The following is a 115,343-nucleotide window of genomic DNA, read 5'->3' as shown; positions in this document are numbered from 1 at the left end:
GGGCGGTGACGATCGCCGCCGAGGCGCTGGCCGACTACGGCTACCCCGACCGGCCGCTGAACCTCGAGAACACCGGGGTGATCCTCGGCACGGCGATGGGCGGCGAGCTGCACTACCAGACGAACCTGCGGATCTCGTTCCCCGAGTATGCCCGCGCGCTCGAGGCCGTGCCCGAGTTTCAGCACCTGCCGGCCGAGGCCCGCACCGCGATGCTGGCGCGCTGGCACGAGCAGATCGAGCGGCGCTTCCCGCCGATCACCGAAGACTCGATGCCCGGCGAGCTGCCGAATATCGTGGCCGGGCGCGTGGCGAATGTGCTGAACCTGCGCGGCCCTAGCTTCATCACCGACGCGGCCTGCGCCTCGACGTTCGCGGCCTTCGACGCGGCCGTCGAGCTGCTGCTGCAGAACCAGTGCGACGCGGTGCTCACCGGCGGCGTCGACCGCAACATGGGCGTCTCGACGTTCGTGAAGTTCTGCAAGATCGGCGCGCTCAGCGCCACCGGCACGCGCCCGTTTGGCGATGGCGCCGATGGCTTTGTGATGGGCGAGGGCGCGGCGATGTTCTTGCTCAAGCGCCTGGCCGACGCCGAGCGCGACGGCGATAAGATCTACGCGGTGCTGCGCGGCATCGGCGGCTCGAGCGACGGCAAGGGCAAGGGCATCACCGCGCCAAACCCGGTCGGGCAGGTGCTGGCGATCCAGCGCGCCTGGCACGACGCCGGGCTGGACCCGGCCACCGCCACGCTGGTGGAGGCCCACGGCACCAGCACCAAGGTCGGCGACGTGGTCGAGGTCGAAAGCCTCACCAAGGTGTTCGGCGGCGCCGAGCGCGGCCGGATCGCGCTTGGCTCGGCCAAGAGCAATGTCGGCCACCTGAAGGCCGGCGCCGGCGCGGCCGGCCTGCTGAAGACGGTGATGGCGCTGCACGACAAGGTGCTGCCGCCGACGCTGAATTCCGAGAAGCCCAACCCGAATATCAACTTCGGCGCCACGCCGTTCTACCTGAACCACGAGCCGCGCGAGTGGCCGCAGCCGGCGGGCTACCCGCGCCGCGCCGCAGTCAGCGCCTATGGCTTCGGCGGCACCAACTTCCACCTGGTGGTCGAGGAGTATGTGCCGGGCATGTTGAAGACGAGCGACCGCACCCAATTTACAGGCGCGGGTGCTGACCAGCGGCCAACGGCCAACGGCCAACGCGCGGCGTCAGATGATAGCTCGCGTTCGTCGTTTGGTGGCCCCTCGCCGGCCCCGAAGCCCATCCGCGGCATCCTCGCGCTGGGCGCCGACACGCCGGTGGCGCTGAAGGACGCGCTCGACGAGGCGTTTCGCAAGGTCGAGGCCGGCTGGACGCCGCCGATCGCCACGCCAGCGCCCGAGGTGCTGAGCGCCAGCGAGCGCCTGGTGATCGACTTTGGCTCGCACGACGAGCTGCTCGACAAGATCGTGAAGGCGCGCAAGGCCGCCGGCTTCGATAACCCGGCCGCGTGGAAGGCGCTGCAGGCTCAGGGCGTGTTCCGTGGCAGCGGCGCCGCAGCCGGCAAGGTGGCATTTCTGTTCCCCGGCCAGGGCAGCCAGTATGTCAACATGGGCCGCGAGCTGGCGAGTGTCTCGCCGGCCGTGAAGGCGGTGTTCGACGAGGCCGACCAGGTGATGACGCCGATCCTCGGCAAGCCGCTCACCAGCTATATCTTTGTGGATGGCGACGACCCGGCGGCGGTGAAGAAGGCCGAAAAAGACCTGATGCAGACGGCGATCACCCAGCCGGCCATGCTCACGCTCGATGCGGCGATCCACCGGCTGCTGGCCGAGTATGGCTTCGCGCCCGACATGGTGATGGGCCACTCGCTTGGCGAGTACGCCGCGCTCACCGCCGCCCAGATCATGCCGCTGGCCGATGCGCTCGAGGCCGCCGCCGCGCGCGGCGCCGAGATGACCAAGGTGAGCATGGGCGACAACGGCTGGATGGCCGCGGTGATGGCCCCGCTCGACGTGGTGCAGCAGACGCTGCAATCGATCGACGGCTACGTGGTGGCCGCGAACATCAACAGCTACGGCCAGGCCGTGATCGGCGGCGCGAGCAAGGCCGTCGAGCAGGCGATCGAGCTATTCACGCAGAAGGGCTTCCAGGCCCAGCGCATCCCAGTGAGCCATGCCTTCCATACCAAGATCGTCGCCCCGGCCTCGAAGCCGCTGCGCCAAGTGCTCAACCGGCTGCGGATCGCGCCGCCGAAGCTGGCGCTGGTAGCGAACGTGACCGGCGAGCTGTACCCCACCGATGTCGAGGGCATCAAAGACATCCTGGAGCTCCAGATCGCCTCGCCGGTACAGTGGGTCAAGGGCCTCGAGACGCTCTATGCCAATGGCGCGCGCACGTTCGTGGAGGTTGGCCCGAAGAAGGCGCTCAAGGGCTTTGTCGACGACGTGCTCGGCAGCAAGCCGGGCGTGGTCTCGCTATTCAGCAACCACCCCAAGACGGGCGAGCTGGCGAGCTTCAACCAGGTGCTGTGCGGGCTGTACGCGGCAGGGTACGGCGTACGTGAGAACCAAGAACCAAGAACCGAGAATCCGGGGCCGGCGCAAGACCAAGGACGAAAGATGAAAGAAGCCCTGCCGGCCGTGAATGCCGCGGCGGTGGCCGCTGTCGCGGTGCCGGTTCCGCAGGCTGCTCCTACCCGGCGAGCAGAGGAAACGACCATGGCATATGGAAATGGGCAGCCGGCCCTACAATCGGTTGAGGCGCTCGGCCAGCTGCTGGCCCAGGCGCTGCAGGGGCTCAGCGCAGCCCCTAGCCCGCAGCCCGCAGCCGCGAGCACCTACGACCGCAACGCGGTTCCGCTCGGGTCGGTGGTGATCAGCGGCACCGGCCTGGGTCTGCCCGGCGCCGAGAAGCCGGTGATGGATCCCGACAACGCCCTGCGCATCCTGCGCGGCGAGCAGTTCATCGACCTGATCCCCGAGCGCTTCCGCAAGCGCATGCTCGCCAAGCGCGTGACGCGGCTGGTGAAGGGCGCCGACGGTGGCGGCGAGTTCGAGACGCTCACCGACAGCGACGAGATGATCAAGCTGGCGGCGCGCCCCGGCGCGTTCGACCTGGCCGACGAGTATGGCGTGCCGGCGAAGCTGCTCGAGGCGCTCGATATTACCACCCAGCTGGCCATCGCCGCTGGCCTCGACGCGCTGCGCGAGGCCGGCATCCCGCTGGTGCAGACGTATCGCAAGACCAGCAAGGGCACGTTCCTGCCCGAGCGCTGGCTGCTGCCCGAGCCGCTGCGCGACGAGACGGGCGTGATCTTCGCGAGCGCGTTTCCCGGCGTCGACCGGATGGCCGACGAGTTTGCGCGCTTCTACGCCTGGGAAAATCGCCGCGCCCAGCTGGCCGAGCTGGAAGACCTGCGGCGCTATACCAACGACCCGGCCACGGCGCAGGAGATCGGCCGGCGCATTGGCGCGCTGCGCGCCGAGATCGAGCGCGAGCCATACCAGTTCGACCGGCGCTTCCTGTTCCGCATCCTGGCGATGGGCCACAGCCAGTTCGCCGAGTATATCGGCGCGCGCGGCCCGAATACGCACGTCAATGCCGCCTGCGCCAGCACCACCCAGGGCGTGGCCCTGGCCGAGGACTGGATCCGCTCGGGGCGCTGCCGCCGCGTTCTGGTGGTGGCCGCCGACGACGTGACCGGCGAGAACCTGATGGAGTGGATCGGCGCGGGCTTCCTGGCGACCGGCGCCGCCGCCACCGACGACCGGGTTGAGCAGGCCGCGCTGCCGTTCGACCGCCGCCGCCATGGCACGATCCTCGGCATGGGCGCCTGCGCCCTGCTGGTCGAGAGCGAAGACGCCGTGCGCGAGCGCGGCATGCGCGGCGTGGTCGAGCTGCTCAGCAGCGAAACCGCCAACAGCGCATTCCACGGCACGCGCCTCGACGTCGCGCATATCTCGCAGGTGATGGACCGGCTGGTGACCGCCGCCGAGCGCCGCTTCGGCCTCGACCGGCGCGCGTTCGCCGCGCAGACGGTGTTCGTATCGCACGAGACATACACTCCCGCGCGCGGCGGCAGCGCCGCCGCCGAGGTCACGGCGCTGCGCCAGACGTTTGGGCCGGCCGCCGGCGAGATCGTGATGGCCAATACCAAGGGCTTCACCGGCCACCCGATGGGCGTGGGCATCGAGGACGTGATCGCGCTCAAGATCCTCGAGCACGGGATCGTGCCGCCGGTGCCGAACCTGAAGGAGATCGACCCCGATCTCGGCGAGCTGACCCTGAGCCGTGGCGGGCGCTACCCGGTGCAGTACGCCATTCACCTGGCGGCCGGCTTCGGCTCGCAGATCGCGATGACGCTGACCCGCCGCATCCCCGGCTCGCTCGACCGCGTCGACAGCCGCGCGCGCTATACGCGCTGGCTGGCCGATGTGAGCGGCTACGACCGCGCCGAGACCGAGGTGGCGAAGCGGGTGCTGCGAGTGGTGGCGCAGGGCGCGCCCAGCCGCTCGCCTGTGCCAAGCGTTTGGCAGTATGGCACCGGCCCGGCGCTGCGTACGCTTGTGGCCGCCGATGGCGCCGGCAACGGCTACCACCCGGCGCCGCTGAGCCTGGAGCCGGCCGCGCCAAGCCGCGCGCCCGAGATTGCGCGCGAGCCAGCCGCCGCGCCGGCACTTGCGGCCAAGCCGCTGCCGCCGCCAGCGCAGCCCGCTACCAACGGGCACGCGGCGGCCAACGGCCACCAGCCGGCCGCCCCGAGCCAGGAGCCTGCCGCTAAAGCACAAGAGCCTTTGCCGGTTGTCGAGGCGGCTGTCGCGCCAGTGCAGCTGGCCCCCAGCGCGCCAGATCTTGGCGCCGCCACAGCAACACTCGCCGCCGATGGCCGCCAGCCGCAGGCTGCCGCCGACCCGGTGGCGGAGCAGGTGCTGTCGATCGTGGCGGAGAAGACCGGCTACCCGCGCGACATGCTCGACTTCGACCTCGACCTGGAGGCCGACCTGGGCATCGACACGGTGAAGCAGGCCGAAACGTTCGCGGCGGTGCGCACGGCGTTCAATATCGAGCGGATCGAGAATCTGAAGCTGCGCGACTACCCGACGCTCGGCAGCGTGATCGGCTTTGTGCGCGAGCACCGGCCGGATCTGGCGGTGGCGGCTAAGGTCGAAGCGCCCAAGCCGAGCGATGCTGGCGTCGCCCCAGTGCCGGCTGCTGCGCCTGCCCCGGCGCCGGCCGCTCGCCCAGCGGGCGACCCGGTGGCCGAGCAGGTGCTGGCGATCGTTGCGGAGAAGACCGGCTACCCGTCGGAGATGCTTGAGCTGGACCTCGACCTGGAGGCCGACCTGGGCGTCGACACGGTGAAGCAGGCCGAAACGTTCGCGGCGGTGCGCACGGCGTTCAATATCGAGCGGATCGAGAACCTGAAGCTGCGCGACTACCCGACGCTCGGCAGCGTGATCGGCTTTGTGCGCGAGCACCGGCCGGATCTGGCGGTGGCGGCTAAGGTCGAAGCGCCGGAGCCGAGCGACGCTGGCGTTGCCCCAGTGCCGGCCGTTGTGCCCGCCCCGGCGCCGGCCGCTCGCCCAGCGGGCGACCCGGTGGCGGAGCAGGTGCTGTCGATCGTGGCGGAGAAGACCGGCTACCCGCCGGAGATGCTTGAGCTCGACCTCGACCTGGAGGCCGACCTGGGTGTCGACACGGTGAAGCAGGCCGAAACATTCGCGGCGGTGCGCACGGCGTTCAATATCGAGCGGATCGAGAACCTGAAGCTGCGCGACTACCCGACGCTGGCCAAGGTGATCCAGTTCGTCTACGACCAGCGCCCCGACCTGGCGGCGCCTACGGCCCCGGCTGCCGCGCCGGTAGCTGCCGAGCCTGCGGCCGAGCCAGCGGCTGTAGCGACGGCGGCGCCGGTTCCGGCAGCGAGCCCGGCCACCACATACTCGCTTGAAGAGGCGAACAAAGCGCCGCGGCGCGTGGCGGTTCCGGCGCTGCGGCCGCCGCTCGACCTGTGTAAGCCCACCGGCGTGCAGATCGACGGTGGCAGCCGGATCGTTGTTGTGATGGATCGCGGCGGCGTCGGCAAGGCGCTGGCGAGCCGGCTCGAGCGGCGTGGCGCCACGATCTTCGAGATCGACCCGCAGCAAGATGCCGAGGTGCTCGAAGCGCAGCTGCACGCCAGCACTGCCCACGGCAGCATCCAGGGCGTGTACTGGCTGCCGGCGCTCGACGCCGAGCCGGCGATCGAGGACCTGACGCTGAAGGCCTGGCGCGAGCTGACCCGCCAGCGCGTCAAGAACCTGCACCTGGTTATGCGCATGCTGTGCGGCCAGGTGACCGGCCCGAACACCTTCCTGGTTTCGGCGACGCGCCTGGGTGGCCTGCACGGCTATGGCCCGGCCGGCGCGCTGGCCCCGCTAGGCGGCGCGGTCACCGGCTTCACCAAAGCCTACAAGCGCGAGCAGCCCGAGGTGCTGGTGAAAGCGGTAGACTTCGAGGCCAGCCGCAAGACCGCCGAGCCGGCCGACCTGCTGATCGCCGAGACGCTCGGCGACCCCGGCGCGGTTGAGATCGGCTACCGCGAGGGCCTGCGCTACACCGTCACCCTGGACGAGCAGCCGCTCGACCTGGGCGCGGCCAGCGGCGGCCTGGCGCTCGGCCACGACAGCGTGTTCGTGGTTACAGGCGCGGCCGGCGGCATCACCAGCGCGATCGTGGGCGACCTGGCGCAGGCCAGCGGCGGCATATTCTACCTGCTCGACCTGACGCCCGCGCCCGCCGCCGACGACGCGAACATCGCGCTGTTCCGCAGCGATAAAGAGGCGCTCAAGCGCAAGCTGATCGACGAGTTCAAGGCCGCCGGCGAGCGCCCGACGCCGGTGATGGTCGACAAGAAGATCATGGGGATCGAGCGATCCGAGGCGGCGCTGCGCGCGATCGAGACGGTTCAGGCGGCCGGCGGCACCGCACACTACCACAGCGTCAACCTGCTCGACGAGGCGGCCGTAGCCACGGCGATCGACGACGTGCGCTCGCGCTATGGCAAGATCGACGTGCTGCTGCACGCCGGCGGTATCGAGATCAGCCGCGGCCTGGCCGACAAGGCGCCCGAGGAGTTCGCGCTGGTGTTCGATATCAAGGCCGACGGCTTCTTCAGCCTGCTGAAGGCCGCCAAGGGCATGCCGATCGGCGCCACCGTGGCGTTCAGCTCGGTGGCGGGGCGCTTTGGCAACAGCGGCCAGACCGACTACAGCGCGGCGAACGACCTGCTGTGCAAGATCAGCAGCAGCATGCGCGGCTGGCGGCCCGACACCCGCGCGATCGTGATCGACTGGACCGCCTGGGGCGGCATCGGTATGGCCACGCGCGGCTCGATCCCCAAGATCATGGAGATGGCCGGGATCGATATGCTGCCGCCTGAGATTGGCATCCCGACCATCCGGCGCGAGCTGGTGGGCAGCGGCTTCCGCGGCGAAATTGTCGTCGGCCAGCGGCTCGGCATTCTCACCGCCGAGTTCGACCCCACCGGCGGCCTGGACACCGAGAAGCTCGCGGCCGAGCTGGCCCGGCGCGACCCGCCGCTGCTCATGCTTGGCCAGGTTGTGGCCGCCAAGCTGTATGGCGGGCTGGAAGTGGCGACCACGCTCGATCCGCAGCAGCAGCCGTTTCTGTTCGATCATCAGATCGATGGCGTGCCGGTGCTGCCGGGCGTGATGGGCACCGAGGCGTTCGCCGAGCTTGCCAGCTTGCTGGCGCCGGGCTACCGCGTCGCGGCGCTCACCGAGCAGTTCCACAGCCCGTTCAAGTTCTACCGCCACCAGCCGCGCACGCTGCGCCTGAGCGCCAGCCTGCGCCCGGCCGGAGATGGCCAGCTGGTGGCCTACACCGCGCTGCGCTCGGTGACCGAGCCGGCCCGGCCGGGCCTGCCCGAGCGCGTGGACCTGCACTTCACCGCCACGGTGCTGCTGGCCCACGCCCTGCCCGAGACGCTGACCGAGCCGCTCTGGCAGCTCGGCAGCCCGCGCGAAATCGGGCGCGACGCGATCTACCGGATCTACTTCCACGGCCCGGCCTACCAGGTGCTCGAGCGCGCGCTGATCGAGGGCGACCGCGCGGTGGGCTTGATGGCGCACGATCTGCCGCCCAACAGCGCGCCGGCCGAGGCCGAATCGCTGATGGCGCCGCGGCTGATCGAGCTGTGCTTCCAGACCGCCGGAGTGTGGGAGATCGCCAACAAAGGCGTGATGGCGCTGCCGCTGGCGGTCGGGTCGGTGACAACCTACCGGCAGCCGGCTCAGGCGAACGGCGCGCGGCTGTTCGCGCTGGTCGAGGCGCTGGCCGGCGGCGCGGCCTTCAACGCCCGCGTCGTCGACGAAAGCGGCAACCTGTATATCGAGCTCAAGGCCTACCGCACCGTGCAGCTGCCGGGCCAGGTGAGCCTGTAGAACCTTGGCAGCCCGCACAGCGTAAGTCCGAAGCATCCGCCTGGCATCACGCAATTGCGCGCGAGCAGTGTGGGGCGGGTGCTTCGGCCTTCTACCGAGATCGTATGATGATCGACTGGTTAGTACAATCGAGCATTGCCCACCCCGATCTGCGGCGCGGCCTCGCGCCAACCGGGCTGCTGAGCCCAAGCGAGCAGCGCCGGCTCGCGGCTATGCCGATCGAGAAGCGCCGGCACGACTGGCTGCTCGGCCGCTGGACGGCCAAACGGCTGGTGCAGGCGTATATCGCGCAGCATAGCGGCGTGCAGATCCCACTCGAACAGATTGTGGTGACCAGCGCCCCCGACGGCGCGCCGCAGCTGCTCGCCGACGACTCGCACCGGCTCTCGGCGCTCTACAACCTGCAGGCGCTCTCGCTGTCGATCAGCCACTGCAACGGCCACGCTTTCTGCGCCCTGAGCGACGGCGGCCGTTTTCACGTCGGCGCCGACATCGAGCGGATCGAGCCGCGCGCCCCGGTGTTCGCCGAAGATTACTTCACCGCGCACGAGCTGGCGCAGCTGCACGCTGCCCCGCCCGCCACCCGCGACATCCTTGTGACGCTGATCTGGAGCGCGAAAGAAGCCGTGCTCAAGGCGCTGCGGCTGGGCCTCACCGTCGATACGCGCAGCGTGTCGATCACGCTTGGCCCGGCGCCAAGCGGCCGGCTGGCGTGGGCGCCGCTGACCGTGCAGGCTGCGCCGGCCGCCGGCCCGCTCGAGGGGTGGTGGCAGGTGGTAGGCGACTACGTGCTGACGCTGGCGCAGACGCGCGCGCCCTGACAAAATCAAACAAGCATCGCCATACCGAGGCACAGCGCGCGGCATGGCGGCGACGGAGCTACAGCCCTATGGAAATGGAAGATTATGTGCGCAAGCTGCGCGATCGGAAGGCGATTGCGGCCGGTTCGGAGAAAGACCGCGACTCGCAGCATAAGAAAGGGCGCCTGACCGCCCGCGAGCGGATCGACACCTTGTTCGACCCCGGCACCTTCACCGAGATCGACACGCTGGTGACGCCGCGCTACGACAGCTACATGGGCGGCAAGCAATCGCGCTATGGCGATGGCGTTGTTACCGGCTTCGGCCTGGTGAACGGCCGCCGTGTCTTTGCCGCCGCCCAGGACGCCGCGGTGATGGGCGGCTCGCTCGGCGAGATGCACGCCAACAAGATCGTCAAGGCCATGCGCATGGCCCTGCAGTACGGCTGCCCGTTCATCGCCATGAACGACAGCGGCGGCGCGCGCATCCAGGAGGGCGTCGATAGCCTGGGCGGCTACGCCCGGATTTTCGACGCCAACTGCGAGGCATCGGGCGTCATCCCGCAGATCTCGGTGATCCTCGGCCCATGCGCCGGCGGCGCGGTATACTCGCCCGCGCTCACCGACTTTGTGTTCATGACCGAGAACAGCTATATGTTCATCACCGGGCCGAATGTGGTCAAGGCCGTGATGCAGGAGGACGTGAGCCAGGAAGAGCTTGGCGGCGGCCTGGTGCACAGCAAAGAGAGCGGCGTGAGCCACTTCCTGGCCAAAGACGACCACCAGTGCCTCGCGAGCGTGCGCGACCTGCTGAGCTACCTGCCATCGAACAACCAGGACGACCCGCCCTACGTCCCGCCTACCGACGACCCCGATCGGCGCTGCCCCGAGCTTGAAGAGCTGGTGCCGACCGACTCGCACAAGCCCTACGACGTGCGCCAGGTGATCGCCAGCGTCGTCGACGACGGGCGCTTCCTCGAGGTGCACGCGCTGTGGGCCGAGAACATGGTCGTGGGCTTCGCGCGCCTGAACGGCTGGGTGGTCGGCATTGTCGCTAACCAGCCCATGGTGCTGGCCGGCACTGTCGATATCAAGGCCTCGATCAAGGCCACCCACTTCATCCGCATCTGCGATGCCTATAACATCCCGATCATCACGCTGCAAGACGTTCCTGGCTTCCTGCCCGGCACCAACCAGGAGTACGGCGGCATCATTCGCAACGGCGCGCGCATGATCTACGCCTACAGCGAGGCCACCGTGCCCAAGCTGATGCTGATCCTGCGCAAGAGCTACGGCGGCGCCTACTGCGTGATGAGCAGCAAGGGCCTGCGCGGCGACCTGCTCTACGCCTGGCCGAATGCCGAGATCGCCGTGATGGGCGCCGAGGGCGCGGTGAACATCCTGTTCCAGGGCGAAGTGAAGGCCGCCCCGAACCCGACCGCGCGGCGCAAGGAGCTGGTGGCCGACTACGAAGAGCGCTTCAATAACCCGTACGTGGCCGCCGCGCGCGGCCTGATCGACGACGTGATCGAGCCGCGCGACAGCCGGCGCATCCTGATCCGCGCGCTCGAGCTGACGCTCTCGAAGCGCGAGCGGCACGTTCCCAAGAAGCACGGGATTTCGCCCATGTAGAGCCAGGAGCCAAGAGCTAAGAGCCAAGCGCCGCCTGGGCGGCCGGCTCTTAGCTCTAGCGGAGAAGATGATGTTCAAAAAGATCTTAATCGCAAACCGTGGCGAGATCGCTGTGCGGATCATCCGTACCTGCCGCGACCTGGGGATTGCGTCGGTGGCGCTCTACGACGAGACCGACGCCGGCTCGCTGCACGTGCGCCTGGCCGACGAGTGCGTGCCGCTGACCTCGAGCCTGGGGTATGTCGACCAGGACGAGGTGATCGCGATCGCGCGCAAGACCGGCGCCGAGGCGATCCACCCCGGCTACGGCTTTTTGTCGGAGCAGCCGGCGTTTATGCGCGCCTGCGAGGCTGCCGGCCTGGTGTTCGTCGGCCCGCCGGTTGAGCTTGTCGAGCTGGTGAAGAACAAGATCGCTATGCTCGACCGGGTGGCCGAGGCCGGGTTCGCCACGCCGCCGCACTCGTCGGTGGCCTTCGACGCTACCGATCTGGACGCGATCAGCGCCGAGGCCGCGCGGCTTGGCTACCCGGTGATCATCAAATCGTGCAGCGGCGGGCGCGGCCATGGCACACGCGTGGTGCGCGCGCCCGAGCTGCTCGCCGAGGCGCTGCGCCAGGCCGGCGCCGGCAGCAAGGCCGTATTTCGCGATCAGCGCGTGTACCTCGAGGCCGCCATCCTGCCGTCGCACTATGTCGAGGTGCAGGTGCTGGGCGACCGCCAGGGCCACCTGATCCACCTCGGCGAGCGCGATAGCTCGATCCAGCGCAACAACCAGAAGATCATCACCGAGTCGCCCGCGCCATACCTGACACCCGCGCAGCGCGAGGGCATCTGGGGCCAGGCGCTGCAGATCGCGCGGCTGTTCGGCTGCTACAGCGCCTGCTCGGTTGAGTTCGTGCTCGATCGCGATGGCCGGACCTACTTCACCGAGATCAAGCCGCGCATCCAGGTCGAGCACTCGGTCACCGAGATGGTCGCGTCGGTCGATATTGTGCGGGCGCAGCTGCGCACCGCCTGGGGCGACCCGCTGACGATCGGCCAGGGCGACGTGCTGCTGCGCGGCTCGGCGATGCAGTGCCGCATCCGCGCCGAAGACCCGCTCAACAACTTCTTGCCCAGCCCCGGCACGATCGGGCTGCTGCGCCAGCCAGGCGGGCCGAATGTGCGCGTCGATACCTACGCCTACAGCGGCTGCGATATCCCGCTGCGCTACGAGCCCATGTTCGCCAAGCTGATCGTGTGGGGCCGCGACCGCGCCGATTGCCTCAACCGCATGCGCCGCGCGATCGAGGAAACATTTATCACCGGTATTCAGACCAACCTGCCGCTGGTGCAGAGCATCTTCAACGACCCGCACTTCGAGCAGGGGACGTATACCACCGAGTTCCGGCGCTCGCTGCCGGGCGCTTCGACCGACCCCGCCGAGCTGCGCGACCTGGCGGTGATCGCGGCGGTAACGCAGGCGCTGCGCGCCGGCGCGGCTCAGCCGACCATGCCGGTGCGGCTTGGCTCGGGCTGGCACCGCTCGAGCCGCCGCCTGCCAAGCTGATGGCACAAGAAAGAACAGACCAATGAGCAGAATACAGGTAACGATCGACGATGCTACTTTTGAGGTGGACGTGCAGCTTGGCGGGCCGGGCCAGGCGACCGTGATCGTCGATGGCCAGGCACTCGATGTGGCGTTTACGCGCCCCCAGAACGACGAGCCAGTCGAGTGGATGCGCGTCGATGGGCGCTCGTACGAGATCGTGCTCGATCGGCAGATGCACTGGGTGCGCTCGGCGCGCCGCCTGCACCGGCTGGCTGTGCACGACGCCGAGGTGCAGGCGGCGCGCCCGGCCGGCGGCGATGGGCGTGTCAAGGCTCCGATCCCCGGCTCCATCGCGCGCGTGCTGGTCGAGCCAGGCGCCCAGGTGCAGGCCGGCCAGCCGCTGCTGGTGCTCGAGGCCATGAAGATGGAAAACCAGATCAACGCGCCGCGCGCCGGCACGGTCGAGCGCGTGAATGTCGTGGTTGGCCAGAGCGTGGCGCTGGGCGTCGTGCTGCTCGAGATCGCCTGAGCGCCGGCTGGCTCGGGCGGGCGCGCGGGGCGGGCATTTTGCCCGCCCCGCGCTATTCCGGCGGCGTGCGTAGGCACTTGGTTAGCCCGGCGTCACGGATTGGATCACCCTCGAACAGCTCCTTTCATTCAGTTACGGGCCTGCGTCGCCTATGCTAGGCCCACGGCATGAAAGGAGACTCAAATGGCCGGCACTATCTTGAAATGGCTGAAATGGTCGATCGCGCTGCTGCGCCACGTCGCCGAAATGCACCCTGGTACGATCACCTTTGGTGTGAGCGCGCCACCCGCTGAGCTGCCCCGGCATCCCGCTCGCGCGCCGGAACCAGGCCCCGCGCCGCGTGGCGCCACGCCGCCGCAGGCCAGCATGGCGCCGCCCGCGCGCCGCCGCTCGTCGAGCGCTAATACCACAACCGGCTGATCACTGGCTGTATATGGGGGTTCGGGGGCGGCGAAGCTGCCCGCGAAATTTCTTTTGCGATGCCCTGCCCGGCGCAGCCGAGCAGGGCATCGCAATTTGTGTGCTACGGCGTACGCGGCGCTGCCGCAGGCAGCCTCCAGCCGCGACGCGGGCGCTACAGATAGTGCAGCTGCTTGGCGCTGGCCATCAGCTGCTCGCGGAAATCGGGGTGCGCGATGTCGATCAGCGCGCGCGTGCGCCGCGCCAGCGTGCAGCCATGCAGCTGGGCCACGCCGTACTCGGTGATCACATAATGCACGTCGTAGCGGCTGGTCACAACCCCGGCGCCCTGGTCGAGGGTCGGCACGATCCGCGAGAGCTTCCCGCCCATGGCGGTAGACGGCAGCGCCACAATCGGCACGCCCGCCTCCGAGCGCGCCGCGCCGCGCATGAAATCGACCTGCCCGCCCGCGCCGCTGTAGAACTGCGAGCCGATGCTGTCGGCGCATACCTGGCCGGTCAGGTCGATCTGCAGCGCCGAGTTGATCGCGACCATGCGCTTGTGCTGCGCGATCACAAATGGGTCGTTGATGTAGTCGGTCGGGTGCAGCTCGACCATCGCGTTGTTGTGCACCCAGTCGAACAGGTGGCGGGTGCCGAGCAGAAAGCCGGCGACTAATTTGCCGCGGTGCAGCGTCTTGGCCTCGCCGTCGATCACCCCGGCCTCGACCAAGTCGACGATCCCGTCGGAGAATAGCTCGGAGTGGATGCCCAGGTGGCGCTTGTGCGAGAGGTAGCGCAGCACCGCGTCGGGGATAGCGCCGATGCCCAGCTGCAGCGTGGCGCCGTCGGGGATCAAGTCGGCGATGTGCTGGCCGATGCGCTCGGCGATCGGGTTGCTTTCGCCCTGCGGCAGCTCGGGCAGCGGCCGGTCGGTCTCGACGCAGGCGCTGATGCGCGAGATATGGATGAAGCTATCGCCGAGCGTGCGCGGCATCTGCGCGTTCACCTCGGCGATCACCGTGCGGGCGAGCTGGGCCGCCGGCAGGGTGCAGCCCACCTCGACGCCGAACGAGCAGAAGCCGTGCTGGTCGGGCGGCGACACCTGGATCAGCGCTACGTCGATCGGCAGCATGCCCGATCGAAAGAGCCCTGGGATATCGGAAAGAAAGATCGGCGTGAAGTCGGCGCGGTTTTCGTGCACCGCGCGGCGCACATTCGGGCCAATGAACAGGGCATTGTGCCGAAACGCGCCAGCGAACTCCGGCGAGGCGGTCGGGTCGTCGCCGGCGGTAAGGATATGCAGGATCTCGACATCGCGCAGCGCGGGCGCGCGCTCGACCAGGGCATGCAGCAGCGTGCTGGGCACGCCGCAGCCGCCGCCAATATAGACGCGCTGGCCCGAGTGAACCAGGCTCAGCGCTTCGGCGGGTGACATCATGCGGGGAAGCATACCGGAAACGTGGCTCATAGCAGCTCTCGTTGTGTCGCAGAACCGGATGCCGGCTCGAGCGCTGCCGCCACATGCGGCGACGCGGCCTCGCCGTGCAGCAGGCCCACGCCCTGTGCCAGGGAGGGCGACGCGATCATGGCGCGCTCGATCCCGGCGTTTGCAATCTGAAGAATAAATGGCAGAAGTGCGTTGTTCAGCGCGTGCGCAGCAGTGCGCGCCACCGCGCTCGGAATATTCGGCACGGCGTAGTGCAGCACGCCCTCGGCGAGGAACGTCGGGTCGCGGTGCGTGGTGGGCCGGCTGGTTGCTACGCAGCCGCCCTGGGTGATCGCTACGTCGATGATCACGCTGCGCGGCTTCATGAGCTTCACCTGCTCTTGGCGCACCAGCACCGGCGATCGCGTTCCCGGCACGTGTACCGCGCCGATGAGCACATCGGCGAATGGCAGCACGTGCTCGATCGCGCTCTCGGTGCAAAGCCGGGTGGTTACGTGGCCCCGGCAGATCCGCTCGCAGTTGCGCAGCCGCTCGATGTCGCGGTCGAGCACGGTGGTGTGCACGCCCCAGGCGCTCAGGCCATAGGCCGCGTTCACGCCCACGGTGCCCGCGCCGATAATCGCTACCTCGGCCGAGGGCACGCCGGGCGTTGGCGCCAGCAGCGTGCCGCGCCCGCCGCCGGGCGTTTCAAGCAGCCGCCCGGCCAGCTGCGGCAGCAGCCGCCCGGCGATCTCGCTCATGGGCATGAGCACAGGCAGCACGCCATCCTCGCGGATGAGCTCGTAGCTGAGCGTGGTGACTCTCGCGGCTGCCAGCGAGGCGAGCGTGCGGCGCCGCATCACCGAAAGGCCCAGAAAGCCACACAGGAGCTGGCCTGGCCGCAGCCAGCCGATCGATGCCTCGGAGATGCCGTCGACCGTCACCAGTAGGTCGCCACGGGCAATCGCTTCGTTCGCGCCGTACACCAGCTGCGCGCCAACCGCGCTGTAGGCTGAGTCGGCAAAACCTGCGCCCTCGCCCGCTCCACTGGCGACATACACCATGTGGCCGGCGCGAATGAGCACCTGCACGCCAGCCGGCGTCAGGGCCACGCGCAGCTCGTCGTTGAGGCATGCTCGTGGGATCGCGATATGCATACGGCCGCTCCCTGTGCTTGCAACACGGATGATCGCCTCATCCGTTGGCAGCATAGCACGGCCGCCGCGCCGCGCGGGGGAATGAGTCGTTACACCAGGTTGCTATTTCAGCACGAACGCGGCGCCGCAGGGCCGCCGATCGCCGTTTTTGCGCGTCTCGGCAACGATTTCGCGGGCGTATTCGTCTGGAATGGTTGTGAAAGGCCGCGGGCGCGCCGCCCGTATGCCATCAAGCAAACTGGGTAGAAGCGAGGAACATCACATGCGCAACTACGTGTTTTCAACCATGCTGCTCGCCTGCGCGCTGATGCTCGGGTTTGCCGGGAGCGCCCACGCTGCCGGCCAGGGCGGCTTCGGCGTGTTCGTGCCGGTCGCCATCAAGGCCCCCGGCCAGGCGCCGCCGCCCGCCGCCAGCGGCGCCACCTGGCTGCCCTACTGGGCGCAGGACGGCGGGCTGCTCTCGACCTACGGCGCCAGCGCGGCCGTCGACAGCCTTGGCGGCGTTCATATGGTCTATGGCGTGCTGAGCGACCTGCAGCGCGCCGATGGGCTGGCGGTGTATGCGTACTGCCCGGCCAGCTGCGCCAGCAAGGCCGCGTGGTCGTTTCTGCACTTTGGCGCGGCCAGCGAGGTGCGGCTGCAGCTCGACCCGGCGGGCCGGACGCGCGTGCTCATGCTGGTGGCCGGCCCGACGGTGGGGATGGGCCAGCGCGTGCGCTACCAGTACGCCAGCTGCGACGCCGGCTGCACCAGCCCGGCCGGCTGGCAGGTGAGCGACCTGATCGCGCCGATCGAGAGCATCGCCGGCTTTGGCGCGCGCCAGCACAACAACAACCGCTTTTTCGCGCTCGACGCGCAGGGCCGCCCGGCGCTGGTGTACCAGGACTTCACGAGCGGCCACGTCGGCACCTACTACCTGGCCTGCACCGCCGCCGACCCGGCCGCCTGCCACGATACGGCTAGCTGGGGCGAGGCGCTGGTGGCCGACACCATGGCGAACATCCCGTCGCTGGCGTTTGACGCCGCGGGCCGGCCGCGCATCGCGCTGCAGGAGACCAACGGCAGCGCCAGCACGCTCTGGTTCGAGCAGTGCGACCAGAGCTGCACCAGCGATGGCGGCTGGTCGGCCGTGCAGATCGCCGACACCAGCGCTCACGCGAATTTCCGCATCAGCATGCGCGTCGGGCCGCAGGGCCGCGCGCAGATCGCGCTGTACTCGGGTTTCTACAACCCCGCGAGCAGCCCATTCGCCGACGGCCGGCTGTACTACCTGTGGTGCGACAGCGCCTGCGCCGACCAGGCGCAGAGCTGGAGTGGCATCGACCTGGGGCTGCCCGACATGGCCGGCGAGGACGTAGACATGGCGCTCGACGGGCAGGGCCGGCCGCGCATGGCCTTCACCAGCCACGATCAGGGGCTGGGGCTGGCCTGGTGCGACGGCGGCTGCGAGAGCGGCGCGGCCTGGCAGAGCCGGCTGGCGGACCCCAGCGGGGCGCTCGCCGACGACTTCGACGTGCTGCCGGCGCGGCGCTGTACCGTCTCGACGTGGTTCACCGGCGTGCGGCCGAGCCTGGCGCTTGACGCGCAGGGCCACCCGCGCATCGGCTACGATGCCCAGCACTACTGGTACGGCAGCGAGATCGACGGCCAGCACCGCCCATGCAACATCAAGGATGTGAACGTCACGCGGGTGGCGCTGGTGAGCCAGCCGTAGCGTGGCCAGGGCCACCCTGCCGTGGGCTGCCCAGCAGGCTAATAGCTAGAAGCTGACCCTGCGGGGTGAGCGTGGAGCGCACTCTGCGCTCCACGCTCAATCTTTATAGGGGTCGACCACGTCGGCGCCGGCCATGCACACAATCAGTGGCGTCAGCACGGTTTCGACGGCGATTGTGCCGGCGTGGGCCGCCAGGACATCGGGCAGGCGCCGGTACACGTGCGGCGACTCGTCGAGCCCGCCGCCGCGCAAGATCACGCCTTCGCGATCCAGCCACGCCTGCATCATCTCGGGCGATACCGCGCCCGCCGCGACGCGCACCGGCCGCTTTTTCCCGCTGGCCGGGTCGCGCTCCCAGCGCACCTTGCCGGCGGCCTGGGTGCGGCTCATCACCCGGCCGGCGCCGTGCACGGTGCTGTACAGCGCCGCTCGCGCCTCGGGCGTATCCTCGCCGTGCAGGATCACCGACACGTCGCCCATCGAGCCGCCGACCGCCCCGCGCTGGCCGGGAAAGGCCGGCGTCGCGCCCTTGCGCACCACGATCAGCTCCTGGCCGCCGTGCTGCTCGCGCCAGGCGAAGTTGTGGTGGTTGTGCACGGTGTCGAGCGCCCGCGCCCCCAGCAGGCCGAGCACCTGGCCGACAACCAGCTCGCGCCCGGCGTAGGCGTAGCGCCCGGCCAGGTTCATGGCCTCCCAGTAGAACTGGCCGAGGTCGTCGCGCAGCGAGATCACGGTCGGCGCCTGGTCCATCGACTCGCTGGGCGCCTTGGCGTCGAATGCGCGCCCGGCCGCGAGGTTGAGAAAGCCCGACGCAGTGCGGTGGCCGAAGCCGCGCGAGCCGAAGTGCGCCATTACCCAGACGTGGCCGTCCGCGTCGGCCAGCAGGTCGACAAAATGATTGCCCGAGCCGATCGTGCCGAGCTGCGCGCGCGCCAGGCTCTGCAGGGCGCTCAGCTCGGGCTCGCGCCAGAGCGGGTCGTCGAACAGCGGATGATCGACGTTCGCGCCCGATACCCGGCCGACGCCAAAGGCGAGCGTTTGGGCCAGCGTGTCGGCGAGCACGCCCAGCGACGGGGCCAGATCCGCGCGCTGCAAATCCGTCTTGACGGCCATGATGCCGCAGGAGATATCGTAGCCCACGCCCGAGGGCGAGACGGCCTCGCGATACGCGACCACGCCGCCGATCGGCTGCGAGTAGCCTTTATGGTTGTCGGCCATCAGCGCCGTAGCCGCGACCGGGCCGGTGGCGCGCACGCGCTGCATCTGCACGAGCGTTGGCGCGTCGGCCGCGCCGAACACCGGGATGCCGTTCACCAATTCCATGCGCGATTCTTTCTGCGGCGGGCGAGCCGGCGAGCGTGCGCCACGCCTGGCGGCAGGCCCAGCTCGGCGTGGGAATAGGGAGGCCGGGGCATCGCCCAGAAACACAAAATCCCACGTTCGCAGGCAGGTACGCCAGGGAACGTGGGATCTTGCTCACGTGGTGGGCGATACTGGGCTCGAACCAGTGACCTCAGCGATGTCAACGCTGCGCTCTAGCCAACTGAGCTAATCGCCCGCGCCGGTAATAGTAGCATTCAGGCTATTTCCTGTCAAGCTTGGAATACCACGCGAGCGTACAACCTATGCTATAATCTAGCCCACGCAACTCGTACAAACGTACGGCAGCATACCACTCGGCGCCCGGCCAGCGGCGCATGCCAGATGCACATAAGGAGTCCGACTCGCATGAAACTATCGTGCCTGCAAGAGAACCTCAAGCGCGGCCTGGCGATCGTCGGCCATGCCGTGGCGGGGAAGAGCACGCTGCCGGTGCTGTCGAATATTCTGCTGGCCAGCGACGACGGCCGGCTGAAGCTGGCCGCTACAAACCTCGAGATCGGCATCACCTGCTGGATCGGCGCGAAGATCGAAGACGAGGGCGCGGTGACTGTGCCGGCCAAGCTGCTCTCGGATGTAGTCAGCGGCCTGCCGAACGACAAGATCTCGCTGGTGCTCGACCAGCGCACCCAGACGGTCGGGCTCAAGTGCGCGCGCTACGAGGCCAGCATCAAGGGCATCGAGGCCGACGAGTTCCCGGTGATCCCGACGATCTCCGACGCCGAGCCGACGGCGTCGTTCCCGCCGGCGCTGCTGCGCGAGGCGATCGACCAGGTGGCCTTCGCCGCCGCCAGCGACGACACCCGCCCGGTGCTGGCGGGCGTGCTGATGCGCCTGCGTGGCAAGGCGGCCACCTTCGCCGCCGCCGACGGTTTTCGCCTGGCGCTGCGCACGATCGAGCTGCCCGAGCCAGTGGCCGACCCGATCGAGGTGATCATCCCGGCGCGCGCGCTGCTCGAGCTGAGCCGGATCATCGGCGACGCCGAGAGCAATGTCGAGGTGACGATTACTCCGAGCGGCGGGCAGGTGCTGTTCCACACCGAGAGCACCGACCTGGTATCGCGGCTGATCGAGGGGCGCTACCCCGATATCGAGCGGATCATCCCCAGCAGCCACGCCACGCGTACGGTGCTCGAGACGCAAGAGCTGGCCAAGGCGGTGAAGCTGGCCTCGTTCTTCGCAACCGCATCCTCGAATATCGTCCGCCTCACGTTTGAGTCGGGCGGCGAGCTGAGCCCCGGCAAGCTGGTCATCAGCGCCAACGCCGCCGAGGTGGGCGACAACAAGGGCGAGCTCGACGGTATGGTGCACGGCAGCGGCGGCCAGATCGCGCTGAACGTGCGCTTCCTCAGCGAGGCGCTGGCGGCGATCAAGACGCCGCAGATCGCGATCGAGACGCAGACGGCCCAGAATCCCGGCGTGTTCAAGCCGGTGGGCGCCGACGGCTACCTGCATATCGTGATGCCCATGACGGTGCGCTAGCACCCAGCCTGTCCGCTCACCCTGCTCGGCGGCGCGCATGCACGAGCCGGCGGCCTGCGGCGGCGAGAGACATGGGCTGGTAGCAATCCCCGCCTGTGAACGCGCTGGCGAATGGGTTGCTCGGGTCGAGCAGCCACAGGTAGGTTGTCAGCGCGTGCTCGCACGGCCAGCTCGCGCGCACCTCGGGCAGCGGGCTGATCGGGCTACCGTCCTGATCGACCTGGGTATAGAGCCAGTTTAGCGCCTTTGGCACGATGTCGGCGGTATTCCACACGCGCTGGCTCAGCGGCACCATGGTGTTGAAATAGCTGGCGAACTGCTCGTCGCCCAGCGCGGGCGAGGCCAGCGTGTACAGGCTGGTCAGCGGCGTCAGGTCGGGGTTCTCGTCGAGCGCCAGCAGCGCGTACATGGTCGCGAGCGCGCCGCCGAGGCTGTGGCCCACGATCGTCACCACCGGCAGCTCCACGCCGGCGAGCGCCGGCAGGCCGAGCAGGTCGAGCGGCCGGCCAGTGGCATCAAGCGCCTCCATGCTCGCGAACAGCTCGTAGAAGCCGTACTCGACCATACCGGCGGCGGGGATGGGCGCAAACTCAACTGGCCACAGCTCAAAGTCGTCGAACCACTCGGTGAAATCGGCAGTGCCGCGTATCGCCACGACGATCTGGTTCGGCGAGCTGATGCCGCGCGCGACAAAGCCGTAAAAGCGCCGCTCGCCGCTGACAAATGTGTCGAGCGCCGACAGGTACGCCACGATCGTTGTATCGGTGGTGGCCTCAAAACCGTCGGGCGCGGGCGGCGTGAGGTTGCCGGGGTCGCCCGAATGCTCGAGCGCTTCGAACATCAGGTAGGCATACTCGACAAACACGCCATAGCGCGCCGCCGCAGCCGGATCGAAATCGGTCATGAGCTGCTCCTTTCGGGTAGTATGGAACACACAACATCAACCGCCACAGCTGAATACGCCGCGCAGATCGAGCGCTGGCGCCGCCAGATGGACGAAAAGCTGCGCGCGCCCGACGGCTGGCTCACGCTGATCGGGCTGTTTTGGCTGGCGCCAGGCCCCAATGCGATCGGCGCCGACCCGGCGAGCGCGATTGTGCTGCCGGCGGGCAAGGCGCCCGAGCGCGCCGGCCAGATCGATTTTGACGGCCTGGTGGCGACGCTGCGGCCGCTGCCGGGCGTGCCGTTCACCGTCAACGGCCAGCCTGCGGCCGAGGGGCCGCTGCGCTCCGACGCCGACGCGCCGCCCGACGTGGTGGGGCTGGGCGACATAGCGCTGCACGTGATCAAGCGCGGCGAGCGCTATGGCGTGCGTGTGCGCGACGGCGAGCACCCGGCGCGCCGGCTGTTCGGCGGTCGCCAGTGGTTCGCCATCCAGCCCGAGTACTGCGTGCCTGCCACGTTTGTGGCCTACGACCCGCCGCGCCCCCGGCCGATCACCAACATCCTCGGCGACACGAACGACGAGCTGTGCCCCGGCTATGTGCGCTTCGAGCTAGGCGGGCAGCAGCTCGAGCTCGAGGCCTCGGCGCTGCCCGGCGGCGAGCTTGAGTTTGTGTTTCGCGACGGCACCAGCGGCAAGACAACCTACCCCGCAAGCCGGTTCCTGGTGGCGCCGCAGCCGCGCGACGGCCAGACGGTGCTCGACTTCAACAAAGCCTACAGCCCGCCGTGCGCGTTTACCGATTTCGCCACCTGCCCGCTGCCGCGGCCGCAAAACCGCCTCGCGCTGGCCATCGCGGCCGGCGAGCGCTACGCCCCCGCCGAGGAGCACCTGTAAGAGCCCGCCAGAAAAAGTGGAAACTTGGAGGGACGAAATCCCTCCAAACCACCCTTTTCAAACAGCTTCTAAGGGACGCTACACCAGGAAGCGCGACGCCAGCAGCGCCAGGTGCTTGGCCGGGCCGCTGCGCACCGTAGTGTGCGGCAGCGAGTCGAGGAACACCTGGCCGTACTTCTTGGTAAGCAGGCGCTTGTCGAGCACCGCGACAATGCCGCGATCCTCGCGCGAGCGGATGAGCCGGCCAAAGCCCTGCTTGAAGCGCAGGATCGCCTGCGGCACCGCGTACTCGTTGAACGCATCGGCGAAGCCCTCGGAGCGCGCGGTATAGATCGGGTCGTTCGGCACGCTGAACGGCAGCTTGGCGATCACCAGCACGCTCAGCGCGTCGCCCACCACGTCGACACCCTCCCAGAAGCTCGTGGTGCCGAGCAGCACCGTGCGCGGGAACTCCTTGAAGCGCTCGAGCAAATTGCGGCGCGAGCCGTCGATGCCCTGGCCCAGCACGGCGATGCCCTGCTCTTCCAGCGGCTCCTGGATGGCCTTGTACGTCTGCCGCAGCGCGCTGTTGGCGGTAAACAGCACCAGCGCGCGCCCGCCGGTGGCGGTGCACAGGTCGATCAGCGCCTGCTCGAGCGCCTGCTGGTAGCCGCGCTGGTTTGGCTCGGGGATGTCGTTGGGGATGTACACCAGCGCCTGCTTCTGGTAGTCGAACGGCGAGTCGAGCTGCAGCTCTTCGGGCGCCGTGAGGCCGATGCGCTCTTTCACATAGCCGAAGTCGCCATTCACCGCCATGGTGGCCGAGGCCAGCGCCACGGTGGCCTTCTGCGAGAACAGATTGGCCTCGAGCAGCTCGGCCACCGACAGCGGCGCGGCGTGCAGCGCCAGGGTGTCGCGGGTGCGGTCGTAGGTGATCCAGGTGATCTTCTGCTCGTCGCCACCATTGATGATGGAGCCGATATTCACGCGCACATCGCTGGCGTAGCGCCGCTGCGACTGCACGCGCAGCAGCAGCAGGTCGTACTCGAGCATCTCGGCGTTCTCGAGCTCGCCCAGCAGCGCGTCGAGCTTGCCCAGCGCGTCGCCGATCGCGTTGAGCTGCAGCGCCAGGTTCTCCCACGCGCGCTCGACGGCCTCCCACTGCCCGCCCTTGCGCACGCCATCGGTCACGCGCAGCCGCGCGTCGTAGGCCGAGGCTTCGGCGGCCTCGGCCATGAACGCGGTGAGCAGGTTGAAGCAGTCGTAGACGCTCTGGCGCGCGCGCGTCACCGCCGGGCCGGCGGCCTGGGCGATCGCGCTGGCCTTGTCCATGTCGGCCTGGCCGGCGGCGCTGTTCTGGAAGTAGCGCGGCAGCTCGGCGAACAGCCCGGCGCTGGTGCTGGCCCCGCCGGTCTCGAACAGGTTGTCGAGGAACTCAAGCAGCCGCGCCTGGTCTACCGAGAAGCCGAACTGGTCGGTGGCGACCTCCTCGAGGTTGTGGGCTTCGTCGATAATGATATGGTCGTAGGCCGGCAGCACCTGGGCCTCGGTGGCCAGGTCGGCGAGCATGAGCGCGTGGTTCACCACCACCAGGTGCGCGGCCTCGGCCTGGCGGCGCGCCTTGAAGAAGAAGCACTCGCGGAAATCGGGGCAGCGCGCGCCGGTGCACGTCTCGGGCGTGGCGTTGATCCGGCCCCAGGCGGCGCTCTCTTTGTCCATCAGCAGCAGCTCGGCCTTGTCGCCGCTGGTGGTGGTGGGCAGCCACAGCTGCACCTTCAGCAGCGTCTTGATCTCCTCGGCCACAAGCCTGCCGTCGCGGCGCAGGTCTTTGTAGCGGCGCAGGCACAGGTAGTTGCCACGGCCCTTGAGCAGCGCGGCCGTAAACGGGAGATTGTTGGATGAAGGATCAAGGACGGAGGAGGAATTATTCGCCGAAGCACCATTTGTCTTTCGTCCTTCGTCTTTGGTCATTATGCGCTGCAGCGCCGGGATATCTTTGAAGAACAGCTGGTCTTGCAGGTTGATCGTATTGGTCGAGATCACCACGCGCTCGCCGCGTCGGGCTGCGAACATGGCCGCGGGCACGAGGTAGGCCATGCCTTTGCCGGTGCCGGTGCCGGCCTCGACCATCAGCGCCTCGCCCTGGTTAAACGCCTGCGCCACCGCCTCGGCCATGGTCACCTGCTGGCCGCGCTGCTCGTAGCCGTCGAAGGCCTGGCCGAGCGCGCCGTCGGGGGCGAAGAACCGCCGCACCGCGCCAACGTCGAGCGGGTGGGTATTGCCGGTGGGCTTGAGCGGGGTGGGCTCGCCCGACGAGGGGCGAAGAGCCGAGGAAGAGCCTTGCGCAATCGCGTCGCCTTCGTCTTTTGGCCTTCGCCCCTCGTCGAGGAACACGTTCTTGGCCTTGGTGCGCTCGATCTCGCCGAACAGGTCGCGCAGCGGCCACTCGAGCTTGGCGGTGAGGCGGCTGATCTCGGCCAGGCTGGCGAGGTCGAGCGCCTCGATGCGCGCGAGCAGGTGCAGAAACACCTGGCGCGTCACGTCGGCGTCGCTGAGCGCGCGGTGGGCCTCGTCGTGGGCGATGCCGAGCGCGGCGGCGAGCGCGCCCAGGCGGTAGGCCGGGGCGTGGGGCATCAGCAGCGTGGCCATGTCGAAGGTGTCGTAGGCCGTCTGCGGGAAGCGCATGCCCTGGGCCTGGAGCATCTTCAGGTCGAAGCCGACCGAGTGGCCGATCAGCGGGTAGGTTTTGACGAAGCGCACCAGATCGGGCGCGACCTCGGGGAAGCGCGGCGCGTCGGCGAGCATGGCGTCGGAGATGCCGGTGAGGCGGGTGATCTTGAGCGGCAGCGAGTGGCGCGGCTTCACCAGGCGCTGGAATGTCTCGAGCACCTGGCTGCCGTTGAACTTCACGGCGGCGATCTCGATGATCTCGTCGGTGCCGGCCTCGAGCCCGGTGGTTTCGACGTCGATTGCGATGAAGGTTCGATCCATGGCGCGCCTCGCTCATGTGTTCAGTATCAGCGTGCTATTATACCCGATCTGCTGCTGAGCAACCAGCGCCGGCGAGGGTATGCCAGCAGGTGCCGCCGCGCCCTGAGGCATGCGCGCCGGGCGCTGCTCTGGTACCGGCGCGGCTTTAACAAGCTTAATCTTTGACACTGCCGATCGGCTATGCTACACTGCCGCCGCACCAGCAAGGGATCGAATAGCCATCCACGAGCCGCCGGCGCCGCGGTGGGCGCGAAGGAGCCGCCAGTGACTGTACCTGCTACTGCCTCGGCAGTTCGCGCCATGGCCGATCGCGTACGCGCCAATATCGCGCGCGCGATCGTCGGCAAGCCCGCGGTGGTCGAGCTGCTGCTGGCCGCGCTGCTGTGCGAGGGCCACGTGCTGCTCGAAGACGTGCCCGGCACCGGCAAGACCACGCTGGCGCGCGCGCTGGCGCGCTCGATCGACTGCGATTTCCGGCGCATCCAGTTCACGCCCGACCTGCTGCCAACCGACGTGACCGGGCTATCGTACTTCAACCAGAAGCTTGGCGAATTTCAGTTCCGGCCCGGCGCGATCTTCACCAGCGTGCTGCTGGCCGACGAGATCAACCGCGCCACGCCGCGCACCCAGAGCGCGCTGCTCGAGGCGATGCAGGAGCGCCAGGTGACGATCGACGGCGCGACGCGCCCGCTGCCGCGGCCGTTTGTCGTGCTCGCGACCCAGAACCCCGTCGAGCTCGAGGGCACCTTTCCGCTGCCCGAGGCCCAGCTCGACCGGTTTATGCTGCGGCTCGAGGTGGGCTACCCGGTGGCCGACGAGGAAGTCGAGATACTGGCGCGCTACGAGCAGAGCGACCCGCTGGACGGCCTGGCGCCGGTGACCGACGCGGCCGAGGTGCTGGAGCACCAGCGCGCGATCCGGGCGGTGCAGGTGGCCGATGTCGTGCGGCGCTACACCGTCGATCTGGTGCGCGCCACGCGCATCAGCGACGACGTGCAGCTTGGCGCGTCGCCGCGAGCCTCGCTGGCGCTGCACCGCGGGGCGCAGGCGCTCGCCGCGCTGCGCGGCCGCAGCTACGTCACGCCCGACGACATCAAGGAGCTGGCCGTGCCGGTGCTGGCGCACCGCCTGATCCTGGCGCCCGAGGCGCGCCTGCGCGGCCGCTCGCCGGCCGAGGTGGTGCGCAACGCCGTGGCGCGGGTGCCGGCGCCGGTGGAGTGAGCGGGCGCAGCGAAGCCAGCACTCAAACCAAGGAAGCGCATGTTTCGCCGCCAGACAATCCAGGGCCTGATTGTGCTCGCCGCGCTGGCGCTGGTCACCGGCCAGGGGCTGCTGGCGCTGATCTGCATCCTGCTGCTGACGACCGCCTGGATCTCGCGGCAGTGGGATCGCTGGTCGCTGCTGCGCCTGACGTACCAGCGCGAGCTGAGCCAGCCGCGCGCCTTCCCCGACGACGAGGTCGAGCTGGTGATCCGCATCTCGAACCGCAAGCCGCTGCCGCTGGTGGCGCTGGTGGTGCGCGACATCGTGCCGGCGAACCTGGTGATCGCCGGCCACGACAGGCGGCTCGACACCGAGGGCCGCCAGGTGATCAACCGCATCACCAGCCTGCGCTGGTACGAGAGCGTGGTGTGGCGCTACCGGCTGCGCTGCACCGCGCGCGGCGCCTACCGGCTGGGGCCGGTGCAGCTCGAGGGCGGCGACCCGTTTGGCTTCTACCGCAGCGCGATCGACCTGCCGGCGCGCACCAGCCTGGTGGTGTACCCGCGCCTGCTGCCGCTCGAGTCGTTGGGCCTGCCGCCGCGCAACCCGCTCGGCGAGCTGCGCGCGCGCCAGCTCATCCGCGACCCGCTGCGCACCGTCGGCGTGCGCGACTACCACCCCGAAGACCCGCTGAAGGATGTGCACTGGAGCGCGACCGCGCGCACCGGCACGCTGCAGACGCGGATCTACGAGCCTAGCACCTCGCGCGAGCTGGCGATCTTTCTCGACCTCGACTCGTTTGAGTTCTACTGGCAGGGCATCGACGAGGAGCAGATCGAGCGGCTGATCAGCGCGGCGGCCACGCTGGCGAAAGCCGGGCTGGAGGACGGCTACGCGGTCGGGCTGTATGTGAACGGCGCGCCGGCCGAGTTCGAGCGCTTCGTGCGGCTGCCGCCCGGCCGCAGCCCGGCGCAGCTTGAGCGGATCATGGAGACGCTGGCGCGGCTGACGCCCTACTCGGTGACGCCCATGGCCCGGCTGCTGCGCACCACCACCGGCGACCTGCCGTGGGGCGCGGCGCTGCTGCTGCTGAGCGCGATCGCGCCCGAGGGCACGCGCGCCGCGCTGCTGCGCCAGCGCGAGAGCGGCCGCTCGGTGGCCTGGCTGTACCTGGGCGACGACGCGCCGCCGGTGGTGCCGGGAGTGCTGGTGAAGCACGCGCCGCTGAGGGCAGAGCGGAGAGCAAGTGAGCGTAGAGCGGAGAGCAAGTGAGCGTAGAGCGGAGACGTTGCCCTGCGCGCATGCCCAAGGGCCAACCATCGCCTGTACCCGCGCCACGAGGCATACGCCACAGGCCTAATGATAGAGACAGCATTCTTTTACGGGGTCTGGGGTGGTAACCCCAGCGCGGGAGCGCAGAGGGCCGGCGGGAGCCTCCTGCCTCGGGGCACGGGGGCGCGTAGCCCCGAAAGCACTCAGGCGCAGGGCGAGAGAGCGGGGGCCGCGCAGGCGCGGAGAGGGAGAAGGCGCGCACGATGCGCGCCCTACGGGAAAGGCCGTGCCAGCATCAATGCCATACGCTCATGCCTTGCGGCGCACAATACCGTGTCGGTTTGCCACGAGGCATGTGCCACAAGCCTAATGACAGAGACAGCATTCTTTTACGGGGTCTGGGGCGAAGCCTCAGCGCGGGAGCGCAGAGGGCGGGCGGCCGCCCTCTGCCGCGGGGCACGGGGGCGCGTAGCCCCCGAAAGCCCTCGCAGGGCGACGGGGGCCGCGCAGGCGCGGAGAGGGAGAAGGCACGCACGATGCGCGCCCTACGGGAAAGGCCGTGCCAGCATCAACGCCGTACGCGCATGCCTTGCGGCGCACAATACAGTGTCGGTTTGCCACGAGGCATACGCCACAGGCGTAATGACAGAGACAGCATTCTTTTACGGGGTCTGGGGCGAAGCCTCAGCGCGGGGAGTGCAGAGGGCGGGCGGCCGCCCTCTGCCGCGGGGCACGGGGCGCGTAGCCCCCGAAAGCACTCAGGCGCAGAGCGAGAGAGCGGGGGAGCGAGAGCGCGGAGAGCAGAGCGAGAATCCCAGCACAGAAGATCGCAAACACCACAGGAACACGCACCATGCTGATCTCATGGCAGCGGCTGATCTACTTCCTAAGCCTTGCGGCGGCCGAGGCCACGCCGGCGGCGCTGCTGCTGACGCTGGCCGAGCGCGACGCCTGGGGCGCGCTGATCGTCGTGGCGCTGGCCGGCGCGCTGGCCGACTGGCTGGTGCTGCGGCGGGTGCGGCCGGCGCGCCAGGGCCTGGCAATGGTGGGCCTGGGGCTGGCGGCGGCGCTGTGGCTGGTGAAGGCGCTGGTGCTGGGCAGCGCCGGGCCGCTGGCGGGCTGGGGCGCGGCGCTGGGGCTGCTGCTGGCGCCTGGCGGCGCCGGCGCCGGGGTGGCCTACCTGAGCCTGCTGGTTGGGCTGTACTGCTTCTGGCGCGGCACGCGCCTGGCGCTGCACGACAGCGTCAGCCTGCACCGGCTGTTCCGCACTGCCACGATCGTGCTGATGCTGATCGTGCTGGGCGGCTTCTTCGCCAGCGGCGGCCACCTGGCGCTGGCCGAGCTGGCCTCGACCGAGGTGCTGGGCTTTTTCGCGGTCGGGCTGCTGGCGATCGCGCTGGCCAGCGCCTCGGAGGAGCGCGAGTCCGAGCTGCAGCGCATGGGCTGGCGCGGGCTGCTGACGCTGGCAGGCGCGATCGTGCTGGTGATCGTGGCCGGCGTGGCGGTCGGCGCGCTGTTTGGCCGCGAGGCGGCGCTGATGCTCCAGCTGCTCTGGCAGGGGCTGGTGCTTCTGCTGGCGCTGCTGCTGGCGCCGCTGCTGTACCTGCTGGCCGGGCTGTTCGAGTGGCTGTTCCGGCTGCTGCACCTCGAGCGGATCTTCGACGTGCTTCCGCCCCAGGTCAACCTGCCGGCCGACCAGGTGGTGCCTGCGGCCGGCGGGCTGCTGGCGATCTTCCCGCCGTGGGTACAGGTGCTGATCCGCGCGTTCTTCGCCGTGCTGCCGATCGCGATCATTCTGGCGCTGCTGTACTTCGTGCGGCGGCGGCGGCGGCGCGCCGGCGCACCCGACGAAGAGCGCGAGTCGCTGTGGAGCTGGGGCGGCCTGGCCAACGACCTGCGCGGGCTGCTGGGGCGCATGCGGCCAGCGCCGCCGCCGGGCGGGCTGCGCGAGGCGCTGGCGCGGCTGCGCGGCGCCGACCCGGCCAGCCGCGTCAGGCGCAGCTACATCCGGCTGCTGCTGGTGGGCGAGGCGCGCGGCCAGCCGCGCCCTTCGCCGCACACCGCGCGCGAGTATTCGCCTGCGGCCCAGGCCATGCTCCCGCCGGCCGCGCAGCCGGTCGCGCGGCTCAGCGAGGCCTACGAGCGCGCGCGCTACGACCCCGCCGGCGTTTCTGCGGCCGAGGCCGATGCCGCCGAGCAGGCCTGGGGCGCGATCGAGCGCGCCGACCGGCAGCAGCCGCGCGCGAAGCAGTAGGATGGCGGAAGCAGGGAGCGAGCAGGCAGCCGCCTACAGGCCGGCGCTGGTCAGCTCTTCTTGCAGCGCGCGCAGGCGCTTGTTCTGCTCGCGCGTGGCCGCGATCAGCGCTCGCCAGGGCTCCGGCTGGCCGAGGCGCTGGTAGATATCGCGCATGCGGGCGAGGTAGCGCGCGGCCGTGGCGTAGTTGGCGCGGCCCTGCTGCCTGATCAGCTGTGCGGCGGCCTCGGCGTACAGCGGGATGGCCTCAAACGGGTGGCTTTCCTCGGCGGCCTGCGCCACGCGGATGCTCAGCGGCACCTCGCTATATACGCCCCAGCCCACCACCATCGGCAGCGTCTCGAGCGCCTGCTCGATCTCGTTGGCCTGCAGGTGCAGCTCGGTCAGCAGCGTGTACTTGCCTTCGTCGGCCAGGCGCGCCAGCAGCTGAGGGCGCAGCTCGGCCCAGCTGTGGTGCTGCTGCGCCAGCCGCATCAGCTCGTCGTAGCGCGCCAGCGTTGGGTTCTCCCAGAACAGCGCCTCGCACAGCGCGAGCGCCTCGGCCAGGTCGCCGCGCTCGCGCGCCACGTTTTTCAGCCACTCGGTCAGCGGGGTGGCGCGCTCGGCGCTCGGCAGCCGCTCGCGCACCAGCTGCTCGGCCGCGTCGGCATAGCCCGCCTCGCGCACAAGCGTGGCCATGTCGAGCAGCTGGCTGTCGTTGAGGGCGCGGATCTCGGCCAGCGCCTCGCCGAGCCGGCCGAGGCTAAGCAGCCGCGCCACCAGCTCGTCTGTGCGGCCGGTCTCGCGGCAGATCCGCATGAACATCTCGTCGTCCATGCTCTCGCGCTGGAGCTTCAGCAGCAGGCCGCCTAGCGTCTGGCGCCGCCAGTTGCTGCTCCAGTTGCTGCCGGATGGCAGTGCATCGCGCACCCAATCGGCGGCGAGCGCCCGCTCGGCCGGCGTGGTCTGCGCGGTCAAGATCGCCGGCGCTTCCTCGCCAATGCCGATGCCGCCATACTCGACATCCCACAGGTAGATCTCGAAAATGCCGCGCAGCAGGCGTTCGCGCTCGCGCGCGCCGGCGATCTGGCCGAGGCAGCTGGCCATGCCGCGCACGCACTCGTTCACCTGCTCGCCGATCTCGCCCTCTTCGTCGTCGAACTCTTCGTAGTGCTCGAGCATCTCGCGGGCGGTGGCCTCGTAGGCCGCAGCGGCGCTGATCGGGTCGCCGCGCCGCAGGTAGCCCGCGCCAACCTCCACCACGCTTTCGAGCTGGCTGGCCGCGTCGTAGGAGCCGTCCCAGCGGTCGCCGGCGCTGTCGATCGCCGCGCGCACCTGGCGGCGCAGCACGTCGGTGTCGAGCGGCCGGGTGTCGCTGGCGGCCGGCAGCTCGAGCAGCAGCTCGAGGTCGGGGTAGCGCGCGATCATCTGGCGGATCAGCGCGACCAGCTCGGCCTGGCTGCGGCGTGCCAGCGCTGCGTCAAGCGTCTCGGTCTCGGCGAACGCGGCGGGCTGCTTGACCCAGCGCATCAGCAGCGCGCCGACGTGCTTGCAGAGGCCGCCATCGCCTACCGGGCAGCTGCAATCGGCCGCCTCGATGCCGCCCGCGCCGAGCGTCGCCTCCACGCTGTAGGGCCGCGGCAGGCTGCCCTGGCACTGTGCTTTGAGCGTGTCGCCCTGGCGGCGCAAGTTGAACAGCGAGCCGTCGCTGGCGTAGGCGCGGGCGCGCTCAAACGAGCGCTGCCCGACCCAGGCGCGGATATCGGCTTCGGCGAGCTTTGGCAGCGTGCTCATGGCTGGCGGCCCCTTTCTTTCCCGATCGCCTTAGCGCCGCTCGAGCACCGCCAGCGCCTCGAGGTGCGGCGTCTGCGGGAACATGTCGTAGCCGCGCAGCTCGGCCACGCGGTAGCCCGCCGACAGCGCGCGCGTGTCTTCCAGCTGCGTCAGCGCGTTGCACGACACATACACGATCCGCCGCGGGCGCAGCCGCAGCAGCTCGCGGCACGCCTCTGGCCCCATGCCGGCGCGCGGCGGGTCGGCCACCACCACGTCGAACGCGCCGGCCGGCTGCTCGCGCAGGAACGCCGGCACATCCTGGCAGAGCATGCGCACATTCTGCGCCCCGCTGGCTGCGATGTTGCGCTCGCCCAGCGCCGCGCTCTCGCCAAACGACTCGACGCACGTCACGTGGCCCACGCCGCCGGCCAGGTGCAGCGCGATCGTGCCCACGCCGCCGTACAGGTCGGCGACGGCCTCGGGGCGCGCGTGGCCGGCCGCCGCCGACGCGGCCACATCGTCGAGCAGCGGCAGCAGCAGGTGCACATTGTTCTGGAAGAACGTGTTAGGCCCGATCGCCAGGTGGTGCGCGCCCACGCGCATCTCGAGCAGCTCGGCGCCCCAGTGGCGCAGCGGCGCGCCAAACGAGATGTCGGTGAGCGTGTCGTTCACCAGCCAGTGGAAGCCGGCCACGCCCGGCAGGGCCAGCGCGTGCTCGGCCACCCGCCCGACGCTCGCGGCGTAGTGGCCCTCGGCGTCGGGCGCGGCGGTCACAAACGCCAGCAGCAGCGCGTCGTCGGGGCTGCGGCGCACCACCACGTAGCGCAGAAAGCCCTCGTGCGAGCGCAGGTTGTAGTCGGGCAGGCCCAGCTCGGTGGCCAGCGCGTAGGCCGCGCGCGCGGTCGCGAACGCGGCGGGCGGGATCAGGTGGCACTCGTGCAGGTCGACGATATAGTTGAACTTGCCGCCGCGCCGCAGCCCAAAGCGATCCTTGCTCGCCACGTAGTCCATGCGCGTGCGGTAGGCCCACGGGCTCGGCGAGCCGACCATCCCGACGCGCGCGATGGCATCGGCCGGCAGGTCGGCCTGCCACAGCGCGCGCAGCGCGGCGTGTTTGGCGTTCAGCTGCGCGGCGTAGCTGCGATCCTGGAATGTGCAGCCGCCGCACAGCCCCAGCGGCGGCGCGTGCTGGCAGATCGGCGTGGCCGGCTCGCCGGCGCGCGCCGCGTCGACAACCTGGCGGCGAAACAGCTTGGGCGTGAGCGTCATCCGTCGAACCCTTCTTCATCGGCAACCCGGCGCATGCGCGCCAGCAGCTGCGCCCGCCGCGCGGCCGCCACCAGCTCGGGTGGGCAGGGCGTCGTGTGAAAAACCGCGCCGGTGGCGCGATCGGCGATCGTGCCCGCCAGCAGATCCAGCCGCACAACCCGCCCCGCCGCGATGCTCAGGGCCGCTGGGCATTCCAATACGGGCAGGCCGTAGCTCGCCGCGGCAGCCGCAAAGCCGGCGTCGGCGCCTGCGCACACGATCGCCGCGAAGCCGGCGGCCTGCAGGGCCAGCACGGCGGGCTCGGGGTCGTCGCCGGCCCCGAAGCCCGCGCCTGCCAGCAGCACATCGCCCTCGCGCGCGGCCTCGGCAATGCCAGGGTCGGCGCTGGCCAGGCAGTACGCCGCCAGCACCGCAGGGTCGCCCGCGCCGCGCAGCTCGGGCGCGATGATCGCGTCGGCGCCGACGCCGTCGCCAACGCGGTGCGTTGTTCCGTAGAGCACCATAGGCGTAAGTATAGCATCTCCGAGCAGGGCTTACGCGGTGTCACTCGGCCGGGGGCGGGCGCAGCGCGGCGCGCAGGCGCTCGGCCAGCTCGTCGAGCGGGCGCAGCGCCACCAGCAGCTGCGCCAGCTGCTCGGGCGGCATGTCGGCCAGCAGCTCGTCGGGCAGCGCCGCCAGCAGCTCGGCCACGCGCTCGCGCAGCGTGCCGGCCAGCGTCTTCGCCGGGCGGGCCAGGCTGGCCGGCGCGTCGGCCATGCGCGCCAGGAACACGCGCCGCGCCGCGCCGTCGCCGGGGAACGGCAGCGCCGGCCAGCGCTCGGGCTCGGCCCAGCCGGGCAGGCTGCGGCCTACCAGCGCCAGGCGGATGTCGCGGCGGGCCTGGGCCACCGTCAGCACATCCAGCACGCGGTCGGCCTCGTCGCCAGTCAGCCACTGGCTCTCGGCGACGATCACCGTCCAGCGGCGGCCGGCCAGACCCTCGGCCAGCAGGTCGAGCCGGCGCGCCAGCGAGGCTGCCTCGCCGGTGCCAAAGGCCTGCCACAGATCGCGCCGGCCCTCGAGCGCCAGGCCGGCCGCCAGCGCCAGCAGCAGGCGCAGGCCGGCGTTGGTTTCGGCCTCGGGCGGCCGGCAGGTGTGCCAGATCACCTTCTGGCCGCGCGCCTGCAGCCGGGCGGCCAGCGTGGCCGCCAGCGCGAGCTTGCCCACGCCGGCCGGCCCCCAGATCAGCGCCAGGCCGCCGTGGCGCAGGCGCGCCATGTACTGGTCCAGCTCGGCCTCGTGGCTGAAGTCGTCGGCGGGTGGCGGCGGCGCGATCAGCGCCTCCGGCGGCTCGGCCGAGGGCAGATCACCGAGCGCGGCAGGCAGCAGCGCCACCAGGCGCTCGATCGCCTCGCGCTTGGCGCGGCTGTAGGTGCTGGTGCTGAGCGCCAGCGCCTCCTGCAGCGTCGCGCGGTCTTCGCCGGTCTCGTACTCGCCGGCGATGATCAGGTAGTGGCGCCAGCGCGGGTCGTCGAGCACAGGGCCGGCCTCGGCCGGGCGCAGCCGGTTGATCGCGGCGCGCAGCGCGTCGCGCAGGCGCCGGCCGCGGCCAAGCGGGTCGCGCTCGTCGGGCAAGAGCAGCAGCGCTAGCTCGCCGCGCCCCAGCGCCACCGGCGGGTCTTCGAGCAGGTCGGCCAGGGCATCGCGCAGCAGCCGCACCGGCTCGCGCGCTGCGTCGGCGTCGGCGTCGCGCAGCTGCGCCAGCAGGCGGTAGAAGGTCGAGCGCGGCGCGGCGTGCCCGGCTGCGCGCAGGCGCGCCTGCACGCGCTTCCACAGCAGCGGCGCGGCCATGCCCGGCTCGACGCTCAGCTCCTGGCGGATGGCGAGGATCAGCGGGCTTTCGCGCGCGAGGTGGCCGCCGCCGCGCTTGCGGCTCTGCAGGCCAGCCAGCCCCTCGCGCTCAAAGGCCTGGCGCATGCGCCGGATGCTCTCGCGGCTGATGCCGAAGGTGCGCGCGACCTCGCCCACCGGCCGGCCCTCGCGCAGCAGCGCTGCCAGAATGCGGTAGCGCCGCAGCGCCGCCTGGTCGTTGCCGAAGCTCGACACGAGCTCGGCGCTGTTGAGGCGCGGAAGCTCCATATGCGTTTAAAACGCCGGGTTGCGCCGCCGGAAGATCGTGTCGATCGACACGCCGCTGTGGATGCGCTGGATCACCTCGGCCAGCAGCGGCGCCACCGACAGCACGCGCAGAAATGGCGACTCGCGGGCGGCTGGCTGCGCCAGGCTGTCGGTGGTCACCAGCTCGCGGATGGCGCTGCTGGCCATGCGCTCGAGCGCGTTGCCGGCCAGCACCGCGTGCACCGCCGCAGCGTAGACCTCGCGCGCGCCGTGGGCCATCAGCAGATCGGCGGCCTCGATCATCGAGCCGCCGGTCAGGATCTCGTCGTCCACCAGGATGCAGCGCTTGCCGGTCACGTCGCCGATCAGCGTACGGGCCTGCACCCGCGAGAGCGGCTCGTCGATATTGTCGAGCTGCTGGATGCGGCGCTTCTCGACGATCGCCAGCGGCACGCCCAGCTGCTCGGCGAAGTTGCGCGCGCGCTTGGCGAAGCCCAGGTCGGGCGATACCACCACGCTATCGTGCCAGTTGCGCTCGGCGAAGTGGCGCACCAGCAGGTGTACCGCGCTCAGCTCGTCGACGGGCACGTTGAAGAAGCCCTGGATCTGGCCGGCATGCAGGTCGAGCGTGATCACCTGCTGCGCCCCGGCCACCTGGATCATATCGGCGAGCAGGCGCGCGGTGATCGGCACGCGCGGCTGGTCGCGCTTGTCGGTGCGGCCGTAGGCGTAGTACGGTATTACCGCCGTCACGCGGCCGGCGGCGGCGCGCTTGCAGGCATCCAGCATGATCAGCAGCTCCATGATCCGGTCGCTGAGCGGTAGGCCCAGCGACTGCACCACGAAGACGTCTTTCTCGCGAATGCTCTCGTTGATTTTGACAAAGATATTTTCGTTCGAGAACGAGGTGACGGTCATGTCGCCCACGGGGATGCTCAGGCGCTGGCAGATCGAGCGTGCGAGCGCGGGGTTGGCGTTGCCTGTGAAGATGCGAAGTTCGTCGAAGCGGCTGCTCATTGTTTCTCCGAGATGCAGGGGCGCCCGGTAGGTGCCTGCTATCGCGCATTCTGCTGCGGCGCCGCGCTGCCGCCAGCCGAGCCGGGGGGCGGCGTGCGGGCCAGCGGGGCGCGGGCCAAGGCTTGTGTCATCGCCGAACTCCGCTTGATTACGTACACGTTGGTGGGGGTTTGGGGCGGCTTCGCCGCTCCCCTGCTTTTTTGTTGCACTACGTGGCAAAGCCACGTAGTGCAACACACTCTATACGTGATCAAGCGAACAGCGTATCCACAACCTCCCCAGCGGGCCGGGCCCGATGGCGGCAGCCCTTTGGGGGCACCATGGAAACACACAACCAGGGCGTTGTCAAATAGCCAGCAGCCGCAGCAGCTCGGCGCGCTCGAAGCGCGCGCCGCCGGGCAGCTGCCCCGCGGGTGCGGGCTCGGCGTCGTCGGCCAGCAGCAGCGCGCCGATCGCCGGCTCGCGCAGCACGGCCTGTGCCAGCTGAATCAGGCTAAGCCGGCGCAGCCGCGGCGCGGGCAGCCGGTTACGCTGGGCGAACGCCAGCGCGGTGTCGGGCGAGGGGAATGCCAGCAGGGTGCGGGTGCGGCGCTGGCCGGCCGGGTTGGCGGCGCTGCCGCGCGCGTTCCAGAAGACGTACAGCGCGTCGGTGCCGGCGGCGGCGTGCAGTGCCTCGATCAGCCGTCGCGCGGCGGCGAGGCTGGCCGCGTGGGATGCGGCGAACTCGGCCAGCGCGGCGTCGTCGATCATGGCTACTGCTGCATTGGCACGGTGGTGGGCTGCGGCGGCGGGATGATATTCGGCGTGCTTTCTTTCAGAAACAGCGCGCGCCCGAGCAGCCCCAGCTGCATCTCGTAGGGCGTGCCGGCCTGCTGCGGGTGGTGCTCGATCCGGCCGCGCTCGAAGTACTGCACGGTGTACACCTGCTTGTCGGGCAGCATCTCTTGCACCTGGTCGCTGATCGGGTAGCCGAGCACGCGCATGCCGTCGACCTCGTTCCAGAACTGCAGAAAGCGGCCGCTGACGCCGTGGCCGGTTTCGGGGAAGAAGCGCACGTCGGGCGTGCTGACGAAGAATTGCTGCTCGGGGAAGCTCAGGCCCTTGGTGAACTCGTAGCCCAGCAGCCCGCCCTGCACGGCGTAAGGCGTATTGGCGTACTCGGGCCAATCTTCCAGGCGCGCGCGCTCAAACCACTGAAAGCGCCGGCCGTTGGCCGTCAGCTCGTTGCTGATCGGCCGGCCGAACACGCGCTCGCCGCCGTACTGGTCGTAGAACGACTGGAACGCCGGGCTGATCGCGGCGTTCGGCTGGGCCAGGCTGCCCACGCCAGGCATGTTCGCGCTCGAGCTGTTGTTGGCCGCGCTTGCGACCGAAGCGCCGGCGCCGTCGCCCAGGCGCGGCTGCAGCGTCGGCTGGGCCGGCGGCGCGCTGTTGAAGCGCAGGATGTCGGTGCGGCCGGTGGCGGCGGCGATCAGCCACAGGATCAGCAGCAGCATCACCAGCAGCAGCGCGGCCGATTTCGCCTGCTCGCGCGCGGCCACCGCCTCTTTGGCCGGGTCGCGCGCGATCTCCTCGCCCACAATCTCGGCCACGCGCTCGCTCTCGATGCGCTTCTCGGCCAGCTCCTCGTTCATGGCCTGGTCGACGGCCTGCTGGATCAGCGTGCGGCGCTCGGCCTCGGATTTTTGCTCGAGGCGCCGGGTGGCCTGGCGGATGGCTTTGCGTAGCTCGGCGTCGTTGATGGAGTCGTCGCTCATGGGGCCTCCACTGGTATGTCCGGCGAATGCAATTCCCTAGCGGGCGAGCGCCTGGCCCAGCTGCTCGGCCAGCGTGCGCAGGTCGGCCTGGTCGGCCGCCTGGGGCTTCCACAGCCGCAGCGCGTTATCGCCCTCCCAGCGCGGGATGATGTGTACGTGGTAGTGAAACACGGTTTGCCCGGCGGCGGCGCCGTTGTTCTGAATGATGTTGACGCCGTCGGGCCGCAGCACCTCGCGCATAGCCAGCGCCACGCGCTGCACCGTGCGCGCCACCGCCGCCAGCGTCTCGGGCGGGATGCTGAACAGGTCGGCGTGCTCGTCTTTTGGGATCACCAGCGCGTGCCCGCGCGCGGCCGGGTTGATGTCCATAAACGCCAGCGTCGCGTGGTCCTCGTACACGCGAATGGCCGGGATGTCGCCGCTGACGATCCGCGAGAAGATCGATGGCATATGGCTCCTCGCTCGTTATACTAGGCAGTAAACAGTAACAGGATTTACGCGGTCGCCTGCGATATCGGCTCCTTCTGCCTGCGGCAGCATGGTGCTTCGCTTTCTTTTGTGCTGGATTTTGGCGCTTTGCGCCAAAATCCAGCACCATCCATGCAAAAGTACCGCTCTGCCGAAGGCAAAAACGCGCACCGCGTCAGTCCTGTAAACAGTAAGCAGCCCCGGCGATCCTATCGGCTGCGGCCGGCAGCCAGTTGTACGCGAGCTGTGCTAGCGTGCTCGCGCGAGCCAGCGCTGCAGCTCGGCCAGGCTCCAGGTGTTCGCCACATCCTCGGCGCGCGCCCAGCCGCGCCGCGCCGTCAGCACGCCCAGCCGCAGCCAGGGCAGGTTGTCGGGGTGGTGCGCGTCGCTGTCGATCGTGATCTTCGCGCCGAGCTCGAGCGCGCGCCGCACGCTTGGCGCGTCGAGGTCGAGCCGCTCCGGGCCGGCGTTCACCTCGAGCAGCGTGCCGGTGTCGGCGGCGGCGCGCGCCACCGCGTCGATATCGATCTCGGCGCCGGGGCGGCTGTCGATCAGCCGGCCCGTAGGATGACCGATGATGTCGACGTGCGGGTTACGAATGGCGCGCAGCAGGCGCTCGGTGGCCTGCTCGGGCGGCTGGCTCAGCTTCACGTGCGGCGATGCCACCACCACGTCCAGCTCGGCCAGCACGTCGTCGGGCAGCGCCAGCCCGCCGTCGGCGGTTATATCAACTTCAATGCCACGCAAGATCCGGAAGTTCACCCCGGCGGCGGCGTACTCGGCGTTGAGCGCGGCCACCTCGCCGGCCTGGCTGCGCAGCCGCTCGGCGTCGAGGCCGTTGGTGATGCCGAGGAAGGCGCTGTGGTCGGTGAGCGCGACGTGGCTGTAGCCGCGCGCGATCGCCGCCTCGGCCATGGCGCGTATGCTGGCCTTGCCGTCGCTCCAGTCGCTGTGCATGTGCAGGTCGGCGCGGATGTCGCCCAGCTCGACCAGGCGCGGCACCCGGCCGGCGGCGGCAGCCTCGAACTCGCCCGCGTTCTCGCGGATCTCGGGCGGGATCCACGGCAGCCCCACCGCCGCGTACACTTGCTCTTCGGTGGCGCACAGCAGCAGCGAGCCGTCGGCGCGCTTGAAGCCGTGCTCGCTGAAGCTCAGGCCCTGGGCCAGCGCGATCTCGCGGAAGCGGATGTTGTGGGCTTTGCCGCCGGTGAAGTGCTGCAGCGCCGAGCCCCACATCGCCGGGTCGAGCGCCAGCAGGTCGGCCTGCAGGCCGTTGTGCAGAAACACGGTGGCTTTCTCGGCGCCCGACGACTCGACGCGCGCCACCAGCGGCAGGCTGGTAAAGGCCTGCACCGTGGCGGCCGGGTCGCTGGTGGCGGCCAGCAGGTCGATGTCGCCGATCGTCTCGCGGCCGCGGCGCAGGCTGCCGGTGTAGGCTGCCTCGCCCACCGCAGGGCTGGCGGCGCGCAGCGCGCCAAGCAGGCTTTCGGCGGCGCGCAGCGCCTCGCTCAGCAGCGTGCGGCGGTCGCGCGTGGCGGCCGCGTCGATGTCGCGCAGCAGCGCGGCCACCGTCTTCGGCCCGAAGCCCTTCACGCCGTTGAGCTTGCCGCCCTCAGCGGCGGCCTTCAGGTCGGCGATGCTGGCGATGCCCAGCTCGGCGTACAGCCGCCCGGCGGTGCGCGGGCCGACATTCGGCACTCGCAGCAGCTCGAGCACGCCGGCCGGCACCTTGGCGCGCAGCTTCTCGTAGAACTCGAGCCGGCCGGTGTCGAGCAGCTCGCCGATCTTGTCGGCGATCGCCTTGCCAATGCCGGGGATGCCGGTCAGGTCGCCGCGCTCGCGCAGCAGCGCCAGCGGCGCGGCCAGGTCGAGGATCGCGTCGCCGGCGCGGCGGTAGGCGCGGGTGCGAAACACATCCTCGCCCAGCACTTCCATTGTGTCGGCGATGGCGTAGAAGACGTCGGCGATCTCGCGGTTCGTGAGCGTCGCTGTCATGGTTCCCGGCCCGTGTTCGCGCTTCATTCCGCCGTATTATAGCACGGCGATCAAGATGCACACGCCCCGCCGAGCGGCTTACATGAACAGGTGGCCGTCGGCGTGGGCCATGAGCGGCTCGGCAACCGGGCGCTGCACCAGCGCGGGCAGGCGCACCGTGAAGACCGAGCCGCTGCCTTCCTGGCTGGTGACATTGATGGTGCCGCCCATGAGCCGGCAGAAGCGACCGCTGAGCGCCAGGCCCAGCCCGGTGCCGCCATACTTGCGCGATGTCGAGGGGTCGGCCTGGATGAAGTCCTTGAATAGGTTCTGAAGCTGCTCCGGCGTCATGCCGATGCCGGTGTCGGCCACCTCGAACACCAGCCACTCGTGCCCAAGCTCGCCGACGCGCTGGGCTGTCAGCGTGATCCGGCCGTGGTCGGTGAACTTGGCGGCGTTGCTGAGCAGGTTGAACAGGATCTGCTGCATGCGCGTCACGTCGGCGTGCATGGCGCCGATGTCGGCCGGGCAGCACACCGCGAGCGTATTGGCGTTGCGCTCGATCAGCGGCTGCACCGTATTCGACACCCGCTCGATCAGGTTGGTGATCTCGAAGGTTTCGAGGTACAGGTCGAGCCGGCCGGCCTCGATCTTCGAGAGATCGAGAATATCGCTGATCAGCGCCAGCAGGTGCGTGCCGGCGGCCTGGATGCGCGCGATGTCGGCGCCCATGTCGCCGCCGGTGTTCTGGTACTGCATCTGCAGCAGCTCGCTGTAGCCCAGAATAGCCGTGAGCGGCGTGCGCAGCTCGTGGCTCATGTTCGCCAGGAACGTGCTCTTGGCCCGGCTGGCGGCCTCGGCGCTCTCTTTGGCCTGGTAAAGCTCCTGCTCGAGCCGCTTGTAGGCTGTGACATCGCGCAGCACTACCAGCCGGCCGAGCAGGCTGTGCTGGCGGCCATACACCGGCGAGACGCTCAGGTCGTAGTAGCGCCGCTGCGGGCCGTCGATCACCATCTGCGCGGCGCTGGCCTGCTCGGGGTTGGCGCTGAGCGCCGGCCAGTCGGGCAGCACGTCGGATGCGGTGCTGCCGATCAGCTCGGCGGCGGGGCGGTTGATCAGCTGCCGGGCGGCCGGGTTGAGGTCGACGATCCGGCTATTCGCGTCGAGCACGATCACCACGTCGGTCATGCTCTCGATCACCGTGTCGCGCGCTACCGGCACAATGTCGAGCAGCCGCAGCCGGAACATGCCCCAGGCCCACAGCACGCCGGCCAGCGTAAACGCGAACGGCGTGAGGTCGAGCTGGGGGAATGGCAGCACGCGCGCGAGGTACAGCGCATTGCCGATCAATGGCAGCGCGCAGCCGAGCACCAGCACGGCGGCCTGGCCGCGGTACGGCCGTTTCGCCCGCAGAAATGCCTGGAACAGCAGCCCGATCCCGGTCATCAGCATACAGTACGAGTACAGCGCGTGAACCAGAAACCAATCGCCGTACTGAATATCGATCATGGTCAGCGAGCCGTGGAACGCCAGGCTGGTGCGGCGCCAGATCAGCCCGTGCAGCTCGTTCGTCCATACCAGCGCCAGGGTTGTGGCCGGGATGGCCGCCAGCAGCAGCAGGCGGCGGCGCGCCAGCCAGCGCGTGTGGCCGGTGTGCACCAGCGCCAGCAGCAGCGCGCTGAGAGGCCCGACGACGATGCCGATATATTCGATCTTGGCCCACAGCAGTATCAGCGCCAGCCGGGTGCTGCTAAGCTCGAGCGCGTAGCCCAGCGACCACGTCGCCACCGCGACCATCATGGCCATGAAGAACAGCGCGCCCGGCGCGCCGCGGCGGCGCCAGGCAAACCAGGCCAGCACCAGCGAGATCGCTGTGGCGACAAGCAGTGGAATTGCGTAGGCAGTATATTGCCAGGGCATCAATAAAAACTCCAGGGCGGGCGAGCGGCACGGGATCGCGACTGGCAGCCATGGCTCTGCGCTGGATGAGCGTCGTTACTGTTACTATCGCCCGAGCACCGCAGTTGGATACGCTGCTATTGCATCATACCAAAGATCGCCCGATTCGGCGATACCCGCGCACAACGCGGCCGGTAAAAAATGCTATACTGCCAGCGATGGTATTGCCATATTGCCCGCGCAGAGGCGTATGTCGCAGACTGCTCTAACGACGCTGTTTCCGGCGCTGCCCGCATTTCTCATGGCTGTGCTGGCCTGCTGGCTCGGCCTGAGCTTGCTGGTGCGCGCGCCGCGCGACCGGCCGGCCCAGGCGTTTGCCTGGCTGTGCCTGCACCTGACGCTGTATGGCCTGGCGGTGTTCCTGCCGGCGCTGAGCCGCTCGCCGCTCGCGCGCCAGGCCTTTGAGCTGGCGCAGGTGATCGAGACGGTGCTGCTGCCGCCGGTGTTCTTCCACTTCATCCTGGTGCTGGTGGCCGATGGCCCGCCGCCGCGGTGGCAGAAGCTGCTGCTGGCGCTGTTCTACGCGGTTGGCCTGGCCATGGCCGCCTACGCGCTGGCCGGCCCTATGCGCACGGCGCCCAATGGCGGCCTGCGCTTCCCGAGCGGCTGGGTGGTGCCGTGGACGGCGCAGCGCGCGCTGCCGATGCTGGCCGCGCTGGCGCTGATGTGGCTGAGCTATCGCCGCGCCGTCGACGACGACCTCGAGCGCCGTCGCCGCGCGCTGTTCGCGCTATCGGCGGTGGTGGGCGTTGTGGGCGCGCTGTGGGCTACCGTCGCGCGCAACCTCGGCTTTGCCCCCTCGTTTGGCCACCTGCTGATGGACGCGGCGCTGGCGCTGCTGGCCTACGCGGTGCTGGCCTACCGCTCGCTGCTGCCGGCCCGCGTGGTGCAGCGCACCTTCTATCGCTCGCTGCTCGGCGGCCTGCTGACGGCGCTGTACGTCGCTCTGCTGCTGCTGGCCGAGCCGTTCGCCAGCCAGGTGATCCAGCCGCGCCTGCAGATCCCGCTGGTGACGATCTTTACGCTGATCGGCCTGATCGCGGTGTTCGGGCCGCTGCGCGACTGGGCCGGCGCGCTGATCGACCGGCGCTTTTTCCACCGCGAGTTCGACTACGCGCGCCTGCTGCGCGAGCTGAGCGACGACTGGAACCAGCGCGGCGACCTGGCGGGCCAGCTCCAGGCCGCGCTTACGGCGATCTGCCGCACGCTTGGGCTGCGCCACGGCGCGGTGGCGGTGCAGGAGGGCACGGGCCTGCGGCTGCTGGCGGCCTACGGCGACCCGCCCGACGCGGCTGCGCTGCGCGAGGTGCGCGTGCCCGATGCGCCGCAGACGCACTACGGCGATTGGGCGGCCTGGCCGGCGGCGCGGCTGCTGCTGCCGCTGGCGCGCGCCGGCAACACCTACGGGCTGCTGCTGCTGGGCGCCAAGCGCTCGGGCGAGCCATTCCGCGAGGCCGAGCGCGCGCTGCTGCGTCTGCTCGGCGACTACCTGGCGCGCACGATCAAGCTCATCCGCGCCCAGCAGGAAGAAGAGGTGACGCTGGCGGCCCTGGCCGAGCAGAGCCGCCAGCTTCTGGCCGAGCAGGAGCTGCTCGAAGCCCAGGCGCTCGAGGCGCTGCGCCTGGCCGCCCAGCCCGCGCCAGTGCCGCAGGACGGCGCCGGCGGGCTGCGCGTGTTCGCGCTTGGGCCGCTGCGCGTCGAGCGCGACGGCCGGCCGATCGAGCGCTGGGGTGGCGATAAGGCCGGCACCTACCAGGCCGAGGCGCTCTTCGCGTTTCTGTTCGATCGGCGCGGGCGCGGCCTGACCAAAGACGAGGCCGAGGAGGTGATCTGGCCCGACCTCGATCTTGACAAGGCCGACACGGCGTTTCACCGTACCGTCGCGGGCCTGCGCCGCACGCTCGAGCCTGGCCTGCGCCGCGGCAACGAGAGCAAGCTGATCGCCTACCATCACGAGCGCTACTGGTTCGACCCGGCCGCAGTGGCCTGGTGCGACGCCGACGCGTTTGCGGTGGCTGCCGAGCGCGGCCATACGCAGCTGCGCCAGGGCAACCTCGAGGGCGCGCGCGCCGCGCTGGCCGAGGCGGCCGAGCTGTACCGCGGCGACTATATGGACGACTGCCCGTTCTTCGGCGACTCGACCTATGTCGAGGCGCGCCGCGCCGAGCTGCGCGACCAGTATGTCGACGCGCTGCTGGCGCTCGGCGCGTGCTACGAGCGGCTGGCGCAGCCCGGCGAGGCAGCCACATGCTACCGCCGCGCGCTCGCAGCCGCCGCCGGCGATTGCCCGCGCGCCGAGGAGGCGCTCGAGCGCTTGCAGGGCGCCGCGTAGCTTATAGAGCTAGGACACACGCAGTTGGCGTGCTCAGCCTTCGGCAGAGCGGCGGTTGTATAGCTCGATCTGCCAGCGCCACTCGCTGTGATCCTCGGCGTGCCACCACTGCGTGAGGATGCCGATCTCGCCGCCCGGCAGCAGCACCGGCAGCCCGATCTCGGCCTGGCCGGGCCAGATATCGCTGCGCTCCAGGCTGCCGCCGCGGCGCATCAGCCGGGCGATCGGCGTATCGGCGGTCTGCGCCAGGTCGGTGCCGGTGGCCAGCGCGCGGCCGTCGGCGGCCCGCACCACGGCCGTGAGCACTGCGGGCGCGGCGTGCACCAGCAGTGCCGCGAAGCCGGCGTCGGCCCGGCCGCGCGCGAACAGTAGCCCCGTGGCGGCGGCCTGCGGGTACCATAGCTCCCAGTCTTCGGTGTGCTGCTCGGGCATTGTTGCCTCCTCCTCGTGCCTGCTTGCCACGCGCGCCGCCGCGCGCTGGGCGCGTACGGCGGCGCACGCGCAGCTACACAGCAATGGGCGTGCCCGGCGCCGTGGTATCATGGCGCGGGCAGCAGAGAAAGGGGCGAAGCGATGCTTGAGTGGCACACTGGCGAGCTGGCGATCAATGGCGTGCGGCTGCACTACCGCCGCACCTTCGGCGGCGGGCCGCCGCTGGTGCTGGTGCACGGCCTCACCGACAGCGCGCTGTACTGGGCGCCGGTGCTCGAGCGCCTGGGGCAGGGCTACGATCTGGTAATCTACGACGCGCGCGGCCACGGCCGCTCGGAGAAGCCCGCCGCCGGCTATACCTACGACCAGCTGGCCGACGACCTGGCCGCGCTGATCGGCGCGCTGGGACTCGATCGCCCGGTGGTGATCGGCCACTCGATGGGCGCAGCCACCACCGCGCTGGCAGCCGCGCGCTACCCGGCGCTCATGCGCGCGATTGTGCTCGAGGATCCGCCGGCCGGCGCGGACGTGAGCCCGGCGCTGCTGCGCGCGGTGTACGCCGACTGGCTGGCCGATCTGCAGGCCAAGCAGGCGCTTACGCGCGCCGAGCGCGTCGCGCGGGTGCGCGCCGAGCAGCCGCAGTGGTCGGCCGCCGACTACGAGCTGTGGGCCGACGACAAGGCGCTGGTGTCGCCCGACGCGCTCGAGATCATCCATACCCCCGGCACGCTCTGGTTCGATCTGATCGAACAGGTCGCGTGCCCCATCCTGCTGATCACCGGCGACCCTGTGCTAGGCGCGCTTTTGACGCCCGAGTTCGCGGCTGGCCTGGCGGCGCGCTGGCGCAATGGGAGCGTGGCGCATATTGGCGGCGTCGGCCACGCCATTCGCCGCAGCAGCCCCGAGGCCTACATCGCCGCCGTGCGCGAGTTCCTTGCGCGGGTGTGAAAGCTCCCCGTATGCACCTGCTCTCGGGCGCGGCTCATACCAATTCCGGCTGATCGCTTGGATTATGGTGAGGGTTCGGGGGCGGCTTTGCCGCCCCCATACGCATTAAGCGTAGTAGACAAGGACAGCTCTTGTGGTATGGTTGTTGTCGCCAAACCACAACCAAACACCGACAGGAGCCGCCCTGATGACGACTATACCACAGCTGGCCGCCACGCTTGCGGCGGTGTTGACCGAGGAAGCCGACCGTGCCGGCCGCCAGACCGGCTTTGTTCAGCGCTCGGACGCCAAACTGACCGGCAGTGTGTTCGTGCAAACGCTCGTGTTTGGCCTCGGTGCCGACCCGCAGGCGAGCTTGAGCGCCCTGACGCAGACGAGTGCCGCCTTGGGCGTAACCATCTCGCCCGAAGCCTTGCATCAGCGGTTTGACCGAACCGCCGCCACCTGTCTGGAACACGTGCTCGGGGCTGCGATTGGCGAGGTGCTGTGTGCTGACCCACTCAGCTTGCCCATCCTCGACCGCTTCGCCGAGGTGGTGGTGCAAGATAGTACCACGATCGCCTTGCCCGAGGCGCTCGCTGCGGTCTGGACCGGCTGCGGTAATGGCACGCCCGACGCCGGCAACGCGGCGCTTAAGCTCCAGGTCGCCCTCGACCTGCGCACGGGGCGCTTGCGCGGCCCGACCCTGCACGATGGCCGCGAGTCGGATGCTCACGCCACCCTGCATCACGATCTGCCGCAGGGCGCGGTCCGGCTGGTGGATTTGGGCTATTTTGACCTCGCCCTGCTGGCGGAGTTGGACGCGCGGGGCGTGTCCTGGTTCTCGCGCATGCAGGCACTGACCAGCCTGCAAACGGACGATGGACGCTGGTGGCGCCTGCACGACCTGCTGGCCGCCATGCCCGAGGCAACGCTCGATCTGCCGGTGCGGCTGGGGCGGGAGGCGCAGGTGCGGGCGCGCTTGCTGGCAGTGCGGGCACCGCAGGAGGTGGTCGACCAGCGCCGCCGCCGCTTGCGGGAGGAAGCCAAAGCGCAGGGCCAGATGGTCAGCGCGCTGCGCTTGGCCTTGGCGGCGTGGAGCGTGTTTGTGACCACCATCCCGCCGGACGGACTGACCGTGACGGAGGCGCTGGTGCTGGCGCGGGCGCGCTGGCAGATCGAACTGCTGTTTAAGCTGTGGAAAAGCCACGGGCAGATTGATCTGGTACGGGACGTGCAGCCGTGGCGGGTGCTGTGTGAATTGTATGGACGCTTGCTCAATCAAATTGTGCAGCATTGGCTGCTGCTCGTGAGCGGGTGGGATGCGCCCGCACGGAGTTGGGGCAAAGCGGCACAGACAATTCGTACGCATTGGATCGCGCTGGCAACGGCGATGGGGCAGCCCGCACGGCTGCGGGACGCGCTGACGACGCTGGCACGCTGTATTCAAGCAGGCTGCCGCAAGAACCGACGCAGGAAACATCCGTGTACCTTCCAGCGGTTTTTGATGAGTACCGATAGCTGTGTGGCGTAAGCTTAATGCGCATGGGGGCGGCTTCGCCGCCCCCGAAATTTCCTTTTCTTGTGCGGCGCCCAGCAAAGCCGGGCGCCGCACAAGAAAACACAAGTAATCAAACGGAGTTGGTATCAGCCCTCGAGCTCGGCGGCCGCGCCTGGCGCTCCATCCGGCACATAGTGCGTCAGCTGGTCGACCGCCGCGACCAGGCTGTGCATCAGCGTGTCGCCAAGCAGCGCCTGGTATTCGCGCTCGATCTCGGCGCGCGCCGCGCAGGCTTCCTCCAGGAACTTCCAGCCACGCTCCGTGCCGCGCACGCGCATGGCCCGCCGATCGGATCGGTCGGGCGCGGTTTCGACCATGCCGCGCGCCGCAAGCTCCTGCACCAGCCGGCCGGCGAACTGCTTGGTGGTGCCCATGCGCGTGGCGAGATCGACGATCCGCGTGCCGCCGTCGTCGATATTGGCGATCAGAAAGGTGTGCGCCATGCTTAGCCCCTGGTAGCCGCGCGCCGCGTATTTCGCCGCCGCCAACGCCTGGTAGTTGCGGTACAGCGTCAGCAGCTTGCGCGAGAGCGACTGCTGGCCTTCGGCGCGCAACGAGTCGCGATCGACCATAGATAGCCCCTTGACTATTTAGACAACAAGGTTTATTATATTAGACAACCGGGTTTACAGTATACCTGGGTTACTGTTATCATACCATACAGCGAGGCGTGCATGCACATCCACATTCTCCAGACTGGTTCGATCCGGGTCAAGCGCTCGTTTCTGGCCGGCAGCCTGGCTGCCGGCGGCCTGCCGCAGTTTTTGTGGGCCATGCGCGCCGACCGCGCGTGGGCCGATCCGCTGCCGATCTACGCCTGGCTGATCGAGCACCCCGAAGGCCTGATCCTTGTCGACAGCGGCGAAACCCGGCTTGCGCCAGCTTCGCCGCTGGTGCCGGGCCAGCTGCTGCTCGAGCCATCCGACGAGCTGCCCGAGCGGCTGCGCCAGCTTGGCGTGCGCCCAGGCGATATTCGCACTGTGGTGCTGACGCACCTGCACGGCGACCATGTGAACGGCCTGGCCGGGCTGCCGCAGCTGCCGTTGCTGGCCAGCGCCGCCGAGCTGCGGGCGATGCGCTCGCCCGGCGGGCGCCTGCTCTCGCGGCTGACGATCCACCCGCCGGCGTGGTTTGCGCCCGCGCCGATCGAGTTTCGGCCCGAGCCGATCGGCGGCTTCAGCCACAGCTACCCGCTGACGCGCGCCGGCGATGTGCGCGCCGTGCCGACGCCAGGCCACACCCGCGGCCACCTTTCGGTTATCGTGCGCGAGGGCGAGCTCGACGTGATGCTGGCCGGCGATGTGACGTATAGCGAAAGCGCGCTGCTGGCCGGGCAGCAGCAGGGGCCTTGCGCCGACGTGGCCGGCCACCGCGATACCCTGGCGCGCGTGCTGCGCCACGCTGCCGAGCGCCCGACGGTCTACCTGCCATCGCACGACATCGACGCGCCGCGGCGGCTGGCCGAGCGCGCTGCTATCGCAGCTGCCGTGGCGTAGCGGCTGGCCGCCACGGCCGATCCGCCCGTGCCCGGCGCGCGTAGAAGAAGTGGGCACGCACGGCAATGAGGACCAAGGCATGTTTGGCAGTATGACCTATCTGATCTGGCTTGCGCTGTTCGTGGGCCTGCCGCTGCTGGCGCTGGCGCTGGCGGCGCGGCGCCGGCTGTGGCCGCGCCGCCGCGCGCTAGCCTGGACGCTGCTCGGCGCGCTGGCAGGCGGCTGGGCCTGGGACGCCGGGATCGTCAAGCTCGGCACATGGGATTACATTCCCGAGCATATCGCCGGGGTGTGGATCGGCGGCCTGCCGCTTGAAGAGTGGCTGTGGATCGTCGGCGTCACACTGATGTTTGCGATGCTCACAATTTTGATCGAAGAGCGGCGTTAGGGACTCGGAAAGTCCACATCATCCCGCTTGGTGGGGGCGCGGGGGCGGCAAAGCCGCCGCTCTGCCACAGCGCGAAAAACGAATACCTTTGGAGGGTCGCAGACCCTCCAAACCTCCCATGGATGATGACCAATTTCTAAGTCCCTTAGCCGCTTAGCAAGGTGTGCAGGTTAGAAATGGAACGCTTCATACCAACGCTGATTCTGATCGGCACGGCGCTGGTGTTTCACGGCATCCTGTGGGCGCGCAACGCCGCGTTTCTGTGGTCGCGCCGGCGCACCATCCTGGCGGTGGTGCTGCTCGCCGAGCTGTGGCAGCTCGTCACCGACCCGATCGGCGCGATCTGGGGCGCCTGGCGCATCAACCAGGCTCAGGTGCTCGGCATCTGGCTGTATGGCGTTGGCATCACGCCTATCGATAATCTGCTGGGGATCGCGCTGGTGAGCAGCGCCGCCGCGTGCGCCGTGCTGGTGTTCGGCTATGGCCCGCGCCGCTGGATCTGGTAGGCCGCGCCCGCCGCACCTATGCTATAATGCCCACAGTTCGCACACAGGTGCTACAGCGCGAGGCGGCATGAGCGACGACCGAATTCTCGACCCTAACTCCGGCGAAGACGACCAGCAGGTCGAGAAGAGCCTGCGCCCGAAGAAGCTGGCCGAGTTCATCGGCCAGGAAAAGATCGTCGAGCAGCTCAAGATCGCGATCGCCGCCGCCAAGGGCCGCAAAGAGCCGCTCGACCACACGCTGTTCTACGGGCCGCCCGGCCTGGGCAAAACCAGCCTGGCCGGCGTGCTGGCCAACGAGATGGGCGTGAACATCAAGCTCACCTCCGGCCCGGCGATCGAGCGCGCCGGCGACCTCGCCGCCATCCTCACGAATGTCCAGAAGGACGACGTGCTGTTCATCGACGAGATCCACCGCCTCAACCGCGCCGTCGAAGAGGTGCTCTACCCCGCGATGGAAGACTTCGCGCTCGACATCATGGTCGGCAAGGGCCCGAGCGCGCGCAACCTGCGCCTGAACCTGGCCAAGTTCACCGTGGTGGGCGCCACCACGCGCGTGGCGCTGCTCACCTCGCCGCTGCGCGACCGCTTCGGCTCGGTGCATCGCATGGAGTTCTATTCGGCCGAGGCGCTGTTCGATATCGTCATGCGCTCGGCGCGTATCCTCGGCGTTGTGTCCACGCCCGAGGGCGCGCACGAGATCGCCCGGCGCGCGCGCGGCACGCCGCGCATCGTCAACCGGCTGCTGCGCCGCGTGCGCGATTACGCCCAGGTGGTCGGTGGCGGCGTGATTACGCTCGAGGTCGCCCGCGTGGCCCTGGCGCAGCTGGAGGTCGACGAGCTTGGGCTCGACGAGAACGACCGCCGGCTGCTGCGCGCGATCATCGAGCTGTTCAACGGCGGGCCGGTGGGCCTCTCGACGCTGGCCGCCGCGCTGGCCGAAGAGGTCGACGCGATCGAAGATGTGTACGAGCCGTTTCTGCTCCAGCTTGGCTTTCTGCAGCGCACGCCACGCGGCCGCATCGCCACCCGCCGCGCCTACGATCACCTTGGCATCACCTACATCGAGAAGCTGCCGCCCGACACCGGCCCCGAGCAGGCGCGCCTCTGGTAGGCCGCTGCGCGGAATTTCAGCCGGTGCCAGCCGCAATGCCGCGCGCGTATGCCTCAGGCTAGCGCGGCACCAGCCTCCGCGCCCTGAGGCATCCGCCACCAGCCTGGCACGCGCTGCCGCGCTCTGTTCCTGCCGGCTGATACGCTGTTCGCTTGATCACGTAGAGATTGTGTTGCACGACGTGGCGAAGCCACGTCGTGCAACACAATACGAAATTTGCGGGCGGCGAAGCGGCGCAGGGGTGCGGCCGCCGCGAAACGATGGTATAATTCCATCCCGCACGCATGTTTGGAGACGATTCCGCGTACGCCTATGTCGAATGTCCCACAGCGAATCGGCAACTACCAGCTCGAGCGCCAGCTCGGCAAAGGCGGCATCGGCGAAGTGTGGCTCGGCCGCCACCGCAGCCTCGAGAACCGCCTGAGCGCGGTGAAGCTGCTGATGTCGCAGGACCCCGAGTGGGTCGACCGCTTCGGCCGCGAGGCCAGCATCACCAGCCGCCTGCGCCACGAGCATATTATTCAGATCTTCGATCACGGCTACCAGCAGCCGTTCTACTATACCGTCATGGAGTACGTGGCCGGCGGGGCGCTGCGCAGCTTGCTGAAGCCCGGCCAGCCGCTGGCGCTCGACCTGGCGCTGCGGATCTTTCGCGACGCCGGCGCCGCGCTCGATTACGCCCACGCCCACGGCGTGATCCACCGCGATGTCTCGCCCGGCAATATCCTCGTCGAGCAGGAGACCGGGCGCGTGCTGCTCACCGACTTCGGCATCGCCCGCGAGTCTGGCCGCACCGGCATGACCACGATCAGCAAGGTGATGGGCACGCCCGGCTACCTCTCGCCCGAGCACGCATCGTCGGCCACGGCCGTCACGCATCTATCCGATATTTACAGCCTGGGCGTAGTGCTCTACGAGATGCTCAGCGGCAACCTGCCGTGGGATCACGTGCCCGGCATGCCCGACAGCACCGGCGGGGCGTTTGCGCCGCCGCCGCCGCTGCGCGAGCGCGGCGTGCAGGGCCTGCCGCCGGATGTCGACCGCGTGCTGCTGACCATGCTGGCGCTCGACCCGGCCAAGCGCTACCCCAGCCTCCGCGCGGCGATCGACGAGCTCGACCAGGTGCTGGCGCGCCATACCGGCCCGACGCAGGTGCTCGGCGCGCCCGAGAAAGAGCGCCCGCTGCTGGTGCCCGGCTTCGACCCATCTGCCGGCGCCGCGCCGCTCATCCCGGCCAAGCCGGTCGAGCCCCACCCGGTTGAAAAGATCCTCGGCGCCGACCTGATCAAAGGCCCCATGCAGAAGGCCCGCGAGCGCGCCGAGGCGCTGGCGCGCCGCGCCGAGCTCGAGGCGCTGCTGAACGCCTGGAGCAAGGCTGGCCCGTTTCGGCGCAAGCTGCTGGGCCGCCAGGCGCTGTTTCACCGCTCGACCAGCACCAACGTGTATTTCTACACGCTGAACGTGCTCTACGAGACGCGCGAGCCGATCAAAACCGTCGAGGAGCCCGATGTCCAGGCCCAGCCGATCGGCCGCGAGCGCGAGCAGGATCGCTGGGGCCTGGCCCTGCCGGCGCCCAAGGGCTTTCAGGCCGACGCCGGCGGCACGGTGACGCTGCCCGGCTCGACGCGCGTGCTCACCTGCGACGACTGCGAGGGCCACGGGCGCACCACCTGCCCGCGCTGCAAGGGCGCCGCGCGCGTGCTGGTGCGCCGCGATTCGGCGAAGCCCGGCCAGGCCGCCAGCCAGCCGGCCGCGGGGCAGGCCACCGCCACCGCCGCCCCGCCCCAGCCGGCGCAGGTGCTGGTGCCCTGCCCCGACTGCTCGGGCAGCGGCAGCCTCAAGTGCGACCGCTGCGATGGCCTTGGCCGGCTGGTGCAGCGCAAGACAACTACGTGGCGGCGGCGCGCCGAGCTGCTGCGCAGCAACGACGACCTGCCGCTGCTCGACGAGAACTGGCTGCAGCGCGAGTGCAAGCTCACCGAGGTGTATCGCGAGCAGCAGGCCGGCGATGTGCGCGCCGAGTGGAAGCTGGTGCCCGGGCTGGCCGAGCTGCTGGCGAAGGCGCAGACCGGCGCCGGCCCCGATACGCGCATCGCGCTGAGCGAGGTGGCGATCGCCTTCATCCCGATCACCGAGATCATCTTCGACCTCGGCGAGCTGCCGGCCGCGCCGGCCGCGCCAGCCGCGCCCGCCAAGAACGGCAAGGCCGCCAAGCAAAAGCGCTCGGCCGAGAGCGGCCTGTACAGCTGGCATATCTATGGCTTCGAGCGCAGGCTGCCGCGCGACTGGCGCTTTCTCAACTGGGACGCGGTGCTGATGTATGTTTTCGGCGGGCTGCTGGCGCTGCTGCTCGTCGCGATCCTCGTGATCTCGCTCCTTGGCCGCTGATCGCCGCGCGCTGCAACAATGCCGCGCCGGCCGGCGTATCATCGGCATAAGCGAAAGCACTGGCCGCAGGCCATAGACACAAGGAGCGACATCATGTACAACCCCAGCCAGCGGCTCATGCGCAGCCGCACCGACAAAGTCATCGCCGGCGTGGCCGGCGGCATTGGCCAATATCTCGCGATCGACCCGGTGATCGTGCGGCTCGCGCTCGTGGCGCTGGTGTTCACCGGCGTGGGCGTGCTGCTCTACCCGGTGCTGTGGCTGATCATGCCGGTCGAGGGCGGCCAGCGCCCCGCGCCCGACCAGGTGTTCGACGAGATGCGCCAGCAAGCCCAGCGCGTGGGGGACGAGGTGCGCGAGGTGTTTGTGTCGTCGCGCCGCGTGCGCTTCGACCCGATGACTGGCCAGCCGGCCGACCCTGAGGCCGAGATCCCGATCAACAATGTCGGCGGTGGGGCCGCGCCATCTACCCCCGAAGAGCGCCGCAACCGCGTGCTCGGCGTGGTGCTGCTGGGCGTCGGCGCGATCATCCTGCTGAGCATGATCCCCGGCTTCGGCAAGCTGCTGCTGCCGGTGGTGCTGATCGCCGCTGGCGTGATGGTGCTGCGCCGCCGCTAATGCCAGCGCGGCACTCGGCTAGTATATGTATAGGTTCGGGGGTGGCGAAGCCGCCCCCGAACTTTCTGTTTGCGATGCCCTTGCTGTATGTGGTTCGGGGCGGCGAAGCCGCCCCGAATATTGTGCGATGCGCTGCCCGGCGAAGACGGGCAGCGCATCGCATACAGAAAGTGATCACGAGATAGGATGAATAAAAATTTGAAATTGGCGTAATCCGCGCGTAATCCGCCGATCTTCTCAGCCGGAGCGCGCCAGGCTATGCTAGTATTCGAACCGAAGAGGGGCAGCGTCGCAAATCGCTCCACAACGCACCACGCATCCAAGCTCCAAGCACTTCACTTCACAGCGTGCCCTGGGCCACATGCAATCCAGCCAGCCAGGGCGCTCCTCTTCCTCCGCCCGCACCAGGACGATCTGCTCCGCGACGAACGAACCGCGCCGGCCTGCCACGGAAGTGGCGGCCGGCGCGGTTCGTTCGTCGCGTGCGTATGCGGCCAGATGCCGAGCTGGTACTATACGCTGTTCGCTTGATCACGTATAGATTGTAGGAGTTACGCACTTGTTCTGTTCGGCTTGCTCAAGCGACGAGATTGAGCCTGCGGCAGCATGGTACCTCTCCATCTTCTGTATGCGGTTTTTCCGCGCGGAGCGCGGAAAAACCGCATACGATTTGTAGATACAGTACCGCCGAATTTGGTATTACTTCCCCTTCCCCAGCTCGGCCGAGCGCCGGTAGGCCGCCCAGATCGCGTCGGTGAGCACCGTGCGCAGGCCGCCGCGCTCAAGCTCGTACAGCGCCGCAGCTGTGGTGCCGGCCGGCGATGTCACGCCGTTCTTCAGCTCGGCCAGGTGCTTGCCGCTCTGCATGGCGTACAGCACCGAGCCGTGCATGGTTTCGAGCACCAGCTGCTGGGCCATGTAGCGCGGGAACCCGAGGTGCACGCCGGCGTCGACCATGGCCTCCATCAGCAGGAAGAAGTAGGCCGGCCCGGTGCCCGAGAGCGCCGTGGCCATATCCAGGTAGTTCTCGTCGTCGACATACTGCTCGTGGCCGAACGAGCCGAGGATGGTGCGCGCCCAGCCGCGCTGCTGCTCGGTCACGGCCGGCGCGGCCGTCCACACGGTCATGCCGTGGCCGATCTGCGCGGGCGTGTTCGGCATCGAGCGCACCACCTGCGGGTGGCCCAGCAGGTCGGCGAAGTGCCGCAGTGGCGCGCCGGCCACAATCGAGATCACCAGCTCGCCGTCGCCGAGCGTGCCGCGCAGCTCGGGCAGCAGCCGCGGCAGTGTCTGCGGCTTCACCGCGAACACCGCCACCTGCGCCCAGTGCACCGCCGCGACGTTGTCGTCGGTCACCTGCACGCCGTAGCGCCCGGCGATCTCGTCGCGCCGCTCGGCGCGCAGCTCGGTGGCCATGATCTGCCCCGGCTCAACCAGCTCTTGCTGCAGCATGCCGCTGATCATCGCCTCGCCCATGATTCCCGCGCCGATCACCGCTATTCGTAAGTCGCGTATCATTACAATCTGGCCTTTCCGCCACAGTCAAGGTGGCAAGATGGCAAGGTGGCAAGATGACAGAGCTGCCCCGCTGAGCTTGTCATCGTGTCGCCCGGTCATCTTGTCAGCGCTGCTCGTACCCCTCGGTGCCCGGCACGCCGAAGCCCGCGCACAGCGCTACCACTTCTTCGCGCACCCGCCCGATCACCGCCTCGTCGCCGATATGCGTCACTACTTCGTCGATCAGCCTGGCCACGCTGTCCATCTCGGCCACGCCCATGCCGCGCGTGGTGATCGCCGGCGTGCCGATGCGGATGCCGCTCGTCACGAGCGGCGACTTATCGTCGAACGGCACCGAGTTTTTATTCAGGGTGATATGCGCGCGGTCGAGCGCCTCCTGGGCGGCCTTGCCGGTCACGCCCTTGTTGCGCAAATCGACCAGCATGAGGTGGTTGTCGGTGCCGCCCGAGATGATATGGTAGCCGCGGCCGATCAGCGCGCCGGCCAGCGCCTGGGCGTTGCGGATGATCTGGGCGGCGTAGTCGGCAAACTCGGGCTGCAGGTTCTCGCGGAAGCCGACGGCCTTGGCGGCCACCACGTGCATGAGCGGGCCGCCCTGCGCGCCGGGGATCACATTCTTGTCGAGCAGCTCCGACATCATCAGCGTGCGCCCGCTCTTGGCGGCCGTCTGGCCGAATGGGTTCTCGAAATCCTGGCCCATCAGGATCAGGCCGCCGCGCGGGCCGCGCAGCGTTTTGTGGGTGGTAGAGGTGACGACATGCGCGTGCGGCACCGGGCTGGGCAGCAGGCCTTTGGCGATCAGCCCGGCCGGGTGGGCGATGTCGGCGAACAGAAACGCGCCCACCGCGTCGGCGATCTGGCGGAAGCGCGCGAAGTCGATCGCCCGCGAGTAGGCGCTCGCGCCCACGGTGATCATCTTCGGCTTCTCGCGCCGCGCCACCGCCTCGACCTGGTCGTAGTCCAGCAGCTCGCTGTGCGGGTCCACGCCGTAGGCTACGAAGCGGTATAGCTGGCCCGAAAAATTCACCGGCGAGCCGTGGGTCAGGTGGCCGCCGTGCGACAGGTCCATGCCCAGCACGGTGTCGCCGGGCTTGAGGAAGGTGAAGTACACCGCCATATTCGCCTGGGTGCCCGAGTGCGGCTGCACATTGGCGTAGGCCGCGCCGAACAGCTCGCGCGCGCGCGCCCGCGCCAGGTTCTCGGCCTGATCGACATATTCGCAGCCGCCGTAGTAGCGGTTGCCGGGGTAGCCCTCGGCGTACTTATTGGTGAGGATCGAGCCCTGCGCTTCGAGCACGGCGCGGCTGGTGTAGTTTTCGCTGGCGATCAGCTCGAGCCCATCGCGCTGGCGCCGGGCCTCGCTGGCCAGAATGTGGGCGACGTCGGGGTCGTTCTGCCAGAGCGTGGCGAGTGCTGACATGCTGGTGCTTCCTTTCAGATTCGTTGGTTGGCGGGCGGCGCTGCCCTGCCGCTGGGGCGCTATTATACCAAATCCGCCCGCGCCCTTTTGCTCTGCGCGCGGGCATACGAAAATCCCCCTTTCTCGCCGAGAAAGGAGGATGGTGCGGGCGCCAGGCTGCGGCGAGCCGGGCCTAGTTCAAGCTGTAGTGTGCGCTGGCGGGAGGCTGCGGCTCGGAAGTGCTGCCGGCGGCAACGTCGAGCGCGTACGAGAGCTGCGAGATGAACTCGTGCAGGTCGAAGGGTTTCGGCAGCGTGGCGCAGCGCATCTGGGCCGTCGGCCAGCTGATCTCGTTCAGCAGGCGGCTGTCGGTCGAGCTGAGCAGCACGCCAACATTGCGCAGCGCGGGGCTCTGGCGTAGCTGCTGGAGCAGCTGCATGCAGGTGTCGGCATCGCCAGGGCCGATATCGACGATCACGCCGTCGGGCTGGGCGCGCTCGATCTCGCAGATAGTTGGCGGCAGGCTGGCGCAGCGCCGCATGGTATAGCCTTCGCCGAGCAAAATTTCTTCGATCAGCGCGGAGATGCTGCGATCGTGTTCGGCAACAAGAATGGTACGGCCTTTGGTCATTTCTCTGTCCTTCCGCTGGCGATACAGTGCGTGCCAGGCACGCTACCATACCGCTGCGGCTGCTTCTGCCGCAGGTACGGCTGCGGCGTAAGGTCACCGGCATATTGAACTATGCGTAATGCGAGATGCAAGCGCGCATTTCGAGGTTGGCTTTGTCTCACCGGCCGCGCGGCGCCTGTGCTTGCGCCTGCCCCAGGGCCTGGTGGCGAGCAGTGTGGGGATGAGAGAGGGCCGGCTATGCCTCGAATGGGTGCGCAAGGTGTGCGGGGCCAGTGCGGCCCCGCGTTCGCCGAGTAATACTGAGCATGGTGCCATCGGCATGGAACTCGAATGCCTACACGTCCTGCTCCGCCCCTCGTCCAGCATGCGTTATTACCGGCGTGAATGTAGTCTAGCAGCTTTGCGGCTACTCCGGTGTGGGGGAAATTGCCGAGCGCGTGTCGGGTAAATACCCTACAGCTTCTTGCAGGCGGCTAGCTCTCGTCGAACCAGCCGCGCTGCATGGCGTAGCGCACCAGCGCCGCGCGGCTGTGCAGCCCGAGCTTCTCCATCGCGCGGTTTTTGTAGGTGTCGACGGTCTTCACGCTGATGCCCAGCCGCGTCGCGATTTCTTTGTTGCTGTAGCCGAATGCGGTGAGCCGCACGACATCGGCCTCGCGCGCGCTTAGGTCGGCCTCGGCGCTTTCGTTGGCGGCCTGGGTGCGCACGAAGCTCTGCACCACCCGCCCGGCGATGGCTGTGTCGAGGTGGGTGCGGCCCTCGGCGACCGCGCGGATTGCGCTCAGCAGCTCGGCGGCGGAGGTTTGCTTCAGCATATAGCCGCGCGCGCCGGCCTGGAGCATCTGGCGCACATAGCCCGGCTCGCTGTGGCGCGTCAGCGCGACGACCTGGATCTCGGGGCAGGTTTCGAGCAGCTGCGCGGTGAGCTGCGCGCCGCTCAGGCCCGGCATCGACACGTCGATGACCGCGACATCGGGCCGGCAGTCGCGGATCTGATCGATCGCGATGCGGCCATCGCTCGCCTGACCGATCACTTCCATGTCCATCTGCTCGCCGATCAGCGCCGCCAGGCCTTCGCGCAGCACGGCGTGGTCGTCGGCGAGAAATATGCGCAGCTTATGAAGTCGCATCAGCGCCTCCGCGCGGCCCTAGCGGAATACGTATAAACAACGTCGTGCCGCTTCGCCGGGCCGACTCAATCGTGACAGTGCCGTTCACCAGCGCGACGCGCTCGTGGATGCCCAGCAGGCCGAGTCGCCGCTCGCCGGCCTGGCCCGTGCTGGCGACGTCGGTGTCGAAACCGATCCCGTCGTCTTCGACGATCAGGCTGAGCTGGTTATCGTGCTGCTCGAGTATCACGCTCACGTGGTGTGCCTCGGCGTGCTTGAGCACATTGGTGAGCGCTTCTTGCACTACCCGGTACACCACGATCTCGATCTCGCCCGCCAGCCGTGCGCTCGTGTCGGGCATCGCCTGGAACTCGGCGGCGATGCCGTGGCGCTCGGCCCATTCCTCGACGTGCTGCTGCAGCGCCGCGCGCAGGCCCAGGTCGTCGAGCAGGCTGGGGCGCAGCTCGAACGCCAGCTGGTCGACATCGCGGTCGAGCCGGTGGGCGATCTGCTGGAGCCGCGCAAGCTGCTTGGCGCGCGCGGGGCTGAGGCGCGGCGCGGCGAGCTGGTCGAGCCCGATGCGCAGCGCGCTGAGCTGTTGCCCGAGCTGGTCGTGCAGCTCGCGCGCGATACGCCGGCGCTCTTCCTCTTGGGCGGTGACGAGCTGGCGCAGCACCTGGCTGCGCGCCAGCTCGGCGCGCTGGCGATCGGCCACTTCGGATTGCAGCTGCTGGTTGGCAATTGCGAGCGCGCTGGTGCGTTCTGTTACGCGCTGCTCGAGCAGCGCCTGCCCCTGCTGCAAGATATCGTCGGCCTGCTTTTGGCGGGTCAGGTCGCGCATGACTTTCACGAAGCCCTGCACCGTGCCGTGCGCGTCGTGGATCTGCGACATAAGGCTACTGGCGTAAAAACGCGCCCCATCTTTGCGCACCTGCCAGCGCTCATCTTCCGATCGGCCCCTCTGGAGCGTCTGTTGCAATTCCTGTTCCGGTGCTCCTTGGGTGCGATCTTCCGGCGTAAACAGCAGCGCGCCGGGTTGGCCCAGCACCTCGGCCTCGCTATAGCCCAGCAGTCGCTCGGCGGCCGGGCTCCAGCTATCGATCCGCCCGCCCAAATCCTGCGTAAAGATCGCGAAATCCTGCACGCTTTCGAACAGCAGGCGCAGCCGAATTTCATTGGCCTGTAGCGCCTCTTCGGCACGCTTGCGCTCGGTGATGTCGATGAATGTCAGGATCACGCCGTCGATCTTGTCTTCGACGGTGCGGTAGGGCAGCAGCCGGGCCAGGTACCAGTGCGCGTCCTGGCTGGCCACCTCGCGCTCGACTTTGGCGAGGGTTTCGAGCACGCCCATCGCGTCGGCGGCCAGCTGCGTGTAGCTGAGCTTGTGGGTGATGTGGGTCAGTGGCCGATTGATATCGGATGGGATGAGGTTGAAGATCACCTGGGCGCTGGGCGTGTAGCGCTTGATCCGCATCTCGCGATCGACAAAAATCGTGCCGATCTCGGTCGAGGCCATGAGGTTGAGTAGGTCGTTGTTCGACTGGCTGACCTCGTCGACTTTATGCTTTAGCTCCTGGTTGACTGTGGTCAGCTCTTCGTTCACCGACTGCAGCTCTTCTTTGCTGGTTTCAAGCTCTTCGGTGGCGGCGCGCAGCTCTTCGTTGATCGCCTGCAGCTCTTCATTGGCGGCCTTGTACTCTTCCACCGCCGTTTCGTACTGCTCGATCGTGGTGCGCAGCTGGTCTTTGGTGCGCTGGAGCTCGTCTTCGAGCTGGCGCACCACCGGCTCGGCATCGTTAGGCGCTAACTGCTCGAACGTGCTGGCGTCGGCCAAGTCGCGAAACACCACCAGCACATAGCCGCGGGCCCAATCGGGCGCCTGCAACGGCCGGACGATCAGGTCGACGAGGCGCGCACCGCCAGCGGTGGCGATACGCACGCGCCGGATCTCGATGTCGCTGATCTTCTGCATGGCCGCGAATAACGCCGTGCGCAGTTCGAGCCGCAGGTCGGGGTGCACCACCTTGAGTAGGTTGTGCGACGGCTCGCCCTCGATGAACTGCAAAAAGGCGCCAATACCGCGCGACAGGTGCACGATGTCGTAGTCCTCGTTGACGATCACGCTAGGCGGGATGTAGTTGGCCAGCAGCTGGCTGTGCAGCTCGCCGAACGAGTGCAGGCCGGCGTCGCTCGGGCCGCGCTTGGCGGCCTGCGGCCGGTGCGGCGGCCCCACCAGCGGCAGGCCAGGGACAGTACTCGGCGCAGCGTTGGGAGCGAGCCGGCGCTGGAACAGGCGCTGGCTTTTGTCGATCGGCACGAACAGCCCCGGCACGCCGTCGGTCGACTCCGAGGCGCCCAGCAGCATCACGCCCTCGGGCCGCAGCACGAAGTGAAACAGCTGCAGCACCTGCTCTTGCACGTCGCGGTTGAGGTAGATCAGCAGGTTCCGGCAGGTGATCAGGTCGAGCTTCGAGAACGGCGGGTCGCGCAGCAGGTTGTGCGGCGCGAACAGCACCAGGTCGCGGATCTCTTTCTTGATGCGGTAGCGGCCCTGCTCGGCCTGAAAAAAGCGCTGGAGCCGCTCGGGCGCGACATCGGCGGCGATCGTGTCGGGGTACACGCCCTGGCGGGCGATGCCGATCGCGTCTTCGTCGATGTCGGTGGCGAAGACCTGGATGGTCGGCGGCAGGTCGAGCAGCAGGGCGCACTCGTAGAGCAAGATTGCCACCGAGTAGGCTTCCTCGCCTGTGGCGCAGCCCGCCACCCAGGCGCGGATCTGCTCGCCCGGCTCTTTGCCGGCAAAGATCGCCGGGAGCACCGTGGTGAGCGCGTGCCAGGCGGCGGTGTCGCGGAAGAAGTTCGTCACGCTGATCAGCAGGTCGCGCAGCAGCGCCTGCACCTCGTCGGGCCGCGAGCGCAGCACGGCCAGGTACGCCGCCAGATCGACCATGCCGGTGACCTGCATGCGCCGGCCGATGCGGCGCAGCAGCGTTGGGCGCTTGTACTGGCTGAAATCGTGGCCGGTGCGCGCGCGTAGCAGCGCGAAGATCTCGCGCAGCGTGTCGGCTTCGATCTCGGGCCGCACCGCCTCGGTGGGCAGGTGCATAGTCGCGGCGGTGCGCCAGTAGGCGATCAGCTGGCCGGGCATATCGGCCACTGCGAGAATGAAATCGACCAGGCTGGTGGCGATCACATTGCGCGGCATCGCATCGAACTCGGCCTCGGCCGGATCCTGCACCAGCACCACCCCGCCGCGCTCTTTGATGCGCTGCACGCCGATCGTGCCGTCGGCGCCGCTGCCGCTGAGCACGATCGCGGCGGCGCGCTGCGCGTGCGTCTCGGCCAGGGTGCGAAAGAACAGGTCGATCGGCGCGCGCCGGCCGCGCGGGCCTTCGGGCTCGGTGAGCTGCACGCTGCCGTCGGCCATCGAAAGGTGCTTGGTGGGCGGGATGACATACACATGGTTGGCAAGCACCTGCGTCGGCTCCAGTACCTGCGTCACGGGCATGCTGGTGACCTGCTGCAGCACGCTGGCGAGGTTGCTCTCGAATTCAGGCGGCAGGTGCAGAATCACCACAAAGGCCATGCCGCTGTCGGGGGGCATATGGCTGAACAGCGAGCGCAGCGCCGCAACCCCGCCCGACGACGCGCCAATGCCGACGATCGGAAAGGTTTCGTCGCTCTCGGCTGGCTCCTGGGCTGGTTTGGCCCGCGATTTGCGGCGCGGCGAGTTGGCCTTCATACTGCCTCCAGCTAGCGCTTCGGAGTGCGCAGGTGCTGCCGCCGGGCGGCACCTGCGCAAAAGTATTAGAAGCTGCCCGACAAGGGTGGTTTGGAGCGACGAAGTCCCTCGCACTTGCCCTTTTCAGACATGCTGTACGTGTCGATCTTCTGCACCTTTGGTATGCATTAGACTGTATTGGAAATACGGGATAGGACGTACGCAGTTGCGCTGTTCGGCTTCCCGAAGCCGCGCACATCTTGCCTGCGGCAGCAAGGTACTTTTTGATCATTGTGTGCGGTTTTCTGCGCTCCGCGCGGAAAAACCGCACACCTCTACGGCATAAGGTACCGCTCTGCCGAAGGCTGAGCTCGCCAACTGCGTAAGTCATAAGGGGAGCCGGAGGGGCAAAGCCCCTCCGAACCTCGCTGGTGGGGCATATATGCTAGCAAAGCTAGCATATATGCCCCACCAACAGAAGATTTTGGGGCCGCAGGCCCCCAAACCCCCACCATTATTATTTCCAATAAAGTCTATTATACGACGGGTTCGCGAACCGGGCGAAGCCGCTGCGGCGGCATATTTCATGCTGCGCTGCCAGGATAGCAATACTCGCGCCGTAGCGGAAAGGGAACCGTATGCCGGGCCACGATATCATCGTGATTGGCGCTTCGGCCGGTGGGGTCGAGGCGCTGATTACGCTTGCGCGTGGGCTGCCCGCCGAGCTGCCAGCGGCGGTGTTCATGGTGCAGCACCTGCCGGCCAGCGGCCCCACACTGCTGCCCGAGCTGCTCGGCAGCGCCGGCCCGCTGCCCGCGAGCATCCCGCGCGACGGCGCGCCGATCGCCCAGGGCCAGATCTACCTGGCGCCGCCCGACCGGCACATGCTGATCGAGCCCGGCCATATCCATATTGTGCCAGGCCCAAAGGAGAACGGCTTTCGCCCGGCGATCGACGCGACCTTTCGCACTGCGGCGCGCGCCTATGGCCCGCGCGTGGTTGGCGTGATCCTGACAGGCATGCTCGACGACGGCACCGCCGGGCTGCTGGCGATCAAGCGCCGTAGCGGCGTGGCGCTGGCGCAGGCCCCTGCCGAAGCGCCGTTCCCCAGCATGCCGGTCAATGCCATCCGGTATGTCGACGTCGACGCGGTGCTGTCGCTGGCCGAGATCGCGCCCATGCTGGCGCACCTGGCCGGCGAGCCGGCCGCCGAAAGGAGCGATCTGCCCATGGACGACGATACCGATCACGCCGCCGACATCCTTGAGATGCGCCCCGCCGCGCTCGAGAGCGCCGCCGACCAGGGCGTAGCTGTGCCGTTCTCGTGCCCCGACTGCGGCGGCGTGCTGGCCGAATTCTACGACGGCGACCTGTTGCGCTTCCGCTGCCAGGTGGGCCACAGCTACTCGCGCGAAAGCCTGCTGGCAAGCCAGACCGAGCAGCTTAGCTACCAGCTGTGGGCGGCCTACCGCGCGCTCAACGAGCGCGCCACCCTGGCGCGGCGGCTCGCGCGCGACGCGCACCGCCTGAACGATCAGTTTGGCGAGCACCGCTTCTCGCAGCTGATCGCGCAGGCCGAGCAGCAGAAAGAGCGCGTTCGCGCCGCGCTGATCAAAGACGACCCCGACGGCGACACGGGCGAGTAGGCCGGCAGCGCCGCGCATATGCAGCATCTGTGCTATACTCCTCGCAATTCGATCCGCAAACGCGAACGCACAGAGGGGTTTGCGCTATGTCGCTGCTACCAAGCGCCACCGTCGCCGAGATCGCCCGCTACGACGGCCAGACCGTCACGCTGGCCGGCTGGGTGGCCAATAAAACCGAGAAGGGCAAGCTGATCTTTCTTCGCCTGCGCGATGGCAGCGGGGCGATCCAGTGCGTGGTATTCAAGAAGAACGTGCCCGAAGCGACCTTCGCCGCCGCCCAGCAGCTCACGCTCGAAAGCTCGTGCCGCGTCAGCGGGGCGGTGCGCGCCGACGCGCGCGCCCCCGGCGGCTACGAGCTCGACGTCAGCGCGCTCGAGGTGGTGCAGGTGCCGGCCCAGGAGTACCCCATCCAGCCCAAAGAGCACGGCACCGAGTTTCTCATGGAGCACCGCCACCTGTGGGTGCGCTCGGCCAAGCAGCACGCGCTGCTGCGCATCCGCGCCGAGGTGATCGCCGCCGCCCAGGAGTGGCTCAACAGCCAGGGCTTCGTGCGCTACGATACGCCGATCCTCACGCCGGTGGCCGCCGAGGGCACCACCAACCTGTTCGCTACCGAGTACTTCGACCTCGGGCCGGCCTACCTGGCGCAGACTGGCCAGCTCTATGTCGAGAGCGGCATGATGAGCTTTGGCAAGGTCTACTGCTTTGGCCCGACGTTTCGCGCCGAGAAGAGCAAGACCCGCCGGCACCTCACCGAGTTCTGGATGATCGAGCCCGAGGTGGCGTTCGCGACGCACGAAGACAACCTGGTGCTGCAGGAAAACTTCGTCAGCGCGATCGTGCAGCGCTGCCTCGAGCGCCGCGCCGAGGATCTGAAGGTGCTCGAGCGCGACACCGCCACGCTCGAGCGCTGCCTGCCGCCATTCCCGCGCATCAGCTACGACGACGCGCTGGCACTGATCGAGCAGAATCAGGGCCAGGTCGAGGCCGCCACGCCCATCCCATGGGGCGAAGACCTCGGCGCCCCGCACGAGACGCTGATCGCCAGCAAGTTCGACAAGCCGGTGTTTGTGGAGAAATACCCGGCCGCGGTGAAGGCGTTCTACATGGAGCCCGACCCGGCGCGGCCCGAGGTGGCGCTCTGCGCCGACCTGCTGGCGCCCGAGGGCTATGGCGAGATCATCGGCGGCAGCCAGCGCATCCACGACGCAGCGCTGCTCGAGCAGCGGCTGCGCGAGCACGGCCTGCCGGTCGAAAGCTACCAGTGGTACCTGGATCTGCGGCGCTACGGCTCGGTGCCGCACTCGGGCTTCGGCATGGGCATCGAGCGCTGCACCGCCTGGATCGCCGGCACCCACCACATCCGCGAGACGATCCCCTTCCCGCGCATGCTCTACCGGATCTACCCGTAGGCAAGAGCCGGGAATCAAAAACCGAGAACCGCTGACAGCCAGGCGGTTCTCGGTTTTTGTTGGCTCTCGCCGCTAGTACGTCTTGATCCGGCTGCCGACCGCGCTCTTCACCGTGCCGATCGCGCGGCGCGCGGTGTTGACATACGCGGTGTATACCGCCGCCCGGCCGATCATCAGCGGCGCGGCGATCAGCATCAGCAGGATGGCCGGCACATACCAGCCCCAGGCGATCGGCGGGAAGCCGCCCTTGCCAAGGAAGAAGAAGATCAGCCCGCCGCCGATCAGCGTGTTCAGCAGCGAGACATTGCCGCGCTGCATATACGGGTTGGCGATCAGGTCGCGCAGGTTGCCGAGCACCAGCAGCACGCCGGCCACCAGCGCGAAGTAGCCGTCGATGCCGGCGCGGAAGAAGCTGAGCAGCGCCCAGATGCCGAATAGCACCAGCACGCCAATGCCGATATACAGATACAGCGGCGGCACGCCCGAGCCGCGCCGATACGGCCCGCCGCTATAAGAACTTCCGTTTCCGTTGTACATTGCAGCCCCCTTTGTTGCTCCGCACGATTGCGTTCTGCCGGTGATACGATCGCGCTGCGCGCTTTGTTGCAGCTAGAAGATCTCTTTCACGCGGAACATGCCCTCGCGCTGGTCGGGCGCATTGGCCAGCACGTCTTCGCGCGGCAGCGAGGGCCGCACTTCGTCTTCGCGCAGCACGTTGGCCAGGTCGGTCACCTGGGCGGTTGGCGCGACGCTGCCGACGTCCACTTCCTTGAGCATGTCGATGTAGTCGAGAATGTGCGACAGCTCGTGCTGCAAGCTCTCGAGCTCGCCGGCCGAGAGCCGCAGCCGCGCCAGGTGTGCGACATGCTCGACTTCTTTGATGCTGAGCGGCATTGGTTGGTTCTCGCTTTCTGTCTATGCTTTGAGCTGTTTTGTGCGCGATGCGCGCTAGAATTCCGGCATTACGGCGTTGGGCTGGGCGTGGCGGTTGGCGCCGGCGTGAGAATGGGCGTTTCGGTGCCGCTCGGCGCCGGCGTGGCCGGGCCAGGCGTCTCGGCCGGCGGCGTGGGCGAACCCTCGGGCGTGGGCGTGGGCGGCCGCAGCGTCAGCGTGACGCGCGGCGGCGGGCCGGCCAGCGTGATGCCTTCGGGCAGGCTGATCGCCGGCTCGAGCGTGTAGCTGCCGGCGTCGCGCCCGCGCGCGCTCACCACCCCCTGCAGCGAGCTAGGGTCGAAGGCTGCCAGCCGCGCGGCCGAGCCGGCCAGCGACACCTGGATGATCTGCGGGCTGAGCGACGCCGTGAGCCCGCCCGGCACGTCGACCACGCTCACCGGCACTGGCAGCGTCAGCTGGAATGGCCGCTCGATCGGCGCCAGCTCGATCTGCACCGTCACCGTTGTCGGCTCGCCGGCCGCCAGCCCGATGTTCGCCGGGATGCGCAGCTGGGCCGAGCGGCGGATCACCTGGCTGCCGCCGCTGATGTCGACGCCCTCGGTATTAATGCTCGACACCGCCTCCAGCGGCTCCGAGCTGCCCGTCAGCCGCACGAACTGCGGCTCGACCGAGATATTGCGCACCAGGTAGCCGCTGGCGGGCTGGCCCTCGAGCAGCGGCACCACCGGCACGCGCTTGATCCCCGCGCTCGAACCGATCGGCACCAGCACATTGACGCTGCCCGGCTCGATGCTGACGCCGGCCACTTCGCCGCCGTCGGCGCCGAGCGCCTGCACCAGCCGCGGCGAGTTGTAGTTGGCGGTCAGCCGGTCGATATCGGCCGTCACCAGCGCGCGGCTCACCCGGTCGACGCGGCTCTGCGGGCCGCGCACCAGCACCGTCTCGACCGCCTGGCCGCGCAGCGTCAGGCGCGGCTTGCCGGCCTCGAAGCTAAACGGCACATTCCCCGAAAGCTCGATCGTCAGCGGCACGGTGCGGGTGATCTCCTGCTCGAGCCGGATCGGCAGAAAGCTCGGCTTGGTCGAGAAGGTCAGGCGCTTCAGATCCGAGCGCGTGGTCTCGACATCGACGGGCACCTGGTGCTCGCCCGCGCTCAGGCCGGTCAGGTCGACGAGCGCGCGCAGCGAGCTTTGCTGCACATTCTTGAGCGTCTCGGTGTCGGCCTGCACGGTGACGTTCACCGCCGGCAGGCTGGCGCGCGGCATGCCGTCCTTGTCCACCAGGATCAGGTCGGGCGCGCGGCCCACCACATCGACCGGCACGCTATCGTACGAGGTATCGCGGTCGGGGTTCTGGGTATACGAAACAAACACCCACAGCGCGAACGCCAGGCCGATCGAAAGCATAAGCCGCAGGCCGGTCGAGCGCAGCCAGCTCACGTACCGTTCTCCTCGAGCGAAACTTTCAAAAGCCCCGCCAGCATACTGCGCAGGCGTGCCTCGTTGAGGTAGCTGACCATGCGCCCGTCGTTCATGAGCGAGATCGCGCCGGTCTCTTCGGACACCACCACGGCGATCGCGTCGGACTGCTCGGAGATGCCCTTGGCGGCGCGGTGGCGCGTGCCGTAGCGCCGTGGCCCGCCGACATCCTCGCTGAGCGGCAGCACCACATTGGCCGCCAGGATGCGGTTGCCACGCAGGATCACGGCCATGTCGTGCAGCGGCGAGTTGGGGTAGAAAATATTCAGCAGCAGCGGCACCGCCAGCCGCGAGTCGATGATCACGCCGCGATCGGCATACTCTTGCAGGCCGACCTCGCGCTCAACCACCATCAGCGCGCCCACGCCCTGCTGCGAAAGCTGCTGCGCCGCGCGCGCCACGCCATTGATCGTCTCGAGCAGCTCGGAGCGGTTGGCGCGGCCGAACGAGCGCCCGAACAGGTCGTTGGTGCGGCCGAGGCTTTCGAGCGCGCGGCGCAGCTCGGGCTGGAACAGCACCGGGATGGCCACGAACAGCGCCGGCTGGATGGCGTTGGTCAGCAGCCAGCGCAGCGTATCGAGCGGCAGCACGGTGCTGAGCAAGATCGACAGCGCCAGCACCACGCCGATGCCGCGCAGCAGCTGCACCGCGCGCGTGCCGCGGATCACCCCGAGCAGCCAGTAGAAGATCAGCGCGACGATCGCGATATCGATCAGCGGCTTGGGGTCGATCAGGGGGTTGAGGCGCGAAAAGACGCGGTTAAGGCCCTCGATCAGCGTTTGTAGTTCAGGCATACGTCAGTTCTAAAAAGCTGTTTGAAAAGGGTGGTTTGGAGCGACTGCGTCCCTCCAAACGTCGGTGTTTCTGGCGGGTCGCGGCCACGAATGCCGCCGCGACCCGCCAGAAAGGGATGCGCGAGGGGCGATGCCCCTCGCACTCGCCTTTTCACACAGCTGAAAACCCGGCATATGGCGCTAGCTACCCTTGGCCTGCGCCTGCTGCTGCTCGTACATACGCCTGGCCGCAGCCTGCAGCGCTTCGATCCGCTCGGTCTCGACGTTCGGCATTTTGGCCAGGCGGCCGTAGATCCGCACTGCCTGCTCGAACTCGCTGCGGCGCATGAGCGCATCGCCAAGCTGGTACAGGTTGTCGGTGTCGTTCTGGTCGAGCCCGTAGATCTGGTGCATCTCGGCGATCGCGTTGTCGAAATCGCGCATCTGGATGAGCAGGCGCACGATCTGCTTCTTTTCGCTGATCGCGTCGACGGTGCGGCCGGCCAGCGTGTACATGAACGAGAGCCACTGGCGCGCCTCGACGTCGTTCGGCGCAATCTGCACGATCTTGTCGTACAGCGTGCGGGCCTTGTCCTGCTGGCCGAGTGTCCAGTGCACCTCGGCGGCCTGCTGCAGGCTGGCGACGGCGTCTTTCAGCTGGCCGGCCTTGCGCTGCAGGTCGGCGGCGCGGTTCAGCCCATCGACGCCCTTGTCGAGGTAGCCGCGGCGGATCTGCATGCGCGCCAGCCGGGTGACCATGGCGATATTGTTAGGCGCGAGCTTGGTGCCGTACTCAAGCGTCTCGATCGCCCGGTCGAGATCCTGGCGGTTCTCGTAGTGGCTCGCCAGCTCGTCGAGCTGGGCCAGCGCGTCGCCGAGCTTGCCCTGCTGGAAGTAGACATCGGCCAGCTTGGTGTAGATCGCCCGGTCGTAGGGCAGGTGTTTTTTCGCGGCCTGTAGCGCCTGCTCGGCGCCGGCCATGTTGCCCGAGGCGGCGTAGGCTTCGGCCATGCGCCGCACCAGATCGCCCTGCGAGAGCGGCACGGCGAACGGAAAGCGCGCGGCCGGGTCGACGGTGTAGCTGCGGGCCACGGCCTGGCCGCGCTTCAGCTGCTCGAGCGCGTCGTCGGCCTGGCCGAGCGCGATGTAGCTATCGGCCATAGCCTGGTGCACCAGCACCGCCGGCAGCAGCGGGTCTTCGCCGTCGGCGAGCAGCGCCTCGGCCTGCTCGAACTCGAGCAGCGCCGAAGGGTGCTGGCCGGCGCGCTGCTGGATGATCCCCAGGATATAGTGAAGCAGCGGCTCGTCGCTCACCATCAGCGCGGCGCGATACTCGGCCTGCACCGGCGAGAGCAGCTGCGGCTGGCCCTTGAGCTGCTCGAGCAGGGTGGCCAGCGACTGCCACAGCGCCACCGGCTGCTCGTGCATGAGCGCCAGGGTCATGTTCACGCGCGCGATGCCGACCGGGTCGTTCTGGCTGTGCTCGAGCGCGCGCCGGAACTCGACCAGCGCGGCCTCGTAGCGCTCGAGCTTGAGCAGCGCCTCGCCGTACTGCGCGCGCAGCACCGGGTTGTTCGGCGCCAGCTGCACGCCGCGGCGGTATTCCTCAAGCGCCTTGTTCGTCTGGCCCATGCGGAAGTAGCTGGCCGCCACCATCGCGATCTGCTCGGCGGCCTCCTGGTTGCGGCCCTCGTTCTTGAGGATCTCGGCCAGGCGCGAGCGCGGGTTGATCGTGTCGGGCGAGAGCTGGATCAGCCGCTTATACACGTCGATCGCCGGGCGTGGCTCGCCGCGCACCATGTAGGTGTCGATCAGCAGCTGGTACTTCACCAGCGCCTCCTCGGGCCGCGACTCGCGCTCGTAGATCTCGCCCATGCGCAGATGGATCGGCAGGTACTCGGGGTTGAGCCGGATGACCTCCATGCAGGCGTCGAGCGCGCTGAGCATCAGGCGCTGCTCGATATACTTCTCGCTGGCGAGCACGTAGCGCTCGCAGATCTCGTCGAGGCCGCTGGTGTCGAGCGGGGTGAGCGGCGCGGCGGCCTGGGGCGGTGCGGCGGGCAGCGCCTCGAGCGCGGCCAGCGGATCGAGCACGGCGGCCTGGGGCGGCGCGGCGGTGGCGGCAAAGAAATCGACGCTGCTCGAGTCGGCGAGCTTTTCGGGCTTCAAGAAATCGGTGATTGGCCGGATCTTGCCCCATGTCTCGGGCATGGGCTCTTCGGGATGTGCCGGAGCCTCGGGCTGCGGCTCGGGCATCGTCAGCGCGCCAGTGCCGAGCGTGCGCAGCTTGGCGAACATATTGCGCTCGGTCAGCTCTTTGGCTTTCTGGCGGAACTCATCGGCGCGCTCTTTGCCCCAGCGCTTGCTGTTGAGGAAGTTGGCCAGTGTCGAGTAGAGCGAGGCTGCGCGGGCGATGTCGCCGAGCTGGGTGTAGATCGACGCCGCGCTCTCGTACATCTGAATCAGGTCGTCGGATTCGGATTTGCCGATCGTCTGCAGATCGACCAGCCGGATGGTCTGCTCGAACTCCTGGGCGGCATCTTTCATGCGGCCGAGCGCCTGGTATGCCGCGCCGAGCGAGTAGTGCGCCGAGAGCGCGTACTCCGGGTCGGCGGCGGCGCGCTGCAGCGCCGGCACGGCGCGCTCGAAGTCGCTGCGCTCCTGGTAGAGCAGCCCGAGGCTGTAGAACACATCGCTGCGCTCCATGCCCATGGCCACGGCGCGCTCGTACTGGCCGATCGCGCCTGCGGTGTCGCCGGACTCCTGGTGGCGCTGGGCCAGCGCGATGATCTGCTCGATCGCGAACTGCTGCGAGCGCAGCGCGCCGGTAGCGCCAGGTGGCGCGATCGGCGGGGCCGCCTCGGCGGCGGGCGCGCTGGCCACGGCAATTTGCGCGGCGCTGGCGAGCGTCTCGTGGAGTGTGGCGATCTGCTCTTTGGCCTCGCGGCTGGCAGGGTCGAGCCGCAGCGCGCGCTCGGCGAAGGTAGTGGCCTCCTCGATCCGGCTCTGGGCCTGGAGCTGGCTTGCCAGCTCGAGGTATTCGGCTGCGGCCTCGGCCGGGCTGCTGGCCTCTTCGAGCAGGCGGGCGAGCTGGCCGCGCTGGGCCTCGGAGTCGGGCCGCAGGCGCAGCACCTCGCGCAGCGCCTCGATGGCGCGGGCGGTCAGGCGGCGGCTGGCCTGCAGATCGGCCAGCTGGGTGTAGGCGGCGACGGCGGCAGCGATGCTGCCCATGCGCTCGTGGGTGCGCGCCAGGTACTCGAGGAAGAACGGGTTATTCGCATCGACGGCGCGCAGCTCTTCGAGCAGCTGCAGCGCCTGTGGGTACTTGCCGGTGTTGAACAGCGCCACCACCACGGATGAGCGCGCGTCGACATCTTGTGGAAATTCCTGCAGGGCGCGCACCGACTGTTTCAGCGCCTCGTCCCACTGTTTTTGGCGCGCGGCCTCGCGGCTTTGCTCCATGGCGCGGTCGTAGAGAGCTCGGTTCCCTGGCATCGATCGCCTCCCAGTGTCGGCAAGGTGGCGGGCATGTAGGAATTGGGCGTCAGAAGCCCCAGTATTACGCTCTCTATGATAGCACAGATCGCCAAGTGCGGCTGCCCTGGCGTCAGGGCTCGCGCAACGTGTTTCGACCCCTCCCCTAACCCCCTCCCCTGTCAGGAGTGGGTGCTTGCACATCTGGTTGTGAGGTGCGGTCGCCGCCGCGACCGTTAGCCGTCACTCTCCCATATCCCGATCTTCCCGCACGCGGGAGAGGGGATGGCAAGAGGGAGTGAGGGCCGACTTTGCACCAGCCCTGGCGTATGCCCGGCGTCTAGCTGGGCATACGCCGCCGGCTGGCCGGGGTGAACGGGTAGCGCTGGTAGCGCTGCTCCATGGTCAGGCGGCGGTAGTCGCCGGCCTCGATCATAATATGCTGGTTGCACAGCGCCCGGTCGCTCATGCGCGAGAAGATCCGCGGGTCGATATCTTCGGGCTTGCGGTTGCTGGTGATCACGGTCGAGAGCGCGTAGTTGTAGCGGTGGTTGATGATCTGGAACAGCTTCTCGCGCGCCCAGGCGGTGGTATTCTCGGTGCCGAGGTCGTCGAGGATCAGCACCTGCACGTCGCGGATGGCCTCGAAGCGCTCGTCGTACTCGACCTCGCTGGAGGGCCCGAAGGTGGCGCGCAGGTGGTCGAGCAGGTCGGGCACCACCGCGAACAGCACGTGATAGTGGTTCTGCAGCAGCTCGTTGGCCACGGCCGCGGCCAGGTGGGTTTTGCCGGCGCCGTAGTTGCCGAACATGATCATCCAGCCCTGCGGCCGCGCGGCGTACTTCTGGGCGGCGTAGTAGGCGCCCTGCACGCCGGGCACTGCGGCGTTGAAGTTCTTGAAGGTTTTATCGTTGAACGGGCCGAGGTTGCTGATCTCGTAGAGCTTCTCGGCAGCGCGGCGGCTGAGCTCCTGCTGCTTGCAGATGCAGGCCATGAGCTTGCCGAAGTTCGGGTGGCCGAACGGCACCTCTTCCTTGTAGTAGCCCACACCGTCGCAGTGCGGGCACACCGGCTCAGAGGTCTTTGGTATCGCTGCCGCGTCGGAAAAGGTCGCCGTACGGTCCATCGAAGTATTTTTCAACATCAATAGGTCGCTCGGGGCGATTCGCCGCATCTTGTCGTCCATGGGCAGCCCACCTCTCCAAAACTTTGCTGATATAACGCCACGATCGCGCGTTGGCGCGCACGGCCTCGCGGATGGCGTCTTCGATCCAGTGCATAGGGTAGCGCTCTTCGGCCTCGCGCAGCTCGTCGAGCAGCATGGGTGTCACCAGCCCGATGTTGTGCTCGTACAGGGTGATCAGCGCCGGGCGCTCGTCGGGAGCGCTGGCGTTGGGCGCGAGCGCCGCGCCGGCCTCGCCGATGCGCTCGGCCCACAGCCGGTTGGCGGCGGTGTTGACAACATACCAATTGACGGCGCGCCCGTCGTCGGGCAGCACCACGTGCAGCAGCGTGGTGCGCTGCACTGCGGCCTCGAGCCCCTCGGCCAGCAGGTCGTCGGGGGCGCGCAGCTTCGAGAGCGCGCGCAGCCCGCGCCGCAGCGTCTTGTCGGCCGCCAGCTCGTCCCAGCTGACGCGCCGTGGCGCGCTGCCGCGCTGCCGGCTCATGCGGTAGAACACGTGCAGTGTCACCTTGAGCTCGGTCGGCAGGGTGATCTGCGGCAGCACCTCGGCGAACAGCTCGGGCGGCAGGCCTACCAGCTTATCGGTTGTGAAGCCCGTGAATGGCATTGCAATACGCCAGGTTTATATTAGATCAGGGCAAACGCAGTTGCCGCCCTCAGCCTTCGGCAGAGCGGTGCTATGCTTCGTATCGTGTCCATTTTCCGCGCGGAGCCCGGAACAACCGCATACAGAAGATGCACACGTACCCTGCTGCCGCAGGCTCAATCGCGTACCGTGAGGAAGCTGAATCACGCAAGTGTGTAACTCCTATAGATATGCAGCCTAGATCTTCTCGTCGTGGTCGGCCGGGCGCACGCTGCGGGCCTCGGCTCTGCGCCAGCGCCAGGTTGTGAGGCGCGTGAGCTGCTTGCGCGCGCGCGCCAGCGCCAGCCCGAGGATCAGCAGCCCGCCGGCGAAGGTCAGCACCCAGGCCAGGATCACCCAGCCATCCTGCTGCGGGTCGCTCAGCCGGTCGACGACGCTGAAGGTGTCGGCGAGAAACGACGACACGGCCATGAACAGCACGATCACGCCGAGCACGATGCCCAGGTTGTTTGTGCGCATGCCCTGCCACTGCAGGCGCATGTCGTTGTAGTACGACAAGAAAAAGTTCAGCTGCTCGACATTGGTATTCACCAGGTCGAGCGTCTCGCCGATCGCCAGCTCGCGCAGCAGCGCGTCGAACTTGCGGCGCGCGAAGTCGGCCCTGAACGCGGTTGTCGAGACGGCCATGCTGCGCAGCTCGGGCAGGCTGTCGAAGATATCGGAAAGCCCGGCCGCCAGGTGGTCGAGCAGCATCAGATCGTCGGCGCTGAGGTGGCCGTCGTTGATCTTGCGCGTGAGCCCCGGCACCTGGCCGAGCAGCGCGGTGGTGCGGCGCTCGGCCTGCTGGGCCTCGGCGCGAAACGCCACCAGGTGCTCGATGCCGCGCATGATCCCGGCCCAGTAGGCGCCGTAGGCGCGCGCGTCGAGGCCCAGCTCGCCGCCGACATACGCCAGCCCGCGGCCGATCAGCGGGTAGTACAGCAGCGCGCTCTCGCCGGTGAGCAGGCACAGCTCTTCCTCCCACGACGACGCGTCGCGCTGCATGAGGGCGTGTGCCGGCTGCTCGGCGTGGTGGGCAAAGCGCCGCTCGCCGTCGCACTCGACCAGCGTGCTCTCCATGAACGACGCCAGCATGGGCGCGTAGTCGCGCTTCAGCTCGTGCGGCGCCACCAGCCGGCCGTCGCGCTCGATCTTGCGGAACGCGTAGACGACATAGCGATCGAGCCGGACAGTATGTGGCAGTTGCTGGGGCGTGGCGAAGCGGATGGCGCGCGGCGCATCGTCGCCCGGCAGCGCAATCGTGCGCCCGATCGCGTCGAGAAAGGCCTCGAGGATGCTCATGGCGATCGACCACTGGTCGTGGGCCAGCGGCTGCTCGCCGTGCGCGGGCAGCTCGAGGATCTGCTCGGTGCAGGCCACCAGCGAGATATTCTCGAACGCCTGGTCGAGCGTGATCACCGCGAGGCCGTTGCGCGAAAGGCGGATGCGCCCGGCCCAGCGCTGCCAGTGGCCGATATCGGTACAGCCGAGCCGCAGCATTCGCTCGCGCATGCTGCTGTCCCAGGCGATCTTGTATGTCGGGAAGAAGTGATTGTGCATCAGCCGCGAGCGAAAGATCCGCAGGGTGTAGGCGTCGCGCTCGACCGTGCGGGTGTCGTCGTCGGCGCCAAAGGGCGCGCTGGGGTGCAGCCCGCGCAGCGCCTCGGCGAACGCCTCGGAGCCGCGCCGGTGCCGGAACTCGTCGGCGTCGGCGGGGTGCACGAAGCTGCCGAGGTTGATCACCAGCACCAGCCGGGCCATGCCGGTGACGCGCAGCGCGGCCTCGGGCAGGCGCGAGGGCGTGGCAGCGGAGTAGGTTGTGGTGGTCTGCGAGATCATGGCCTGGTTGCCTTTGCGTATGGGCACTACTTCCATTATACGCCGGTTAGCCCGACAATTGATGGAAATTGGGCAATTCACCGATTACGCAGATGACACAGATTCGGTCGCTTATGCGAAAAGTAATCTGTGCCGTATGTGTAATCGGCGGATAATCGAACGCTAGTAGCCCTCGGGCGTGCGGTAGGTCAGGTCGTCGAAGCGCGTTGTCGCGGCGTCGAAGCGCATCGGCACCACGCCGATCGGGCCGTTGCGATGCTTGGCGATGTGCAGCTCGGCAATGCCCTTTTTGTCGGTGTTCGGGTCGTACAGCTCCTCGCGGTAGATGAACATCACGATGTCCGCATCCTGCTCGATCGATCCACTTTCTCTCAGGTCGCTCAGCATTGGCACGTGGCTTTGGCGGCCCTCGACCGCGCGCGACAGCTGCGAGAGCGCGATCACCGGCACGTTCAGCTCGCGCGCCAGCGCCTTGAGCCCGCGCGAGATCTCGCTGACCTCCTGGACGCGGTTTTCGCTGCGGCGGCCGGCCATGAGCTGCAGGTAGTCGATGATCACAATGTCGACGCCATACTGCGATTGGAGCCGCCGGGCCTTGCTGCGCACCTCCATGATGCTGAGGCCGGGCGTGTCTTCGATATAGATCGGCACCGCGGCCAGCCGGGCCATCGAGCTCATCACCACCTGCAGCTCGGCCTCGCCGACGTGGCCGGTGCGCAGGCGGTGCGTGTCGATGCGCGAGTCCATCGCCAGCAGGCGCTGCACCAGCTGGTCGCGACTCATCTCGAGGCTGAAGATGCCGACGTTGCGCTGGTGGCGCAGTGCGATGTTGTAGGCCAGGCTGAGCACAAACGAGGTGTTGTGCGCGTAGATGTCCTGGGCGATGAAGTTCGAGCCGTCGGGCACGGTCAGGTCGTACACCTGCTGCTCGCCGAGCGGCTCGATCGCCACGATCGGATCCCAGAAGATCTCGGGGCCGGCGGCCTGCTTGGGCTGCGGGCTCGGCTGCGCCGAGGGTTCCGGCCGCGAGCGCGGAAGGCTGCGCTGGGTGTGCGGGCGGGTTGGCTCGCTTGGTGGGAGCCCGTGCGGCTGGCTGGCCTGGCGCGCAAGCTCCCAGGTTGCTTGGGGCGGGCGGCCGGCGTTGATCAGGCGCAGCGGCAGCGCGTGGGTATGCTGGGCGAAGCGCTCGGCCTTCTCGCCGATCCAGCCGATCTCGCGCTGGTAGCGCTGCACCGAGTCGGGGTCGGTCATCTGCACGCGCCAGGCGCCCGCCTTAGCCTGGTATAGCCGCGCGACCAGGCCGAAGCGCACGAAGGCGTGGTGGAGGTCGGCCGCGAGCGGCTGCGAGGCGACGGTGAACTCGATCCGTGGCAGGCCGGCCACCAGGTAGATCGAGCCAGCGCAGCTCATCAGCGCGCGCACGAACTCGGCCAGGCGGCGCTTGCTCCAGGTCCATGCGCAGCCGGGGAAGCGCCTCTCGCGCGCCGGCCTGCCCTGCAGCCCAAGCGGCGCGAGCCAGGAGTAGACCGGGTTGGGGCCGCCGCGCCCCGGCCGCGCTACGGAGTACGTGCCCGCGCGCTGGCGCACGGTGCAGCCGGGGAACAGCTCGGCCACGGCGGCCCTGAAGTCGGCGACGATCGCCGCGTCGGCGCTGGTGAACCCGGGCGACGAGGCGGCCAGGCTGCCCTTGGCGAGCAAGTAGGCCAGCAGGCGCACCTGCGCGAGCGGCCAGGACTCGTCGGCGCCGAACACTGGCAGTGCGCGCGGCACCGCGATCGACTGGCCGACCGCGAGATGCTCGACCTTGACCCAGCCGCGCGCGGTCAGCAGCGGGTGGTTGCCGGTGGCGTCGAGGCTGCGCCCGCTCCGGGTGCGCACGCGAAAGCACGGCTTGACGCCGCTGTCGACCCAGGCTGCAACCTGGGCCGGCCGCACCCGCCCAAAGTCGTCGATGCCGAGCACTGCCGGCAGCTTGCGGCGCACGCACTCCTCGATCGTCAGGCGCGCGCCGGTGGCCGGGTCGTCGAGCAGCGTCGAGGCCGCCACACACTTGCCGACCGAAGGGCGCGCCGCCAGGATGATCAGGTCGGACTGCTGGAGGCCGCCGGTGATCTCGTCGAGGTCGCGGAAGCCGCTGGGCACGCCCACCACCTCGCCGCGGTGCTCCTGCAGGTAGTTGATCTGCTCGTAGTAGCTGTCGATCACCTGGCTGATCGGCACGAAATCCTGGGTAGCGCGGCGCTGCGAGATATCGAACAAGGTCTGCTCGGCCTTGTCGAGCGTGTCTTCGAGCTCTTCCTGCTCGTTGTAGCCGAGCGCGGCGATCTTGCCGCCGGCGCTGATCAGCTTGCGCAGCAGCGCGGTGCGCTCGATGATCCGCGCGTAGTACTCGACGTGGTACGAGGTCGGCACGGTATCGACGAGGTCGCTCAGGTAGGCCACGCCGCCGACCGCCTCGAGCCGGTCGCGGCGGCGCAGCTCTTCGGAGACGGTGCGCGTGTCGGGGGGGATGCGCGCGTTGTAGCACGCCAGCATGGCCTCGTAGATCTGGGCGTGGCGCTCCATGTAGAAGAACTCGGCAACCAGCCATGGCGCCACCGCGACGATCGCCTCGCGGTTCAGCAGGATCGAGCCGAGCGTCGCTTTTTCAGCCTCGATGTTGTGCGGCAGTTCAGGGTGCGTCATGCACGTGCCTTTCCCCAGTTATGCCCAAGCTCTACGCAGCTCATCTACAGCTCGTCCCCAAAGTTATCCACATGGCCCTTAGACGCGATAATGTGCCACACCGCGCTGCGGGTGTGACACATTATCGCATGTCTGTGCTAGTTGTCCACCGCTGCGGCGAACGACTAGCGCTGCTAGGTTAGCGCCGTGCGCTCTACTCGGCGGTGTCCGGGTCGGCAGGCAGCTCGATCGAGCCGGCCTCGCCCTCGACAACCACATTCACCAGCGGCTCGAGGCCCTGGATCAGCAGCACCTTGACCGGGTAGATGCCAATGCGCTTGATCGGCTCGTCGAGGTCGATCTTGCGGCGATCGACTTCGACGCCCGTCTGCTGGCGGAGCTTCTCGGCGATATCGGCGCTGGTGACCGAGCCATACAGCCGGTCGAGCTCGCCGACGCGCGCGGTGAAGCGCAGCGTCTGGCCGGCGATGCGCGCGGCCAGCGCCTCGGCGTCTTTGCGGGCGGCCTGCTGGCGCTTCTGCTGCGCGGCCAGGCGCTCTTCGGCCTGCTTCACCTGGCCCTTGGTGGCCAGCACGGCGAAGCCCTTCGGCAGCAGGTAGTTGCGGCCGTAGCCGCCCGACACTTCTTTCACATCGCCCGACTTGCCGAGCTTGTCGACGTCCTGCACCAGCAGGACTTTCATCTTGTTGCCCATGTTCCTGGTCGTTCCTTCATCAACCCACGACGTAGCGGCGTGGCGCCGCTACCGGCTCAGAGGGAGTAGGCAGCCACTCGGCTGCGCGGTTAACAGTGCAGGCTATGATACCATAGGGGCGGCGCGCGCGTCAACGCGGCATCGCAGCGGCGCCTCAGGCGCCGTAGAGCGCCACAATCACCAGCGGCGAGATCAGCCCCTCGATCAGGCCGGCCAGCAGGAACAGCGGAACCAGCACAAACAGCCACATTTTGGCGAGCTGCGCCAGCGACCACAAGATATTCTGGCCGACGGTGAAGCCCTGCGGCGGGGCCATGAGCGCGGCGCCGACGCGCAGGCCCAGCGCGGCGCCCAGCATCGCCGTGGGCAGCTCGACAATGCCGTGCGGCAGCACGTAGGCCAGCACGAACTGCAGCGGGCTGCCGTGCCCGAGCGCCAGCCAGCTGCCGCCGCGGCCGGCCAGCGACCCTGCCACAAAGCTGATCTGCGCGAACGCCACCGCCGGCACCAGAAACGCGAAAACGCCGAACACAAACAGCGAGAAGATCCCCGAGAGCGCGGCTACGCGCATGTTGTTGATTGCGATCCCCAGCCCCAGCCCCAGGCTCGGCACCGGCGCGCGGCCGATATTTTCGAGGTAGGCTTCGAGCGGGCGCACGCGGTAGGTGCTGCCGATGTAGCCGCCGCTCAGCAGCCCGCCCAGCGCGGCGATAAGCGCTACCGCGATCGGCAGCCGGTAGTCGCGCAGCAGCGCCGGCAGCTCGCGGCGGTAGAACCGGCCGGGCGAAAAGCGCTGGTGTGCGTAGGCCTCGGGCGCGACGCCGGCGGGCCGGTACTCGCGAAAAAACGTCATCCAGGTGCGGCCGACCTGGCGCAGGTTCAGCTGCTCGTGCTCGCGCGACAAAATCTCCTCGCGGTTGAACGCGCCCATGCCGGTGCGGATCAGCGCGATGGCGATCACCGCGAGCAGCAGCACAATCAGCCACAGCACCGCCCAGGCGCGCGCGGTGCGCCCGATGATCAGAATGGCCTCGAGCTGCACCACCGAGGCGGTGGGCAGCAGCACAAAGCTGGCCAGCAGGTTGGCGGCGCGCACGCTGGTGGTATGGCTCGAGATGATCACCGCGCTGGCGACCATCACGATCGCCTTGGCGGTGATCAGCAGCACGATCACCAGTATGTACTCGGCGGTGAGCCCGCGCGCGAACAGCTGCGGGTAGCCCAGCCACAGTGCGGTGCAGAACACGCCCATGGCGGTGAAGGCCGAGATCAGCGGCGGCAGCAGCGACGAGGCGAGCTTGCCGAGGTACAGCGCGCCATCGGAGATCGGCATGGCCAGCAGCGCCTCGAGGCTGTTGCGCTCGCGCTCGCCCACGAACGTCTCGAGCGCGGTGATCAGCGAGAACGACGCCGGGATGAAGCCGACCAGCAGCATCACGAACGGCACCAGCAGCGGCACGGTGGTGTCGTCGGCGATGAAGCGGATGGCAAAGTTGGCCGCGCTCACCAGCAGCAGCGGCAGCACAAACGCCAGGATGAACATCGGCGCCAGGATGCGCCAGTCGGTGAGCGTGTCGCCGACCTCGCGCCAGGTGATTGTGCGGATCGCGCTGATGCTCACTGCTGCACCTCCTTGTCTCCGACAAGCAGATCTTCGGAGAGTGAGGCAGCGGGATCAGCTGCTTCACCGCCGCCTTGCGGGCCTGGCGCATTGTCGCCGTCGGCGCTCCAGGCCCCGCGCTCGCCGCGCTCGTCGGCCACGATGCTCAGGTATACGTCTTCGAGGCTGCGCGGCAGCTCGGCCAGGCCGACGATCGGCAGCCCGCGCGCCGCCAGGCGGCTGACGATCAGCGGGTTGACGCGCGCGGGATCGGTGCAGCGGAACTGCACCCAGTCGTCGCCGAGCGCCTCGACCGGCGCGAGGCCGCCGAGCGACTCGGCCAGGTGCTCGGCCGGGGCGGCCAGCCGCAGCTCCCAGATCGGGTCGCCGAGCAGCTGGCGGGTGAGCTGGGCGCGGGTGCCCTCGGCCACGACGGTGCCGCCGCGCACCACCACGATCCGGTCGGCCAGGGTCTCGGCCTCGACCAGGTTGTGGGTGGTGAGCAGGATCGTGCGGCGCGCGGCGCGCAGCTCGCCGATCGCGTCGCGCACGGTTCGCGCGCTGTGCGGATCCATGGCGGTGGTTGGCTCGTCGAGGAACAGCACCGGCGGGTCGTGGATCAGCGCGCGGATCAGCGCGACCTTCTGCTTCATGCCCTTGGAGTAGCTGTCGAGCCGCTTGTCGCGCGCGTCCCACAGGCCGAACTGCCTGAGCAGATGCTCGGCGCGGCTAGCGCACGCGCGGGCGCTCATGCCCTGGAGCGCGCCGAAGAACGCCAGGTACTCGAGCGCGCGCATACGGTGGTACAGGCCGGGGAACTCGGTGAGCAGCCCGACGACGTGGCGCACCTCGCGGGCCTGGGCCACCACGTCGTAGCCGGCGACGCGCGCGCGGCCGGCGCTGGGGCGCAGGATCGCGCCGAGCATGCGCACGGTGGTGGTTTTGCCGGCACCGTTTGGCCCGAGCAGCGCCACGACCTCGCCCTCGTCGACGCGCAGCGAGATCTCGCGCACGGCCTGGAAGGTGCCAAAGATTTTATGCAGTTGCTCGGCTTCGATCATGGGCGGCTCCTGTGCGGTAGCGATGCGGCGATGTTTGTCTTTCAGTATAGCAGGGTTGCGGCGGCGGCGCTCGCAACGCGCTATAATAGCGGCGCGGCCGGATCGCCAGGCGGGATGTATGCCAAAACGTGAAGATATCGAACAGGCCATTGGCGCGATCGAGGCGCAGCGGGGCGCGCTCGGCGACGCGCTGACCGACGCGGCGCTCGCGCCGCTGCGCCAGCAGCTCGCCGCGCTCGACGAGCAGCGCAAGCTGGTGACGGTGCTGTTCGCCGACATGGCCGGCTTCACCGCCACCGCCGAGACGATGGACCCCGAGGATGTGCGCGACGTGATCCGCGCCTACTTCGGCCGCCTCTCGGCGGCGATCACCCGCCACGGCGGCTGGATCGAGAAGTTCATCGGCGACGCGGTGATGGCGATCTTCGGCATCCCCACCGCCAACGAGCGCGACCCCGAGCACGCCATCCGCGCCGCTCTGGACATGCACCAGTCGCTGGCCGACTTGAACGCCGAGCTTGAGCGCGAGCGCGGCATACGCCTGGCCATGCGCATTGGCATCAACACCGGCCCGGTGGTGGTGAGCTTCCTGGGCGGCCGCCAGGGCGAAGATTTCGCGGTGGTGGGCGACACCGTGAACCTGGCCAGCCGGCTCGAGCACGCCGCGCCGGTTGGCGGCATTCTGATCTCGCACGCCACGCACCGCCACGTGCGCGGCCTGTTCGACTTCCAGCCGCTGCCGCCGCTGGCGGTGAAAGGCAAGGCCGAGCCGATCCAGGTGTACGAGGTGCGCGGCGCGCTGCCGCGCACGTTTGAAACGCTTGGCCGTGGCGTGCAGGGCATCGAGACGCCGCTGATCGGGCGCGACGGCGAGCTGGCCGCCCTGCAGGAGGCGCTGCGCGCCACCCGCGAGCAGCGCCACGCGCGGGTGGTGACGATCGTGGGCGAGGCCGGCGTGGGCAAATCGCGCCTGCTCGAAGAGCTGCTCGAATGGGGCAGCCGCGAGCGCGACCAGGTGTGGCTGTTTCGCGGCCGCGCCGGCCAGGAGCCGGGCCGCCGGCCCTACGCGCTGATCCGCGACCTGTTCGAGTTCCGCTTTCAGATCCAGGACAGCGACCGCGCGGCCGAGGCGCGCCAGAAGCTCGAGCAGGGCATTGTGAGCTTTATGGGCGCGGGCGGCGCCGAGCGCGCGCCGTTTATCGGCCACCTGCTTGGCTTCGACTTCTCGGCCAGCCCGCAGCTGCAGGGCATCCTCGACAACGCTCGCCAGCTGCGCGACCGGGCCTTTCTCTACCTGGCCCAGTTTTTTGCCGCCGCCGCCGAGGCCCATCCAGTGCTGATCTGCCTGGAAGACATCCACTGGGCCGACGACAGCTCGATCGAGGTGCTCGAGTACCTCACGCGCGCCTGCGAGCAGCTGCCGATGCTGTTCATCATCCTCACGCGGCCGGCGCTGTTCGAGCGCCGGCCGGCCTGGGGCGGCGAGAGCCCCGCGCACACCCGCCTGGTGCTGCGGCCGCTGAACGAGGCCGAGAGCCGCCACCTCGTGGCCGAGATCCTGCGCCAGGTTCGGCACACGCCGGCCGAGCTGGTCGATCTGGTGATCGGCCGCTCCGAGGGCAACCCGTTCTACCTCGAGGAGCTGATCAAGATGCTGATCGAGGACGGCGTGATCGTGATCGACCCGCAGGGCTGGCGCGTTGAGGTCGGCCGGCTCGCCGAGACGCGCGTGCCGCCCACGCTTACCGGCGTGCTTCAGGCGCGTATCGACGCGCTGCCGCCCGAGGAGCGCGCGACGCTGCAGCGCGCCTCGGTGATCGGGCGGGTGTTCTGGGACGCAGCGGCCGAGCGGCTGGCCTCCGACGGCCGGGCCGGGCGCAGCGCCCAGCGCGACCTGCGCGCGACGCGCGATATCGCCAGCATCATGCGCACCCTGCGCGAGCTCGAAGCCCTGCGGGCCAAGGGCCTGACGCTGCTGCGCCCGGCGTCGTCGTTCGCCGGCACCCAGGAGTATATGTTCAAGCACGCGCTGCTGCACCAGGTGACGTACGACAGCGTGCTGAAACGCCAGCGCCGCCAGTACCATACGCAGGCCGGCGAGTGGCTGATCGAGCGCAGCGGCGAGCGCGTGGGCGAGTATGCCGGCCTGATCGGCGAGCACTTCGAGCGCGCCGACGAGCGCGACCGCGCCGCCGACTGGTATGCCCGCGCGGCGCGCCAGGCCCAGGCGCTCTACGCCCCCGACGTGGCGCTTGAGTACTTCCGCCGGGTACTGGCGCTGCTGTCCGAGGGCGACGGTGGCGATGTGGCCGAGGCGATGCGCCGCGCCGCTGCCTACGAGGGCTTGGGCGAGATGCTGCTGTGGCAGGGGCGCTACAGCGAGGCCGCGGCCGGCTTCACCGCGATGCGCGCCGCCGCCGAGCTAGCCGGCGACGCGGTGGCCCAAGCGCGCGCCTGGTATGGCCTGGCCGAGGTTCGCGAGCGCCAGAACGACCACGCCGCCGCGCTCGAAAGCGCCGGCCAGGTCGAGCGCATCGCTCAGGCGGTTGGGGCGCAGACCGAGCTGGCCATGGCTCTGCTGCTCCAGGGCTGGTGCTTGTTTCAGCTCGGCAAGACGCAGGCCGCGCTGGGGCTGGGCGAGGCGGTGCTGCTGCTGGCCACCGAGCACGACGCGCTGCGCGAGATGGCGCGCGCGCTGAATCTGATCGGCGTGATCCAGCGCGCCTCCGGCGAGCTGCCGAGCGCCGCCAGGTCGATGCGCAGCGCGCTTGAGCTGCACCGCGACCTTGGCGACCGGCTGCGTGTTGGCGGTACGCTCAACAACCTTGGCCAGACGCACGAGGCGCGCGGTGAGTACGCCCTGGCGGCCGAGCACTTCGACAACGCGCTGGCGATCGCCCGCGAGATCAACGACCCTGAGCTGGAGTTTTTGTCGCTGGCGAACCTCGGCGGCGCGCTGGCGCTGCTGTGCCGCTCCGGCGAGGCCGTGGATCTGCTGCGCCAGGCGCTGCAGATCGGCGAGTCTTCGGGCTGGCCCGACCTGGCGCGGGTGTACTGCCGGCTGGCCGAGGCCTGCCTCGGCCACGGCGACGTGGCCGCCGGCCTGGCGGCGCTGCGGCAGTCGTTTGAGCTGGCCGCCGCGCGGCGCGACCGCGCGGCGCTCGGGCTGGCCTGGCGTGCGCTTGGCTACCTGGCTGCGCTGCCGGCCGGGCGCGTGGCCCTCGATGCCGCGCCGATCGTGCTTGCGCGCTCGCTGCCCCAGCCGATTGCGCGGGCATGCTTCGCCGAAAGCGTGAGGCTGTTCGCCGAGCTGGGCATGCCCCACGAGCGCGCCCGCAGCATCGAGGCGCTGGCGCGCTACGAGGTCGCGCACGGCGACCCGCTGCGCGGCGCGACATTGGCGCGCGAGCTGAGCGTGGTATTCGCGCGGCTGGGCATTGTCGGCGCGCCGCGCATAAGCGAACAGGCGACAGCATGACCGAAACCGAGCACGACGATCCGCCTGCGACCGGCGCGGCGCTTGAGCACGAGCTGCGCGAGCTGCGCGACCAGGCCGCCGCGTTCGCGGCCCAGCACGAGCTGATTGAAAATCTGGTGGCGGTGGCGCGCTCGGCGCCTGATGCCTCGATGATCGAGGCGACGCTCGAGAAGATGCTCGCGCTGGCTATCCGGCTTACCGCCGCCAGCAACGGCAGCCTGTTCCTGCTCGACGAAGCGGGCGCTGTCGTGGACAGCATCCTCACGCGCGGCAGGGCCACCGTCGAGCAGCGCCGCGCGATCATCGGCAGCGTGATGGAGCGCGGGCTCTCGGGCTGGGTCGCGCGCGAGCGCGTGGTGGGCCTGATCGCCGATACGCAAACCGACGCGCGCTGGTTCACGCTGCCCTACGAGCCATACTCGTTTCGCTCGGCGCTGGCGGTGCCGCTGCTGCGCGGCGGCCAGCTGCTGGGCATCCTGAACCTGCTGCACGGCGCGCCCGGCCATTTTACCCAGCGCCACGCCCACCTCATGGAGCTCACCGCCGCCCAGATGGCGCTGGCGCTTGAGAATGCTCGGCTGTACAGCGCCGCCCAGCAGGAGCTGGCCGAGCGCCGCCGCGCCGAGGCCGCGCTGCAGAGCGCTAACGCCGAGCTTGCCGCGGCCAAGGCCCAGCTCGAGCGCTGGATGCAGGCGCGCCTGCACGAGACCGAGGCGGCCGTCCACGATATTCGCCACGGCATGCACGATGTCATCTCGGCGCTCGATATTCTCAAGCTCGATCTGCTCGAGGCGCACGTGGCGCCGGCGGCGTACCAGCCGGGCGCGTCCAGCGTCGGCGCCGCGCTCGACGGCGTCGCGGCGCTGCTCGACGATATGCTCGACGCCGCCCGGCTGCGCAGCAATACCCTCACGCTTAGCCTGGCGGCGGCCGACCTGCCCGCGCTCGTGCGGCAGGTGGCCCAGCGCTTCGACGTCACCTGCCGCATGTTCGGCTGCACGCTGGCGGTCGAGGCCGACCAGGGCACGCCGCCGGTCTGGTGCGATCGGCGGCGCATGGCGCGCGTGCTTTATAATGTGCTGCATAACGCAATCAGGTATTCGACGGTGCGCGACGACAACGCCGCCGGGCAGGTGGTGGTGGCGATCGCCCCGGCCGGCGAGTGGGTCGAGTGCCGCGTCAGCGATAACGGCCCCGGCATCGCGCCCGAGCAGCTCGCCCAGCTGGGCCAGCGCTTCGCGCGCGTGGCCGATGGCGCCGCGCTCGAGGGCACCGGCCTGGGCCTGAACTTCAGCATTGGTATTATGCAGCTCCACGGCGGCACACTGCGCATCGGCTCGCCCGGGCTTGGCCAGGGCGCCACCGTGACGCTGCGCCTGCCGCGGGCACATGCGGAAGGGTGAACAGATATGGCCGAACACGCCCCCGCCGACCTGCCGCCGATCGGCTTGCAAGGCTTGCTGGTGCTGGTTGTCGAAGATAGCACCGAGACGGCCTTTACGCTCACGCGGCTGTTCGCCAGCTATGGCGCCTTTAAAGTCGAGCTGAAGGCCAGCGCGCGCCAGGCGCTTGCCCGCCTGAACGACCCGGCGCAGCCGCTGCCCGACCTTGCGGTGATCGACTACCACCTGTCGGGCGAGCTCACCGGCCTGGATCTGGCGCTCGAAATGCGCAAGCAGCCGCGACTGCGCCAGATCAAGCGCGTGTCGTACAGCAGCCTCGACGAGGCCGACCTGCGCCGCGCCGCCGCCGATGCCGACCTGCCGGGCGACCCGGTGTACCACGCGATCGTGCCCAAGCCGCAGAAAGCCGCCGTGCTGGTGCGCCACATGGCCGATCTGGTCAAGCGCCAGCAGCTTGAGGAGCTGGTGCAGAAGCTCGCCGCGCTGCTGTAGTGCCATTGACACGAGTTGTTGCGGTGGGGGTTCGGGGGCGCAAGCCCTCCAAGCCTCCCACGCGGGGACACCGCGTAGCTAGTGTCATAGAGCTGTCAGATAAGCCGGATCGCAACATATGGTATAATGGCGCAAATTCGCTTGACATATCATTTACGCGCCCCGATCACCAGCACATCCTGATCTGGGTGGAGGATACGCCTGTGGCGATCAATCCGCTGAACTCACTGTTTGGGGCATTCAGCCGCGACCTGGGCATCGACCTGGGCACGGCCAACACGCTGGTACACGTGCGCGGTAAGGGAATCGTGATTAGCGAGCCGTCGGTCGTGGCGATCGACAAAAAGACCAAAGAGGTCAAGGCGGTAGGCGCCGAGGCCAAGGCGATGGTCGGCAAGACGCCTGCAAATATCATCGCGGTGCGGCCGCTGAAAGATGGCGTGATCGCCGACTTCGACGTTGTCGAGAAGATGATCACGCACTTCATTAAGAAGGCGCACGATCGCTCGTTTGGTGTGATCTCGCCGCGCCCGCGCGTGGTGGTGGGCGTGCCCTCCGGCGTGACGCAGGTCGAGATGCGCGCGGCCCGCGACGCGGCGCTCAACGCCAACGCCCGCGACGCGTATGTCGTCGAAGAGCCGATGGCCGCCGCGATCGGCGCCGGTCTGCCCGTCGATGAGCCAATGGGCTCGATGATCGTCGATATCGGCGGCGGCACCACCGAGGTGGCGGTGATCTCGCTTGGCGGCATTGTGATCAATCACTCGATCCGCACCGCCGGCGACGAGATCGACGAGGCGATCGTCAACTTCGCGCGCCGCGAGTACAACCTGCTGATCGGCGAGCGCATGGCCGAGAAGGTCAAGATCGCCGCCGGCAGCGCCTACCCGCTCGACGAAGAGATCAAGGTCGTGCTGCGCGGCCGCGATCTGCTCACCGGCCTGCCGAAAGCCGTCGAGGTCTCGAGCGTCGAGCTGCGCGACGGTATCTCCGGCCCGGTCAACACGATCGTAGCCGAGGTGCGCGCCGCACTCGAAGAGACGCCGCCCGAGCTGGTGGCCGATATCATGGAGCACGGGATCATGCTGGCGGGCGGCGGCGCGCTGCTGCACGGCCTCGACCGGCGCATCGCCGCCGAGACGAAAATGCCCGTGCATATCGCCGAAGATCCGCTCTCGTGCGTGGCTCGTGGCGCCGGCAAGATGGTCGAAGAGTTTCACAACCCGATCTACCGCGATATTCTCAATAGCACCCAGCGCAGCCGGCGCATTCGCTATAAATAGTAGGCCTTCGCGGCGGGTGTTTTTGCCTTCGCCAGAGCGCTCTTTTCTCGTTTCGAGCGCGCAGATGTTGCAGCCCCGCGCCAACATCTGCACTACAAGAAGATCGCCAGTGCAGTGTCGCTTCAGCATCGACGCACGATGCGGGCCACTGCGTCACTTAAATAGCAGGGCCTCGCGAGAGGTCGCTGCGGTGGCTGCGATCGGCCAAAAAGGAGGTTTTCGGGGTGGTGAAGCCGCCCCGAACCCCGCCGCACAAGCCCTACTAATTACGTTCTGAGCGCAGAGCCCGAGCTAGCGATGGTGCATAGCTCCAAACTCACCGCTCAAACCCTCAAACTCGCTATGCGTGACTCGGCTCGCAATCGCTCCATGCGCCTCCCTCGGCCATCACCCTACCGCTCGCTGACGCTGGTGGCCGCGCTGCTGGTGCTCGCCCTGCTGCTGCTGGTGCTCGACCAGGGCGGCCTGCTGGGGCCCTTTCGCGCGCAGCTTCAAACGCTGATCACCCCGCTGGTGCAGCCGCTACGCCGCCTCGGCGATGGCCTCGGCGGCGTCGGCCAGAGCATCGCCGATACCCAGCAGCTGCGCGATCGGGTCGCCGCGCTCGAGCAAGAGAACAGCCAGCTCAAGGCCGAAAACATCCAGATCCAGGAGCTGAAGCTGCGACTCGACCAGCTCGAAACGCAGCTGCGGATCGAGAAGCAGCACGCCTGGAAGCTGCTGGGCGCAGATGTCAGCGCGCGCTCGCCTGACGGCGGCCGGCGCCTGGTAATGCTCAACGCCGGCGCCGAGCAGGGCGTCCGGCCCGGCATGGCCGTGCTTGGGCAAGAGGGCAGCAGCCCGCCTGCGCTGATCGGCGTGGTCGAGCAGGCCGGGCCGCGCAGCGCCAGTGTCCTGCTGATCACCGACTACAGCAGCGCCGTCAGCGCCAAGCTCTACCACCAGAACACCGTCGCGACCGGCGTGGTGCAGGGCCAGTGGCAGATCGGCTCGCGCCTCAAGCTCGAGGCGATCGACCGGGCGCAGCCGCTGGTGCAGGGCGACGTGGTGTTTACCGCCGGGCTCAGCGCCCAGTTTGATGCCGAGCTGCCGCGCGCGGCGATCCTCAAAGACATCCCGATCGGCACTGTCGAGCAGGTTCAGCTCGACGGCCATACCCAGAGCGCCGACGTGCGCCCGTTTGTCGACCCCGACCGAGTGACATATGTATGGGTGCTGCTCAGTCCAGGCGAATAGAAGAGCGCATCGCGCGCGAGCTGCTGCTGGCGCTTGTGCTGCTCGCCGGCGCGATGGCCCAGGCTACGCTGCTGCCGCGCGTGTTTGGCTCGGCGCCTAATGTGCTGCTGCTGGTGGTGATCTGCCACGCGCTGATCAGCGGCCCGGCCAGCGGCGCGCGCTGGGCTTTCTACACTGGGCTCGGCCTCGACCTTTTCGCCGATAGCGCGCTCGGCAGCCACGCGCTGGCCATGCTGGCGGCGGTGCTGCTGGCGGCGCTGCCGCTGGCCTGGCTGAGCCGCAATAACTGGCTGCTGCCGCTGCTGGGCGTGGCGCTCGGCGCGCTAGCCTACCACGCCACTCTGGTGCTGCTCATGTCGCTGCTGGTGGCGCCGGTCGGCCTGGGCAGCTACCTGCCGGTGGTGCTGCTGCCCGCCACGATGCTCATGCTGATCCCCGCGCTGCCGCTGTTTCTGGCCATGCGCTGGCTTGAAGGCCGCCGCCGCGGCGAGGTGCCGATTGATGTGTATTAGCAGGGGGCGTAAGAACGTGTCTGAAAAGGGGCAGTGCAACGGGCGTAGCCCTTCGCGCACCCTCTTTCTGGCAGGTGGTGGCCACGAGTATGGCGGCCACTACCTGCCAGAAAGAGTGACATAATGAATCGCTTGATCCTGCCAAGGCTATTCGTTCTCGTTATTCTGGTGGCGCTGATCGGCCGGCTCTATCAGCTGCAGATCGCCCCCGACGAGGCCGATCGCTACCGCGACTCGAGCCGCGCGCGCACGCTGCGCTTTCTGCCGGTGCGCCCCATGCGCGGCGAGATCTTCGCCGCCGACGGCAAGACGCTGCTGGCCGAGAGCGTGCCGATCTACACGGTGTCGATCCGCCCGGCCGATCTGCCTTCAGCGCTGGCCCAGCCCGCCGAGCGCGCCGAGGTGTTCAGCCGCCTCGGCCAGCTGCTGGGTATCTCCAATACGCTCACGATCTCGCCCGCCGCTGAGCTCGACGATCCGCTGCTGCACGCCGATCTGCTGGGCGGCCTCGGCGCCGCTAGCGTGGGCGCGGCCCAACGCTTCAGCTATACCCCGCCCGCGACGCTCGCGCTCGCGCCGGGCCAGCGCGCCGGCGCAGCCGAGCTGGTGGCGCTGCACCGCCCCGTCGCCAGCTTCGCCATGCCGCGGCGCGCCGCTGCCGCCGGCACGCCTACGCCCGATCTGGTGCCGGTGACGCTTGCGTCGGGCGACGTGATCACCACCAGCGCCACGCTGGTGATCTCGCCTTCGGCGAGCCTCGACAGCGACGCCGCGCTGCGCGACGATATCGGCCGGCTGCTTGGCGCTAGCGCGCTCGCGGCGGTGGCGCGCCCCGCGCCGAGCAGCTGGGCCCAGCTGCTGGTGCCGCCCACGGCCATCCGCAACGCGCTGAAGCTCAGCGCAGTCTATACCCAGACGCTGCGCCTCGCCAACCCGCTGGCCGACCGCGTGGCCCAGGCAGATGTGCCTGGCTACCAGACTGTGCCAATCAAGCAAGATATCCCGCGTGAGCTGGCGCTGGTGCTGCGCGAGAATGCCGCCAGCCTGCCCGGCGTCGTGATCGAGCAGGACTACCGCCGCCGCTACCCGCTCAGCGGCGAGATCCAGTCGTTCTCGCACCTGCTTGGCTACATCGGCAGCGTGAATGAGTGCGAGCTGGTGCGCCAGAACAGCGCCCGATCGTGGGTCGGCAGCTTGCTCGAATCGATCGGCCACGCCGAGGAGTGTGGAATTGTCACCAAGCAGATCCGCCCCGACGAGCTTGGCGTGCCGCGCTACCTCGAAGACCAGGATCGCATCGGCAAGGGCGGCCTCGAGGCCAGCTACGAAGACGAGCTGCGCGGCCAGATGGGCTGGGATAGCCTGCTCGTCGATGCGGCCGGCCGGCCGGTGCGCGCGCCGGCGGTGGTGCAGCCCACGCACGACGGCGATAACCTGGTGCTGACGATCGACGCGCCATTCCAGCGCCAGGTCGAGCAGATCTTGCGGAACTGGATCGACGTCAGCGAGCGGCGGCGCCTAGCGCAAACCGGCCAGTTCGCCTTTAAGCGCGATTACAAGCCGATACGCTCGGGCGTGGCGATCGCCATGGAGGTCAACACTGGCCGCGTGCTGGCGATGGCTAGCTGGCCGGCCTACGATAACAACATCTGGAACGATAGCGCCCGTGGCGCTGAGCTTCAGGCGCTGCTCGACCTGGGCAACCCCGAGAACCGCCGCCTGACGCCGCTGCTCAACCGCGCGGTGCAGCTGCAGTACCCGCCCGGCTCGACGCTCAAGCAGTTCGACGCGCTGGTGGCGCTGCAGAATGGCGTGATCAATCCCGAGACGCGCATCCACGACGCCGGCACGCTGGTGGTCGAAAACCGCTTCGCGCCGGGCGTAACCCAAACCTACCGCAACGCCGGATCGCGCCCTTATGGCGACATCAACGTCTCCGACGCGCTGATGCACTCGTCGAATATCTTCTTCATGTCGGTGGTCGGCGGCAACAAAGAGCAGGTTGTCAATCTTACCGATGCGCAGAAGAACATCCCCGCCGGCCTGAACGACCAGCGCTTCTCCCAGGGCATGGCGCTGTTCGGGCTGGGCCAGAAGACCGGCGTGAAGCTGGCGGGCGAGCTGGCTGGGCGCGTGCCCACGCCCGCCTGGAAGCAGAAGGCCAAGCTTGAAGCCTGGACCACCGGCGACCTGTACAACGCCGCGATCGGCCAGGGCGACCTTGAGGTCACGCCGCTGCAGCTGATCGCCGGCAGCGTGGCGGTGGCCAATGGCGGCACGCTCTACCAGCCGCAGCTGGTGCGCGAGATCACCGATGCGCGCGGCAACCCGGTGCGCAAGATCGAGCCTGAGGTGGTGCGCAGCATCCCGATCGACCCCGGTTACTTCGAGGTGGTGCACCAGGGCATGCGCCGCTCGGTCACCGAAGGGCCGAATGTCGCCGCGCGCGATGCGTGCTCGGGCCTGCAGATCGCCGGCAAGACCGGCACGGCCGAGTTTGGCCCCGAGATCAGCTTGACGCCGGTGAACGGCCGCGCGCGCCTGCCGGTGCGCCAGAGCCACTCGTGGTTCGTCGGCTTTGCGCCCTACGACAACCCGCAGATCGAGGTGCTGGCGCTGGTCGAGGGCTCGGGCGATCTCGGCGACGGCTCGGCCACGATCGCGGTTCCGGCGGTGACACAGATCATGCAGGCGTACTTCAACATTACGCCGCCTAGCCCGCTGCCGCCCGGCTGCCAGAGCGATCTTCCGCCGCTGCCGCCGCGCGCCGACCCGAGCGCCGCGCCCCGGCTGAGCGACCGCGGGCGCTAGCCGCTAGGCGCCGAAGCCGCCCCCGCGCCTTCCCAAGCGCGGCATGCCGCCGCATTTGCCAGGAGCCTGCGGCCTGCTTGTATGCCAGCCGCTGCATGGGTTTTCGGCAGACTACCTGTGCGACATGTGATAAGAAACCGGCATGTTCGCTGGAAAAGCCGCGAAACACTTGACGGCGTGTGGTATCATAAACACTACCGATCACAACATGTGTGCGATGCCAAAGCTATGAGCAACCTGATCGCGATCAAAGGCAGCAAAGACGGCCTGCGGCTTCAGCTCGACGAAGCCGCCGCCTGGGAAGAAGTTGTCGCAGCGCTCCGCCGCCAGTTCGGCCAGGGCGCGAACTTTTTTCATGGCGCCCAGATCATCGTCGACATTGGCGAGCGCGCCCTGAGCGACGCGCAGCTGGGTATGCTGCTCGAGCTGATGCAGCAGCACGGCGTGCGCCCCGAGGCGCTGGCATCCACCACCCGCGAGAGCCGCAGCGCCGCGCGCGCCGCCGGGCTGGCCGCGCGCGCGCTCGCGCGCGCCCCCGAGCCCGAGGAGCGCGGCGAGGCCGGGTTCATCGCCCGCACCGTGCGCTCGGGCCAGGTCATCCGGCATCACGGTCACGTGACGGTGCTGGGCGATGTGAATGCCGGCGGCGAGATCATCGCCGGCGGCAATGTGATCGTCTGGGGGCGGCTGCGCGGCATGGTTCACGCCGGGGCGCTGGGCGACCGCGCGGCGATCATCGGGGCGCTTGAGCTGGCGCCAATGCAGCTGCGCATCGCCGACCTGATCGCGCGCTCGCCTGAGGGCGGCGCCAACAGCTACGCCGAGGTGGCGTTTGTCGAAAACGAGCAGATTAACGTCGAAGCCTGGGATGCCTATAGGAAGTAGCCGCCAGCTACTCGGCGTACGCCGTGGGTGTTTTTGCCTTCGCCAGAGCGGTACTTTTTCGTGTAAGCTGCTCCAATGTCGGCGATCTGCGCCGACATTGGAGCACAGAAGATTGGAAGTACCTCGCTGCCACAGGCAGAATCAGCCCGCGTGCTAGGTCACCGCGTAGCTCGTGTGGTTATGATGTATGGATTAAGGGCTGAGCAGCGTACATCCCAGCACTAAAAACTCACAACTTCGGAGGAACTATGTCGCGCGTCATAACTATTACATCGGGCAAGGGTGGTGTAGGCAAAACCACCACCACTGCCAACCTCGGCACCGCGCTGGCGATGCAGGGCCTGCGCGTCGCCGTCGTCGACGCCGATATTGGGCTGCGCAACCTCGACGTAGTGATGGGCCTCGAGAATCGGATCGTCTACGACCTGGTCGACGTGGTTGAGGGCCGCTGCCGCCTGCGCCAGGCGCTGATCAAAGACAAGCACTTCCCCGATCTGTGCCTGCTGCCGGCCGCCCAGACGCGCGACAAAGACGCGGTGTCGCCCGATGATATGATCGCGCTGGCCAACCAGCTGCGCGCCGAGTTCGACTACGTGCTGTTCGATAGCCCGGCCGGCATCGAGGCGGGCTTCCGCAACGCGATCGCCGGCGCCGACGAGGTGGTGATCGTCACGACGCCCGAGGTGTCGGCCGTGCGCGACGCCGACCGGATCATCGGGCTGGTCGAGGCGTTCGAGAAGGGCCACCCGCGCCTGATCCTCAACCGCCTGAAGCCGCGCATGGTCAGCCGTGGCGAAATGATGAGCGTCGAGGATGTACTACAGATCCTCGCGATCGACCTGGTGGGCGTGGTGCCCGACGATGAAACAATTGTCACGGCCACCAACCGTGGCGAGGTGGCGGTGCTCGATCGCACCTCGCTGGCCGGCCGGGCGTTCTCCGATATCGCCCGGCGGCTGAAGGGCGAGCAGGTGCCGTTTATGGTGCTGGAAGAGCAGCAGGGCGTGATCGACCGGTTGTTCGGCATGTTCGGGCGGCGGCCGCGCGGCAGCGAGCGCTAGGCGCGGAACTGCAACCTCGCCAGGCGGCGATTCGTCCAACTATAAGGAGACGAGCGTGGGCTTTTTCAACTCACTCTTTAGCGGCAAGCGCGATCGGAGCTCGGACGTGGCGCGCGATCGGCTGCTGACGGTGCTGGTGCATGATCGCGTCAAGCTCACGCCCGACATGCTCGAGCAGCTGAAGGCCGAGCTTTCGGCGGTGATCGCGAAATATGTGCCCTCGGTCGAGCCGGGCGAGATCGAAGTCTCGCTCATGCGCGGCGAGTCGAGCGATCACCTGAAAGCCGACATCCCGCTGCGCCGCACAACCTGAACAAAGAGTCAGCGGAACGGCCGCCGCCGCTGACTCAATTGCTAACCACCGCGCCGTGCCAGGCTCTTCTTTTTGCGCTCGCGATCGGGTACAATAGCCCTGGCACATAACCCTTCAGCGCCACCCGGCAGTTACCGGGGGCGTTGTCTTATCTGTGGCCGAGGTGTACCGTGAGCGTCGAACCGAAACCGATCCGGCTGTCGCCAACTGCAAAGTTCATCGCGGTGGCCCTGATCATCTGCTTGCTGATCGTGCTGATCTGGGCAGCCCAAGCGGTAATGGCGCCTTTTGTCGCCGCGACGATCACAGCCTACCTGTTCAACCCGCTGATCGGCTGGCTGAATCGGCGCACCGGCATTGGCCGGGCGCTGTGGATCCTCGTGCTGTATATCCTGGTCGGCGCGCTGGTGTACGCGCTGGTGAGCACCATCGGCCCGCTGCTGGCGTCGCAGTATGGCGATATGGTGGCGCAGCTGCCGGCCATGAGCAATCAGCTCGATAAGCTGATCACCGCGAACCAGATCTGGGATCTGGGCGGCGTGACCTTCGACCTGCGCGAGCTTGAGCAGCCGATCTACGCCTTTTTCACCGACCTGGCGAGCACATTGCCGGCCACGGTGCCGCACCTGGTGGTGACGGCGCTCGAAAGCGTGCTGCTGTTCATCACCTACCTGATCGTCACGTTCTACCTGCTGCTGCAGGCCGAGCAGATCACCGACTGGATGTACCACCTGGTGCCGGCGCCCTACCGCGCCGAGATCCGCGCGCTGGGCCACCAGGTCGACGCAACGCTCAACGGCTATATCCGCGGCACGCTCATGCTCATCCCGATCATGTCGGTGCTGACGTATATCGTGCTGACGCTGCTGCAGGTGCGCTACGCGCTGGTGATCGCGATTGCCAGCGGCATCCTCGAGGTCATCCCGCTGATCGGGCCGTGGTCGGCGGCGGGCCTGGCGGTGTCGGTGGCGGTGCTGCAGCCCACCACGCCGTTCGGCTGGAGCCACCTGCTGCTGGCGGTGGTGGTTGGCCTGTCGTATTTCATCCTGCGCATGGCCGAAGATAACTTCATTATTCCCCAGGTGATGGGCCACGCGGTGCACCTGCACCCGATCCTGGTGCTGTTCGCGATCCTGGCCGGCGGCGCCATCGCCGGGCCGTTCGGGCTGCTGGTGGGCATCCCGGTGGTGGCGGTGGCGCGGCTGCTGCTGCGCTACCTGTACCGCAAGCTGATCGACGCGCCAGAGGTGCAGCTGCCCGACCTGACCGACCCGCCGCCGCAGCCGCGGCGCGGCGCACAGGCGCTCAAAACCGCCGTGCCGCCGCTGGTGTCGCGCCCGCTGCGTAAGCGCCGCTCGTAACCGCACCGAACACGCAAAGGAGACACGAGAAGCAATTGCTCGTGTCTCCTTTTTCGTTTCGCCTGGCCGCGGCTATTCCGGCAGCGCCACGCCAATATTGTGGAACCCGGCGTCGACGTAGATCGTCTCGCTCGTGACGCCGCTGGCCCAGTCGCTGCACAGCCACAGCGCCGTCTTCCCAACATCTTCGGAGGTGATGTTGCGGCGCAGCGGCGCGACGCTGGCGAACTGCTTGTGCATGGTGCGGAAGCCGGCGATGCCCGAGGCCGCCAGCGTGCGGATCGGGCCGGCGCTGATCGCGTTCACTCGAATATTGCGCGGGCCGAGGTCGTTGGCCAGGTAGCGCACGCTCGCCTCGAGCGCGGCCTTGGCCACGCCCATCACATTGTAGTTCTGGGCTACCTGCTGCGACCCATGGTAGGTGAGCGTGATGATCGAGGCGCCGGGGTTCAGCAGATCCTGCGCGGCCTTCACCACGGCGGTGAGCGAGTAGGCGCTCACGTCCAGCGCCAGCCGGAAGCCCGCGCGCGTGGTGTTGAGGTATGGGCCGCTCAGCTCCTCTTTGTTGGCGAAGCCGATCGCGTGTATCAAGATGTCGAGCGAGCCGTAGACCTCGCGCACCTTGCCCATCAGCGCGTCGATCGCCGCGTCGTTCTGCACGTCGCACGGCTCGATCAGCCGCGAGCCCAGGCTGCTGGCCAGCGGGCGCACCCGCCGCTCGAGCGCATCGCCGACATAGGTGAAGCCGAGCTCGGCACCCTCGGCGTGCAGCGCCTGGGCGATGCCCCAGGCGATCGAGTGGTCGTTCGCCACGCCCATTATCAGGCCCTTTTTGCCGTCGAGCAGGCCCATAGTCCATCCCTCCGTTTGACGCTTGCCCATGGAATGGGCGCTATAATACAACGGATGCGCAATCAGGACAAATACCCCACCCGGCTGCCGGCCCACGAACGCGCCGCGCTGCTGGCGCCAGCCCGCCGCGAACGCCTCGGCGAGATGCTGGTGCTGCACCTGGCCGGCAAACCCTACGCGCTGGGCTTGCAGCACGGCGTGCTGGCGCGCGCCGAGATCCTGCGCTTCCGCCGCGATGCCTACCGCTACCTTGGCGGCGAGGTCGCGCGCCTGCTAGGCCTGCCGCGCGCGCTGGCGCGGCTGATCGCCCGGCCGCTGCTGCTGGCGCAGGCGCGCGCGTTTGTGCCGTTCATCCCCCAGCAGTACCTGGAAGAGATGCGCGGCCTGGCCGACGGCGTGGGCGTGCCGTTGCTCGAGGCAGTGCTGATCAACGTGATCTGGGAGCTGTACCTGGGCAGCGGCTGCAGCGAGTTCGCGGTGCGCGGGCGCCGCACGGCCGACGGCGCGCTGCTGCACGGCTACAACTACGATCTGCTCGACCCAGCGCAGGCGTTTATCAACCCCTACCTGGCGCTGATCTGCTATCGCCCGGCCGGCGGCGCGCCGTTCGCCCAGCTGAACATGCTCGGCAGCGTCGGGGTGAATGCCGGTATGTCGGCGCGCGGCATCAGCGTGGCATGGGACAACACGATCGCCCGCGCGGGCGCCACGCTGCTGCGCGGCGCGCCGCGCCGCTGCACGCCTTTCGTGATCGCCCTGCGCGACCTGCTCGAGCACGCCGACTCGATCGACGCCGCCGTGGCCACCCTGCGCCGGCACCTGCCGCGCCCCACCGCCGACAGCATTATCGTTGGCGAGGCCGCCGGCAACCGCGCCGTGGCGCTCGAGACGATTGGCAGCACGCTGGCCGTGCGCGAGATGCACGACGACGCGGTGTGGAGCGCCAACAGCTTTGTGTCGCCGATCACCGCAGCCGACGACCGGCCCGGCCCGCCGGGCGGCCGCCCCGGCGAGAGCGGCAACAGCCAGGGGCGCTACAGCGCCTACGCCGAGCTGCTCGCGCAGCCCAGGCCGCTCGGCGTCGCCGATGCGGTGGCGATCCTGCGCGACCCCTACCCGCGCGAGCGGCATGGCTACATCCAGCCGCCCGAGCGCCTGCGCACGATCTGCCGCCCAATCACGTCGTTCAGCATGGTGATGCAGCCCGCCAGCGGGCGCATGTGGCTGGCCGAGCCGCGCGTGCCCGCGTCGCAGGGCCGCTTTCTTGGCTTTGGCCTGGAAAGCATGGCCGCTCTGGCCGAGCCGCCGGTGCCCGCCAGCGGCATGGCCGCCGCCGCGCGCGCCTACCGCCACTACGCCGGCGGCTGGCACGCCGAGGCGCTGGCGGCGCTTGAGCAAGCGCTGGCGCTCGACGGCGCCAGCGCGCCGCTGCACCTGATGCTGGCGCAGGTGTACCGGGCGCTGCGCCAGCCCGAGCGCGCCGCCGAGCAGGCGGCGCTGGCGCGCGCTGCCGGGGCGCGGCCTGGGCAGCGTATGCCATTCCCGAGCGCAATCGACCCGCTGGCGTACCTCGAAGTGGAGCCATGATCGCGAGCTTTTTCCGCGCATTTCTGTTCTGGCTCGCCGCGCTCGAGCTGCTGGCCGGCCGCTGCGGCTGGTGGGGCCTGGCGTGGCTGGGGCGCGGGCGCGGCGGGCGCTGCTGGCTGTGCCGCTGGCCGCGCCGCTGGGCATGCCGCCTGGGCGCGCCCGCCGCGCGCTGGCCTTTGGCCTGGCGGCGCCGCTGGCGCTGGCCGCGCAGCTGGCCGCCAGCAGCCTGCGCAACCGCGCCAGCGACCCGCGCCGGCGCCTGCGGCCGGGGCCGCACGCCGATCGGCGCGTGCGCGATGTGCAGCTGAGCATGGCCTATGGCCACCTGCCAGGCATCCTGATCGAGCCGGCTGGCGGCACGCGCGCCGCCGTGTGCGTGCTGCACGGCTCGGGCGACCACAAGGCCGCCTACACATGGTGGCTGGTCGACGCGCTGCTGGCCCAGGGCCTGGCCGCCCTGCTTGTCGACCTCGACGGCCACGGCGAGAACCCGCGCGCCCAGCGCTTCCCCGATATGCTCGACGACGTGGCCGTGCCGGTGGCGTGGCTGCGCGCACGCTTCGCGCGGGTGGGGGTGCTCGGGCTGAGCCTGGGCGGCTGCATTGCCGCGCGCGCGCTGGCCGATAGCGTGCCCGCCGACGCGCTGGTGGTGATGGAGGCGCCGCCAAGGCTGCACTTCACGCGCGCCGACATGTGGCGCGAGGGCCTGCGGCTGCTCAGCCCGGCCGCGCTGGCGATGTTCCGCGACTGCAGCGCCTACCAGCTGGCCAGCGCCTGGGCGGCCGCGCCGATCCGCGCTGCGATCAGCACCTGGGATCTGATCGACGCGCTCGACCTGCTGGGCAGCCTGCCGCGCATCCGCGCGCCGCTGCTGCTGCTGTACGGCGGCGCCGACGCGATCGTCAAGCCGGCGCAGGCCGCGCAGGTGCGCCAGGCCGCGCCGCCCCACGCCACCTTCCGCCTGGTGCCCGGCGCCAGCCACCTCACGCTGTCCATCGGCCACGCTACGCTGGCTGAGGCGGCCGGCTGGCTCGCCCAACACCTGGCGTAGCTCCGCGCCGCGTTTGCATTCAGTTTACATAGCCGGTGTATCCTCGCTTCATTCCAACGAAAGGAGCCTGCTATGAGCGCCGTACTGGTTGTCGACGACGATCCGAATATCCGCGAGCTGGTGCGCGTGTTTCTGCGCGATGCCGGCTTCGCGGTGCACGAGGCCGCCGATGGCCTGGAGGCGCTGGCGCTGCTCGAAACCACGCGGCCCGACCTGGCGATTCTCGACGTGATGATGCCGCGTATGGACGGCTGGGAGCTGTGCCGCGAGCTGCGCGCCTATGGCGATCTGCCGGTGCTGATGCTCACGGCCAAGGGCGAGACGGCCCAGAAGATCAAGGGCTTCGCGCTCGGCGCCGACGACTACCTGGTGAAGCCGTTCGAGCCGCTTGAGCTGGTGGCGCGGGTGCAGGCGCTGCTCAAGCGCTACCGCATCGCCAGCGCCCAGACGGTGCAGCTCGGCGAGCTGCGGATCGACCGCCGGACCTTCGAGGTGAGCGTGCGCGGCCAAAGCCTCACGCTGCCGCGCAAGGAGTTCGAGCTGCTGTTCAAGCTGGCCAGCTACCCCGGCCAAACCTTCTCGCGCGATCAGCTGATCGAAGATATCTGGGGCTACGATTTCGCCGGCAACGAGCGCACGCTCGACGTGCATATCAACCGGCTGCGCGAGCGCTTCCCCGAAGATCGCCACTCATTCCGCATCCGAACGATTCGCGGCCTGGGCTATCGCATCGAGGTGCGCCAATGAAGAAGTGGGAGCTGCTGCGCGGGCTGTCCGCAATGCTCTTTGGCATTGCGTTTCTGCTGGCGATGGTGACGGTTGCGTTTTTCCTCACGGCGCAGTTGTACGCGCTGCTGCGCTACACCCCGCCTGCGCTGGTGGCCCAGCTGGTCAACGCGCTGATCGGCCTGTTCCTGGCGCTTCTGGTGGTCTGGATGCTTACGCAGATCTCGATCGCGCGGCGCGGCGTGCCGGAGATGGGGCTGCTCGGCCCGATCATCGACGCGCTTGAGCGCATCGCCAGGGGCGACTTCGACGTGCGGCTCGAGAAGCACCTTGAAGAAAACCGCATGGTCGGCCCGCTGGCGCAGAGCGTGAATACCATGGCGCTCGAGCTGAACAAGCTCGAGGCTATGCGCCAGGAGTTCGTCTCGAACGTGTCGCACGAGATCCAGTCGCCGCTTACATCCATCCGCGGGTTCGCGCGGGCGCTGCGCAGCGAGCAGCTTGGCCCGGCCGAGCGCGCGCACTACCTCACGATCATCGAAACCGAGAGCATGCGCCTCTCGAAGCTGAGCGACAACCTGCTGAAGCTGGCCGCGCTCGACGCCCAGAGCGCGCGCTTCGAGCCACGGCCGTTCCGGCTCGACCGCCAGATTCGCGACGTGATCCTGGCGTGCGAGCCGCAGTGGAGCGCGAAATCGCTCGATCTCGACGTGTCGCTCGACGAGCTAAGCGTCACCGCCGACGAAGAGCTGCTGAGCCAGGTGTGGAGCAACCTGATCCACAACAGCATCAAGTTTACGCCGGGCGGCGGCAGCGTGCGCGTGTCGCTGGGGCGGCAAGGGCCGTGCGCGCTGGTGTGCGTCGCCGACAGCGGCGTGGGCATCGCGCCCGCCGACCTGCCGCATGTGTTCGAGCGGTTTTTCAAGGCCGACGCATCGCGCGAGCGCGCGCGCGGCGGCAGCGGCCTCGGGCTGGCGATCGCCCAGAAGATCGTCGCGCTGCACGGCGGCACGATCAGCGCCGCCAGCACGCCCGGCGCCGGCGCCAGCTTCACGGTGGCGCTGCCGCTCGCACAGCAATAAACCGCGCCGCGATTGCCGGCCGCATATGGAGGAGAACCAAGCGATGTTTGAGGATCCCGAGCAGCGCCGCGCGGCATATGCCGAGGCGCGCGCACGCGACGCGGCCACGCCGGCCAGCGCGCTTCCCGCGCTGAGCTGGCGGCGCCTGCTGGCCTACCTGAAGCCGTACACCGGGCATATGGCGCTCGCGCTGGTGGCGCTGCTGCTTTCGAGCGGCGTGAGCCTGGCGTTTCCGCTGGTGATCGTGCGGCTGCTCGATACCGTGACGCAGACGAAGGCCTACGGCCCGCTGAACACGCTGGCCGGCACGCTGCTGGGGCTGTTTCTATTCCAGGGGCTGTTCACCTTCGCGCAGTCGTACCTGCTCACCTACGTCGGCGAGCACATCGTCTACGACCTGCGCACCGCGCTGTACGCGCACCTGCAGCAGCTCTCGCTCGATTTCTACAGCGTGCGCCGGGTGGGCGAGATCGTGTCGCGCCTGTCGAGCGATGTGACCCAGATGCGCGCGACGCTCACCACCAACATCACCGCGCTGCTGAGCCAGGTGATCACGCTGATCGGCTCGGTGGTGATTATTCTGACGCTGAACACCCAGCTGACGCTGTTTATTCTCGGGGTGGCGCCGCTGCTGATCGCCGTGGCGTTTGTGTTCGGCCGGCGCATTCAAAAGGTGAGCACGCGCGTGCAGGACGAGCTGGCCGGCTCGACGGTGGTGGCGGAAGAGGGCCTGCAGGGCGTGCGGATCGTCAAGAGCTTCGGGCGCGAGCCCTACGAGATCGGGCGCTACGGCGCGGCGATGGCGCGCACCTTCCGTGCCTCGCTGGGCATGGCCACGTACAACGCGCTGTTCGGCGCGGTGATGACCTTCCTGGGCTTTGGCGCGGTCGCCGCGCTGATCTGGTATGGCGGGCGCGAGGTGATTGCCGGCCGGCTGACGCTGGCGATGATCTCGGGCTTCCTGATCTAAGGGATTGCGATCGCCGCCAGCCTGGGCGGCCTGGGCGGGATCTACGCCCAGCTGCGCGCCGCGGTTGGCGGCATCCAGCGCGTGTTCGAGCTGCTCGACACCGAGCCCAGCGTGCGCGATGCCCCCGGCGCCGCCAGCCTTCCCGCCGGGCCGGGCCAGATCAGCTTCGAGCATGTGTCGTTCGGCTACGAAGCAGGCGCGCCGGTGCTGCACGATGTGTCGCTCGAGCTGCGCCCCGGCGAGATCCTGGCGCTGGTGGGGCCAAGCGGGGCCGGCAAAAGCACGCTGCTGAACATGATCCCGCGCTTCTACGACCCAACCGCCGGCTGCATTCGGATCGACGGCCACGACCTGCGCGCGGTGACGCAGCAGAGCCTGCGCGCGCAGATCGCGATTGTGCCGCAGGACACCATGCTGTTCGGCGGCAGCATTCGCGAGAATATTCTGTACGGACGGCTCGACGCCAGCGAGGAGGACGTGATCGCGGCGGCGCGGGCCGCCAACGCCCACGAGTTCATCGTGGCGCTGCCGCAGGGCTACGACACCGTGGTGGGCGAGCGCGGCACCAAGCTGAGCGGCGGCCAGCGCCAGCGCGTGGCAATCGCCCGCGCGATTCTGAAGGACCCGCGCATCCTGCTGCTCGACGAGGCCACCAGCGCGCTCGACAATCAGTCGGAGCGGCTGGTGCAAGAGGCGCTTGAGCGGCTGATGGACGGCCGTACCACCGTGATCATCGCGCACCGGCTCAGCACGATCAAGGTGGCGGATCGCGTCGCAGTGATCGAGGCCGGCCGCGTGGCCGAGCTTGGCACGCACGACGAGCTGATGGCGCGCGATGGGCTGTACGCGCGCCTGTACCAGATGCAGTTCCGCGCTAGCCAGCCGACCGATCGAGAATATGATCGATGAAGCCGTACTCTTTGGCCTCGCCAGCCGTCAGGAAGCGGTCGCGGCTGAAGTCGATCTCGACCTGATTGGCCGTCTTGCCGGTGCCCTGGCCGATCAGCTCGCTTGTCAGCCGCTGCAGGCGCAGCAGCTCGTTCACGGCGCGCTCGACATCCGGCGCCGAGCCTTCCATGCCGGCCGAGGCCGGGTGGAAGTGGATCGTCGAGTTCGGCAGCGCGTAGCGCTTGCCCTTGGCGCCGCCGGCAAGCAGCACGGTGGCCATGCTGCCGGCCATGCCGATGCACACCGTGTTCACGTCGGGGCTGATCAGCTGCATGGTATCGTAGATCGCCAGGCCGTCGCGGACGCTGCCGCCGGGGCTGTTGATGTAGAACCAGATATCGCGCTCGGGGTCGCTGTGCTGTAAGAAGAGCAGCTGCGCCACCAGCGCAACCGACACGTCCTCGTCGATCGGCGAGCCGAGCATGATCACGCGCTCTTGCAGCAGGCGCGAGAAGAGATCCCAGGCGCGCTCGCCACGCGGCGTTCGTTCAATGATCGTTGGAATTCTGACGGAAGGCATTCTACTTTCTCCTCGCGACGAGCCAGCATTGGCCGGGTTAAGTATAGCATATCGGCGCCAGCCCCGAATGTGCGCTGATCACAATCGTGGCCGCCCGTGCAGCGCGACTTCCTAGTGCGGCGCATCCATGTTGCCCAATGCCAGATAGTACCATGGGTTCATTGAGGCCGCCGCGCGCCTGCGCTATGATAATACATGCTACTACACACGCAAGTACGCAGCCACAGCACGCAACGACACAAGGAGGAGCCGATGGCGGTATCGGAGTTGATCCAGCCGAGCAAGGTGCGGGTGCCCTGGTCGCTACGCGGCAAGGTCGAGATCGGCCCCTTGCAGTTTGTCGGCCAGAACACGCTGGGCCTGCCGTATGTGCAGGGCCAGATCCGCAATCGCTCGGGCCGGCCGCTCAGCCTGCGCATTGTTGTGCGGGTGCTGAACGAGCAGCGCCAGCCGATCTTCAGCGGCGCGCCTGGCATCCTCGACACCTTTGCGCTTGAAGCGCAGCAGCAGCGCGCCTTCCGCGTCAGCCTGCACGACGACGGGCCATCCGGCCAGCGCGACCGCCAGCGCATGTGGCTGACGCGCTCAGGAGTCGAGATCAGCATCGAGAGCTAATTGCCGCGCTGCTGTGCTTTTCGCCGCCAGCCCCCGCCGAATGCAGGCGAGGGGCTGTTGTTTTCCCTGCCTCGTATCGCGGCTAGCCCAGCAGGCCGCCGTGCCCAAGCGCGACGATATCGCGGCGCGCGATGTACTCGCCGGCGAGCAGGCGCGGCAGCAGCAGATCGACGATGTTGGTGTCGCGCGAGCGCACGCAGCCGGGCGCGCCCAGCACCGGTATGCGCGCGTCGCCGGCGCCGATGTAGGCCAGCAGCAGCAGGTTGCCCGGCTCGACGGGCGCGCCGTAGTGCTCGACGCGCCCGCCGGCCATGCGGATCCCCTGCGGCGTCACGTCGTCGCGATCCATGATCGACGTTTCGCCAGCTACAATCACCAGCTCGGCGCCGGAATCGCGCAGCTGGCCGATCGCGCCAGCCACCGCCAGCTCCTCGGGCGCGACATAGTGCGTCGCGATCACCGCCGAGCCCAGCTCGGCCACCCGCGCGGTGATCGCGGGCAGCACGCCCGCGCTGATCCGCTCGCGCGCGGCGGCGCTGCCGACCAGCACCACGCCCACGCGGGCGGGCCGCAGCGGCGCCAGGGCCACCACCGGCGCGCCCGCTCGGCCGATTGCCTCGGCCGCCGCTAGCGCCTGCTCTTCCACCGCAAACGGGATAATTTTGATCGTGGCAATGCGCTTGCCGGCGCGCGCCAGTGCGAAGCTCGGCAGCGTGGCGATCGTCAGCCCGTCGATCTGGTTGATCTGCAGCAGCCGCTCGACATCGATATGCACCACGCTGCGCGCCTCGGCCAGCAGATTCACCCGGCTGGAGGCTGGCGCGGTGGCCGCGATGCCGGGGCCGCACACAGCCGCCGCCAGCCGCCGCGCGGCCTCGTCTTCGTGCACATCGCCCGGCTCGAGCACCGCCACGCGCAGCCGCTCTACCCCCAGCCCGTGCAGCCGCGGCAGGTCGGCCTCGGCCAGGCGGTGGCCCTTGGCAAACGCCTTGTGCCCGCGCGCGTCGGCCAGGTTGTGGCGCAGGATGTGGCCGATCGCCTGTTCGGGCGGCAGAGTGGCTTGGTACATACTTCAGCCGGAAGCTGGCAGCCGGCGGCAAGCAGCAAGCAGCGATGTGTCGGCGGATGGCCCGACTACTGCGTACTGCTCGCTGCCGCCTGCCGTAGGCGCTCATAATCCTCGGGCGTGTCGATATCGACCAGCGGCCGGGCGTCGTCGAACGGCACCAGCTCGACGCGGCTGCGGTCGGCGGCGAGCACCGCGCGCGCGCCCTGGTCGCCCGCGACCGCCAGCAGCTCGGGGAAGACCGCGCGCGCGAACAGCACCGGGTTGCCGCGCTGCCCGGCGTACACCGGCGCGACGATCGGCCGCCCGGTCGCGCGCCACGCCTGCACCAGTCGGCCGACGATCGCCGCCGTGACGAACGGCTGGTCGCCCAGCAGCACCACTGCGGCGTCGGCCAGGTGGCCAAGCGCGGCCACGCCCGCGCGCAGCGAGGTGCTCTGGCCCTCGGCGTAGCTGGGGTTGAGCACCGGGTGAACGGGCAGCCCTTCGAGCGCGGCGGCGACGGCTGTGTGGACGCTGCCGAGCACCACCAGCACCGGCGCGAGCCCGGCCTCGAGCGCGGTTGTGGCGGCCTGGCGCACCAGCGGCTGGCCGTCCCAGTCGAGCAGCTGCTTGGGCTGGCCCATGCGCGTGGCGGCGCCGGCGGCCAGCACCACCGCAGCGACAATCGGCTCGGCGGGGGCAATGCCGGCCCGCAGCTCGGCGACGATCTCGCCGTCGGCGAGCGTGCCGGCGGGGCGAAAGCCAACGCTGGCGTAGAGCCGCGCGGCCTCAAGATCCTCGGGCCGGTAGCCGACGCGGATGCCCCTGCCGCCGGGATGGCTGCGCAGCGCCTCGAGCGCCAGCAGCAGGCCGGCGCGGCCGTAGCCGTGGCCCTGGTAGCGCGCGTCGATCATCATGCGCACGATCCAGTCCTGCTCGCTCTCGGGGTCGCGCCCATACATCACAAAGCCGACCATCTGGTCGCCGTCGTAGATCGCGCGCGGCACGAACGCCGGCTCGACATACGCCTGCACCAGCGACACAATATTCGCGGGGACGAAATGCTGCTGGCCGGGGCCGACGTGGAGGCGCAGGCACTCGTGCAGGTTGTGGTGCGTGATAGGTTCGAGATGCACGGTCATACTGCCTCAGGCCCGTCCAGTGAGCCCGTGGCGCGCCGCCACGATCTCGGCGATGATGCTGACGGCGATCTCCTCGGGCGTATTGCCGCCGATCTTCAGGCCGATCGGCGCGTGCAGCCGCGCCAGCAGCTCGTCGGCCATGCCCTCGCCGCGCAGGCGCGCCAGGCGCTTGGCGTGGGTGCTGGGGCTGCCAAGCGCGCCGACGTAGCGCGCCGGGCTGGGCAGCGCCACCTTGAGCGCCGGGTCGTCGAGCTTGGGATCGTGCGTGAGCAGCACCACGAAGCTGTTGCTGTTGAGGCGGCCCTCGAGCGCCTCGTCGGGCCAGCGCGTCAGCAGCTCGTCGGCGTGGGCGAAGCGCTCGGGGGTTGCGAACGCGCCGCGCGCGTCGACCACGACGGTGCGGAAGCCCAGCAGCTTGGCGAAGCTGACGAGCGGGATGGCGATGTGCACCGCGCCGACGATAAACATCGTCGGCGGGGGCGGGTAGGCTTCGATAAACAGCTCGACATCGCCAGACGCGCCGGGGTAGCTGCGCGTGCCGCTCTCGGCGCGCGCCAGCATCGCCAGCATATCGGCGACGATCGCCGGCTCGGGCAGGCCGGCGCCGAGCGCGCCGATCGTCGCGCCGTCGGGGCGCGCCAGCAGCTTGGCGCCCGGCTCGGCCGCGCCGCCGACGACGGTTGCCACCGCCACGGGCTGCTCGGCGGCGATCGCGGCGGCCAGGGTATCGTAGATTGTTGTCATAGAACTATCTCAGCGGCTCGACGAACACATCGATCGTGCCGCCGCAGGCCAGCCCCACGTCCCAGGCGTCGTCGTCGGCGACGCCGAAGTGCAGCAGGCGCGCCTGGCCGGTGGTGATCGCCTCCTGGCATGCGTCGAACACCGCGCCCTCGATGCAGCCGCCGCTGACCGAGCCGGCCATGCTGCCGGCCGACGACACGGCCATCTTGGCGCCGACGCCGCGCGGCGCCGAGCCGAGCGTTTTGACGACCGTGGCGATCGCCACGTGCTCGCCGCGCGCGCGCCACTGCTCGATCGCGGGCAGTACGTCTTTCATAGGGGTTCTCCTCGCTGTTGGTGGTGCGTGCATGGTAGCACAGATCTTTTTTTTTCGCATCAGCGTGTGGCTCTTGGGGCCTACGTGGCCCCGTGCCCCGCGCCAGGAGACCGCCGCCGGCCTCCTGGACCTCGCCGACACCCAGAGATACGGTATTGTTTGTCAAGTAGGAATTTTGAGATGCTTTTCCATTTTGCCTGCGGCGGCCCGCGCCGACCTGACCACAACCAGCTCTCCCAGCGAGCAATCGCTCGGCACACCTTCAGTGCTGTGCCATTGGGTTGTGGACAGCTCCGCGCAGGCGTTGCTCTGCCGCGCTCACCTCATCCGCTCGCTTCACCCGCTTTGCCTCCCGTAGTGCGGGTCAAACGCCTGTCCTTTCGTCACTACCGCATACGCCAGTCGCAGCAGCTTGTGCGCACAAGCACAGCGCGCCACTTTCGTCGGCTTGCCCGCTGCTCGCAATCGCTCATACTGCCCACGTATCACTGGATTGTGCCGTGCAGCACTCAACGTTGCCATATACAAGGCGGTTCGCAAGCGCGCGTTTCCAGCGTGCCCAATCTGCCGTCGTCCGCGCACACTTGTGCCCGACTCTCGCGCCAGCGGCACCACCCCGGCGTAGGCGGCTGCCGCTTCGGCCGACACACAGGCCGTAAAGTTCAGCGTGCCGACCAGCAGCCAGGCGCTTGTGATCAGCCCGATACCTTTGATGCTCCCCAGCAATGCGGCACTCTCTGCCCAAGCACCCTCCTGCAACACCGTCGCAATCTCCGTCTCCAGCGTCTCCAGTTGCCGCTCACATTCTGTCACAACCGTGTCCAAAGCCGCGAGTGCGGCTGGGATCGTCACTGGCCACTGCTCAAGCGCATGGCGCTGATTGCGTGCCTGCTGACGCATCGTCAGCAAGCCATCGCGCACCAGCAGCCGCTGGCGCAACTCGTGATAGACCTGCTCAGGCGGTGTCCAGCGCGACGGTTGACGTTCAACAGCAAACAGGGTCAACAGCTGAGCATCAAGCGCATCGGTTTTGGCGCGCCGGGGCAGAGAGCGGCCGAAAGCGTGGACGTGGGCGGGATTGACGACACTGACCGCATAGCCAGCTTGGTGAAGCGTGACCGCCAGCGTGATCCAGTAGCTGCCAGTGGCTTCGAGCACAATCAGCGTCTGGGCTGGCGGGACAGCCGTGCTGGCGAGTGCGGCTTGGAAGGCGGCAAAGCCCTCAGGAGTTTGGGGAAAGGTACGCGCACGCTGAGGCGGCGAGCCAGCTGGGCTCCAGGTCGCGGCGAAGGAGGCGGCAGCAATGTCGACGCCGACAAACAGGCAATAGTCAGAAGCAGATGCATTCATAGGTCACCAAAGCTGAAAAGGAAATCAATTCCACGGATAGCGCCCTCGTTCCTCGTGATACGTGGTCAGAGCCACACGATACGGTTCTGAGTGAGGCTATCCAAGGTGGTGGGGGCACAATCTCTGGGACGCGGTCAAAGCCGCACGGGTACCCACTGCCTCACCACCACCCGGAACACTTTCATTATACGAGGGTACCCGGCTTCGCCCCTGGACCCCTGAAAGAAAGCGGATGCATATGCGAGCATCGTGGCGCATGCCTTGTGGCGCGCCAACACGTGCGTTTCCCACCCAAGGCGCGAGAGTGGCACATCACAGCTAGCCCGCCTGCTCATCGCCCGGCGCGGCTGTATCGGCACCACCAGGGCATGAGCCACTCCGGCTGAAGCGGCCCCTAACCGCGGAGCGCGAGGGCGCGCAGCCCTCGCAGCAGCCGTGCCGCAGAGCACGAGGGCGCGCAGCCCTCGCAGCAGCCGTGCCGCAGAGCACGAAAGCCTGCCGCAGAGCGCGAGGGCGCGCAGCCCTCGCAGCAGCCGTGCCGCAGAGCGCGAGGGCGCGCAGCCCTCGCACCAGCCCGCACAACCAGATTTGGTATACTACGCCCCGTGCAACGGCAATACTGCGCCCGCCACCGGGCCGACGAGGAAAACAATGCCATACGAAACCCTGCCGCCGCAGAACTTCCTGGGGCTGGACGACGAGCATAGCGCCTACGACACCAGCGCCGCGCTGGTGCTGCCCATCCCCTACGAGGGCACGGTGAGCTACGGCCAGGGCACCCGCGAGGGGCCGCGCGCCATCCTTGAGGCCTCGCGCCAAGTCGAGCTGTACGACCGCGAGCTAGACGACGAGGTGGCGCTGAGCTACGGCATCCACACGCTGCCGGCGATCGCGCCGGTGGTGAGCGGCCCCGCCGCCATGGTCGACGCGATCGCCGCCTACGCCGAGGAGCAGCTGCGCAGCGGCAAGCTGCTGGTGGGCCTTGGCGGCGAGCACACGGTGTCGGCGGGGATGGCCCGCGCGGTGCGCGCGGTGCACGGCGAGTTCGTGATGGTGCAGATCGACGCGCACAGCGACCTGCGCGACGAGTACGAGGGCAGCCCGTACAGCCACGCCAGCATCGCCCGCCGAGTGTTCGACATGGGCGCGACGATTGTGCAGTTCGGCATCCGCTCGGTGTGCCGCGAGGAGATCGATCTGATCCGCGCCGAGCCCGAGCGCCTGCGCGTGTGGTTCGCCGAAGATGTGCACGCCGGCGGGCACCTGGCGCCGCTGGCCGATCTGGTGCGCGGCAAAAAGGTGTTCCTGACGATCGACCTCGACGGGTTCGACCCGGCGCTGGTGGCGGCCACCGGCACGCCCGAGCCGAATGGCCTGAGCTGGAGCGAGGGGCTCGATATTATCCGCACGGTTGCGCGCGAGGCGAATGTGGTGGCGCTCGACTGCGTCGAGCTGGCGCCGCTGCCAGGCCAGCACGCCAGCGACTTTCTGGCCGCCAAGCTGGTGTACAAGGCGATTGGGCTGGCGCTGGCAAATCGCAAGTAATACCAAATTTGGCGGATCGCTTGGATTATGGTGGGGGTTCGGGGGCGGCGAAGCCGCCTCGAATTCTTTTTCTTGTGCGGCGCCCGGCAAAGCCGGGTCGCCAAAAACACAAGTAATCAAACGGAGTTGATATAACCAAGCTTCTTGACGCAAAGACGCACAGACGCAGAGATACAATCGTTGCGTTAAAAAGGGAGGCTACGCGCTGGCGGCCATGCCGCCGTTCTGCTCGCGGCGGGCCTCGATCACGTCGGGCAGGCGGTTGAGCTTGTCGAGGATGTGCGAGAGCTGCGAGATGCTCTGGATGAGCATCGTCACATTCAGCACCGCGCGGTCGGGCTTGCGCGTGGGCACCTGCTGCACTTCCTGGATGTTGATGCCGGCGTCGGCGACGGTGCCCGAGATATCGCGCCACAGGCCGACGCGGTCCCACGCCTCGACGCGCACCAGCACCGGGTGGCCGTGCTGCGGGCTGGCCTCGCCCCACGTCACCTCGACCAGCCGGGCGCAGTCGCGCTCGTTGATCACCGTGCGGCAGTCGGCGCGGTGCACGGTGATGCCCTTGCCGCGCGTCACGAAGCCCAGGATCGGCTCGCCGACGACCGGGTTGCAGCACTTGGCCAGGCGCGTCAGCACGCCGTCGACGCCGCGCACCGAGATGCCTTTGGCGTCGGTCTTGCGCTCGGGCTGCGGCGCCACCTGCGGCAGGTCGGCCAGCTCTTCCTCGTGGCGGGTGCGCTGCGCCAGGATGCGCTGCACCAGCGTGCGCGCGGTTACGTCGCCGCTGCCGATGTTGGCGAACAGATCTTCGATCGTGCGCGCGCCCGAGAGCTGGGCGATCTCTTCGTAGGGGATGCTCAGGCCCAGCCGCTTCAGCTCTTTCTCGAGCAGGTCGCGCCCGGCCGACTCGTTCTCGTCGCGGCGCTGGCGCTTGAAGTAGCGCCGGATGTGGTTGCGCGCGCCCGACGTCTGCACGAAGTTCAGCCAGTCGCGGCTTGGCCCGCGCGCGTTCTTGGTGGTCATGATCTGCACGATCTCACCGCTCTGCAGCTGGTAGTCGAGCGGGACCATGCGGTTGTTGACTTTGGCGCCGACGCAGCGGTTGCCAACCTCGGAGTGGATACGGAAGGCGAAATCGACCGGCGTGGAGCCGACCGGCAGGTCGATGATCTTGCCCTTGGGCGTGAAGATATACACCTGCTCGTCGAGCACGTCGGAGGTGATCGACTCGACGAACTCGCGCGCGTCGGTCAGGTCGCGGCGCCACTCGATCAGGCCGCGCAGCCAGGCCAGCTTGGCCTCGAACGACGCGTCGGAGCGGCCAAAGCCCTCTTTGTAGCGCCAGTGCGCGGCGATGCCGTGCTCGGCCACCTCGTGCATATTCTGGGTGCGGATCTGGATCTCGCAGGGCTGGCCGCCGGGGATCAGCACGGTGGTGTGCAGCGACTGGTACATGCTCTCTTTGGGGTTGGCGATGTAGTCGTCGAACTCGCCCGGCACCGGCGGCCACATGCCGTGGGCGATGCCCAGCACCTGGTAGCAATCGCCGACGGTGTTGACGATCACGCGCACGGCCAGCTGGTCGTAGATCTGGTCGAGGCTGACGCCCTTGCGCTCCATCTTGCGGTAGATCGAGTAGATATGCTTGGGCCGGCCGGTGATGTCGGCCTTGATGCCCTCTTTCTCGAGCGCCTGGCGCAGCCGGCCGATCACGCGCTGGATGATCTTCTCGCGCGCGTCGCGGCGCAGCGCCAGCTGCCGGCTGATCTCCTGGTACTTATCCGGGTTCAGCACCGCGAACGATTTGTCTTCCAGCTCCCACTTCATCTGCCAGATGCCCAGCCGGTGCGCCAGCGGCGCGTAGATGTCGAGCGTCTCGCGCGCGTTGCGCTGCTGGCTCTCGGGCTTCATGGCGGCGATCGTGCGCATGTTGTGCAGCCGGTCGGCCAGCTTCACCAGCACCACGCGCGGGTCGTCGGCCATGGCGATGAACATCTTGCGGTAGGTGCCGACCTGCGCGTCTTCTTTCGTCTGCGCCTCGAGCGCCGAGAGCTTGGTGACGCCGTCGACCAGGTGCGCGACCTCGCCGCCAAAGGTCAGGTCGACCTGCTCTTTGGTGATCGAGGTATCTTCGACGACGTCGTGCAGCAGCGCTGCGGCGATCGACGCGACGTCGAGCCGCAGGTCGAGCAGCAGGTTGGCGACGGCCACCGGGTGGTCGATGTACGGCTCGCCCGAGACGCGCTTCTGGGGTTTGTGGGCCTCGTGGGCGATGGCGTAGGCGCGCCGAATCGTCGTCAGGTCGCGGTCGAGCGTGGCGCTGTTCTGCTGGTAGCCGCCGAAGCGCTGCGCCAGGTCGTTCGCCACCGCATTATGCATAAACTCAGGGTCGGCGCGCAGGGGCTGAACCTGTGGCGCGGCGGCGCGACGGGGGCTGCGAGGGGGGTCGGTCGCGGCGTCATTGCCGAGCGCGGCCGGTGCGGTGATCGCGTCCATACGGCGTTTTCTGGCGTGGCGCCCCTGGTGCAGGTTGCCGGCGAGCCGTGCCCCGGCCGCGGCGATGTTGGGCGCTGGTTTGGTAGCGGGTAGAATAGCATGGGGGGTGGGGGTTGTCAAGGCATCCACGCCCGCGCAGGGCTCGTGCAACGTCTTTCGACCCCTCCCCTGCCCGCTTCCCTGTCAGGGTGATACCAAATTCGCTTGATGACTTACACTTTGGTGGGGGTTTGGGGCGGCGAAGCCGCCCCTTCATTTTCTTGTGCGGCGCCCGGCAAAGCCGGGCGCCGCACAAGAAAACACAAGTAATCAAACGGAGTTGGTATGAGAGAAACACATCTGGCTGGTGGTGAGGTCGCGCCCGCGACCTCACCACACAGCCAACAATTTGCCCGAGCCATGAGGACATCGCACGGCAGCATACAGGGCGGCGGCGCAACGTGGTACAATCAGGGACGATCCGCCGCTTATCAGAAAAGGTGCCGCTTGCCTCGCCGCAGCTCTCCTCAGCAGCTCGCCGCGCGCCCATACGACGCGCGCGTGCAGACGATCGAGATCCACAGCGCCGCGCTTGGCGTCGCCAAGCGGCTGTTCGTGTACCTGCCGCCCGACCTGCCGCCGGGCGCGCGCGCGCCGTCGGTCTACTTTCTGCGCGGCCACGAGCGCGAGTGGATCAACCCGGCCGAAGACCAGAGCCGCGACGGCGCGAATGTGATCGACGCCTACCTGCGCCTGCGCGCGGCCGGCCGCCTCGGCCCGCTGATCCTGGTGTTCCCCGGCCTCGCCAGCGACGACAACACCGTGCCCAGCGTGCTGGTGAACATGCGCGCGCCGCAGCTGGCCAACGGCGCGCCGGGCATCGGCAGCGGGCGCTTCGCCGATTATTTCTTCGACGAGCTGATCCCGTACGTCGACGCGCACTTCCCGACCATGGGCGCGGGGCGCGCGCGCGGCCTGATTGGCTTTTCGCTGGGCGGCTTTATGGCCGCCAAGGCCGCGGCCGAGCGGCCCGACCTGTTCGCCAGCGCCGGCGCCTACGACGGCACGTTCCTCTACGCGGCCGATCGCGGCCGGCGGGTGCGCGCCGCCGACAGCGTGATCCGCAACCCGATGTTCGACGCGGCCTTTGGCGTGCCGCGCGACACGCGCTTTATCGCCCACAGCAGCCCGGCCAACCTGATCGTGCGCGGCGACGTGGCGGCGCTGGCGCGGGTGACGTGGCTGATCGGCTATGGCCCCGAGCGCCACGAGCCCTGGCAGGCCAACTTCTACCGCGGCGAGCACCTGGTGGCCTGCCTGGCGGCGCGCGGGCTGGCTAACGCGCTGCCGCACCAGCAGTTTGGCGCGGGCGACCACACCTGGCGCACCGCTGATACGTTCGCCGAGCTGACGCTGCCGCTGCACGAGCAGGCGCTGCGCGCGGCGGCGCTGGAGCAGGGCTGATGCTAGGCGCCCAGATGGCCGCGCACAAACGCCTGCACCCCGGCGTCCTGGTAGTAGCTGGAATGATCGACCGACGCGCGAAACTGCTGATCGGCGGTAAACGCGCGCGAGCTGGCGTCGATCTCGAGCGCGCTGGCGGTGTGCACCACTAGGTCGTTCGGCTCGCCCATGAACACCTGCATGGCCAGCGACGCGAACGCCTGCCGGAAGCCCTGCTGCGCCACGTTGGCGATTGCGAAGGTGGAGGTGACGGCGGCGTAGGGCACGCGCTCGTCGAGGCCGGGTGCGTCGGGCTGGTTGAGCTGCTGCAGCACCGCGCTGC

Annotated in this window: 86 protein-coding genes and 1 tRNA gene (2 of these 87 cut by a window edge); 43 read left to right on the top strand and 44 right to left on the bottom strand. The window is 68.7% G+C overall.

Annotation, left to right across the window (positions count from 1 at the left end; genetic code table 11):
• The 6 genes from U0177_RS03755 to U0177_RS03730 form a co-directional block, all read left to right on the top strand.
• Positions 1–8,423: the 3' portion of an SDR family NAD(P)-dependent oxidoreductase gene (locus U0177_RS03755; protein ID WP_409569252.1), read on the top strand. It extends 286 nt beyond the left edge of the window; only the last 8,423 of its 8,709 coding nucleotides appear in the window; its start codon lies off the left edge, out of view; its stop codon occupies positions 8,421–8,423.
• A gap of 104 nt (positions 8,424–8,527) precedes the next feature.
• On the top strand, positions 8,528–9,244 hold the full coding sequence (locus U0177_RS03750) for a 4'-phosphopantetheinyl transferase family protein (RefSeq protein WP_409569251.1): 717 nt from the start codon (positions 8,528–8,530) through the stop codon (positions 9,242–9,244).
• Between the two features lie 74 nt (positions 9,245–9,318).
• Complete coding sequence (locus U0177_RS03745; protein ID WP_409569454.1) at positions 9,319–10,854, top strand: acyl-CoA carboxylase subunit beta; 1,536 nt, start codon at positions 9,319–9,321, stop codon at positions 10,852–10,854.
• A gap of 67 nt (positions 10,855–10,921) precedes the next feature.
• Positions 10,922–12,403, top strand: a complete 1,482-nt coding sequence (locus U0177_RS03740; RefSeq protein ID WP_409569250.1) for an acetyl/propionyl/methylcrotonyl-CoA carboxylase subunit alpha — start codon at positions 10,922–10,924, stop codon at positions 12,401–12,403.
• A gap of 22 nt (positions 12,404–12,425) precedes the next feature.
• Complete coding sequence (locus U0177_RS03735; RefSeq protein ID WP_409569249.1) at positions 12,426–12,914, top strand: biotin/lipoyl-containing protein; 489 nt, start codon at positions 12,426–12,428, stop codon at positions 12,912–12,914.
• A 183-nt stretch (positions 12,915–13,097) separates the two neighbouring features.
• Positions 13,098–13,334: a hypothetical protein gene (locus U0177_RS03730; RefSeq protein ID WP_409569248.1), complete on the top strand. Its 237-nt coding sequence runs from the start codon at positions 13,098–13,100 to the stop codon at positions 13,332–13,334.
• A 154-nt stretch (positions 13,335–13,488) separates the two neighbouring features.
• Here the strand turns inward: U0177_RS03730 and U0177_RS03725 are convergent, their stop codons facing one another.
• On the bottom strand, positions 13,489–14,784 hold the full coding sequence (locus U0177_RS03725; RefSeq protein ID WP_409569247.1) for an acetyl-CoA hydrolase/transferase family protein: 1,296 nt from the start codon (positions 14,782–14,784) through the stop codon (positions 13,489–13,491).
• Positions 14,781–15,899, bottom strand: a complete 1,119-nt coding sequence (locus tag U0177_RS03720) for an alanine dehydrogenase (RefSeq protein WP_409569246.1) — start codon at positions 15,897–15,899, stop codon at positions 14,781–14,783. Before U0177_RS03720 ends, U0177_RS03725 begins: the two co-directional genes overlap by 4 nt.
• A 262-nt stretch (positions 15,900–16,161) precedes the next feature.
• Between U0177_RS03720 and U0177_RS03715 the strand changes: the two genes are divergently transcribed.
• Positions 16,162–17,613: a hypothetical protein gene (locus U0177_RS03715; protein ID WP_409569245.1), complete on the top strand. Its 1,452-nt coding sequence runs from the start codon at positions 16,162–16,164 to the stop codon at positions 17,611–17,613.
• 96 nt (positions 17,614–17,709) lie between these two features.
• Here the strand turns inward: U0177_RS03715 and U0177_RS03710 are convergent, their stop codons facing one another.
• Together U0177_RS03710 and U0177_RS03705 are read right to left on the bottom strand one after the other, a co-directional pair.
• Positions 17,710–18,936, bottom strand: coding sequence for an RtcB family protein (locus tag U0177_RS03710; RefSeq protein WP_409569244.1), 1,227 nt, complete (start codon positions 18,934–18,936; stop codon positions 17,710–17,712).
• Positions 18,937–19,094: 158 nt separating this feature from the next.
• Positions 19,095–19,171: transfer RNA gene (locus U0177_RS03705), tRNA-Val, on the bottom strand.
• A gap of 170 nt (positions 19,172–19,341) precedes the next feature.
• Here U0177_RS03705 and dnaN point away from each other — a divergent pair.
• Positions 19,342–20,475, top strand: coding sequence for a DNA polymerase III subunit beta (dnaN, locus tag U0177_RS03700; protein WP_409569243.1), 1,134 nt, complete (start codon positions 19,342–19,344; stop codon positions 20,473–20,475).
• A 16-nt stretch (positions 20,476–20,491) separates the two neighbouring features.
• Here the strand turns inward: dnaN and U0177_RS03695 are convergent, their stop codons facing one another.
• Positions 20,492–21,379 carry a lipase family protein gene (locus U0177_RS03695; RefSeq protein WP_409569242.1) on the bottom strand — a complete coding sequence of 296 codons (888 nt, stop codon included), beginning with the start codon at positions 21,377–21,379 and terminating at the stop codon, positions 20,492–20,494.
• Between the two features lie 21 nt (positions 21,380–21,400).
• Here U0177_RS03695 and U0177_RS03690 point away from each other — a divergent pair, with 21 nt between their 5' ends.
• The gene (locus tag U0177_RS03690) at positions 21,401–22,255 is read left to right on the top strand and encodes a DUF1684 domain-containing protein (RefSeq protein WP_409569241.1); all 855 of its coding nucleotides are present in this window, start codon (positions 21,401–21,403) and stop codon (positions 22,253–22,255) included.
• Between the two features lie 78 nt (positions 22,256–22,333).
• Here U0177_RS03690 and U0177_RS03685 read toward each other — a convergent pair whose 3' ends face one another.
• On the bottom strand, positions 22,334–25,225 hold the full coding sequence (locus U0177_RS03685) for a helicase C-terminal domain-containing protein (protein ID WP_409569240.1): 2,892 nt from the start codon (positions 25,223–25,225) through the stop codon (positions 22,334–22,336).
• Between the two features lie 300 nt (positions 25,226–25,525).
• On the opposite strand from U0177_RS03685, the gene U0177_RS03680 reads away from it, so the two are divergent.
• From U0177_RS03680 to U0177_RS03670, 3 genes are all read left to right on the top strand, one after another.
• The gene (locus U0177_RS03680) at positions 25,526–26,446 is read left to right on the top strand and encodes an AAA family ATPase (RefSeq protein ID WP_409569453.1); all 921 of its coding nucleotides are present in this window, start codon (positions 25,526–25,528) and stop codon (positions 26,444–26,446) included.
• Positions 26,447–26,485: 39 nt separating this feature from the next.
• A complete protein-coding gene (locus U0177_RS03675; protein ID WP_409569239.1) occupies positions 26,486–27,700 on the top strand; it encodes a DUF58 domain-containing protein in 1,215 nt (404 codons plus the stop codon).
• An 853-nt stretch (positions 27,701–28,553) separates the two neighbouring features.
• A complete protein-coding gene (locus U0177_RS03670; RefSeq protein WP_409569238.1) occupies positions 28,554–29,954 on the top strand; it encodes a DUF4129 domain-containing protein in 1,401 nt (466 codons plus the stop codon).
• A 33-nt stretch (positions 29,955–29,987) separates the two neighbouring features.
• On the opposite strand, the gene U0177_RS03665 is transcribed toward U0177_RS03670, so the two are convergent.
• The 10 genes from U0177_RS03665 to U0177_RS03620 all read right to left on the bottom strand — a co-directional run bounded on the left by U0177_RS03665 (position 29,988) and on the right by U0177_RS03620 (position 42,211).
• Complete coding sequence (locus U0177_RS03665; protein WP_409569237.1) at positions 29,988–31,727, bottom strand: SWIM zinc finger domain-containing protein; 1,740 nt, start codon at positions 31,725–31,727, stop codon at positions 29,988–29,990.
• Between the two features lie 30 nt (positions 31,728–31,757).
• Positions 31,758–32,978 (bottom strand): class I SAM-dependent RNA methyltransferase, encoded by a 1,221-nt coding sequence (locus U0177_RS03660; RefSeq protein ID WP_409569236.1) that lies wholly within the window; start codon positions 32,976–32,978, stop codon positions 31,758–31,760.
• Positions 32,975–33,481 (bottom strand): 3-isopropylmalate dehydratase small subunit, encoded by a 507-nt coding sequence (leuD, locus tag U0177_RS03655; RefSeq protein ID WP_409569235.1) that lies wholly within the window; start codon positions 33,479–33,481, stop codon positions 32,975–32,977. The genes U0177_RS03660 and leuD overlap by 4 nt, the downstream gene beginning before the upstream one ends.
• 40 nt (positions 33,482–33,521) lie before the next feature.
• Entirely contained in the window at positions 33,522–35,096 is a 1,575-nt protein-coding gene (locus tag U0177_RS03650; RefSeq protein ID WP_409569234.1) for a helix-turn-helix domain-containing protein, read from the bottom strand.
• A gap of 6 nt (positions 35,097–35,102) precedes the next feature.
• Positions 35,103–36,092 (bottom strand): ribose-phosphate diphosphokinase, encoded by a 990-nt coding sequence (locus U0177_RS03645; protein ID WP_409569233.1) that lies wholly within the window; start codon positions 36,090–36,092, stop codon positions 35,103–35,105.
• A 345-nt stretch (positions 36,093–36,437) separates the two neighbouring features.
• Positions 36,438–36,842: a hypothetical protein gene (locus U0177_RS03640; protein WP_409569232.1), complete on the bottom strand. Its 405-nt coding sequence runs from the start codon at positions 36,840–36,842 to the stop codon at positions 36,438–36,440.
• Positions 36,843–36,844: 2 nt separating this feature from the next.
• Positions 36,845–37,849: an LGFP repeat-containing protein gene (locus U0177_RS03635; protein ID WP_409569231.1), complete on the bottom strand. Its 1,005-nt coding sequence runs from the start codon at positions 37,847–37,849 to the stop codon at positions 36,845–36,847.
• A gap of 36 nt (positions 37,850–37,885) precedes the next feature.
• Positions 37,886–38,299 (bottom strand): HIT family protein, encoded by a 414-nt coding sequence (locus tag U0177_RS03630; RefSeq protein WP_409569230.1) that lies wholly within the window; start codon positions 38,297–38,299, stop codon positions 37,886–37,888.
• Between the two features lie 267 nt (positions 38,300–38,566).
• Positions 38,567–40,312: a DNA polymerase/3'-5' exonuclease PolX gene (polX, locus tag U0177_RS03625; protein WP_409569229.1), complete on the bottom strand. Its 1,746-nt coding sequence runs from the start codon at positions 40,310–40,312 to the stop codon at positions 38,567–38,569.
• A gap of 78 nt (positions 40,313–40,390) precedes the next feature.
• Entirely contained in the window at positions 40,391–42,211 is a 1,821-nt protein-coding gene (locus tag U0177_RS03620) for a histidine kinase N-terminal 7TM domain-containing protein (protein WP_409569228.1), read from the bottom strand.
• Positions 42,212–42,440: 229 nt separating this feature from the next.
• Here U0177_RS03620 and U0177_RS03615 point away from each other — a divergent pair, with 229 nt between their 5' ends.
• On the top strand, positions 42,441–44,582 hold the full coding sequence (locus tag U0177_RS03615) for a BTAD domain-containing putative transcriptional regulator (protein ID WP_409569227.1): 2,142 nt from the start codon (positions 42,441–42,443) through the stop codon (positions 44,580–44,582).
• A 33-nt stretch (positions 44,583–44,615) separates the two neighbouring features.
• Here the strand turns inward: U0177_RS03615 and U0177_RS03610 are convergent, their stop codons facing one another.
• Entirely contained in the window at positions 44,616–45,014 is a 399-nt protein-coding gene (locus U0177_RS03610; RefSeq protein ID WP_409569226.1) for a hypothetical protein, read from the bottom strand.
• A gap of 141 nt (positions 45,015–45,155) precedes the next feature.
• Between U0177_RS03610 and U0177_RS03605 the strand changes: the two genes are divergently transcribed.
• Both U0177_RS03605 and U0177_RS03600 read left to right on the top strand, forming a co-directional pair.
• Positions 45,156–45,962 carry an alpha/beta fold hydrolase gene (locus tag U0177_RS03605; RefSeq protein ID WP_409569225.1) on the top strand — a complete coding sequence of 269 codons (807 nt, stop codon included), beginning with the start codon at positions 45,156–45,158 and terminating at the stop codon, positions 45,960–45,962.
• Between the two features lie 187 nt (positions 45,963–46,149).
• Positions 46,150–47,475, top strand: a complete 1,326-nt coding sequence (locus U0177_RS03600) for an IS4 family transposase (RefSeq protein ID WP_409569224.1) — start codon at positions 46,150–46,152, stop codon at positions 47,473–47,475.
• 113 nt (positions 47,476–47,588) lie between these two features.
• On the opposite strand, the gene U0177_RS03595 is transcribed toward U0177_RS03600, so the two are convergent.
• Positions 47,589–48,074: a MarR family winged helix-turn-helix transcriptional regulator gene (locus U0177_RS03595; protein ID WP_409569223.1), complete on the bottom strand. Its 486-nt coding sequence runs from the start codon at positions 48,072–48,074 to the stop codon at positions 47,589–47,591.
• Between the two features lie 102 nt (positions 48,075–48,176).
• On the opposite strand from U0177_RS03595, the gene U0177_RS03590 reads away from it, so the two are divergent.
• The 6 genes from U0177_RS03590 (at position 48,177) to U0177_RS03565 (ending at position 54,009) form a co-directional block, all read left to right on the top strand.
• Entirely contained in the window at positions 48,177–48,998 is an 822-nt protein-coding gene (locus tag U0177_RS03590) for an N-acyl homoserine lactonase family protein (protein WP_409569222.1), read from the top strand.
• A gap of 91 nt (positions 48,999–49,089) precedes the next feature.
• Positions 49,090–49,386, top strand: a complete 297-nt coding sequence (locus U0177_RS03585) for a lycopene cyclase domain-containing protein (RefSeq protein WP_409569221.1) — start codon at positions 49,090–49,092, stop codon at positions 49,384–49,386.
• 176 nt (positions 49,387–49,562) lie between these two features.
• Positions 49,563–49,892 (top strand): hypothetical protein, encoded by a 330-nt coding sequence (locus U0177_RS03580; RefSeq protein ID WP_409569220.1) that lies wholly within the window; start codon positions 49,563–49,565, stop codon positions 49,890–49,892.
• 67 nt (positions 49,893–49,959) lie between these two features.
• The gene (gene ruvB / locus U0177_RS03575; RefSeq protein WP_409569219.1) at positions 49,960–51,003 is read left to right on the top strand and encodes a Holliday junction branch migration DNA helicase RuvB; all 1,044 of its coding nucleotides are present in this window, start codon (positions 49,960–49,962) and stop codon (positions 51,001–51,003) included.
• Positions 51,004–51,315: 312 nt separating this feature from the next.
• A complete protein-coding gene (locus tag U0177_RS03570) occupies positions 51,316–53,391 on the top strand; it encodes a protein kinase domain-containing protein (RefSeq protein ID WP_409569218.1) in 2,076 nt (691 codons plus the stop codon).
• A 93-nt stretch (positions 53,392–53,484) separates the two neighbouring features.
• A complete protein-coding gene (locus U0177_RS03565; RefSeq protein WP_409569217.1) occupies positions 53,485–54,009 on the top strand; it encodes a PspC domain-containing protein in 525 nt (174 codons plus the stop codon).
• Positions 54,010–54,708: 699 nt separating this feature from the next.
• Here the strand turns inward: U0177_RS03565 and proC are convergent.
• From proC to U0177_RS03540, 5 genes are all read right to left on the bottom strand, one after another.
• Positions 54,709–55,527: a pyrroline-5-carboxylate reductase gene (gene proC / locus U0177_RS03560; RefSeq protein WP_409569216.1), complete on the bottom strand. Its 819-nt coding sequence runs from the start codon at positions 55,525–55,527 to the stop codon at positions 54,709–54,711.
• A gap of 103 nt (positions 55,528–55,630) precedes the next feature.
• Positions 55,631–56,947: a serine hydroxymethyltransferase gene (gene glyA / locus U0177_RS03555; protein ID WP_409569215.1), complete on the bottom strand. Its 1,317-nt coding sequence runs from the start codon at positions 56,945–56,947 to the stop codon at positions 55,631–55,633.
• 172 nt (positions 56,948–57,119) lie between these two features.
• On the bottom strand, positions 57,120–57,557 hold the full coding sequence (locus tag U0177_RS03550) for a hypothetical protein (RefSeq protein ID WP_409569214.1): 438 nt from the start codon (positions 57,555–57,557) through the stop codon (positions 57,120–57,122).
• Between the two features lie 473 nt (positions 57,558–58,030).
• A complete protein-coding gene (locus tag U0177_RS03545) occupies positions 58,031–58,687 on the bottom strand; it encodes a response regulator transcription factor (RefSeq protein WP_409569213.1) in 657 nt (218 codons plus the stop codon).
• Positions 58,674–62,408 carry a chemotaxis protein CheB gene (locus U0177_RS03540; RefSeq protein ID WP_409569212.1) on the bottom strand — a complete coding sequence of 1,245 codons (3,735 nt, stop codon included), beginning with the start codon at positions 62,406–62,408 and terminating at the stop codon, positions 58,674–58,676. Before U0177_RS03540 ends, U0177_RS03545 begins: the two co-directional genes overlap by 14 nt.
• A 617-nt stretch (positions 62,409–63,025) precedes the next feature.
• Here U0177_RS03540 and U0177_RS03535 point away from each other — a divergent pair.
• Positions 63,026–64,033, top strand: a complete 1,008-nt coding sequence (locus tag U0177_RS03535; RefSeq protein WP_409569211.1) for a chemotaxis protein CheB — start codon at positions 63,026–63,028, stop codon at positions 64,031–64,033.
• A gap of 86 nt (positions 64,034–64,119) precedes the next feature.
• Positions 64,120–65,445 carry an asparagine--tRNA ligase gene (asnS, locus tag U0177_RS03530; protein ID WP_409569210.1) on the top strand — a complete coding sequence of 442 codons (1,326 nt, stop codon included), beginning with the start codon at positions 64,120–64,122 and terminating at the stop codon, positions 65,443–65,445.
• A 72-nt stretch (positions 65,446–65,517) separates the two neighbouring features.
• Here the strand turns inward: asnS and U0177_RS03525 are convergent, their stop codons facing one another.
• From U0177_RS03525 to U0177_RS03470, 12 genes are all read right to left on the bottom strand, one after another.
• Positions 65,518–65,982 (bottom strand): hypothetical protein, encoded by a 465-nt coding sequence (locus U0177_RS03525; RefSeq protein WP_409569209.1) that lies wholly within the window; start codon positions 65,980–65,982, stop codon positions 65,518–65,520.
• Positions 65,983–66,054: 72 nt separating this feature from the next.
• The gene (gatC, locus tag U0177_RS03520) at positions 66,055–66,339 is read right to left on the bottom strand and encodes an Asp-tRNA(Asn)/Glu-tRNA(Gln) amidotransferase subunit GatC (RefSeq protein ID WP_409569208.1); all 285 of its coding nucleotides are present in this window, start codon (positions 66,337–66,339) and stop codon (positions 66,055–66,057) included.
• A 68-nt stretch (positions 66,340–66,407) separates the two neighbouring features.
• Complete coding sequence (locus U0177_RS03515; protein WP_409569207.1) at positions 66,408–67,778, bottom strand: CdaR family protein; 1,371 nt, start codon at positions 67,776–67,778, stop codon at positions 66,408–66,410.
• Positions 67,775–68,611 (bottom strand): diadenylate cyclase CdaA, encoded by an 837-nt coding sequence (cdaA, locus tag U0177_RS03510; RefSeq protein ID WP_409569206.1) that lies wholly within the window; start codon positions 68,609–68,611, stop codon positions 67,775–67,777. Before cdaA ends, U0177_RS03515 begins: the two co-directional genes overlap by 4 nt.
• A gap of 180 nt (positions 68,612–68,791) precedes the next feature.
• On the bottom strand, positions 68,792–72,085 hold the full coding sequence (locus U0177_RS03505) for a tetratricopeptide repeat protein (RefSeq protein WP_409569205.1): 3,294 nt from the start codon (positions 72,083–72,085) through the stop codon (positions 68,792–68,794).
• 319 nt (positions 72,086–72,404) lie between these two features.
• The gene (locus U0177_RS03500; protein WP_409569204.1) at positions 72,405–73,208 is read right to left on the bottom strand and encodes an ATP-binding protein; all 804 of its coding nucleotides are present in this window, start codon (positions 73,206–73,208) and stop codon (positions 72,405–72,407) included.
• Complete coding sequence (locus U0177_RS03495; protein WP_409569203.1) at positions 73,138–73,854, bottom strand: DnaD domain-containing protein; 717 nt, start codon at positions 73,852–73,854, stop codon at positions 73,138–73,140. Before U0177_RS03495 ends, U0177_RS03500 begins: the two co-directional genes overlap by 71 nt.
• 216 nt (positions 73,855–74,070) lie before the next feature.
• Positions 74,071–75,738: a hypothetical protein gene (locus tag U0177_RS03490; RefSeq protein WP_409569202.1), complete on the bottom strand. Its 1,668-nt coding sequence runs from the start codon at positions 75,736–75,738 to the stop codon at positions 74,071–74,073.
• Between the two features lie 135 nt (positions 75,739–75,873).
• Positions 75,874–78,396 carry a replicative DNA helicase gene (dnaB, locus tag U0177_RS03485; RefSeq protein ID WP_409569201.1) on the bottom strand — a complete coding sequence of 841 codons (2,523 nt, stop codon included), beginning with the start codon at positions 78,394–78,396 and terminating at the stop codon, positions 75,874–75,876.
• A gap of 193 nt (positions 78,397–78,589) precedes the next feature.
• Entirely contained in the window at positions 78,590–79,090 is a 501-nt protein-coding gene (gene rplI / locus U0177_RS03480; protein WP_409569200.1) for a 50S ribosomal protein L9, read from the bottom strand.
• Positions 79,091–79,244: 154 nt separating this feature from the next.
• Positions 79,245–80,711 (bottom strand): stage II sporulation protein M, encoded by a 1,467-nt coding sequence (locus U0177_RS03475; RefSeq protein ID WP_409569199.1) that lies wholly within the window; start codon positions 80,709–80,711, stop codon positions 79,245–79,247.
• Complete coding sequence (locus tag U0177_RS03470; protein WP_409569198.1) at positions 80,708–81,751, bottom strand: ABC transporter ATP-binding protein; 1,044 nt, start codon at positions 81,749–81,751, stop codon at positions 80,708–80,710. The genes U0177_RS03475 and U0177_RS03470 overlap by 4 nt, the downstream gene beginning before the upstream one ends.
• Before the next feature lie 118 nt (positions 81,752–81,869).
• On the opposite strand from U0177_RS03470, the gene U0177_RS03465 reads away from it, so the two are divergent.
• From U0177_RS03465 to U0177_RS03415, 11 genes are all read left to right on the top strand, one after another.
• On the top strand, positions 81,870–85,229 hold the full coding sequence (locus U0177_RS03465) for an adenylate/guanylate cyclase domain-containing protein (protein WP_409569197.1): 3,360 nt from the start codon (positions 81,870–81,872) through the stop codon (positions 85,227–85,229).
• Positions 85,226–86,632 carry an ATP-binding protein gene (locus tag U0177_RS03460; protein ID WP_409569196.1) on the top strand — a complete coding sequence of 469 codons (1,407 nt, stop codon included), beginning with the start codon at positions 85,226–85,228 and terminating at the stop codon, positions 86,630–86,632. The genes U0177_RS03465 and U0177_RS03460 overlap by 4 nt, the downstream gene beginning before the upstream one ends.
• Positions 86,633–86,638: 6 nt before the next feature.
• Positions 86,639–87,124: a response regulator gene (locus U0177_RS03455; protein WP_409569195.1), complete on the top strand. Its 486-nt coding sequence runs from the start codon at positions 86,639–86,641 to the stop codon at positions 87,122–87,124.
• A gap of 203 nt (positions 87,125–87,327) precedes the next feature.
• Positions 87,328–88,407 carry a rod shape-determining protein gene (locus U0177_RS03450; RefSeq protein ID WP_409569194.1) on the top strand — a complete coding sequence of 360 codons (1,080 nt, stop codon included), beginning with the start codon at positions 87,328–87,330 and terminating at the stop codon, positions 88,405–88,407.
• A gap of 369 nt (positions 88,408–88,776) precedes the next feature.
• A complete protein-coding gene (gene mreC / locus U0177_RS03445) occupies positions 88,777–89,643 on the top strand; it encodes a rod shape-determining protein MreC (RefSeq protein ID WP_409569193.1) in 867 nt (288 codons plus the stop codon).
• Positions 89,616–90,155: a rod shape-determining protein MreD gene (gene mreD / locus U0177_RS03440; RefSeq protein WP_409569192.1), complete on the top strand. Its 540-nt coding sequence runs from the start codon at positions 89,616–89,618 to the stop codon at positions 90,153–90,155. Before mreC ends, mreD begins: the two co-directional genes overlap by 28 nt.
• 123 nt (positions 90,156–90,278) lie before the next feature.
• Entirely contained in the window at positions 90,279–92,966 is a 2,688-nt protein-coding gene (locus U0177_RS03435; RefSeq protein WP_409569191.1) for a penicillin-binding transpeptidase domain-containing protein, read from the top strand.
• A gap of 228 nt (positions 92,967–93,194) precedes the next feature.
• Complete coding sequence (gene minC / locus U0177_RS03430; RefSeq protein ID WP_409569190.1) at positions 93,195–93,851, top strand: septum site-determining protein MinC; 657 nt, start codon at positions 93,195–93,197, stop codon at positions 93,849–93,851.
• A gap of 248 nt (positions 93,852–94,099) precedes the next feature.
• A complete protein-coding gene (gene minD, locus U0177_RS03425; protein ID WP_409569189.1) occupies positions 94,100–94,912 on the top strand; it encodes a septum site-determining protein MinD in 813 nt (270 codons plus the stop codon).
• A gap of 55 nt (positions 94,913–94,967) precedes the next feature.
• A complete protein-coding gene (gene minE, locus U0177_RS03420) occupies positions 94,968–95,225 on the top strand; it encodes a cell division topological specificity factor MinE (RefSeq protein WP_409569188.1) in 258 nt (85 codons plus the stop codon).
• A 170-nt stretch (positions 95,226–95,395) separates the two neighbouring features.
• A complete protein-coding gene (locus U0177_RS03415; RefSeq protein WP_409569187.1) occupies positions 95,396–96,586 on the top strand; it encodes an AI-2E family transporter in 1,191 nt (396 codons plus the stop codon).
• 72 nt (positions 96,587–96,658) lie between these two features.
• Here the strand turns inward: U0177_RS03415 and U0177_RS03410 are convergent, their stop codons facing one another.
• Positions 96,659–97,438 (bottom strand): enoyl-ACP reductase, encoded by a 780-nt coding sequence (locus tag U0177_RS03410; RefSeq protein ID WP_409569186.1) that lies wholly within the window; start codon positions 97,436–97,438, stop codon positions 96,659–96,661.
• Between the two features lie 54 nt (positions 97,439–97,492).
• Here U0177_RS03410 and U0177_RS03405 point away from each other — a divergent pair, with 54 nt between their 5' ends.
• The 6 genes from U0177_RS03405 (at position 97,493) to U0177_RS03380 (ending at position 103,763) form a co-directional block, all read left to right on the top strand.
• A complete protein-coding gene (locus tag U0177_RS03405) occupies positions 97,493–99,025 on the top strand; it encodes a C45 family autoproteolytic acyltransferase/hydolase (protein WP_409569185.1) in 1,533 nt (510 codons plus the stop codon).
• Between the two features lie 82 nt (positions 99,026–99,107).
• Positions 99,108–100,076, top strand: a complete 969-nt coding sequence (locus U0177_RS03400; protein ID WP_409569184.1) for an alpha/beta hydrolase — start codon at positions 99,108–99,110, stop codon at positions 100,074–100,076.
• Positions 100,077–100,148: 72 nt separating this feature from the next.
• Entirely contained in the window at positions 100,149–100,823 is a 675-nt protein-coding gene (locus U0177_RS03395; protein ID WP_409569183.1) for a response regulator transcription factor, read from the top strand.
• Complete coding sequence (locus tag U0177_RS03390) at positions 100,820–101,884, top strand: sensor histidine kinase (protein ID WP_409569182.1); 1,065 nt, start codon at positions 100,820–100,822, stop codon at positions 101,882–101,884. Before U0177_RS03395 ends, U0177_RS03390 begins: the two co-directional genes overlap by 4 nt.
• A 43-nt stretch (positions 101,885–101,927) precedes the next feature.
• Positions 101,928–102,854 (top strand): ABC transporter transmembrane domain-containing protein, encoded by a 927-nt coding sequence (locus U0177_RS03385; protein WP_409569181.1) that lies wholly within the window; start codon positions 101,928–101,930, stop codon positions 102,852–102,854.
• Positions 102,855–102,935: 81 nt separating this feature from the next.
• On the top strand, positions 102,936–103,763 hold the full coding sequence (locus tag U0177_RS03380) for an ABC transporter ATP-binding protein (protein WP_409569180.1): 828 nt from the start codon (positions 102,936–102,938) through the stop codon (positions 103,761–103,763).
• Here U0177_RS03380 and U0177_RS03375 read toward each other — a convergent pair.
• Positions 103,729–104,322 carry a ClpP family protease gene (locus tag U0177_RS03375; RefSeq protein ID WP_409569179.1) on the bottom strand — a complete coding sequence of 198 codons (594 nt, stop codon included), beginning with the start codon at positions 104,320–104,322 and terminating at the stop codon, positions 103,729–103,731. The genes U0177_RS03380 and U0177_RS03375 overlap by 35 nt on opposite strands.
• Positions 104,323–104,574: 252 nt before the next feature.
• Between U0177_RS03375 and U0177_RS03370 the strand changes: the two genes are divergently transcribed.
• Positions 104,575–104,937, top strand: coding sequence for a hypothetical protein (locus U0177_RS03370; RefSeq protein ID WP_409569178.1), 363 nt, complete (start codon positions 104,575–104,577; stop codon positions 104,935–104,937).
• Between the two features lie 82 nt (positions 104,938–105,019).
• Here U0177_RS03370 and U0177_RS03365 read toward each other — a convergent pair whose 3' ends face one another.
• The 5 genes from U0177_RS03365 to U0177_RS03345 form a co-directional block, all read right to left on the bottom strand.
• Positions 105,020–106,006 carry a molybdopterin-binding protein gene (locus tag U0177_RS03365; protein WP_409569177.1) on the bottom strand — a complete coding sequence of 329 codons (987 nt, stop codon included), beginning with the start codon at positions 106,004–106,006 and terminating at the stop codon, positions 105,020–105,022.
• A 65-nt stretch (positions 106,007–106,071) separates the two neighbouring features.
• Entirely contained in the window at positions 106,072–107,121 is a 1,050-nt protein-coding gene (locus U0177_RS03360) for a GNAT family N-acetyltransferase (protein ID WP_409569176.1), read from the bottom strand.
• 12 nt (positions 107,122–107,133) lie between these two features.
• Positions 107,134–107,871: an XdhC family protein gene (locus tag U0177_RS03355; RefSeq protein WP_409569175.1), complete on the bottom strand. Its 738-nt coding sequence runs from the start codon at positions 107,869–107,871 to the stop codon at positions 107,134–107,136.
• Positions 107,872–107,875: 4 nt separating this feature from the next.
• Entirely contained in the window at positions 107,876–108,187 is a 312-nt protein-coding gene (locus tag U0177_RS03350; RefSeq protein WP_409569174.1) for an XdhC family protein, read from the bottom strand.
• 336 nt (positions 108,188–108,523) lie between these two features.
• Complete coding sequence (locus tag U0177_RS03345) at positions 108,524–109,537, bottom strand: IS110 family transposase (RefSeq protein WP_409569173.1); 1,014 nt, start codon at positions 109,535–109,537, stop codon at positions 108,524–108,526.
• Positions 109,538–110,188: 651 nt separating this feature from the next.
• Between U0177_RS03345 and speB the strand changes: the two genes are divergently transcribed.
• A complete protein-coding gene (speB, locus tag U0177_RS03340) occupies positions 110,189–111,082 on the top strand; it encodes an agmatinase (protein WP_409569172.1) in 894 nt (297 codons plus the stop codon).
• 198 nt (positions 111,083–111,280) lie between these two features.
• Here speB and U0177_RS03335 read toward each other — a convergent pair whose 3' ends face one another.
• Positions 111,281–113,578, bottom strand: coding sequence for a RelA/SpoT family protein (locus U0177_RS03335; protein WP_409569171.1), 2,298 nt, complete (start codon positions 113,576–113,578; stop codon positions 111,281–111,283).
• 486 nt (positions 113,579–114,064) lie between these two features.
• On the opposite strand from U0177_RS03335, the gene U0177_RS03330 reads away from it, so the two are divergent.
• Positions 114,065–115,021: an alpha/beta hydrolase gene (locus U0177_RS03330; protein WP_409569170.1), complete on the top strand. Its 957-nt coding sequence runs from the start codon at positions 114,065–114,067 to the stop codon at positions 115,019–115,021.
• A gap of 2 nt (positions 115,022–115,023) precedes the next feature.
• Here the strand turns inward: U0177_RS03330 and U0177_RS03325 are convergent, their stop codons facing one another.
• On the bottom strand, positions 115,024–115,343 hold the 3' portion of the coding sequence (locus U0177_RS03325) for an esterase/lipase family protein (protein ID WP_409569169.1). The gene runs 1,144 nt beyond the window's last position; only the last 320 of its 1,464 coding nucleotides appear in the window; its start codon lies off the right edge, out of view — the gene reads right to left on this strand; its stop codon occupies positions 115,024–115,026.

Source organism: Kouleothrix sp., assembly GCF_046328425.1.
GTDB lineage: Bacteria > Chloroflexota > Chloroflexia > Chloroflexales > Roseiflexaceae > Kouleothrix.
Note: the sequence above shows the minus strand (reverse complement) of the source record. Positions and strands in the feature narration are given on the sequence as shown.

What these genes read in the sequence shown, in the direction of transcription:
- U0177_RS03710 (WP_409569244.1), bottom strand. Translation starts at nt 18,936, where the DNA reads ATGGAATTGGTGAACGGCATCCCGGTGTTCGGCGCGGCCGACGCGCCA.
- U0177_RS03635 (WP_409569231.1), bottom strand. Translation starts at nt 37,849, where the DNA reads ATGAGCGACGACTCCATCAACGACGCCGAGCTACGCAAAGCCATCCGC.
- U0177_RS03675 (WP_409569239.1), top strand. Translation starts at nt 26,486, where the DNA reads ATGTTTCGCCGCCAGACAATCCAGGGCCTGATTGTGCTCGCCGCGCTG.
- U0177_RS03690 (WP_409569241.1), top strand. Translation starts at nt 21,401, where the DNA reads ATGGAACACACAACATCAACCGCCACAGCTGAATACGCCGCGCAGATC.
- minD (WP_409569189.1), top strand. Translation starts at nt 94,100, where the DNA reads ATGTCGCGCGTCATAACTATTACATCGGGCAAGGGTGGTGTAGGCAAA.
- U0177_RS03590 (WP_409569222.1), top strand. Translation starts at nt 48,177, where the DNA reads ATGCACATCCACATTCTCCAGACTGGTTCGATCCGGGTCAAGCGCTCG.
- U0177_RS03695 (WP_409569242.1), bottom strand. Translation starts at nt 21,379, where the DNA reads ATGACCGATTTCGATCCGGCTGCGGCGGCGCGCTATGGCGTGTTTGTC.
- U0177_RS03410 (WP_409569186.1), bottom strand. Translation starts at nt 97,438, where the DNA reads ATGGGCCTGCTCGACGGCAAAAAGGGCCTGATAATGGGCGTGGCGAAC.
- U0177_RS03565 (WP_409569217.1), top strand. Translation starts at nt 53,485, where the DNA reads ATGTACAACCCCAGCCAGCGGCTCATGCGCAGCCGCACCGACAAAGTC.
- U0177_RS03745 (WP_409569454.1), top strand. Translation starts at nt 9,319, where the DNA reads ATGGAAGATTATGTGCGCAAGCTGCGCGATCGGAAGGCGATTGCGGCC.
- proC (WP_409569216.1), bottom strand. Translation starts at nt 55,527, where the DNA reads ATGATACGCGACTTACGAATAGCGGTGATCGGCGCGGGAATCATGGGC.
- U0177_RS03345 (WP_409569173.1), bottom strand. Translation starts at nt 109,537, where the DNA reads ATGAATGCATCTGCTTCTGACTATTGCCTGTTTGTCGGCGTCGACATT.
- U0177_RS03505 (WP_409569205.1), bottom strand. Translation starts at nt 72,085, where the DNA reads ATGCCAGGGAACCGAGCTCTCTACGACCGCGCCATGGAGCAAAGCCGC.
- U0177_RS03715 (WP_409569245.1), top strand. Translation starts at nt 16,162, where the DNA reads ATGCGCAACTACGTGTTTTCAACCATGCTGCTCGCCTGCGCGCTGATG.
- ruvB (WP_409569219.1), top strand. Translation starts at nt 49,960, where the DNA reads ATGAGCGACGACCGAATTCTCGACCCTAACTCCGGCGAAGACGACCAG.
- polX (WP_409569229.1), bottom strand. Translation starts at nt 40,312, where the DNA reads ATGACAGCGACGCTCACGAACCGCGAGATCGCCGACGTCTTCTACGCC.
- U0177_RS03640 (WP_409569232.1), bottom strand. Translation starts at nt 36,842, where the DNA reads ATGATCGACGACGCCGCGCTGGCCGAGTTCGCCGCATCCCACGCGGCC.
- U0177_RS03545 (WP_409569213.1), bottom strand. Translation starts at nt 58,687, where the DNA reads ATGCGACTTCATAAGCTGCGCATATTTCTCGCCGACGACCACGCCGTG.
- U0177_RS03570 (WP_409569218.1), top strand. Translation starts at nt 51,316, where the DNA reads ATGTCGAATGTCCCACAGCGAATCGGCAACTACCAGCTCGAGCGCCAG.
- U0177_RS03735 (WP_409569249.1), top strand. Translation starts at nt 12,426, where the DNA reads ATGAGCAGAATACAGGTAACGATCGACGATGCTACTTTTGAGGTGGAC.
- U0177_RS03665 (WP_409569237.1), bottom strand. Translation starts at nt 31,727, where the DNA reads ATGAGCACGCTGCCAAAGCTCGCCGAAGCCGATATCCGCGCCTGGGTC.
- U0177_RS03385 (WP_409569181.1), top strand. Translation starts at nt 101,928, where the DNA reads ATGTTTGAGGATCCCGAGCAGCGCCGCGCGGCATATGCCGAGGCGCGC.
- U0177_RS03355 (WP_409569175.1), bottom strand. Translation starts at nt 107,871, where the DNA reads ATGACAACAATCTACGATACCCTGGCCGCCGCGATCGCCGCCGAGCAG.
- U0177_RS03630 (WP_409569230.1), bottom strand. Translation starts at nt 38,299, where the DNA reads ATGCCATCGATCTTCTCGCGGATCGTCAGCGGCGACATCCCGGCCATT.
- U0177_RS03595 (WP_409569223.1), bottom strand. Translation starts at nt 48,074, where the DNA reads ATGGTCGATCGCGACTCGTTGCGCGCCGAAGGCCAGCAGTCGCTCTCG.
- U0177_RS03680 (WP_409569453.1), top strand. Translation starts at nt 25,526, where the DNA reads ATGGCCGATCGCGTACGCGCCAATATCGCGCGCGCGATCGTCGGCAAG.
- U0177_RS03470 (WP_409569198.1), bottom strand. Translation starts at nt 81,751, where the DNA reads ATGATCGAAGCCGAGCAACTGCATAAAATCTTTGGCACCTTCCAGGCC.
- U0177_RS03395 (WP_409569183.1), top strand. Translation starts at nt 100,149, where the DNA reads ATGAGCGCCGTACTGGTTGTCGACGACGATCCGAATATCCGCGAGCTG.
- U0177_RS03580 (WP_409569220.1), top strand. Translation starts at nt 49,563, where the DNA reads ATGGAACGCTTCATACCAACGCTGATTCTGATCGGCACGGCGCTGGTG.
- U0177_RS03645 (WP_409569233.1), bottom strand. Translation starts at nt 36,092, where the DNA reads ATGAGCAGCCGCTTCGACGAACTTCGCATCTTCACAGGCAACGCCAAC.
- U0177_RS03350 (WP_409569174.1), bottom strand. Translation starts at nt 108,187, where the DNA reads ATGAAAGACGTACTGCCCGCGATCGAGCAGTGGCGCGCGCGCGGCGAG.
- mreD (WP_409569192.1), top strand. Translation starts at nt 89,616, where the DNA reads ATGGGTGCTGCTCAGTCCAGGCGAATAGAAGAGCGCATCGCGCGCGAG.
- U0177_RS03650 (WP_409569234.1), bottom strand. Translation starts at nt 35,096, where the DNA reads ATGGAGCTTCCGCGCCTCAACAGCGCCGAGCTCGTGTCGAGCTTCGGC.
- U0177_RS03585 (WP_409569221.1), top strand. Translation starts at nt 49,090, where the DNA reads ATGACCTATCTGATCTGGCTTGCGCTGTTCGTGGGCCTGCCGCTGCTG.
- U0177_RS03375 (WP_409569179.1), bottom strand. Translation starts at nt 104,322, where the DNA reads ATGCCTTCCGTCAGAATTCCAACGATCATTGAACGAACGCCGCGTGGC.
- U0177_RS03615 (WP_409569227.1), top strand. Translation starts at nt 42,441, where the DNA reads ATGTCGCAGACTGCTCTAACGACGCTGTTTCCGGCGCTGCCCGCATTT.
- asnS (WP_409569210.1), top strand. Translation starts at nt 64,120, where the DNA reads ATGTCGCTGCTACCAAGCGCCACCGTCGCCGAGATCGCCCGCTACGAC.
- U0177_RS03335 (WP_409569171.1), bottom strand. Translation starts at nt 113,578, where the DNA reads ATGGACGCGATCACCGCACCGGCCGCGCTCGGCAATGACGCCGCGACC.
- U0177_RS03670 (WP_409569238.1), top strand. Translation starts at nt 28,554, where the DNA reads ATGCTGATCTCATGGCAGCGGCTGATCTACTTCCTAAGCCTTGCGGCG.
- U0177_RS03750 (WP_409569251.1), top strand. Translation starts at nt 8,528, where the DNA reads ATGATGATCGACTGGTTAGTACAATCGAGCATTGCCCACCCCGATCTG.
- minC (WP_409569190.1), top strand. Translation starts at nt 93,195, where the DNA reads ATGAGCAACCTGATCGCGATCAAAGGCAGCAAAGACGGCCTGCGGCTT.
- U0177_RS03685 (WP_409569240.1), bottom strand. Translation starts at nt 25,225, where the DNA reads ATGGATCGAACCTTCATCGCAATCGACGTCGAAACCACCGGGCTCGAG.
- U0177_RS03365 (WP_409569177.1), bottom strand. Translation starts at nt 106,006, where the DNA reads ATGTACCAAGCCACTCTGCCGCCCGAACAGGCGATCGGCCACATCCTG.
- U0177_RS03405 (WP_409569185.1), top strand. Translation starts at nt 97,493, where the DNA reads ATGCGCAATCAGGACAAATACCCCACCCGGCTGCCGGCCCACGAACGC.
- U0177_RS03610 (WP_409569226.1), bottom strand. Translation starts at nt 45,014, where the DNA reads ATGCCCGAGCAGCACACCGAAGACTGGGAGCTATGGTACCCGCAGGCC.
- U0177_RS03620 (WP_409569228.1), bottom strand. Translation starts at nt 42,211, where the DNA reads ATGCCCTGGCAATATACTGCCTACGCAATTCCACTGCTTGTCGCCACA.
- cdaA (WP_409569206.1), bottom strand. Translation starts at nt 68,611, where the DNA reads ATGCCTGAACTACAAACGCTGATCGAGGGCCTTAACCGCGTCTTTTCG.
- U0177_RS03390 (WP_409569182.1), top strand. Translation starts at nt 100,820, where the DNA reads ATGAAGAAGTGGGAGCTGCTGCGCGGGCTGTCCGCAATGCTCTTTGGC.
- U0177_RS03725 (WP_409569247.1), bottom strand. Translation starts at nt 14,784, where the DNA reads ATGAGCCACGTTTCCGGTATGCTTCCCCGCATGATGTCACCCGCCGAA.
- U0177_RS03600 (WP_409569224.1), top strand. Translation starts at nt 46,150, where the DNA reads ATGACGACTATACCACAGCTGGCCGCCACGCTTGCGGCGGTGTTGACC.
- rplI (WP_409569200.1), bottom strand. Translation starts at nt 79,090, where the DNA reads ATGGGCAACAAGATGAAAGTCCTGCTGGTGCAGGACGTCGACAAGCTC.
- U0177_RS03455 (WP_409569195.1), top strand. Translation starts at nt 86,639, where the DNA reads ATGGCCGAACACGCCCCCGCCGACCTGCCGCCGATCGGCTTGCAAGGC.
- U0177_RS03535 (WP_409569211.1), top strand. Translation starts at nt 63,026, where the DNA reads ATGCCGGGCCACGATATCATCGTGATTGGCGCTTCGGCCGGTGGGGTC.
- U0177_RS03730 (WP_409569248.1), top strand. Translation starts at nt 13,098, where the DNA reads ATGGCCGGCACTATCTTGAAATGGCTGAAATGGTCGATCGCGCTGCTG.
- dnaN (WP_409569243.1), top strand. Translation starts at nt 19,342, where the DNA reads ATGAAACTATCGTGCCTGCAAGAGAACCTCAAGCGCGGCCTGGCGATC.
- glyA (WP_409569215.1), bottom strand. Translation starts at nt 56,947, where the DNA reads ATGTCAGCACTCGCCACGCTCTGGCAGAACGACCCCGACGTCGCCCAC.
- leuD (WP_409569235.1), bottom strand. Translation starts at nt 33,481, where the DNA reads ATGGTGCTCTACGGAACAACGCACCGCGTTGGCGACGGCGTCGGCGCC.
- U0177_RS03435 (WP_409569191.1), top strand. Translation starts at nt 90,279, where the DNA reads ATGAATCGCTTGATCCTGCCAAGGCTATTCGTTCTCGTTATTCTGGTG.
- U0177_RS03500 (WP_409569204.1), bottom strand. Translation starts at nt 73,208, where the DNA reads ATGTTGAAAAATACTTCGATGGACCGTACGGCGACCTTTTCCGACGCG.
- mreC (WP_409569193.1), top strand. Translation starts at nt 88,777, where the DNA reads ATGCGCCTCCCTCGGCCATCACCCTACCGCTCGCTGACGCTGGTGGCC.
- U0177_RS03370 (WP_409569178.1), top strand. Translation starts at nt 104,575, where the DNA reads ATGGCGGTATCGGAGTTGATCCAGCCGAGCAAGGTGCGGGTGCCCTGG.
- speB (WP_409569172.1), top strand. Translation starts at nt 110,189, where the DNA reads ATGCCATACGAAACCCTGCCGCCGCAGAACTTCCTGGGGCTGGACGAC.
- U0177_RS03740 (WP_409569250.1), top strand. Translation starts at nt 10,922, where the DNA reads ATGATGTTCAAAAAGATCTTAATCGCAAACCGTGGCGAGATCGCTGTG.
- dnaB (WP_409569201.1), bottom strand. Translation starts at nt 78,396, where the DNA reads ATGACGCACCCTGAACTGCCGCACAACATCGAGGCTGAAAAAGCGACG.
- U0177_RS03660 (WP_409569236.1), bottom strand. Translation starts at nt 32,978, where the DNA reads ATGACGCTCACGCCCAAGCTGTTTCGCCGCCAGGTTGTCGACGCGGCG.
- U0177_RS03460 (WP_409569196.1), top strand. Translation starts at nt 85,226, where the DNA reads ATGACCGAAACCGAGCACGACGATCCGCCTGCGACCGGCGCGGCGCTT.
- U0177_RS03540 (WP_409569212.1), bottom strand. Translation starts at nt 62,408, where the DNA reads ATGAAGGCCAACTCGCCGCGCCGCAAATCGCGGGCCAAACCAGCCCAG.
- U0177_RS03465 (WP_409569197.1), top strand. Translation starts at nt 81,870, where the DNA reads ATGCCAAAACGTGAAGATATCGAACAGGCCATTGGCGCGATCGAGGCG.
- U0177_RS03550 (WP_409569214.1), bottom strand. Translation starts at nt 57,557, where the DNA reads ATGACCAAAGGCCGTACCATTCTTGTTGCCGAACACGATCGCAGCATC.
- U0177_RS03720 (WP_409569246.1), bottom strand. Translation starts at nt 15,899, where the DNA reads ATGCATATCGCGATCCCACGAGCATGCCTCAACGACGAGCTGCGCGTG.
- U0177_RS03605 (WP_409569225.1), top strand. Translation starts at nt 45,156, where the DNA reads ATGCTTGAGTGGCACACTGGCGAGCTGGCGATCAATGGCGTGCGGCTG.
- gatC (WP_409569208.1), bottom strand. Translation starts at nt 66,339, where the DNA reads ATGCCGCTCAGCATCAAAGAAGTCGAGCATGTCGCACACCTGGCGCGG.
- U0177_RS03495 (WP_409569203.1), bottom strand. Translation starts at nt 73,854, where the DNA reads ATGCCATTCACGGGCTTCACAACCGATAAGCTGGTAGGCCTGCCGCCC.
- U0177_RS03525 (WP_409569209.1), bottom strand. Translation starts at nt 65,982, where the DNA reads ATGTACAACGGAAACGGAAGTTCTTATAGCGGCGGGCCGTATCGGCGC.